The organism is Kribbella polygonati, from assembly GCF_050320105.1.
GTDB lineage: Bacteria > Actinomycetota > Actinomycetes > Propionibacteriales > Kribbellaceae > Kribbella.
The window spans coordinates 5,752,310-5,867,652 of record NZ_CP190129.1; the positions used below are offsets into that span (position 1 = coordinate 5,752,310).

The window sequence follows — 115,343 nt, forward strand, 5'->3', positions numbered from 1 at the left end:
CGAACGCGTCCAGCGCCTTGTCGAACCCCTTCGCCTGCTCGATCCCCATCTGCTCGGACGTGATCGCCGGGTCGACGGCGCCGTCCAGCACCATCCGTCCGACGTTCTTCGGGAACTCCTCGGCGTACGTGGCGCCCAGGTACGTCCCGTACGACATGCCGAGGTAGTACAGCTGCGGGTCGCCGACGACACCCCGCAGTACGTCGATGTCCCGGGCCGCGTCCTTCGTGTTCACGTGCGGCAGCAGCTTGCCGGAGCGCTGCTCGCACCCGGCCGCGAACTCCTTCGACTGCTTGTCCAGGTCGGCGATCTCGGCGGCGTTGTCCGGGCTGCCGTCGGCCGCGATCATCTCGTCCAGCTGCGCCGTGTCCAGGCACTTCACCGGCGTCGACTCGCCCACCCCGCGCGGATCCCAGCCGATGACGTCGAACTTCCGCAGTACCGACGACCCGAACAGCATCGGCGCCTGCGCCGCGAACTCCTGCCCGCTCGCCCCCGGGCCGCCCGGGTTGATGAACAGCGTCCCGATCCGGCCGCCGCGGTCCTTCGCGAGCACCTTCCGGGCGCGCAGCTCGATCGTCTGACCGGCCGGCTTCGTGTAGTCCAGCGGCACCTGGATCGTCGCGCACACCTGGTTCGTCCCGCACCGCTGCCAGTCCGGGCGCTGCTGGTAGAACTTCTCCAGCCCCGCCGGGACCGGCCCCACCGGTCCGCTCGGCGGATTGCCCCCGACCCCGGGCGCCGTACCGTTGCCGGCGTCCTGCGCACGACTCGCCACCCCACACCCACTCGCGAGCACCGCAAGAGCTGCCACCAGTACGGTCGGCCTGCCGAATCTCACTGGTGGGTGTCTCCCTCGTCGTCGTGATGCAACCGGCGCCGCCGGCGCGGCTTCCTTGCCCGCCGCTCTTCCCGGGTCTCGTCAGGCACTGCCGGTGCTTCTTCGGGTATAGCTGCTTCTTCGGGCACGGGTGCTTCTTGGGGTACGACGGGCGGCGCGTCCGGGGTCGTCGTACCGGACGCCTCGTACTGCTGCCGCGGCGAACACACGTCCGCCCGACTGCACGCACACCGCCGACCGGAAGCCGCCAACCGGACGACCACGGTGTCGCTCGGCACGTTGTGCCCGACCACCACTCCATCACCCGCGGGGGTCTCCACCGCGGATCCGAGCGCCGGGGCCTTCGCGTTGAACTCCTGGTACAGCGGGTGCTCGTACTTCAGGCAGCACATCAGCCGGCCGCACGCACCCGAGATCTTCAACGGATTCAGCGGCAGGTCCTGGTCCTTCGCCATCCGCACACTGACCGGCTCGAAGTCCTTCAGGAACGTCGCACAACACAGGTCCCGCCCACACGGCCCGATCCCGCCCTGCAACCGCGCCTCGTCCCGCGCCCCCACCTGCCGCAACTCGATCCGCGCCCGCAACGCCCGCGCCAGGTCCCGTACCAGCTCCCGGAAATCCACCCGGTGCGGCGCCGAGAAGTACACGATCACCAACTGGTCGATGTCCGGCCGCCGATCGACGAAATCGATCCCGACCACCTTCATCGGCAATCCGTGCTGCCGAATCGTCCGCTTCGCGATCACCCGGGCATCCGCCCGCCGCTGCCGATTCTGCTCGTCCCGCTCGAGATCCGCCCCCGACGCGATCCCCGCACAGGCCGGCAGCCCACCGACCTCCTCGGTCACGTACTGCGGCGCCCACACACACTCCGCAACCTCAGGCCCGTCATCGGTAGGCACCAGCACCTTGTCCCCCACCCGAGGCCGAAACTCCCCCGGATCAAGGTAATAAAGCCGCCCGTACCGCTCGAACGACACCGCCATGACCATACCCACGCCGCCAGACTACTTGCAGACGTCCGAATCAGCCCCCCAACGCAACCACCCGAACACCTCCCGCGTGCTACACAGCCGCACGAACAGCCCCCGCGTGCTCCGCAGCCGCTAGCTTCGTCGCTCCGCTCCTCAGACGCGTCCGCTCCGCGCGCCCCACCCACCCCCGGGCTAGCGCCCGGATCTGCGGCTCCGCCGCGGGCTGCGGCTACCGCCGCGGGGGTGCGGCTCACGCCGCGAACTGCGGCTCCGCCGCGGGGTTGCGGCTAGCGCCGCGGGGTTGCCGGCTACCGCCGGCGTTTTGCGAGCTGCCGCTCGCGGGTGACTACCAGGCCACCGCTCCGACACAGGCAAACTCCCGCGCGGGCGCGATGTCGAGGCGGACCTCACACCACTGCTCGCAAGGCAGCACCGATGAACTTGCCGGTCGCGACAACGTACTGGGCATATCGATTCACAAAAACTGTCTGCCCAGCGTGGGATACTCAGCGAGTAGTCGATCTTGGAGGTGACGTCATGACTGCGGACAACGCCGAACACTCGGGCCAAGGCTCCAACGGCGCCACGACTGTTGACGAGTTGTTCCGAGGATCTGACCCGGTGTGTTCTGCCGACGACCTCGCCGCGGACGGAGTCTTCGACGACGGCGAGGTGGATGAGTTCCTCGCCGATCTGGGCACGATGCGGCGGGCCGACGTCGCGTGAGTTCACGCAGGATCGTGCTCGACACCGATGTGGCGTCCTTGAGCATCAAGAGCAGCCTTCCGCCGGAACTGCTTCGCGAGTTACTCGGCGCCCAGATCGGAATCACCTTTGTCACCCTCGGAGAGCTGAGCCGCTGGGCCCATCTGCGCAACTGGGGCCCGTCCAAGGTCGCAGGACTCGAGTCCTGGCTAAGCACTCGCCCAACGTTGCCCTACAACGAGGCTGTGGCGCGACGATGGGGCGAGATCTCCGCGTACGCCACCAGACTAGGCCGTGCGCGTCCCCAGAACGACAGCTGGATCGCGGCCTGCTGCTTGGTCTACGACCTGCCGCTGGCAACACTCAACGTCAAGGACTTCATCGACTTCGCCGAGTACGAGGGCCTACGGATCGTCGGGCACGAAGGTAGCTAAGACGACTCGTGGCCCGGGCTTCAGGGCCCGACTCGGCGGCGCTTCGCTGAACCTACGTGCTGCGCCGCGGCCTGCCGGACCAGCTGTCATCACAAGTCTCTCGTAGCCGAGCGGCCAACTGGCACCCTCCGTCGCGATTCGTCTGGTCGGGGAGCAGCGGCCTAGTCGTCACTCGCGAGCGGCAGCTCGCGCTAGGCCGGCGGCAGCCGGCAACTTCGCGGCGGTAGCCGGAGCCCGCGGCGGAGGCGCAGGCTCCGGGCGGTAGCCCGGGGGTGGGTGGGGGGCGCGGAGCGGGCGTGTTTGAGGAGTAGAGCGACGAAGCTAGCGGGTGCGTAGCGCGCGGGAGGCTGCTTGTGCGGCTGCGTGGGGGGCGGGGTCGTGTTGGGCGGTGGTTGGGGTGGGGGCGCCGTAGTCGGTGTGGGAGGTGGTGCCTAGGACGATGATGAAGGTGAAGAAGGCTATGTAGGCGAGGGTGAGGACGGCGCCGATGGCCAGGCCGGCGATGGCCATGGCCTTGCCTTCTTGGTTGCGGCGTTTGATTTGGACCAGGGCGGCGATGCCGAGGCCGATGGCTACTGGGGCGGAGATGCCGATAACGAGGCCGCTCAGGCCGCAGATGAGGGCTGCGGTGGCGAGGCCGTTCGTGCCGCCGGAGGAGCCTTGGTAGCCGTATCCGTAGCCATAGCCGTAGGGCTGTTGGCCGTAGGGCTGTTGGGGGTAGCCGGGTTGTTGGCCGTACCCAGGCTGGCCGTACTGCGGTTGGCCGTACCCGGGTTGCCCATAACCAGGCTGTTGTCCGTACTGCGGGTACGGCGGTTGTGGGCGGACCACGTCTTGCGGACGGTTGGGGTCTGACCCGTACGGTGGCTGCGTCACGCTACTCCCAGGGGGTACCAGTTTCCGCGCATCGTACCGGGCGGGCGGGGGCCTGGCGGTGGATGTTGCTGTGAGCAACCGGTCAGCGGTGGCTGTTCTTGACGGTGCCGGTGAGTTTGCCGGTGCCGGGGCCGTACGCGGCGCACAGGACGCGGCGGTCGCCGGAGTTCCAGGTGCGCTTGTCGGGGGTCCACCAGGCGAGTTCGAGTTCGGACTCGTCGCGGGACTTGCCGACGTACGTGCCGAACGGGCCGGCGCAGGCCTGGTCGGCGGCGTCGTCGATCGCCTTGTCGCCGGGGTAGGCGCCGGCGGGGAGGGTGACGGAGGCGACCATTTCGCCGTCGTGCTCGACCGGGCAGTCGCGTTGGATCACCTCGTCCTCGACGCTGGTCTCGTCGAAGCAGTCGCCGACCGCGAGCTCGTCGACATACACGCTCGAGGAGCCCGGGCCGGGTGCGCCCGAGGTGTCGGTGGACGAGCCGAACGCGATCACCAGGGCGATCAGGGCGATGTAGCCGAGGGTCACGAGGGCGCCGATGATGATGCCGGCGATCGCCATGCCCTTGCCTTGCTGTGGGCGGCGGCTGATCTGGACGAGCGCCGCGATGCCGAGGCCGACCGCGACCGGCGCGGAGACGCCGATCACGATGCCGCCGAGGCCCGATACCAGTGCGGCAGTCGCGAGCGAGTTGGTCCCGCCGGAACCGCCGGTGTAGCCGTACCCGTACGCCGCCGGCGGCTGCCCGTACGCCGCCGGATACTGCCCCGGCCCGTACCCATGCCCGTACGGCGCCTGCCCATAAGCGGGCTGCCCGTACGGCGGCTGCCCCTGCGGCGCTTGCCCGTACGGCGCCTGCCCGTAAGCCGACGGCCCGTACGGCGGCTGCCCCTGCTGAGCCTGCCCGTACGGCGCCTGACCGTAAGCCGACGGCCCATACGGCGGCTGCCCCTGCTGAGCCTGCCCGTACGGCGCCTGACCGTAAGACGGCTGCCCGTGCCCCGGCTGCCCCTGCGACGGCGCACCCTGCCCGTACGGCGACTGCTGCTGGTACGGCGACTGCCCGTACGGCGACTGCTGCCCCGGTGCGGCCCACGACGTACCGGCCGCGTGCTCTGTCGGCGGCTGTGTCGGCAACGGCTCCGTCGGCGTACCCGTGGGCAGCGGTTCCGTCGGCTCGCCGGACCGGCCGTACGTCGGGAACGAGCGGGTCGGGTCGTGCGGCACGTCCTGTGGCCGTTCCGGCGGCTCGGGCTCGTACGGCGGCTGAGTCACGTTGTCTCCCAATCCCCCGCAGGCGCTACCGTTGCGCTCCGCGCATCGTACCGCTCAGGTGCGTTCCCGGCATCCCGAGCAGGCAGAGGACGTTGCCGTCAGCAACCGCGTGGTCCTCGAGCACCACGTAGTACATGTCGAGCTGGGACCGTTCGTAGGGCTTCCCGACGAAATCGACGAACGCGCCCGCGCACTGCTGGGTCGCCTCCGCGCCGGCCTGGGTCCCGGACAGTCCGACCAGCGCCGCCTGGACCTTCGCGTACGCCTCGCCGGTGTGCGGCGCCGCGCAGTCGGCGATCCGGACCAGCCGCAGCGCGTCGGACTCCAGGTCCGCGTCGAAGCAGCGGCCGACGTCGACGTGCGAGATCGACACGGTCCGGCCGATGCCGCGGCGGTGTTCGGCGACCAGGTTGAGCGTGACCGCGACGCCGATCGCGATCACCCAGCACAGCGACACCAGCAACGCGCCGTACGCGAGCCGCTTCCCGTGCCCGCCGAGCCGCTTGATCCGGCGCAGCGCGATCCCGGCCAGCACGACCGCCAGCGGTACGAGCCCGGGCAGGCTGACCGCGAGCGCGGCGACGGCGTACCCGTCCTGGCGCTTGACCGGGGTCGGGACGCCCTCCAGCCACGACTCGGCCGGCGGCAGCGGTTGCCGCACCGGCTGGATCGGGGAGGAGGGCTGGTTCATCGCGGTCCGTTCCGGGAGGGTACGCCGGGCTACCCCGGACACCCAGTCATCGGACCCGCCCGTCTCGGTGTTACACCCGCCGCCCAGTTATCGGACGTGAGTCACGCCTCAGCGGCGTACCTGGCGCGGGATCGTGAACCCGTCGCTGCGGCCCTCGAACAGCGACACAGTCATCGCCTCCAGCGCGACCAGCGGCGCCACGTTCGCCTCGATCGCCTCGCGGGCCGTCGCGATCGCGTCGATCCGGCGGATCGTCTGCTCGGGCGTCGTCCGGGTCCCGAGCTGCTCGATGTTGCGGTGCAGCTCGGCGTTGATCAGCTCGCCGCCGGACCTGGTCTGAACCACGAGCACGTCCCGGTAGAGCGCCATCAGGTCGACCAGCGAACGGTCCAGGACGTCGCGCTCCCACCGTTTCGCGCGGGCCTTCTGCTGGTCCTCGAGCTCCTTCAGCGCGGCGTTCGCCTCGCGCGGCTTGGCGCCCTTGGTGCCGACGCCGAGCGCCTGCTCGAGCGCGGTGCGCTCCTTCTCGTCGACCTTCTCCGCGCTGGCCTTGGCCTCCACCTTGGCCGCGTCGACCAACTGCTGCGCCGCCTTCAGGCAGGCCCCGAGATCACGCAGCGCGAACGGAACCTCCAGCACCCGCGCCCGCCGGTCCCGGACTTCGGCGTCCCGGGCCAGCGCCCGCGCCCGCCCGATGTGCCCCTGCGCGGCCCGCGCCGCGAACCACGCCAGGTCCGCGTCCACGCCCAGCTTCGCGCTCAGCATCTCCGCGACCGCCGCCACCGGCGGCGTCCGCAGCACCAGCAGCCGGCACCGCGAACGGATCGTCGGTACGACGTCCTCGACGGTCGGCGCGCACAGCACCCAGACGGTCCGCGGCGCGGGCTCCTCGATGCTCTTCAGCAACGCGTCCGCGGCCTGCTCGGTGAGCCGGTCCGCGTCCTCGATCACCATCACCTGCCAGCGGCCCTGGGTCGGGCTCATCGCGGCCCGCCGGACCAGTTCGCGGACCTCGCTGACCCGGATCGACAGCAGCTCGGTGCGGATCAGCGACACGTCCGGGTGTGCCCCGCTGAGCGCCGTACGGCACTCGTTGCACTCGCCGCAGCCGTTGTCCGCACACTGCAGCGCGGCCGCGAACGCGCGCCCCGCGTTCGATCGGCCGGACCCGGGCGGTCCGGTGATCAGCCACGCGTGCGTCATCCCGGCGACCGCAGCGCCGCGTTCGCCACGCAGTACGGCGGCCGCTCCGTCGACGGCCTTCCGCAGTACGGCGACCGCGGGCTCCTGCCCGACCAGGTCGTCCCAGCCGGTCATGGGGCCTCCCGGTCTGGACTGAGGAGCGGCGGGAGCGAAGCGACCAGAGCGACGAGGGAAGGCCGGGAGCAAAAGCCCCATGACCCGCCGCGACGGAGTCGCGGCATCGGTACTGTCATAGGCCCACCTTCGGAAGCATTGGTTGCAGTCGCGCGCGGATCTGCCGGGCGATGTCCTCGCGGTCCAGGGACGCGTCGACGACCAGGTAGTGCTGCGGCTCGGCGGCGGCCAGCTCGAGGAACGCGTGCCGGACCCGCTCGTGGAACTCGGCGCCCTGCGCCTCGATCCGGTCCCGCTCCTTGAACCGGCCGAGCCCGCTGGTCGGCGGCAGGTCGAGCAGGATCGTCAGGTTCGGCCGGAGGTCGTCGGTGGCCCAGCGGTTCACCCGCTCGACGTCGGACAGGTCCAGGTCCCGCCCGGAGCCCTGGTACGCGAGCGCGGAATCGACGTACCGGTCGGTGATCACCACCGCGCCGGCCTTCAGCGCCGGCTTGATCACCGCGTCGACGTGCTCGGCCTTGTCGGCCGCGTAGATCAGCGCCTCGGCACGGTGCGAGATGTCGCCGGTGGCCGGGTCGAGGACGATCTGGCGGAGCGTCTTGCCGAGCTCGGTCGCGCCGGGCTCGCGGGTCAGCAGCACCTGCTGGCCCTGCTCCTCCAGCCACTTCACCAGCAACGCGGACTGGGTCGACTTGCCTGCGCCCTCACCGCCTTCGAGCGCGACGAACAACCCGGTGGTCGGGTAGTCGCCGCGGGTCTTGCCGAAGCTCCGCCGTACGTCGCGCCAGAACGGCACGCCCGGCCGGTCGTCCATCTGCCGCCAGGCGAGCAGCCCGATCACGCCCGCCACCACGGCGGCGATCACCATCGTCATCGAGGCGCCGTTGTACGTCGCCGAGTGGCCCGCGATCGTCCAGGTGTGTCGGCCGATCGCACCCGCCGCGAACGGCGCGATCGCCAGCGTCACCGCGAGCACCGTCCGCACCGCCGACTGCACGAACGCGAACGTCCGGCCGCGGACCGCGTCCGGCACCTCGAGACCGAGCAGCGTGTAGCCCGACACCCACGAGCCGCCCGCGCAGAACCCGAGCAGGATCGCGATCATCGTGGCGATCTCGATCTGCTGGATCAACGCCAGCCCGGCCAGGCAGATCCCGGACCCGACCAGTCCGGCCGCGAACAGCCGGCGCCGCGACAGCCCGGAGAAGATCCGTGGCCCGAACCCCATCCCGAGCGCCAGCCCGCCGAACACCGCACCGAACAGCACGCCGTATCCCGGGTCGCCCGCGCCGAGGTCCTCGACGTACGTCCGGCCGAGGCCGACCACGACCGCGCCCGCCGCGAACGCCCCGGAGATGCCGACCACGAGCCCACGGACCACCGGCGTACCGGTGACGTACGACCAGCCCTCGACCATCGTCCGCCACAGCGTCGGGTGGTCCTCGTGCTCGTGCACCGCACGGCCGATCTCGGAGACCGACACGATCGCGAGCGCGGAGATCGCGAACGTCGCGGCGTTCACGTAGACGGCGAGCTGGATCGAGAAGTCGCCGGCCCAGCGGGTCACCAGCGTGATCGCGGTGAAGAGCGCGGCGGCCGGGAGGGCCGAGCCGTACGTCGTGATCAGGCTCAGCTGGTTCGCCGCCTCGAGCCGGTGCCGGGGCACCAGGTTCGGCACGCTGGCGTCCTTCGCCGGGCCCCAGATCAGGCTGACGATCTCGATCAGCACGGTCGCGACCAGCAGCCAGGTGAGCGTGTTGACGATCGGGATCGTGACGAAGAACGCGGCCCGGACCAGGTCGCCGACGATCATCGTCGCCCGCCGATCCAGCCGGTCCGCGACCCAGCCCGCGACCGGTCCCATCACCAGCGCCGGCAGCACCCGGAGGAACAGCACGCCGCCGATCGCGAAGTTCGCCAGCTGGTAGTTGTCGCCGGCGAACGACTTCGCCATCGCGGTCAGCGCCAGCAGGCCGATCCAGTCGCCCAGGCTGGACAGCCCGAACCCGATCCACAGCCGCCGGAACGCCCGGATCCGCAGCACCGCGCGCACATCGTGCGCCGGTGCAGGATCTGTCAGCGGGTCATAGGCCTCCGGCACACCGCAAGCCTAGTGGGCACTCCGGACAGCCCGACACGCATCCCGATCGCAACTCTCCGGCATCGGGTCCACACTGAAAGTAGTCGAGCGTTCGGGGGCCTGATGAGCCACGTCAAAGCGCACCACAGCAGACACCGGATGCCCCGACGCGGCTCGGGCGCGCCCGTCGGCGTCGCGGCGATCGCGACCCTCGTCGGCACGGTCGGCATCGCCGGGACCGCGCTGTTCAGCCCCTCCGGCTCGGCGCCCAAGCCGCACGCTCCGGATCCGAGCCCGACCGTTCAGATCCCCAAGTCCGCCTGTTCCAAGGCGCCCGTCAACGCGTGCAACGCAGCCTTCAGATCGGGCGCCGGCAGATAACCGAACCCGAGCCGGAACACCCGCGATTCGTCCCCGAACCAGTCCCCGTCAGCCAGCCGTACGCCGGCCTGCGCCGCCGCCTCCTTGAACCGCCCCACATCCACCTTCACCCGAACCACACACAGGGCCCCCGCCGAAGGCCGAACCCACTCCACAAACCGACTGTTCGCGTTTACCCAGTCCTGGGTAATCAGAAGGTTCTGCTCCAAGCAGCTGCTTCGCTCGGCCAAGTTCTCGAGGTCGAACACGCGAACCGCCAGCGCCTCACAGACCGGCGACACCGACACGACCGTACTGAACTTCGCCGTCACCAACCGCTCCACCAACGCCGGATCCGTGCTGATCACCCACCCGATCCGCAAGCCTGCCGCCCCGTGGCACTTGGACAACGAGGCCACCGACACCACCCGCGGCCCGAGCCCGACGGCCGTCGCCGCGGCCTCGTCACTCCCGTACGTCGCGACCCGGTACGTCTCGTCCACCAGCAGATACGCGTCCGGGCAGATCTCGTCCATCGCCTCGACGATCTCCCGCAGCACCGGCAGCGGTACGGCGACCCCCGACGGGTTCTGCGGTGTCGCCAGGCTGACCAGCTTCGTCTCCGGCGTGAGCTGCGCCCGTACGGCGTCCGCCCGTACCCGATACCCGTCGTCGAAGCTCACCGGGACCACCCGCACCGACGCCCCGACCGTCTCGAACGCGCTGCGCGTCATCGGGAACTCCGGCGCCGTCGTCACCACCTCGCCCCGCTCCGCCAGCAGGTACGCGAGCAGGAAGATCCCGTGCATCCCACCAACCGTCACGACGACGTCATCGGCCCGTACGCCGTGCCGCTCCGCGATCGCGGTCCGCAGCCGCGCGTCCCCGGCCGCCGTCCCGTAGCCGAGCTCGAGATCGCCCAGCTCCGGTATCAGCAGCTCGGCGAGCCGGAGGTCCGGCCCGTAGCTCTCGCCGAGCTCGTGGCGGGCCTGGTCGGCGGTCAGGGACATGATCTGGTGGCGCGGAAACTTCGGCATACCGCCATCGTTCAGCGCCACCGCTCGCGGCTGGAGAGCCAATCCGGCAGAATTGGTTCGCAGATGAGACCAATCGAGGTGGCTGACCGGTTGGGCCGCTGGTCGTCCGGCCGCGGCCCGCTCTACCTGCTGCTCGCTTCCCGGCTGCGGCAACTGATCGACGACGGCGAACTCCCGCCCGGCGTACTGCTGCCACCGGACCGTGTCCTCGCGGCCGCGCTCGCGGTCGGCCGTACGACGGTGGTCGCGGCGTACGACCTGCTCCGGGCCGAAGGGCGGATCACCCGACGCCAGGGCAGCGGGACGCGGGTGGCCGGCGTACCTCGGGAAGAGCAGGTGGAGGACGCGCCGGTCGACCCGATCTTCCTGGGCTCGCTGGAGGCGCGGGACGACGACGTACTGCTGGCCATCTGTGCCGCGCCCGGGGACCCGCCGCCGCAGTTGGCGGAGGCGTTCGCCAAGATCGCGCCTGAGCTTGCCGATGTGGACAACGACATCGGGTATTACCCGTACGGCCACCCGTCACTGCGGCAGGCGTTGGCGGACCGGTACACGGCTCGTGGGGTCCTGACGCGTCCGGAGCAGCTCATGGTCACTAACGGCGGTCAGCAGGCTCTGTCCTTGCTGGCGCACGCGCTGGTGTCGCCGGGTGACCAGGTGATCGTGGAGGCACCGACGTACCCGGGAGCGCTGGAGGTCTTCCGGGAGGAGGGCGCCGTACTGCGTGGGCTGCCGGTTGGGCTGGACGGGCTGGAGGCCGCGGTCCGGGAGCGGCGGCCGGCGGTGGCTTATGTGATCCCGACGTACCACAACCCCACCGGGTCGGTGCTGTCCGCGCTGGCCCGGCAGCGGCTGGCCAGTGCGGGCGTTCCTGTGATCGAGGACGAGGTTCCGGCCGATCTTGCGTTCCCGGGAGAGCCCGTGGTCACGCCGATGGCGGCGTACGGCGATGCGGTGATCTCGATCGGCTCACTCAGCAAGAGCATCTGGGGTGGTCTGCGGATCGGTTGGGTACGGGCCGCGCCCCCGTTGATCAACAGGCTGGCCCGGCTGCGCGCCGTACACGACCTGGGCGGCAACGTGCCCACCCAGTTGGCCGCCGTACACCTACTGCCGCTGCTGGACGCTCCTGACCTGCACAACACCCTCAAGGCTCGCCACGACCACCTGCACTCGCAACTGACCGCCGCACTGCCCGACTGGCACATCCCACCAGTCAAGGGCGGCCAGTGTCTCTGGGTACGCCTCCCGTACGGCGACGCCAACTCCTTCGCCCAAACCGCCCTGAGACACGGCCTGGCCGTCCTCCCCGGCACCGGCCTCGACATCACCGGCGCCAGCAACACCTACCTCCGCCTACACTTCCGAGCCCACCCCAAAGACCTCACCGAAGCAGTCCACCGCCTCACCACCGCCTGGCACACCTACAACCCACCACCCATCCCCACCCACCCCCGCCCAGCCATCGCCATCTGAGCTGACACACCCCGCCGCGCCGGCCGTGTAGGAGGGGTAGGCGGGCGCGGCGGGGTGGGATCAGTGGGTGAAGCGGAGGGTGAGGGTGGCGGGGGCGGTCTTCAGTTTGTCGCGGTCCGGGAGGGCGGGGCCGCAGGCCGCGGTGCCGACGCCGGTCTGGGCGATGTCGAGGGTGACGTAGGTGGTATCACCGGGGACCAGTTCCGCCGCGTGGTGGGCGGTTTCCAGGTCGTGGGTCGTCCAGTCGCGGACCGTGAGGCCGAAGAGTTCGCCGAGCGCCTCGATGCGCAGGCCGTCGATCGTGGCCCAGCGGGTGTCGATGCGCTGGCCGTTCTCCTGCGGGCGGACGTACGGCGTCTGCAGTTCGGCGACCGTGGCGGCGTACTTCCCGACCGCGGCGGCCGCGCGGGTGTCGACGTACGCCTCGTTCGGGCCGGTGCCGAACCACTCGACCCGCTCGGCCTTCGGTACGTCGAACGTGATGCCGAGCCGCGGCAGCACCTCCGGGATCAGGCCTTCCGGTTCGATGCTCAACTCGAGCACGGTCGCGCCGTCGACGGCGGACCAGCGCCAGGTACTGCGCAGACCCCACTGGAGCTGCGGCGGCGCCGTCCGGGTGACAACCTCCCAGGCCCCGTCCCGCTCCGCCTGCGACACGACCCGGTGCTGCACCCGGTGCAGCCCTTCCTCGCGCCACTTGGCCGCGACACCCGGGTTGGTGTCGTTGTCGATCGGCGCCCGCCACACGTCCAGCCGCACGTTCCGCAGCCCGCCGACGGTGATCCCGCCAACCCCGGCAACACCAGCAGCCGGCGTACCGGTCGCGATCGGAGCCACAGGAGCCGGCTCGTCGAGACGAATCTGACCCCAGGCGATCCGGTGACCGGCGTCCGCCCACGGGGTCGCCTCGGCAAGCACGGCGGTGACCGTCAGCCAAGCCTCCGTACGCTCCCGCTGCTGCAGGATCCCCGGCGGAAGCTCGATCGAGGCCGTCTCGCCCGGAGCGATCGTCGGCATCGGCAGATTACCGTCGGCGACGATCTCACCCTCCGCCTCGACCCGGGCCAACAGTTGCAGGTGGCTCGTGTCCAGCACCTCGTACAGGTTGGTGATCGCCACCCGGTTGCCGTCAGCAACGATTCGGAGCGGCTCGATCACCTTCGTGTACTCGTGCATGCCCGGCGACGGCGTCCGGTCCGGGAACAGCAGCCCGTCGCAGACGAAGTTGCCGTCGTGGATCGTCTCGCCGAAGTCGCCGCCGTACGCGTACACCTCGCGCCCGTCGATCGTGGTCCGGATGCCGTGGTCGATGAACTCCCAGATGAACCCGCCCTGACAGCGCGGGTACTTCTCGAACACCTCCCGGTAGTCCAGCAGCCCGCCCGGCCCGTTCCCCATCGCGTGCCCGTACTCGCACAGGATGAACGGCAGGTTCCGGTACAGCTCCGGGTCCGCACCGATCTCCGCACACCCCTCCGGCGAGGTGTACATCCGCGAGTAGATGTCGACGAACTCGGCCTCGGTGTCGCGCTCGTAGTGAATCGGCCGCGACGGGTCGAGCTCCTTCGCGGCGTCGTACATGTCCTTCAGGTTCGAACCCATCCCGCACTCGTTGCCGAGCGACCAGATCACGATCGACGGGTGGTTCTTGTCCCGGTGCACGGTCCGCCGCATCCGGTCCACGAGGTCGTCGCGGAACCGCGGGTCCATCACCGGGTTCGGCAGCTTCGGCGGCTGCGGCTCGTACCCGAACCCGTGCGACTCCAGGTCGCACTCGTCGATCACGTACAGCCCGTACTCGTCGCACAGCGACAGGAAGTGCGGGTGCGGCGGGTAGTGGCTGGTGCGGACCGCGTTGATCCCGGCGCGCTTCATGATCAGTACGTCGTCGAGCATGTCCTGCTCGGTCAGCGTCCGCCCGCGGTCCGGGTGGAACTCGTGCCGGTTGACGCCCTTGAACAGCACCCGGTTGCCGTTGACGGTGAAGATCCCGTCGACGATCGCGACCGTCCGGAACCCGATCCGCAGCCGGACGTCGCCGCCGGCGGTCCGCAGTACGGCGTCGTACAGCCGCGGCGACTCGGCGCTCCACGGCTGCGCACTCTCGACCCGCACCTGCTCGCCCGTCGGCACCGAGAGCCCGAGTTCGGGGACCGACACGGTGCCCGGTACGTCGGACTCGACGAGCAGTGTGCCGACGCCGTCGACGTGGTCCCAGGCCGCCTTCACGAACACGTCGGTCGGCGCGTCCGGGCGCAGCGCGAGCAGGTTCACCTCGCGGAAGATGCCGGACAGCCACCACATGTCCTGGTCCTCGACGTAGCTGCCGGTCGACCACTGGTGCACCCGGACCGCGATCCGCGCGTCCTTGCCCGGGGCAACCAGGTCGGTCACGTCGAACTCCGAGACCAGCCGGGACCCGGACGACCAGCCGACGTACGAACCGTTCACGTACACCGCGAACCGCGAGTCCACGCCCTCGAACCGGAGCACGACCCGGGCGCCGGCGAAGTCGGCCGGCACCGTGACCGTGCGGACGTAGTCGCCGGTCGGGTTGTCGGTCGGCACGTACGGCGGCTCCAGCGGGAACGGGTACACCACGTTCGTGTACGCCGGCTTGCCGTAGCCGCTCAGCTGCCAGTGGCCCGGGACCGCGATGGTGTCCCAGCCGGAGGTGTCCGGGTCCTTCAGGTCGTCCGGCGCGTCCGCGACGCTCGGGGACAGCCGGAAGCTCCAGTCCCCGCTGAGCGGCAGCCGCCCGGAGTCGTCATCCAGCCACGAACGCGGGGGCAGCACGTTCGCCCCGGAAGCAAAGTCCTCGACGTAATGAGTCACGAAAGTCGACCCTAAGGCCTAACTGTTCACAACTCCACACCTATCAACAGATATGGACAGCCTCGACGCTCAGTCCTCGATAGCGAGTCCGCGGTCACGCAGCGCCTGCAGCGTCGCGGAGTCGGGGGTGAGCGAGATGAAGTCGATGTGCTCGAGATTGGGCAGCAACGCGAGATCCTCCCAGGAGCCGATGTCGAAGGTACTGTCCTCGCCGTCCCATTGCGGCGCGATCTGCCCGTAGATCTCGTTCCCGGCGTCGACGACGAGGTTGCGGACCTGGCCGGCCGTCGCCGCGTCGATCTCCAGCCGCTCGAACCAGGCCAGCGCCTCCGGGACCGGTGTCGCGCCCTCGGTGGCCAGGTCGATCTGGCGGTCCCGGTACCAGCGCACGAACTCGGCCAGGGAGAACTTCGGCTCGATGACCTCCTGCTGGTACATCAGTTCGTCGAGGACCGCGAGCTTGAGGTTGAGGTCGGTGAAGACCAGCGGCGCGCCCGCGGCCGGCCGGACGGCGTACCTGTGATCCTCCGCCGGCCTGTCGTCCTGCACCGGCTTGCTCATCTCGACGGCTTCCAGGGCGTCGCCCACGTACGTCACATAGTGGCGGACGCCGTGCAGGTTCACGGGGCCTTCCGTTTCCGGAAGCTTGTGCTCCACGGCCGCTCCGTCGATCCGGAACGTCCCGGAGAACGGAGCCGTCGGTAAGTAGCGCGGACCGTCCTCCTCGAGGAGGAACTGGAGAGCGAGCGTCTTGACGTGCTCGTCGTCCAGCAGGTGGCCGTAGATCCCGCGATCATGCCAGGTCACGACCGAACCCGCCTTGCCGTCCCACCGGGCCGGTGCGCCCCAGTGCCCGGACAGTACGTCGATCCGAAGCGGCAACTGTCCGACATCGACGCCGTCCACGGAGAAGCCGGCAGGGGAGAGGTCAATCACAGCGGCGGTCACACGGGCAGCCTAGCCCGGGGGTGCGGTCAGGCAGTTCTTGCAGACACCGACCAGGGCGACCTGTTCCGGGGCGAGGTGGAAGCCGAGGTCGCGGGCGAGTTTCTTGCGGGCGGACTCGAGGGTGTCGCCGGGAGCGTCGTACACGGTCCCGCACTCGGAGCAGCGTAGATGCAGGTGCCGCGGCGCCAGGTCCCCGGCCAGGTGGTACGTCGTACCCGCCCGCCCGAGGTGCACGTGCGTCACCAGCCCGAACTCGCCGAGCGCGTCGAGCGCCCGGTACACGGTCGCCCGGTGGATGCCGGGCCGCAGTTGCTCGGCGCGTTCGCCGATCTGCTCCGCGCTGAGGTGCTCCTCGGTGCCCGCCAGCACCTCCACCACCGCAAGCCGGGCAGGAGTGACCCGCTCCCCCCGCTCCCGCAGCCGCTGCGCGCTGACCTCGACAGCACTCGTCATCCGCGCTCCTCGCAAATCCACCGGTTCCAACGCCACCCAATGTACGTTCCTACCACGTCCAACCCCGAGGGAACTCCGATGAGTGATCAGCCGAACGCGATAGTCCGCCGCGGCCCGGCCCAACTGCGCGGTGTCGCACGGAACGTGCAGTACCGCTCCGAGGCCCGCTCGGAGAACGGCGCGATCCAGGTGCTGACCCTCCGGCTCGAGCAGCCCGGACTGTCGCCCGTACAGGTCGAACTGCGCGCACTCGCCCTGGAGGGCCAGGTTGTCGAGGGGGAAGAGGTGACCGTCTCCGGGAGGTGGCGGCGTGGGCGACTCGTCGCGCGGGAGATTCTCAGCCAGAGCACCGGCGTCGCGGTCCGCGGCCGGAAAGCACCGCTGTGGCTGGTGCTTCCGGTCGTGATCGCGTTCCTGGCGATGTTCGGGCTCGTGCTCTACTTCGTCATCGTGGGCATCACCGGCTCCGGCCGCTGACGCTCAGGACTTCTTCGCCGGAGCCTTCTTCGTTGTCGCCTTCTTCGCCGCAGTCTTCTTCGTTGCGGTCTTCTTGGTCGCGGTCTTCTTCGCGGCCGTCTTCTTCGTGGCGGTCTTCTTGGCGGCGGTCTTCTTCGCCGTCCGCTTCACCGGGCCGCGGGCGCGCTTCTCCGCGAGCAGCTCGGCCGCGCGGAGCAGCGAGATGGTTTCGACCGAGTCGTCCTTGCGAAGGGTCGCGTTGGTCTCGCCGTCGGTGACGTACGGGCCGAAGCGGCCCTCCTTGACCACCACGGGCTTCTTGGACTCCGGGTCCTCGCCCAGCTCCTTCAGCGGCGGTGCGGCGGCCCGGCGGCCACGCTGCTTCGGCTCCGAGTAGATCTTCAGAGCCTCCTCGAGCGTGATCTCGAACATCTGCTCCTCGGTCGACAGTGACCGCGAGTCCGTGCCCTTCTTCAGGTACGGCCCGTACCGCCCGTTCTGCGCGGTGATCTCCTCGCCGTTCGACGGGTCGACCCCGACCACCCGCGGCAGCGACAGCAGCTTCATCGCGTCGTCGAGACCGATCGAGTCCAGCGTCATCGACTTCAGCAGCGACCCGGTGCGCGGCTTCGCGCTCTTCGGCGCGTCCTCCGGCAGCACCTCGGTCACGTACGGCCCGAACCGGCCTGCCTTCGCGACGACCTTGAGTCCGGTGTCCGGCGCGTTGCCCAGCTCGTGCTCGACGCCCGACGGCTGCTCCAGCAGCTCGCGCGCCTTGTCGACGGTCAGCTCGTCCGGCGGCAGGTCCTCCGGTACGTTCGCGCGCCGCTCGTCCTTGTCCTCGACGTACGGCCCGTACCGGCCGACCCGGACGACGATCCCGCTGTCGTCCCCGCCGACCGGGAACGTCGACATCTCCCGGGCGTCGATGTCGCCCAGGTCGGTGACCATCGACTTGAGGCCCTCGAGCTGGTCGTCGCCGAAGTAGAACCGGGCCAGCACGCCCTCGCGCTGCAGGTCACCGGCCGCGACCTCGTCGAGCACGTCCTCCATCGTCGCGGTGAACGCGTAGTCCACCAGCCGGGTGAAGTGCTCCTCGAGCAGCCGCACCACCGCGAACGCGAGCCACGCCGGAACCAGCGCCTGGCCCTTCTTGTAGACGTAGTTGCGGGCCTGGATCGTGCCGATGATCGACGCGTACGTCGACGGCCGCCCGATCTCGCGCTCTTCCAGCTCGCGGATCAGCGTGGCTTCGGTGTACCGCGCCGGCGCCTTCGTCTCGTGCCCCGACGCGACCACCTCGGTGGCCGGCAGTACGTCGCCCTCGGCCACGTCCGGGAGCCGCGTCTCCTGGTCGTCCGTCCCGGCGGACGGGTCGTCCGCGCCCTCGACGTACGCCTTGAGGAACCCGTGGAAGGTGATCACCCGGCCGGACGAGGTGAACTCGCACTGCTCGCCCGTCCCGGCGGTGGCGTCGATCTTGATCGAGACGCTGTTCCCGACCGCGTCCCGCATCTGCGAGGCGATCGTCCGCATCCAGATCAGCTCGTACAGCCGGAACTCGGCACCGCTCAGCCCGGTCTGTGCCGGCGTCTGGAACGTCTCGCCGGCCGGCCGGATCGCCTCGTGTGCCTCCTGCGCGTTCTTCACCTTGGAGGTGTAGACGCGCGGCTTGTCCGGCAGGTACGACGCGCCGTACAGCTCCCGGACCTGCGCCCGGGCGGCGGTGATCGCGGTGTCCGACAGCGTGACGCTGTCGGTACGCATATAGGTGATGTTGCCGTTCTCGTACAGCCGCTGGGCGACCTGCATGGTCTGCGACGCGGACATGCCGAGCTTGCGGCCGGCCTCCTGCTGCAGCGTGGTGGTCCGGAACGGCGCGTACGGCTTGCGGGTATACGGCTTGGACTCGATCGACCGGACCGTGAACCGCGACTCCCGCAGCGCGGCGGCCAGCCCGGTCGCGGTCTGCTCGTTCAGGTGGACGGTGTTCGCGCCCTTGAGCTCACCGATCGAGCTGAAGTCGCGGCCCTGCGCCACCCGCTTGCTGTCCACCGAGACCAGGCGGGTACCGAACTGCCGCGGGTTCCGGTCCTCGCCGGCGTCCAGCGTGGCGTCCAGGTCCCAGTACGACGCGCTCCGGAACGCGATCCGCTCGCGCTCGCGGTCGACCACCATCCGGATCGCGACCGACTGCACCCGGCCCGCCGACAGCCGCGGCATGACCTTCTTCCAGAGCACCGGGGAGACCTCGTACCCGTACAGCCGGTCCAGGATCCGGCGCGCCTCCTGGGCGTCAACGAGGTCCTCGTCGATGTCCCGGGCGTTGCCGACCGCGTCCTGGATCGCCTTCGGGGTGATCTCGTGGAAGACCATCCGCTTGACCGGGACCTTCGGCTTCAGCTCCTCGAGCAGGTGCCAGGCGATCGCCTCGCCCTCGCGGTCCTCGTCTGTGGCCAGGAAGAGCTCGTCGGCGCCCTTGAGCAGGTCCTTGAGCTTGCGGATCTGCGCCTTCTTGTCGGCCGGTACGACGTACAGCGGGTCGAAGTGCTCGTCGACGTTCACGCCCAGCCGTGCCCACGGCAGGCCCTTGTACTTCGCCGGGATCTCGTCCGCCCCGCTCGGCAGGTCGCGGATGTGGCCGAAGCTGGACTCCACCACGTACCCGGACCCCAAGAAGCCGGCGATCATCCGCGCCTTCTTCGGCGACTCGACGATCACCAAACGGGTCCCTGCGGCTGTCTTAGTCCCTGCTGCCCCTGCCACTGCGCTCCCTACTCTTCTCGTCCTGCTGACAACGCCCCTCGTCCGACGCCTGTTCCCCCGAGCACAGACCGACCCTGCCCGTGGACAGGGTACGGCCGACGGCAATGCAATTTCTCAACGCACGGTAACCGCAAACGGCCCCGTACGCCTCCGAGGGTGCCAGAAAGTGGCGAACGCCCCACGATCACGGCGCGTCGCGATCCCACCACAGTGTGCCCCCGGCGACGAATCGAGCGTACGCCGTCTCAGCGGACGAACCGTACCTCGGGGAACTTCGGGGAGTCGCCGCGGAGCAGCAGCGCGGGCCGCCGGCGGAGCGTCAGGTCGAAGTACGCGGCCAGGTACTCGCGCTGGGCGAGCACGCTGCGGGCCGGCTTCGTGCTGCCGACCAGCGCCGTGATCACCGACGAGACGATCGGGTCCTCGCCGTAGATCGCGTGGAACAGCTGGGAGAAGACGAACTGGTAGTCGGTGAACGCCTTCTGCTTCGACCGGACCAGTGTCAGGTTCAGCCGGCCGCCGCGCTGTGCCGCCCAGAACGCTGCCCACGACTTGTCGTAGTAGTCCTTGCCCGGCTCGGTGCGCTGCGTCTCGGCGGAGCCGAACAGCAGGAACGGTCGGTCCAGCCCGTGCTCGGCGACGTCGCCGAGCGGGCCCTTCAGCCGGTCGTCCTGGAGCGTGCCGTCGAGGTCGGCGCCGGCCAGGATCCGCTCGTCGGCGAGCATCGCGTTCCCGGTCGCGTAGCCGCCGAGCGCGTGCCCGAACATGCCGATCCTGCCGACGTCGAGGCCGTCCGCGAACCCGTCCGGGAGGGGTTTGCCGTCCGCGTCGACATCGTCCCCGTCGGCGATCCGCTGGAGTTGGTCGAGGACGAACCGGACGTCGGCGGTGCGGGTGCCGACGGCTGCCCGGATGCCGGACGGCTGCGGCGGGTCCTGCGACGTACCGGGGAGGAATCGTCCGCCCGGGAACTCCACCGGCGTTTCGTGGGAGTGGTCGATCGTGACCACGACGTACCCGCGGCTGGCCAGGTCCTCCACCTGGGCGGTGTTCACGAAGCGGCTGGTCTGGTAAGCGGGCGAGAACAGTACGACGGGGTGGCGGAGCGGCTGCATCGGTACGTCGAGCCGCGCGTGCGTGACGGTGTTGCCGAAGTCGAAGGACCCGCTCGGCAGCGCGAGCCCGTCCTCGCCGGTCCAGATCGCGTCCACCTCGACCGCGGTCCGCGCCGGCATGTACTTCGCGAACGGCGCGGTCGCGGACATCCCCGACGGATACCAGAAACTCACCATCAGTTCCCGCTGCCCACTGGGCATCGCCGGATCGATCCGCCCTTTGTCGACCAGATGCACAGCCGTCGTCCCCAACGCCTTCCGCCCAGTAGGCGCCGGCAACCTGAACCGCACCGGACGAAAGTCCGGGTCGCCCGCCGCCCGCAACTGCTCCATGACCCCGGCCCCGTCGGGCTCACCAGCCCAACCGCCTCCGCCAACACCAGCCGACCCGCCCTGCCCACCCGCCGCGCCCAGCGCTCCGGGTCCGCCCGGCCCACCCGGCCCACCCGGCGCTCCGGGTCCGCCCGGCCCAGCGGGTCCGGTGGGGCCGCCCTGGCGGCCGGCTCTGGGGTCGAAGGGTGAGGCGTGCGCGGCGCCCGCTCCTACTACCGCCCCGCCGGCCGCCAGGCCGGCCAGCAGCAGTGCGCGCCTGGTGAGGTTGGGGCTGCTGGGGCCGGTGGGACGTGGGTTCGCCATGCGACTCATCGTCATCGTCCCGTTTCACCCCGTGATGGCGACACCGTCTCAACTTGATGAAGCTGACCTGATGACAATCCGCGATCGATGAGCTTCACTGTGCACATCTTGTTCATTGATGCGTGAAGTGAGGCACTCGTGAGCATCTTTGTCCGCATGAAACGTTCAGTAGTCGCCCTGGCGTTACTCGCCGGTGCACTCGTGTACACCGCCGGTCCCGCCCGGGCCGCCGGCACCACTCTCGGTGACGTCACGGCGTTCTCGGCCGATCAGGCGACGTACACCCTCTCCGCAGGCCCCGCGAAGGTCCGCGTCCTGTTCCTCAAGGACGACGTGTTCCGCCTGTGGATGGCCCCCGACGGCAACTTCACCGACCCGGCGAGCACCGGCGAGGGCTCGACCATCGTCACCAAGACCGACTACGGAACCCCGCGGACCACCTGGCGCGACCGCGGCACGTACTACTCGCTCAGCACCGGCAAGATCGAAGTACGCGCCCAGAAACAACCCCTCAAGTTCTCCGTCTACCGCGCCGACGGCCAGCTCGTCTGGTCCGAGGCCGCGCCGCTCTCGTGGACCGACACGTCCACCACCCAGACCCTCAACCGCGGCGCCAGCGAGCAGTTCTTCGGCGGCGGCATGCAGAACGGCCGGTTCTCGCACCGCGACCAGACGATCAAGATCTCCAAGGACTTCAACTGGGAGGACGGCGGCAACCCCAACGCGTCGCCGTACTACATGAGCACCGCCGGGTACGGCGTACTCCGCAACACGTTCAGCCCCGGCAGCTACAGCTTCACCGATCCGGTGGTGAGCACCCACGACGAGAAACGCTTCGACGCGTACTACTTCGTCGGCGACCTGAAGACGTCCCTCGACCGCTACACCGAGCTCACCGGCCGGCCGTTCATGCCGCCGATCTACGGGCTCGAGTACGGCGACTCGGACTGCTACAACCGCGGGCACTACGCCACCGACCCGGACCCGAGCAACGACTGGAAGGTCAACCCGGACAAGGTCACCACGCTGGACGCGGTCAAGGTCGCGCAACGCTTCAAGGACCAGGACATGCCCGGCGGCTGGATGCTCGTCAACGACGACTACGGCTGCGGGTACTCCGCGAACACCGACTCCGAGCAGGTCGACGGCACCTGGTGGGGCAAGCGCGACATCCCCGCGCTGAAGCAGACCGGCGACGAACTGCGCGCCCGCAACATCCAGATGGGCCTGTGGACGCAGTCCAACCTGGACCGCCAGCCCGCCGAGGTCGGCGACGCCGGCGTGCGCGTCCGCAAGCTCGACGTCGCGTGGGTCGGCCCGGGGTACCGGTACGCGCTGAGCGCGTGCGACACCGCGCACGACGGCATCGAGCAGTACAGCAACGCCCGCGGGTTCGCGTGGATGGTCGAGGGCTGGGCCGGCGCGCAGCGCTGCGCCGTGCAGTGGACCGGCGACCACAGCGGCTCGCTGGACGCGATCAAGTGGCAGATCCCCGCGATCACCGGCTCCGGCAACTCCGGGATCGCCTACAGCGCGGGCGACGTCGACGGCATCTTCGGCGGCAGCGCGACGTCGTACGTGCGTGACCTGCAGTGGAAGGTGTTCAACCCGGCGCTGATGAGCATGTCCGGCTGGTCGACGCCGGCGTACAAGCAGCCCTGGGCGTACGGCGAGCCGTACACCGCGATCAACCGGAAGTACCTGAAGCTCCGCGAGCGGCTGCTGCCGTACTTCTACACGTATGCCGCCGAGGCGCACCGGACCGGCGCGCCGCTGGACCGCTCGCTGGTGCTGGAGTACCCGAACGACCCTCGCACCTGGGACGACACGACCAAGTACGAGTTCCTGGCCGGCAAGAAGTTCCTGGTCGCGCCGATGTACGACGCCGACGAGGTGAAGAACGGGATCTACCTGCCCGCGGGCCGGTGGATCGACTACTGGACCGGGCGGGTGTACCAGGGCCCGACGACCGTGAACGGGTACCACGCCGCGCTCGACACGCTGCCGCTGTTCGTGAAGGCCGGCGCGGTGGTGCCGATGTGGAAGCCCGGCATCAACAACGCGGTCGAGCAGCAACCGGGCGACCCGATCAGCGTCGACATCTACCCGTCCGGCAAGTCGTCGTTCGCGATGTACGAGGACGACCGGGTGACGCGCTCGACGAAGTCCGCCACCCAGACGTTCTCGGTCAACGCACCTTCACAGGGGCGCGGCGACATCAGCGTCGACATCGGCCCCAGCATCGGCGCCTACGACGGCAAACCAGCCGCGCGGGCGTACGACCTGACCCTCCACACCGGCAGCGCACCCCACCAGGTATCCATTGACGGCAAGGCCATCAGCTGGAGCTACTCGAACGGAGTGATTCGGATCCCCACCGGGTCGATCTCCACCGCACGCAGCGCCGTGGTTCAGATCGACGGCACCTCGGCCGTCGGCGGACCGGACGTCACGAACACCTTCGGCACTCCTGAGCTGACCACTCCATCGCTCTGGAACGCACCGGGCCAGCCGACCGAAGTCACCGCCTCCTTCCGCAACGGCACCGGTACGACGGTCCGCAACGTGCAGCTCGACGTACAGGTCCCGTCCGGCTGGTCCGTCGCCGGGCCGAACACGTTCTCCAGCGTCGCACCCGGTCAGAGCGTGACGACCAAACTCCAGGTCACGCCCGGCGCGGACGTCAAACCCGCAAGCTTCACGCTGACGCTGCAGGCGTCATACGTTGCCCAGAGCAAGAGTTATTCCAACACCGCCAGCGGCACGGCGCAGTTGCCGTACGCATCGTTGTCGCAGGCCGCGAACGTGGTCGGAGTGAGCGACGTGTCGACGTACAAGCAGGGCAACTTCGACGGGTCCGGCAACAGCTTCAACGGCGAGGCGCTGGCGGCCGCCGGATACAAGCCCGGGGCAACGGTTTCGGTCCAGGGCGCGAACTTCACCTGGCCGACCGGCGCACCCGGTACGCCGAACCTCGTCAAGAACCAGTCCGCACCGATCCTCGTCTCCGGCACCGGATCACACCTGGCACTCCTCGGCGCCGGAGCCAGCCTGAACGCCCGCGGAACGGTGACGATCATCTACACGGACGGGACGACGTCCCAGGGCACGTTCCAGCTGCCGAACTGGTGCTGCCAGGACCCGACCACGGGCGGCGCGAAGCTGGCGGTGTCGGTGAAGGGCCGCTATACGGCGGCCGGCCTGAGCAACACGACGACGGACTACCGGGTCTTCTACACCGCCGTACCGCTGGATCCCGGCAAGACCGTCAAGGCGATCAAGCTCCCCGGCGGCGGACTGGGCTTCTTCGCCGCCACCATCGCCGACAAGCCGTTGCCACCGGCACCGACCGGCGAGAACTGGGTCAGCGACCTGGAGTTCCTCGACGCCACGAACGGCTGGGGACCGGTGGAACGCGACCACAGCAACGGCGAGGACGCCGCGGGAGACGGCGGCCCGATCACCCTCAACGGCGTCCAGTACGCCAAGGGCCTCGGCGCCCACGCCCCGTCCTCGGTCTCCGTCCGGCTCGGCGGCAACTGCACCACCTTCACCAGCAAACTCGGCGTCGACGACGAGGTCGACGACCGCGGAAAGGTCACCTTCAAAGTCCTCACCGACGGCACCGCCAAGTACACCTCCGACCAACTGACCGGCACCTCCCCCACCGCCTCGACCACGGTCGACGTAACCGGCGCCCAAACCCTCACCCTCCAGGTAACCGACGCCGGCGACGGCAACACCAGCGACCACGCCGACTGGGCCGACGCCAAACTCAGCTGTAAATAGTCAAGAAGGAAAGGAAGTACTAAAAGACAAGGGCAAATCAAGAGAAAAGAACAAACAAAAGACAAAGATATAGTGGGAGTTGGGTGCCTGGCGGGCTTGGATGCGCCGGTCACCTACGCACTCGCACCAAGAACTGACATGGACGGGCGTGGACGCCGCAACCGACGTCCAGGCCCGTCCGGCGAAGAGTTGGATCAGGCAACTTCACCTGATGGTTTCCCACGGCACGGGCCCGCTTGGTGCTCAGGACCCGAGACGTTCGGCCCCTGAATACCTTCTTCACCTGCGCCGGCCCGCCGTCCGGACAGCACTCGCTGGGGGTGCTTTCGACGCCATCTACGTGGTGACTGATCGGGAGACCGGGCTGACGCTGGACGTCGGTGCGGAGCGTCCGGTTCACGGAGCGTCGAGATTCCAGATGATGGCGCTCTCTGCAGTCGAGGCCGGTACGAACGCGTTCGAGCTCCCCGTCCGTACTGAGCTCTGTGTTCCTCTCACCGGGTGGGAAGATGTTGGGCATGGAGGAGCTGACGGGGAGTTCGGTAGACGGGTTGCGTACGGCGTTTGCCGGCGCGGGGTACACGGTGGATGGGGTGGCCGGGCGGCTGGGTGTGCAGGCGAACGCGGCGCTGGCGCGGAACGAGACGGGGCCGGCGGTACGGCGTACCGCGGCGGGGGATGCGCTGGACACGATGATCCGGCTGTTCCTGCTGCAGCGGGCTGTGCCGAAAGAGCTTGTGGACAAGGCGTTTCCGGGTGTCGATCTGGTTGCTTCGGGCATCGTCGAGCGGAGTGCGGACGAGGTGCGGGCCGTCCTCGACATCCGGCCGTTCGCGGAGGATGCGCTCGAGTGGTGGGTGGTGGCGGATCTGACGCCGGGGCTGGACGGGCGGCGGGAGGCGATGCGGTCCGACTATGTGCTGGGGATCGCGCCGGCCAGTCTGAGCCTGATGCAGTTGACCGTGCCGGTGAAGGTGGAGCGCGCGCTGGACATCGGGACCGGGTGCGGGATCCAGTCGTTACACCTCGCCCGACGGGCCGCGAGCGTCACCGCGACGGACGTCAACCCGCGGGCGCTCCAGCTGGCGCGGGCGACCGCGCAACTCAACCACTTCGACCTCGAGCTCCGCGACGGCAGTCTGTACGAGCCGGTGCGGGGTGAGCGGTTCGACCTGATCGTCAGCAATCCGCCGTACGTGATCTCCCCGCCCGGTGGCGACCTGACCTACCGCGAGACCGGCTTCACCGGTGACGCCGTGGTGGAACAACTGGTCCGCCAGGCGCCAGACCATCTGACGGACGGCGGCTGGTGCCAGCTGCTGGCCAACTGGACGTGCGTCCGCGGGCAGGATTGGCAGGACCGCCTCGCCGGATGGACGACGGACCGCGCGGCCTGGGCGGTGCAGCGCGAGCAGCTCGACACCTCGGAGTACGTCGAGCTCTGGCTCCGCGACGCCGGCCTGCACGGCACCCCGCAGTACCCGACGCGGTACGACGAATGGATGCGCTATCTCGACAAGTACGACGTCGAGGCGATCGGGATGGGCTGGATCACCCTGCACAACGTTCCGGGCGAGCTCGACGCGGAGTCCTGGCCGTACGAGATCGAGCGCCCGATCGGCCCGCACGTTCTGCACCGGTTCGAACGCAAGGAAGGGCTGCCGGCGGATCTGACCGCGCTGCACCTGCGCGTCGCCGACGACGTCGTCCAGGAGACCAGCGGCCGGCCCGGCGCCGAGGACCCCGCGACGATCGTGCTCAGGCGGCAACGCGGCATGCGCCGCGCGGAGCAGGTGGATACGGTGATGGCCGGTTTCGTCGGCGCCTGCGACGGCGACCTGAGCACCGGGCAGATCCTCGCGGCCCTCGCCGACCTCACCGACCGCCCGGTGGTCGACGTACTGTCCGACTACCTGCCCCAGGTCAGAAACCTTGTCGTAGAAGGGTTCCTCGACTACTGACGCCGCCGCCGGCGCTTCTCGGCGTACATCCGCCGGTCGGCCTCGGTCAGCAGATCCGCAACCGAGGTCCCGTCCGTACTGCTGGCCTGCCCGACACTCAACCGGAGCAACGCGAACCACGGCGCCTCGGCAGCGGCCGCCTCCCGATCCGCCGCGTTCTTGATCCGCTCGACGAGCTCCGGCGCGCCGCGCTCGTCCGGGTTGTCCAGTACGACGACGAACTCGTCGCCGCCCGCCCGCGCCACCACGTCCTCCGCGCGGCACTGCTCCACCAGCAGAGACCCGACCCGGCGCAGCACCTCGTCGCCGCTGGCATGCCCGAAGCTGTCGTTGATCACCTTGAGGTTGTCCACGTCGATCGCCACCACCGCGACCGATCGGCCGGAGTCCTGAGCGGCCGACATCCGCTCGTCGAGCGCGCGCCGGTTCCCCACACCGGTCAGCGGGTCCTCGCGGGCGGCCCGCCATTCGGCGTCGTGCCGGATCGACAGCTCGTGGTTGGCGAGTGCGCTGCGTACGGCGTACAGCCCGCGCAGCCGCTCCGCCCACCAGCCGCGGCTGATCGCCCGGGCGTACTGCAGCCCGGTGGTCGCGCCCGCGTCGCCGGAGGCGGCGATCACCTGGACGACGGTGTGCCGGACCAGCGCCTCCACCGGCGGGTCCGACATCATCGGCAGGTCGCTCTCCGCCCGGTCCGCGGCGTCCAGCGCGTCCCCGGTCCGGCCGAGCGTCAGGTACGCCTTCGCCAGGTAGGTGCCCGCGATCGCGGCCAGCTCCAGGTCGCCCAGCTTCGCCAGCTGGTCCCGGCAGTCCTTGAGGATCACCGCCGCCTCGGCCGCGTCCGCGTCGTCGTTGCTCGCCGCCAGCCACATCCGCCCGGCCATCGGCCAGTACCCGAGCAGGTCGGCCGCCAGGATCGCGTCGACCGCCTCGCCGGCCCAGCGGTGCGCGGCCCGCCGGCGCTCCTGGATCTCCTCGTCGTACGTCGTGTCGCCGAGCCGCTCGAGCTCGTGCGCCCAGCGCAGGTTCGACTCGGCCAGGTTCAGCCGGGTGATGGCGGGCGACTCGGGCAGGCCGAGCGGGTCGTGGTTGCCCTCGGCGGCCAGCTCGAAGTGCGGGATGCACAGCTCGTACAGCCGGAGCAGGTCGTAGGCGTACCCGAGGCCGGTGTGTCCCCAGCTCGCCAGCCCGAGGTCCCGGGTCCGGGACAGCGCGTTCTCAGCGGCGACCAGATCCGCGACCGAGTCGCCGCCCTCGCCGGTCCGGATCAGCGTGACGATCCGGAGCGCTACCGCGTTCGCCTCCCAGCCGGGCTCGTCGATCGCCCGGGCGACCCGGATGCAGCCGTCGACCGCGTCCAGGGCCTCGACCGAGTCGGTGGCGTGGTGGGCCGCGACGGCCCGCACGTACTCGGCGGCGGCGCGCTCGTGGCTCGGCGCCGGGTCGAGCTCGGCGAGCAGGTCGTTGATCTCGGCCATCGCGTCGACCGCGTTGCCCGACTGGGCCCTGGTCATCGCCGCCGCGATCCGCGCCGTCACCCCCGACGTCTCCCGCACCACACCCCCCGATCTCACGCGTTCCGCTGTTTGTCCTCGTACAGCCGTCGGTCCGCCCGCGGCACCAGCTGCTCCACACCGAGCCCTTCGGCGGTCGCGGCGTACCCGATGCTCAGCCCGAGCCGGCGCAACCACGGCTTCTCCGTCGTCGCCGCGATCGCCTCGACCGCGACCCGGATCCGCTCGGCCAGCTGCGCGCCGCCCTTGGCGTCGGGCTGGTCGAGCACCACGAAGAACTCGTCGCCACCCGATCGAACCACGGCATCGGTCGCGCGCGCTTGTTCAACCAGCAGATTTGCAACAACCTGCAGCAATTCGTCGCCGCGCGCGTGCCCGAACGTGTCGTTGACGATCTTCAGGTCGTCGACGTCGAGCGCCAGCAGGGTCACTGCCCGCCCCGAGTCCCGGGCCGCGGTCAGCCGCTCGTCCATGGCCCGCCGGTTGCCCACCCCGGTCAGCGGATCCTGCCGCGCCGCGTGCCACTCGGCATCGTGCCGGGCCGGCAGATCGTGCGCGGCCAGGGCATGCCGTACGGCGTTCAGCGCGCGCTGCCGCTCCTTCCACCAGCCGCGCGCCACGGACCGGGCGTAGGCCAGTCCTGCCAGCGATCCCGGCGTACCGTCGAGGGCGTCGATCTCCGAACGGGTCTGCAGGACCAGGATGTGGGTCGCTGGGTCGGCCAACGGAATCAGGTCCGCGGCGGCCCGGTCGGCGGCCGCTTTCGCCTGCTCGGCCTGGCCGTTCGCGCGCAACGCCCGGGCCAGGTACGCGCCGGCGATCGCGAGCCGCTCGGTCTCGCCGAGCTTGCTGATCTCGTCGCGGATCTCGGTCAGTTCACCGACCGCCTGCTCCGGGTCCTGTTCGGTGGCGGCCGCGGCCAGCCACAGCCGGGCGCTGAGTTTCCAGAACTCCTGGCTCTCGTCGTCGACGATCACCCGCTCGGCCTCCCGCGCCCAGTACGCCGCGGACGCCAGCCGCTCCTCGATTTCCTTTGCGTACAAGGGATCGCCGAGCCGCTCGAGCTCGTGCGCCCAGCGCAGGTACGTCTCGGCGAGGTTCAGCCGGTCGATCGCCAGCGACTCGGCCAGCTCGAACACGTCGTCGTCCAGCTGCGTCGCGAGCTCGTAGTGCGGGATGCACAGCTCGAACAGCCGCAGTACGTCGTACGCGTAGCCCAGGCCGGTGTGTGCCCAGGCGATCAGGCCCGCGTCCCTCGTCCGGTTCAACGCCGCCTCGGCGCCGACCAGGTCGTTGACCGTGTCGCCGCCGCGACCGCTGCGGGCCAGGTTGATGATCCGGATCGGGAGCGCGTTCGCCTCCCAGCCCGGCTCGTCGATCGCGCGCGCCACCTCGATCAGCGCGTCCACCGCCCGCAGCGCCTCGTCGGCGTCGCTGGCGTGGTGCGCGGTCACGCCCCGGACGTACTCCGCAGCCGCCAGCGTGTAACTCGGTACGCCGCCCAGCTCGGCCCGGATCGCCTCAATCTCGGCCGCCGCGGTCGCCTGCCCACCCGACTGGGCCGCGGTCATCGCGGCGGCGATCCGGGCGGTCAGCGGAGCGTCCGCCGCCATCTCGCCATTCCCCATACCCGCCGACGGCCCTTCCCTGATCCGACACCCGCCTCTCGGGCCGGACCGCCCATTGTGACCACGCTCTCGACGTCCTGTCACGGCCCGAACCCGCCAACGGCCACTTAGTGCCACAACCACCGTACTGCGAGTTGCGGCACTCCCGGGTCTCGGTGGCCCGGCGGGTCACCCGAGCGGAGCCCCGATCGGGATCTGGAACGCGGACGGCAGAGTTGCGGTCGGCGCGATCTCCGGGACGGCTACCGCGCAGCTCAACGACGTGGCCGAACAGCTCAGCAGGTCTACCGGATCGCTCCCCGCCGAGCGGTAGCCGACCGCGTAGAAGGTGGTGCCGGTAGACCACTGTGTCGGCACGATCAAGATGTACCCGGCGAACCTCAGCGGTAGTTGCTGGCCGGAGCCGAGGTCGAACATCCGGACTTCGTCGGCCTTGTCGGTGAGCAGGTAGCGCCCCGACGGGGACAGGTTCGCGTCCCAGCCCAAGAAGGTTCGCGGCGACGCCGCGTTCACGTCCTGGTCGACGGCGAGATCGTTACCTGCCTGGGCAGCCGGATGTTCCCAGACGAGCTGCCCGCCGCGCGCGGCCCGCAGGAAGCTTGTCCGGGCACCGGACTTGATCAGCTCGTTGTGCCCGGTGGCGACATCGAGCCGACGAAGACCGTCCGAGGCCGCGAGGTACGCCGTACCCCCGTCGATCGCGGCCACGTGCGGCGGTTCCGAGTTGGTCGCGCCCTTGCCGGGCTTGTCGGCCGTGCGGACCAGCTCCCGTCCGGCCGCCAAGTCGTACAGCACGAACTCCGCCGTCGCGGCATGCTGATCGACCCAGCCCGCGATCGCGCCGCCCGCGGCGAGCAGCTGGGTCTTGTCGCCGCGGCCGATCACCTGCGCGGGGCCGGTCCCGTCGAGCGCGTACACGGTTCCGTCCGGCCCGGCGACCACGAAGCCGGCGGTGGTCTGCACGAACGACGCGATCGTCACGGGTGACTGGTACGTCGTGCTGCCGTAGTGGATGACCTTCCCGGTGGCCCACGTCGCGCGGATCACCGCGAACGGTCCGGCCGGCTGCACCACCGTGTCCGTCCGGTTGATCGCCCGGACCACCGTCACGCCACCGGCGACCGCCACGACCGCGGTCACGGCTGCCACCAGGGTCGTGATCCGGCGCCGCCGGACCCGCCGGCGGCCGTTGCCGACGATCGCGCCGAGGTCCAGGTTCGGCTCGCCCGCGGCCTCGGCCTCCTCGGTGAAGGCGTCCTTGAGCAGGGCGTTCATCACAGCACCACCTCTTCGATGATCAGCGTCTGTTCCGGCCCGAGGGTGGCGCGCAGCCGGGCGAGTGCCCGGTTGCCCTGGCTCTTCACGGTCCCTTCGCTGCACCCGAGGGTCCGCGCGGTCTCGGCCAGGCTGAGGTCCTCGAAGTACCGCAGCACGAGCACGGCGCGCTGCCGCGGCGGCAACTTGCGGACCTCGGCGCGCAGCCACATCCGGGTCGTGCTGTCGTCGGTGTGCGGCAGCGGCGGTACGTCGTCCCGCGGCTTCTCGCTCCAGCCCTTCCGGCGGAACCAGCTGAACGCGGTGTTGGTGATCACCCGGCGCGTGTAGGCCTCGGCGTTCGCGGAGTCCCGCAGCCGGTGCCAGCGCATGAAGGTCTTGGTCAACGCCTCCTGCAGCAGATCCTCGGCGTGCCCGCGGTCGCCGACGAGCAGATAGGCGTAGCGGAACAACGCCCCCTGCCGCGCCACGGCGAACGCCTCGAACTCCGGTTCCATGCCGAATCCCTTCGCAGCCCCGTTCCGACGCCCACCGAGACGCGGTGGGACCGCCAAAACGTTGTCAAGAGATTCGTACGCCGTCCCGGCAGAGCGCGACCGACCCCTCGCGGACCGCTGCCAGCGCCGCCGCCAGCCGCTCCGCGAGCATCGGTTTGCCGAGCCCGCGCGCCTGCTCGAGCGTGTACATCCCCGCCGACAGGATCTCCCCGTCGCGGAACACGAAGCCCGCGACATCGGCGTCGTCCAGTACGCCGCCGTCGAAGACGAAGATCATGCCGTCCGGACGCCCGTCGTACCCGCGCACGTGATCGACGACCAGCAGCCGCCCCACCGGCCGGTCGGTGCCGAGCTCCTCGCCCAGCTCCCGGACCGCCCCGTCCCACGGCGCCTCGTCCGCCTCGACGACCCCGCCGGGCATCTCCCAGTTCGGCTTGTACGACGGCTCGACCAGCAGCACCCGCCCGTCCGCCGACCGGAACAGCACCCCGGCCGCGACCCGTTTGCGCGGCAGCCCCGCGGCGTATCCCCCGTCCGGCACCGGCTAGCCGGCCGCTTGTTCGGTACCGGCCGCGGCGTGCAGGCGGACCGGCAGCGAGTCGACGCCGTACACGATCGAGAAGTCCCGGAAGCGGAGCTGGTCTTCCGGTACGGCGAGGGCGAGGTCCGGGAAGCGGTGCGCGAGCGCGGTGAACGCGGCGCGGAGCTCCATCCGGGCCAGCTCGGCGCCGACGCAGCGGTGCATGCCGTGCCCGAACGCGAGGTGCGCGGACGAGACCGTGCGCTTGGGGTAGAAGTCCTCGGCGTCGGCGCCGAACACGCCCTTGTCCCGGTCCGCGCCGGACAGCGACACCGCGACCAGGTCGCCCTTCTTCACCGGCTGCCCGAACAGCTCGTGGTCGTGCCGCGCGAACCGCGGGAACGCCACCTGGACGACGGTCAGGTACCGGAGCAGCTCGTCGACGATCACGTCGACCGCGCCCGGCTCGTTCCGGATCCGCTCGAAGTTCTCCGGGTCGCGGAGCAGCACCAGCGTGCCGAGCGCGAGCATGCTCGCGGACGTCTCGTACCCGCCGAGGAACACGCCGTCGGCCAGCCCGCCGAGCTCGACGTCGTCGATGTCGTCGCCCTTGTCGCGGATGATCGACCCGATCAGCCCGTCGCCCGGGTTCGCGCGCTGCTTGCGGACGATCTCGAACAGGAACTCGCGCGACTCCGACGCCGACCCGAACAGCCCGATCCCACCGCCAGACATGTCGAACCGGGCCGGGCCGAGGGCGCGGAACCGGTCCCGGTCCTGCTCCTCGACGCCGAGCAGGTCGGCGATCAGCAGGAACGGCACGTTGAACGCGAAGTCCGAGACGATGTCGGCGACCGGGCCCTTGGCGTCCATCAGGTCGAGCTGGTCGTTGACGATCTTCTCGATCGCCGGCTCCAGCCGGGCCAGCCGCCGCTTGGTGAACTCGGGCGTCAGCAGCTTGCGCAGCCGGGTGTGGTCCGGCGGGTCGGTGAACCCGAGGCCGCCGATCCCTTCGGACGGCTTGTTCGGGTCGGACCCGACCAGCGGGCGGATGTCGTGGCTGTAGTCCTCCTCGTTGGACAGCACGTACTTGGCCTCGGCGTGTCCGCTCACGACCCAGACGTTCAGCCCGAACAGATGGGCCAGCTTGTGCACCGGCTCGGTCTCCCGGACGGCGGCCAGCTCGGGCACCGGGTCCAGGCCGTGCCGGCGCAGCGGCATCGAGACCGAGTCGGGGAACATCCGCATCTTCGACAGGTCCAGACCGCCCTTCCGGGTGGCCCTGTTGAGGATCCGGTTGCCGACCCAACGCTTCAGGTATGTCGCAACCATGACTTCTACGCGCCCTCTCTCGACTGCGCCCCCGAACGGCTGTTGTGACTCAAAGTTAACGTCGTCGGGGACCAGATCTGATGGTGTTGGCACTACTGCGGTAGTGGCGTTGGCACCACCACGGGAGGGGGCCGCGGAGTACCAGCAGAGAACCTTGTCACGGACCGAGGTTCCACTGCCACCTGACACCACCTCTACGCCGCCCTGGACCTCGACATGCCGTGTCTCGGGGAGGATTCAGGGAAAAACCAGACGAAAGTCGGATGCCTCAGAGCCAGTACGGCGTGAAGATCCGCAGGACGTCCGCGAGCCTGGCCTTCAGTTGCTCGCGCCGCGGGATCGGTGTGAGTTTCTTCGCACTGCCGATCCGGAGTCCGTGGTCCGCGAAGACGTACAGCACCCGCAAGGTCCGGACCAAGTTCGTCACTTCGGGCGTGATCCCCTCGGCCGGCGGGTTCGACAGCACCCGCAGCGCCGGGTCCAGCCAGTCGGTCACGTCGTCCCCGGTGAGGTCCGCCCGGGTCAGCGTGGCGGCAAGCGCGTACCCGAGCCGGTCGTCCTCCATGTCCCGGAACACGTACGGCGTCGGCGTCAGCAGCCGCCCGATCCCGAGCCGGAGCATCTGCACCGGTTCCACGGCCGCGTGCTGCCCGAGCGCCCCGAGCAGGTCGGCCCCGTGCGCGACCGCGTGCAGCCAGCCGAGCTTCTCGTCGTACCCGCGCAGGTCGCGCTCCCCGACGTACCAGCGCTCGAACGGCGGCACCCAGCCGGGCTCGAAGACGCCGGCCGTCACGATCGAGTCGAGGATCAGCGGTACGAACGTCCGCGCCTGGATCTCCGGGTCCGCGAACCGCGGCACCAGCCCGTCCCCGAGCTCCCGCAGCTCCGGCCCGGACAGCACCCCACGGTCGATCCAGGTCGCCAGCGTCGAGTACGCCTGCCGATCCCGTACGCCGGGATCCGGCGACCGCAGCATCCCCACCAGCTCGGCCACCAGCTCCCGCACCGGCCGCCCCTCCGGTACGGCGTACCCGTTCTCCCGGACCTGCACCCAATCGGTCATGCGCGGCACGGTATTCCGTCCCGGGGGCACGGGAAACGGCCCGTGGTACGTCCGGTCTCCCGGATGCACCACGGGCCGTTCGCGGCCAGGACCCCTCAGCCCGGCCGGGCCCCGCGCCCCGGTCAGGGCCCCTCAACCTCCGACCGGGGTGGTCTTGTCATGCGTCGCGCTTGCTCGCCGTGAAGAGAGCGATCGCCATCAGGACGACGGCCCAGCCGGCGAAGTACAACAGCGACATCCACGGCCCCAGCGCATAGTTGCTGGCGTCGCCGACACTGCCGGCCAGTCCGCCGTCGTTGCCCTGGGCGATGAACGCGCTCGCGTTCTGGAACGGCGACCACTTGGTCATGTCGTCGCCGACCTTCGGGATCAGGCTGAACAGCTGCTCGACCGCCAGCGGCCACAGGATCAGCAGCGCGATCGCACCGGCGGTGTGCCGGAGCAGGATCGCCACCGCGACCGCGATCACCGCGGACAGGAAGAACTCGATGCCGCGCCCGGCGAGCATCCGCCACTCGGCGCCGGTGTTGATCGACAGGTCGGCGCCGCTGGCCAGCAGCTTGCCGATCCCCCAGCCGCCGAAGGCCGCGATCTCGCCGACGAGGCCGGCCAGGGTGGCGACCACGACGGTCTTGCCGAGCAGCAGCCGGGCGCGCTGCGGAACCGCCTGGAAGCTGGTCCGGATGGTGCCGAACCGGTACTCCGTGGTGACCGCGAGGGCTGCCATCACCATCATCACCATCTGGCTGATCGACGTGCCGCCCTGGGTGATGAAGATCGTCGCACGCTGCTCGTCGGCACCCTTGAGGAAGCCGGTGGCGAGCGCCGCGAGCCCCAGGGACAGCGCGGCCGCGACCACCATGCACCACCACGGCGAGCGGGTGGAGAAGAGCTTGATCCGCTCAACGTTGATGACCGACATGTCAGTTGTCCTCCTTCGGACCCGCGGCCACCTCGGCGCCGGACGGCGCCTCGAGGTGCGTGACGGCGGCGATGTCCTCCGACGCGTGATACTCCACGGAGTCCCCGGTCATCCGCATGAAGGCCTGCTCCAGCGAACCGCGCTGCAGCGTCAGCTCGTGCAGCACGATGCCGTGCACGGCGGCCGTCTCGCCGATCTGGTCGGTCTTCAGGTCGCCCTCGACGAACAGCACCTTGCCCTCGTCCTCGACGTCCTCGATCCGGGTCTTCAGCTGCTGCTCGTTCAGGATGCCGGCCAGCTGGTCGAGCTGCGGCGTCCGGACCTTGACCGTCGTACCGCTGGCGCGGTCGACGAACTCCTGGGTGCTGCTCTGCGCGATCAGCTTGCCGCGGCCGATGACGACCAGTTCCTCGGCGGTCAGCGCCATCTCGGACAGCAGGTGGCTGGAGACCAGCACGGTCCGGCCCTCGTCGGCGAGCCGGTGCATGAAGGTCCGGATCCAGACGATGCCCTCCGGGTCGAGGCCGTTCACCGGCTCGTCGAAGAGCAGCACCTCCGGGTCGCCGAGCAGTGCGCCGGCGATGCCGAGCCGCTGCGACATACCCAGCGAGAAGGTGCCGGCGCGCTTGTTCGCGACCGAGTGCAGGCCGACCATGTCGAGGGCCTTGTCGACCGCCGCCTTCGGCAGCTTGTTGGAGGCCGCCATCCAGGCCAGGTGCGCACGGGCCGAGCGGTTCGGGTGCACCCACTTCGCGTCCAGCAGCGCGCCGACCTTGGTCAGCGGCCGCTTCAGGTCGCGGTAGCGCTGCCCGTCGATCGTGACCACACCGGACGTCGGGGTGTCGAGTCCGAGGATCATCCGCATGGTGGTGGACTTGCCGGCACCGTTCGGACCGAGGAAGCCGGTCACCTTACCGGGTTTGATCTCGAAAGACAGGTTGTCAACGGCAACTGTCTCGCCGTATCGCTTGGTGAGGCCTTTTGCCTCGATCATCGCCGTAACTCCTCGTTCGGTGGCGTGAGAACCGTTCCCGGGCGGTCGGGTCTTGTGGTGATGAGATCAGTATCGAGGTCCAGACGGTGCAAGGCATCGGACCCCGGGCGGATCCGGTGTGTCCACCCGTGGGTTGATTCTGCCGTCCGCACGACCGCTGCTGCCATCGGTTGAAACCCTGACCACGACCCCGACGATCCCCCATCCCGGGGGTGAGCACATCAGCCGAAAGTCGACAGCGGGGCGTACTTCAGTCCATCGGTACGCCGTACAGCACCAGGTTGTCGCTGTAGCGCTGCGCCTTGTGGTCGTACGGACCGGTACAGGTCACGAGCGCAAGCCGCGGCTTCACGGCGCCGTGGAAGAGGTCCGACGGCAAAGCGCTTTGCTTGTACGTCCGGCGCGCGACGATCCGGTACCAGTGCACGTCGCCGTCCCCGGCCGTCACCGCGACCTTGGCGCCGACCGGTACCCCGGACAGCGGGGCGAACACCCCGAGCCCTTGCGTGGTGTCCACGTGGCCCGCGAGCAGTACCGTGCCGCCCTCCGCGCCGGGCGCCGCGCCTGCGGCCCACCAGCCGACGTCGGCGCTCGTCGGCACCTGGAGCTGCCCGTCCGCACCGGTCGCGACCGGTCGTACCGTCGCCTCCAGGTATCCAGGAAGCTTGAGCTTCACCGGCGGTACGGCGGCCTCCCGGTCGGACAGCGCCGCGCTCGCGTCCGGGACCTTTCCGGTGTTCCCGGGCTGACCGCCGAACATCAGCACCAGCCCGGCCCCGAGCGCCGCGATCCCGAGCAGCCGGCGGCGTACCGAGATCGACTTGCCGACCAGCAGCAGGACCGCGCCGAGCCCGAGCAGGATCAGCGCGAGCCGTGAGCGCGCCAGCACCGCGTCGGCGTGCTGCCCGCCGCTGCCGGTCGAGACCACCGGAGTGCCGGTGCCTGTCTTGCACTTGCCGGCGATCAGCCGCTGGTCCATCTCGATCACGGGCTTGGCCGCGTTGGCCACGGACTCCACGGCCGGCGACGCGTTCTTCGGCAGATCGCCGTTCACCAGCGTCAGGTACTTCTGGTGCTGCTGCCGCTGCAGCACGAGCCACGCGGCGTCGTACCCCGGTTTCCCGCCCTTCGCGGCGAGCGCGTCGAGCTGCTGGCGCTGGGCCAGCGACGGCACGGTCAGCAGCACGATCCCAAGCCGGGTGGCGACGTCCAGCTCCTGCGCCGCGAGCTTGCGGTGATCGCTCTCCAGCTGCGCACCGGCCCGCCGTACACACGCGGTCTTCGCCGCCGTGGTCGCCGCGTGCGCGGCCTCGATGATGGTGAGGTTGAGCTGATGGGCGGCGTTCAGGTAGGTCGGATCCGGCTGCGCCGTCACCGCACTCGCCGACTGCCCCGCGACCAGCAGCCCGCCAAGCACGAGAAGCAGCAACGCCGACAGTCGTCGCACCACTACCTCCCCGCAGTCCGTCGTACGACGACAGTAATCGGGGCGGGTGGGCCGGGTCCAGAGATACGGAACGGCCCGCCGGTGTGGACCGGCGGGCCGTTGCGTGGGTTGCCTACGTCAGGCGGCTGCCTTCGCCTCCGCGGGCGTGTCGGAGATGACCGACTCGCGACGCTTGGAGACGTACACGGCCGCGGCCAGGATGATCACCGCGACGACCGCGATGACGATCCGCAGCGCGGTGTTCGGGTTGTCGCCGATCTTCGACATCCCGACGATCGCCGGGGCGATCAGCACCGAGACCAGGTTCATCACCTTGATCAGCGGGTTGATGGCCGGGCCGGCGGTGTCCTTGAACGGGTCACCGACGGTGTCACCGATGATGGTGGCCTCGTGCGCGGGCGAACCCTTGCCGCCGTGGTTGCCGTCCTCGACCAGCTTCTTGGCGTTGTCCCAGGCACCACCGGAGTTGGCCAGGAAGACCGCCATCAGCGTGCCGGCGCCGATCGCACCGGCCAGGTAGCCGGCCAGCGCCGGGGCGCCGAGACCGAAGCCGACCGCGATCGGCGCGGTGATCGCCAGCAGACCCGGGGTGGCCAGCTCACGCAGCGAGTCCCGGGTGCAGATGTCGACGACCTTGCCGTACTCCGGCTTGCCCGTGCCCTCCATGATCCCGGGGATGTCGCGGAACTGCCGGCGTACCTCGTAGACCACCGCGCCGGCGGCGCGGCCGACGGCGTTGATGGCCAGACCGGAGAACATGAACACGACCGCGGCACCGAGGATCAGGCCGACCAGCGTGCCCGGGTTGAACACCAGCGCGTCCGCCTCGAACTTCGCGTAGTTCTGCGACAGCGCCGACCGGATCGCGTCGGTGAAGGACCCGAACAGCGCGGTCGCGGCCAGCACCGCGGTCGCGATCGCGATGCCCTTGGTGATCGCCTTCGTGGTGTTGCCGACGGCGTCCAGCTCGGTGAGGATCTGGGCCGCCTCGCCGTCCACGTCGCCGGACATCTCGGCGATGCCCTGCGCGTTGTCGGAGACCGGGCCGAAGGTGTCCATCGCGACGATCACGCCGACCGTGGTCAGCAGACCGCACCCGGCGAGCGCGATCGCGAACAGCGCCACGATGCCGGAACCACCGACCAGGAACGCGCCGTACACGGCCGCCGCGATCACCACGGCGGTGTAGACGGCGGACTCGAAGCCGACCGAGATACCGGACAGGATCACGGTCGCGGCGCCGGTCAGCGAGGTCTTGCCGACGTCCTTGACCGGCTTGTCCTCGGTGCCGGTGAAGTAACCGGTCAGCGCCAGGATGATGGCCGCCAGCACGATGCCGATGATCACCGAGACGGTCGCGATCAGCCGCGGGTCGCCGCTGTTGTCCGCGATCGCCGTACCGGCCGCGCCGGTCAGGTCCTTGAAGCTGCTCGGCAGGTAGACGAACGCCGCCACCGCACACAGCACGGCGGAGATGATCGCGGAGATGTAGAACGCGCGGTTGATCGTGCGCAGACCGTTCTCGCCGGTCCGCGGGCGGGTCAGGAAGACGCCGACGACCGCGGTGATCGCGCCGATGGCCGGCACGATCAGCGGGAAGATCAGGCCCTGCTCGCCGAACGCGGCCTTGCCCAGGATCAGCGAGGCCACCAGCATCACGGCGTACGACTCGAACAGGTCGGCCGCCATACCGGCGCAGTCACCGACGTTGTCGCCCACGTTGTCGGCGATCGTCGCCGCGTTCCGCGGGTCGTCCTCGGGGATGTTCTGCTCGACCTTGCCGACCAGGTCGGCGCCGACGTCGGCAGCCTTGGTGAAGATACCGCCGCCGACCCGCATGAACATCGCGAGCATCGCGGCGCCGAAGCCGAAGCCCTCGAGCACCGTCGGGGCGTCACCCTTGAAGATCAGTACGACGAGCGCGGCGCCGAACAGGCCGAAGCCCACGGTCGCCATTCCCACAGTGCCGCCGGTCCGGAACGCGACCCGCATGGCCGGGTCCCGGCCTTCGTCCCGGGCGGCCGCGGCGACCCGGACGTTGGCGCGCGTCGCGAGCCACATACCCAGGTAGCCGATCAGGGCGGAGAAGCCCGCACCGACGAGGAAGAAGACGGATCGGAAGATCTTCAGCGTGGTCTGGTTGCCGCCGTCGCTGTGCGCGGGCAGCAGGAAGAGCAGCAGAAAAGCGACCACGGCGAAGATCGACAGCGTCCTGAACTGCCGGTTCAGGTAGGCGGCTGCGCCTTCCTGGACCGCGGCGGCGATCGTCTTCATGTTCTCGGTGCCATCGTTCGCGGCAAGCACCTGGCCCCGGAAGACCATCGCAATGGCGACCGCGAGGATCGCGATCACTCCGACGACGATCACCAGTGTGGTGTTGCTCGACGAAAGATCCACCGCTTGTGCAGCAAGCAGCGCGGACATCCGTCCTCCTTGTAGGCAACCCATGCAGGTCTGACGGCCCCCGTCTGCCGCAACCGAAGGGTTGGGGAAATACGACACAGCGCCAGGGGACTGGCGCGGTGGGTTACTCTAACGGGTTCCGAACCAGACCTGACGACAGGGTGGTCTACGCCATAGAAGACCGAAACGGCAACCCCTGTGCCGGAACCCGGGCGGGACGGTCACTCAAGGTAGTAACGGAGTCACGTTTTCGCTTGATCAGATAGCGGATGCGACGTCCGGGTGGATGTCGAACACCTTCGTCAGGCCGGTGATCCGGAAGATCTTGAGCAGCCGTTCCTGGGTGCAGACCAGGGACAGGGACCCGTCGTGGGTGCGCACCCGTTTCAGCCCGCCGACGAGAACTCCGAGCCCGGTGGAGTCCAGGAACTCCACGCGTTCCAGGTCGATCACGAGGTCGAAGACCCCGTCGTCGACGAGCGCGGCGATCTTCTCGCGGAGCTTCGGTGCGGTGTAGACGTCGATCTCCCCCGCGACCTCGATGACGGTCCGCCCGCCCTCGGCGCGCGCGGTCAGCGACAGATCCACTTCGGCCTCCGATTCCGTGAACTGCTGCATTCAACCATGTACGGACCGTGAGTAAGACCCGTTGCCGAAAACTCTTTCATCTCGGCCCTGGGAAGTCGATTCCCGTCCGGAAAAAGCCGCGTGCATCGGAACGTGCATTCTCAGCTCACGCTCAGCCAACGGCTGTCCGTAGCGGCGACTAGTCTCCCTGTATGCGTGCAGGTGGTGAGGCGGCGGCCGTCCTGAAACGGCTGGCCGCCGGGCGCGACGACCGGTTGACTCACGTCGAGTCCGTCCCGCCGAGGCTCGGGCAGACGTGCGACTGGCCGCGCTGGGTTCCGCCCGAGGTCCTCGGCCAGCTGCGCGACGCCGGCATCACGGCACCGTGGACCCACCAGGTCGCGACGGCCGAAGCGGCGTACGCCGGGAAGCATGTGGTGGTGGCGACCGGCACGGCCTCGGGCAAGTCGCTCGGGTACCTGTTGCCTGCCTTTGCCACCTTGAGCATCGCGCAGGCCGCTTCACCACATCGTCGTACGGCGTCCGTGCTCTACCTGTCGCCGACGAAGGCGCTGGCGCACGACCAGCTCCGCGCCGTCTCGTCGTACACCGTGCCTGGTCTGCGTGCCACCACATTGGACGGCGACTCCGAGCGGACCGAGCGGGACTGGGCACGCGACCACGCGACGTACGTGCTCAGTAATCCGGACATGCTGCACCGTTCAGTCCTGCCGAACCACCAACGCTGGGCCCGCTTTCTGGGCTGTCTGCAGTACGTCGTGGTTGACGAGTGCCACCACTACCGGGGCGTGTTCGGCGCACACGTGGCCGGCGTACTGCGGCGGCTGCGACGGGTTTGTGCGCAGTACGGCGCGCATCCGATCTTCGTCTGCGCATCCGCGACCGTTGCCGAGCCCGCGCTGTCAGGTGAACGCTTGACCGGGCTCCCGATGGAGGAGGTCGTAGCTGACGGCTCTCCGCGCGGCGGGGTCGCTTTCGGCTTGTGGGAACCGCCTCTGACCTCTCTACACGGTGAGAACGGCGCCCCAGTACGACGGTCCGCGACGGCCGAGGTGGCGGACCTGTTGACCGACCTGGTCGTCACGGGTGTCCGTACTGTCGCCTTTGTCCGCTCGCGCCGCGGGGCCGAGGCGGTTGCGATGACAGCCCGGGAGAACCTGGCCGAGGTCGACCCGGCGCTTACCGAGCAGGTGTCGGCGTACCGGGCCGGCTACTTGCCGGAAGAACGCCGACGGCTCGAAGGGATGCTTCAGAGCGGCGAGCTTACGGGTGTCGCCGCGACCAACGCTCTCGAGTTGGGCATCGACATCGCCGGACTGGACGCAGTACTGCTCTCCGGCTGGCCTGGTACGCGCGCTTCGCTCTGGCAACAGGCCGGACGCGCAGGCCGGGCCGGTGGCGACGCGGTGGCATTGCTGATCGCCAGGGACGACCCGCTGGACACATACCTCGTACGGCACCCGGCCGCCATCTTCGGCCGTCCTGTCGAGGCGACCGTGTTCAACCCGGAGAACCCGTACGTCCTGGGTCCGCAACTGTGCGCGGCGGCGCAGGAGATCCCGCTGACGACCGACGACTACGAGATCTTCGGCAGTACGACGGCGTCCGTCATCGCCCAACTGGTCAAGCAGGGGGCACTGCGCGAGCGGCCGCACGGGTGGTTCTGGACGCGGCGGGAGCGGGCCGTCGACGCGATCGACATCCGCTCGGCCGGCGGGAAGACCGTGCAGATCGTCGAGGACCGGACCGGCCGGCTGCTCGGCACGGTCGACGGCGGCTCGGCGCACTCGTCGGTCCACGAGGGCGCCGTCTACGTCCACGCCGGCGAGTCGTACCTGGTGCGCTCGCTGGACCTGGAGGGGCACGCCGCGATCGTCGAGCCCGCGTCGCCGGACTACACGACGTTCGCCCGGGACGTGACCGAGATCGGCATCCTCGCCACCGAGGAGACCTGCCACTGGGGTACGGCGGAGTTGTCGCGCGGCTGGGTCCAGGTGACCAGCCAGGTGATCTCGTTCCAGCGCAAGCTGATCGCGACCGGCGACGTACTCGACGAGCAGCCGCTGGACCTGCCGGAGCGGACGCTGCGGACCAAGGCGGTCTGGTGGACGATGCCCGACGGCGTCGTCGAGTCGCTCGGGCTGGCCGACGTACCGGGCGCCGCGCACGCGGCCGAGCACGCGTCGATCGGGCTGCTCCCGCTGTTCGCCACCTGCGACCGCTGGGACATCGGCGGCGTCTCCACCGCCAAGCACGCCGACACCGGCCGGCTGACGGTCTTCGTGTACGACGGCCACCCGGGCGGCGCCGGCTTCGCCGAACACGGGTACGCCGCGGCGCGCGAGTGGTTGACCGCGACACGCGAGGCGATTGCACACTGTGAATGCACGGACGGATGCCCGTCGTGCGTACAGTCGCCCAAGTGTGGGAACCAGAACAACCCACTCGACAAGAGCGGCGCGGTCGCGCTGCTCTCGGCATTACTGAGCAGTGAAGCCTGAAAGGTAGGCATCATGGCCGTTCTCGGAATCGTCCTGATCGCGCTGGCGGTCCTGTTCGGGCTCGGTGTCTCGGTGTCGTCGGGTGCCGCCACGAAGCTCGACGTCTTCGGCGTCCACTTCGGCATGTCGGCGACGACCGTGTACTTCCTCGGCGCGATCACCGGCGCGGCGCTGGTGGCCGGCCTCTGGCTGCTGAAGAAGGGCCTCGGCCGGGACCTGCGGCGCCGCAAGGAGATGCGCGACCTGCGCGCCAAGGTCACCCACGGTGACGACGCACCGGAGCCGCCCACGGAGCGCGACGACGCCCCGGCGGAACTCGAGGATCCCAATTCGTTGCCAAAGGCATGAACAGTAACCGGAAAACGCTTGTGTTGCGGTAGCATTTCGCCCTGCGCTCGACGATCTTTCGGCGATCCGGCAAATCGATTCCGATGCCTTGCGCAACGATCTTGCCTTGGCAGTTAGTTGCCATTGGCATCAAGTTTCCGGAAATCGGCATAACCTCCACGGCCGGTCCTGTGCATTACTTGTTGTGGCGTCAACGTCGCGCTGAGTCACTGCCGGCATACCGGCTCGCGCCACGGGGTCCCGACGACCTGACGCCGTGAGATAGCACGACCTCTGGAGGTTGTCTTGATCATCCGAAAGCTGTTCAGCCGCACCGGAGTGGTGGTGCTCGCCGTCAGCGTCGCGATCGCCACCGCGATACCGGCCCAGGCCGCGAACCCGGCACCCAGCGGTTCGAAGGCTCCGGGCGTGACGGTGGGCGTGGCCCAACAGATCGCCACCAGGTCCGACACCCGCTACTGCCTGACGTTCGTCGCGGCCGACAAGGTCCCGATGGCGGTCATGATGGCGTGTGCCCCGGGCAAGGAGGGCAAGACCCAGGAGTGGATCTACACCGAGTCCGGCCAGCTGCAGGTCGCGATGAGCAAGAGCGTCGGTGGCGCCCTTGCGACGACCGGCGCCTGCCTGGACAGCGGAGCGGACCTGGCCAAGGTGCCGGCCGCAGCGCCACTGCTGGTTCTGCCCTGCCGCAACGGTGACGGGCAGAAGTGGAACTACGACGAGAGCTCCGGGACGTTCGTGAACGCCGCCAGCGGCCTCGCCCTGACGTCGCTGCTTGGCAAGGGGAAGGCCAAGCAGGCACAACCGACCGGCAGCATGAGCGTCGCCAGTACTCCGATCGAGGCCTGGGCGGGGCTCCCGGTTCCGAGCCTGGACATCCTGGGCGCGGTACTGGCGCTGGTGAACGCACTGCTCGCATCGCTCGGCCTGGCACTGCCGCTGCCGATCGCGGGCGCCGCTGCCAGCCTCCTGTCGCTGCTCCGGCCACAGGTGCCGATCCCGGCCCAGATGACCACGCTACCGAAGCAGATGATGCAACTGGCCCAGAGCTGACCAGACCAACGAGAGGACGGCCGGCCCCGACATCGTCGGGGCCGGCCGCTTGTTGTCTTCTCCTCTGTCGGGGGCGGTGCTCGGGGATGAGGACCGGAATACCCGCTGCTTGCGCGTCAGCGGGAGCCCGGCGTCGTCACCGCCCTGGCCGTCACCACCAGCACCAGCAACCCAGCAGTTCGTCGACCAGGCACGCAACTCCGTGGAGAAGTCTCACGTCATTTCACCTCCGATCCCTGAAGCTCCGATCGGCAAGAATGTAGCTCGCTCGCTCACCCTGTGTATCTAGTCAACTACCTGTTGCCACAGAACCTTGAGCGACCTTTAACTCTTCCGCAATCCTCCCCGTGGGATCCCGGCTTGACAGACCACGGTTGGTTGCGCTTGGCAAACGTTCGCCGCCGGGTTGGGAAAAAGTCTTCACATAGTCGCCCGATGATGCCAATGTTTGACCGGCACGCTCGCTGGACCACTTTGCAAGGAGCCCTGATGCGATCACTCTCGCGGTTCACGACCGCCGGCGTCCTCGGCGCCGCGGCCCTCGCCCTGCTCACCGGATGTCTCGGATCGTCCGGCTCCGGCAGCAACAGCGGCGGCCAGGACGCCAACCGGAACTCCGACGCCAAGAAGGTCGAGCTCACCTTCGGCTCGAACTCGGTCAAGGGCGGCAAGAGCAGCGCCGGCGCCACCTTCATCTCCGACGTGCTGATCCCGAAGTTCGTCGCCGAGCAGAAGGGCAAGGGCGTCGACGTCACGGTCAAGTTCCAGGGCGACGGCTCCGACGACGAGGTCTACAAGCAGAAGCTGTCCCTCGACCTGTCGAACAAGTCCGGCCCGGACCTGTTCCAGATCGACGGCATCTGGGTCGGCGAGTTCGCCCAGGCGAACTACATCAAGCCGCTCACCGACACCGTCGGCGACGCCGCGAAGGTGGACAACTGGGACGGCTGGCAGCAGATCCCGGAGTCGGTCCAGGCCCTCGGCAGCTACAACGGCAAGCGGTACGGCGTCCCCGGCGGCACGGACGGCCGTGTCCTGTACTTCAACAAGAAGCTGTTCGCCCAGGCCGGGCTGCCCGCCGACTGGCAACCGAAGTCCTGGGACGACATCATCTCCGCCGGTCAGGCGCTGAAGAAGATCTCCGGCGTCACGCCGATCCAGATCAACGCCGGCACCGCGATGGGCGAGGCGACCACCATGCAGGGCGTGCTGCCGCTGCTGGTCGGCACCGGCGCCACGGTGAACTCCGACGGCAAGTGGCTCGGCAACACCTCGCAGCTGCGCCAGGTGCTGGACTTCTACCACCAGGTCTACTCGACCGGGCTCGGCGACCCGGTGCTGCAGAAGGAGGCCAAGGGCCGCGACAAGTCCTTCGCCGAGTTCGCCGCGAACAAGATCGGCATCCTGCTGGAGAGCGACTACTTCTGGCGCAGCGTGGTGGAGCCGAAGGAGGGTGTCGCGAAGATGGCCGACCGGGACACCGCGGTCGGCTGGGCGATGATCCCGGCGATGAAGCCGGGCGCCGGCGTGAAGGGCCAGGACTTCGTCTCGATGTCCGGCGGCGGCGCGACCGTGATCAATCCGAACACGAAGTTCCCGCAGCAGGCGTGGGAGTTCCTGCAGTTCATGAACTCCGCCGACATGGTGAAGGCCTCGCTGGACGGCGCCGCCAAGATCACGCAGCGGTCCGACGTGAACAGCGAAGTACTGAAGAGCGACCCGATGCTGAGCTTCATCGCCGGCAAGGTGCTGCCGGTGACGCAGTACCGTCCGGGCCGCGCGGAGTACCCGAAGGTGTCGGCCGCGCTGCAGCAGGCGACCGCCGACGTGATCAGCGGCAAGAGCACCGCCGACGCGGCCGCGGCGTACCAGAAGGCCGTCGAGGCCGCGGCCGGCGGCAAGGACAAGGTCACCAGTAACTGATGACTTCTGTGACCGCACCCGCGCGGGGCCGGGGCCCCGCGCGGGACGTCGCGGGGCTCGGGGTCGGCCGCGCGCTGGGCTTCATCGCCCCGGCACTGCTGCTGATCGGCGCGTTCCTGATCTTCCCCGCGCTCTGGACCATCTACATCGGCGTCACGAACTACCGGCTGACCGGCGTCGAGGCCGTGTCGCCGTCGATGGTCGGGCTGTCGAACTACACCCGCGCCCTGGACGACGCGCTGTTCCACAACGCGTTGTGGCTGACGATGCTGTTCGTCCTCGGGTCCGCGATCATCGGGCAGAACATCCTCGGCTTCACGCTCGCCTGGGTACTGCGGCGCGCCCGCCCGGCGGTCCGGCGTACGGTCGAGGCCCTGACGCTGCTCGCGTGGATCCTGCCGTCGACGGTGGTCGCGTACCTGTGGGTCGCGTTCTACGACCGCGACGGCGGGACTCTCAATGGGATCCTGGGCACGCAAGGAACTGCCTGGCTGATCGACTACCCGATGGCCTGTCTCGTGGTCTTCAACACGTGGCGCGGTACGGCGTTCTCGATGATGCTCTACTCGTCGGCGTTGCAGGCGGTCCCGCCGTCGCAGCTCGAGTCGGCGCGGATGGTCGGCGCATCGGGCTGGCAGACGCTGCGCGACATCGTGTTCCCGCACATCCGCGGGCACGTACTCACGAACACGCTGCTGATCTCGCTGTGGACCGCGAACGACTTCTCGCCGTTCCTGCTCACCAAGGGCGGGCCGAACCACGAGTCCGAGACGGTGCCGGTCTACATCTACAACGTCGCGCTGCAGGGCGGTGAGCTCGGGTACTCGTCGGCGATCTCGTTCCTGCTGCTGATCGCCAACCTGCTGGTGTCGTTGGTCTACCTGCGGCTGCTGCGGAGGCGCTCATGACCGGGGCCTATGTCGTGCGCCGGATCGGTTTCTACGTGCTGATCTGCGCGATCACGCTGTTCTTCGCCGTACCGATGCTGTGGATCGCATCGGCGCCGTTCGACGCGTCGCCGGGGCTCGGGGTGCGCTGGCCGGACTGGACGCTGGAGAACTTCCGGAAGACGTTCGCGCATCCGTACGCGATGCACTCGATGGTCAACTCCCTGCTGATCTGCATCACCACGGCGGTGGCCGTGACCGCGTTCGCCGCGTTGGCGTCGTACGCGCTGTCCCGGGTGCGGATCCCGGGACGGGACGCGCTGCTGTACGGGTTGCTGCTGCTGTCGTCGGTGGTGACCGGTACCGCCGCGATGGTGCCCATCTTCGTGATGATGTTCCAGCTCGGGCTGATCGACTCGCGGTTCGGCGTCGCGCTGGTGATGACCGGTGGCCTGTTGCCGGCGGCGATCTTCATCCTGAAGGACTTCGTCGACGCGGTGCCGAAGTCGTACGAGGAGTCGGCCCGGGTGTTCGGCGCGTCCACCTTGCAGATCCTGCGGGACGTCGTACTGCCGGTCGCGCGTCCCGGCCTGGCCACCATCATGGTCTGGGCGTTCGTCAACTCCTGGGGCAACTTCCTGGTGCCCTTCCTGCTCATCCGGTCGATCGACAAGCAGCCCGGTGCGGTGCTGATGCAGACCCTCACCGACGAAGGCGGCAGCGTGAACCTGCAGGTGCTGCCGGTGTTCTCGCTGCTGTTCTCGATCCCGGTCGTCGTGCTGTACCTGCTGGTGAACTCGCGTTACGGGTTCCGTTTCCACGGAGGGATCAAGAGCTGATGGCGGGCATCGACATCGAAGGCCTCGCAACCGTCTACCCGAACGGCGTCCGCGCCGTCGACGGGCTGGACCTGCAGGTTGCCGACGGCGAGTTCTTCGCCCTGCTCGGCCCGTCCGGGTGCGGCAAGACCACCCTGCTCCGGACGATCGCCGGGCTGGAGACGGCAACTTCGGGCAGTATCCGGATCGACGCTACCGACGTCACCCGGACGGAACCGGGCAAGCGCGGCGTCGCGATGGTCTTCCAGGACTACGCGCTCTTCCCGCATATGAGCGTCTCCGAGAACATCACGTACCCGCTGAAGGTACGTCGAGTTGCCGCCGCCACCCGCGCGTCCGTGGCTACTCGTACTGCCGGGGAGCTGTCCTTGGACGGGCTGCTGGAACGCAAGCCCGGCCAGCTGTCGGGTGGTCAGCAGCAGCGGGTCGCGCTGGCCCGCGCGATCGCCTCCGAAGGCAAGGTGCTCCTCCTCGACGAGCCGCTGTCGAACCTCGACGCCCGGCTCCGGCTGGAAGCTCGCACGTTCTTGAAGAAGCTGCAGCGGGACCTGGGCATCACCACGGTCTTCGTCACGCACGACCAGGCCGAGGCGCTCGCGCTCGCCGACCGGATCGCGGTGATGGAGTCCGGCAAACTCCGCCAACTCGGCTCCCCGCGGGAGGTCTTCGCCCGCCCCGCGAACACCTTCGTGGCGAACTTCATCGGCTCCACGCCGATGAACCTCCTCGCTGGCAAGGTCACCTCTGGCGCCGACGCGGTCGTGTCGGTCGCCGGCGGCTCGTTGCCCTCTTCCACTCCAGCCGAAGCAGAGGTAACGGTCGGCATCCGCCCGGAATACCTGACGCTGACCACTGGCGACGTCACCGGCCCCGCCCTCCGCGGCACGGTAGTGGTGGCCGAGAACCTCGGCACCCAGTCCCTGGTCACCGTCGACTGCGCCGGCACGCTGGTCGGCGTCACAGTCCCCGAAGAATCCGAACCCGCCCCAGGCACCCCCGTGAACCTCACGGCCCCCGCCTCGCGCGTCCTTCTGTACGACCGCGAGACCGGCGAACTCCTCACCCACGAACCCGCCTCCGTCGCCTGACCGCACGCCTGGAGACCTAGCTGATGGCAGTCACGTCGTACCGCCGGCGTTGGACCCTCGACGACCGCGCCGAATCCGTCTGGCACTCGCTGCCCGTCGACATCCCGCCGGACTGCCCCGGCCTCCTCGTCACCCTCACCGTCCCGCCGGTCGACGGCGCAGTCATCGACCTCGGCTGCGAGGGCGCCGACGGCTGGCGCGGCTGGTCCGGTGGCGCGCGCCAGACGTTCGCGATCACCCCCGACGCCGCGACCCCCGGCTACCTCCCCGGCGAGCTCGAACCCGGCACCTGGTCGATCGTCCTCGGCCTCCACCGAGTACCCGTCGAAGGCGTCGAGCTCCTCGTCGAAGCAGTCACCGGTCCCGTCACCGTGATCCCCGGCCTGATGGAGTACGCCGACGCCACGGCCGCTGTCGCCGTACCCCCGCGCCCACCCCGCCGTACCCTGCCTGCCTCGTCCGGCTTGAAGTGGATCGCCGGCGACTTCCACGCGCACTCCCTGCACTCCGACGGCTCCACCCCGATCGCCAACCTCGCGGCCCTCGGCGTCTCGGCCGGTCTCGACGTACTCGCCGTCACCGACCACAACACCGTCGCCCACCACACCGAACTCCCCGCCCTCAGCGACCGCTTCGGCATCGGGCTCATCCCCGGCCAGGAAGTCACCACCGACACCGGCCACGCCAACGCGTTCGGCGACATCGGCTTCATCGACTTCCGTCGCCCCGCCGCCACCTGGGTCTCGGAGGTCGCCGCCCGCGGCGGCCTCCTCTCCATCAACCACCCACTCGGCGGCGACTGCTCCTGGCGCCACCCACTCCCCGAACACCCACCCCTCGCCGAAATCTGGCACTCCTCCTGGCTCGACCACACCTGGGGCGGCCCCGTCGCCTGGTGGCAGGCCTGGGGCCTCGAAACCGCCCCCATCGGCGGCAGCGACTGGCACAACCCGACATCCCTCACCCCACCCGGCACCCCCACCACCTGGATCGCCGTAGACGCCTCCGCCGAAACCCCCGCCGACCTCGTACCCGCCACCCTCGAAGCCCTCCGCGCTGGCCGAACCGCCCTCTCCTGGTCCTACAACGCCCCCGTCCTGGTCCGAGCCAACGACGAACTAATCGCCCTCAACGCCCCCAACACCCTCGTAATCACCCCCGACGGCACCCGCCACCCCATCCCCACCCCCGAAACCCACCTACCAGCCACCCCCGGCCCCCACCTCCTAATAACCCACACCGGCCACCTCCTCTCCACCTGCACCTAACCCCGCCCCCACCCCAACACCACTCGCCCACCCCTGCCCGTACGACCGGCGCCGCGCCACGACACCCCGCCCCACGCACCACCACCCCTCACCGCCCGCATCACCACACCGCCCGAGCCACCACACCGCCCGCATCACCACACCGCCCGAGCCACCACACCGACCGCACACGGCCACCGCCCGTACGAACCGCGCCGTGCCGCGCCACCGCGCCCCGCACCACCGCATCCCGCACGACCCAGACCACCGCACCACCGCACGATCTGCACCGCTGCACCGCCCGCACCCGCGCACGCGCACGCGCACGCCAGCAACTCGAGCAGCCCGCCCCGGGTCGGGTCCGCGCACCTGCTCGGCCCGGCGCCGACCCCAACCACGCCGCCCACATCACCACACGACCCGCACCACCACGCCGACCGCACCCGCACGATCCGTCCCACCGCACCTCCCGCACGCCAGCAGCCCGAGCGCCCCACGCTGGTCCGGGTACGCGCACCTGCTCAGCCGACGCCGACCCGACCACGCCGCACACCACCACCCGACCCGCATCACCGCACCGCCCGCACCACCACACGGCCCACACCGCCCACACCGCCCACACCGCCCACACCACCCCACGACCCGCACCACCGCCGCAGCACCACACCGCTGCACCACCCGCACCCCGCACCGCTGCACCGCCCGCACCCGGCAACCGAAGCAGCCCGCGCTCGGTCGGGTCCGCGCACCTGCTCGGCCGGGGCGACCCGACCGCACCACCGCACGACCCGCACCACCGCACGACCCCGCACGACCCGCACGACCGCCACCGCACGACCGCGTCGCCGGCGCCGCCACAGAAGCCGCACGCAGCTCGCCCCAACGCACCGACCCGCCGCCGACGTGACCACCAGCCGCGGCGCCCACACGTACTCACGTGCAAACTGGACCGATGGACAGCGAGCCGACTCAAGTAATCGTCGTCGACGCCGCGAACGTGATCGGCTCCCGCCCTGACGGCTGGTGGCGAGACCGCGCCGGCGCAGCCCGCCGCCTCCTGACCCGCCTCTCCGCGTTCCAGGCCCAGTCCCCCGACACCACCGTGATCGTCGTACTGGAAGGCGCCGCCCGCCAAGCCACCTCAGGCGACACCGCCCCGACAAACCTCGAGGTAGTCCTGGCCCCCGGCTCCGGCGACGACACCATCGTCGCCGTCACCCAAGAAGCCGCCACCCGCCAGCCCCACCCCACCATCACGGTAGTAACCGCCGACCGAGCCCTCCGCGACCGCCTAACCCCCACGGGCGCCACCCCCACCGGCCCCAACTGGCTCCTATCCCAACTAGACGCCCTTCCCCAACGGCCCTCGGCCTAAATCCACCCCACTCAACGCCGCAGCAGCCCGACCGCACACCTCAACCGCATCGCGCACTCTCCCAACAGAGAGCACCGCCTCCGAGGCGCCGTACGTCCGGACCGCTCGCACACACCCAGCGGTCGAGCCGACGCACCGCCAGCTAGTCGAGCAGCCAACCGTTCTGTTCAGCCACCTGTACGGCGTCGGACCGTGTACGCGCACCCGTCTTACCAATGGCAGACCACAGCCGCGTACGCACCACGCGCTCCGACACGTCCAGCTTCCGCGCCATCAACGACACCGACCCGCCATCACGTGCGGCGCGCAGCGTGTCGGTCTCCTCCTCATTCAGCGGAGTCTCCGAATACCGCAAGTTCTCCGCCGCGAGATTCGCATCGACCACCCGCAGCCCAAGGTGCACCCGCCGTACGGCATCCGCCAGCTGCGGCGCCGGGCTCCCCTTCAACGCGAACCCCTTCGCCCCCGCATCGAGTCCCCGACGCATGTGCACCGGACGCCCGTACGTCGTCAACATGACGACCCGGCACTCTGGCATCGACGTACGCAGCTTGGTGGTAACCGTGATGCTGTCGTTCCCCGGCCCGCCGGCATCGACCAGCGCGACGTTCGCCCGATGCCGTTTCGCGGCACCTACGACGTCGTCGGAACGGTTGAGCTCGGCAACGATCTCCAGATCGCGCTCACGCTCCAGACCGCTACGAAGCAAGCCTCGGCTGAGGATCTGGTCATCGACCAGCAGCAGCCGAATCCGGTCGGGCAAGCGAGCCTCCGAGGTAACCGTCCGGGCGCCGGGGAAGTACGTCCGGAAATGAGCAGTACTCGGTTCCCGATGATGGAACGCTGCCGCATACGCCGTCCACATCAACGCGGCATCTCTACCAGATTGCGACCAGATCGCGACCACACCAGAACCCACCGCAACAATTGCCTGACACCACAGGCTCACACCGGCCCCGCCCGAGCACGTGCCGTAAGCGTAGGCCGCACCACCCGAAGATCCACTTCCACCGAAACCTCAACAGTCACCGCATCCGCCACAACCTCACACCCAGCAATCCGAACCCCATTAGCCACCGCCACCCGCCGCGCCACCACACAAGCCCCCACACCCGGACCACCAAGCGCAGCCTGCGCATCCGGCGTACCCACCACCCGCGGCCCCAACGCACCAGGGCCGGCAGGCGATGCGTTCAGAGCCTGCGCTGCACTGAGAGCAGTCAAATCCGCCGCAGCAGTCAACTTATGGCGCGCCGTAGAAATCGCCGACCAGAGAACAGCCACCGAAAACACCGCGAACAACAGCACGGCAACAAACAACACCTGCAGCGTCGCACTCCCACACTCAGACCGCCCCACACGACCACGCCTCACACCACCTCGACCCGCCTCGACCTCAGCCGTCCTAGCACGACTCGTCACATCGTGAGGCGTTCCAGCACGACCGGTTCCAGCACGACCGGTTCCAGCGTGAGCGGTTCCAGCGTGCGAGATCCCAGTACGACCCGACCTATCGCGAGGCGTGTCAGCACGAGCGGATCCAGCACGGATGGCGCCCGAGGGCAGGCCCCCGAAGCAGCGATCGCCGGACTGTGGCATGCCCGAGCGCGGGCTGCGGGAACGCGGACTACCGAAGCGCGGCATACCCGAGCGCGGGCTGCGGAAACGCGGACTACCGAAGCGCGGCACGCCCGAGCTCGGCGTGCCCAAGTCCGGCTGCTTGGGATGCGGCGTCCCGGCACGCGCTCTGCGGGAGCCGGTCATGGCGTGCCGGGCTCGGATTCGAGGGTGGCTTTGGCGGTGAGCTGCGTGGGTGTGATGAAGGCCAGGAGTGGTGGGTTGTGGGTGGGCTCAGCTGTCACGGTGACATGGATGTCTGAGTCATCGCGGGTGATGGTGATCGTACCGGTGGGCACCGTGCGATGACCGATCGCTTCCGCCTCTTCAGGTGAGTCGCCTCGCGCCACAGCACGTGCCACGTCGCGGGCGGCGTCGATGCAGCGAATGTTCATCATGACCAGGCCGATGATCCAGATCCCCAATACCAGCAGGGCTATCAGCACAGGGAGCACCATGGCCATCTCAGCCGTGACCGCTCCTCGGTCACCTCTTCGACCCCGAGCCCTCCTGCGCCGCCGTCTAGGGACGATCCGGCCGCCGAACGCGCTCTGCTCGTTGACGACAGGCCCACCGTCGGCCCCCGTGCCGCTCGCGACGGCGACAGCGTCGGGGCTCGAGGAGGTGGTCTGGAGGACAGGGAGTGGGGTGGCGGAGGTCTGGTGGTGCATTGGGGCTCCCGGGTGGCGGCCGGCCGGGAGGGGGAGGGCCGACCGGCCGCCGGATTGAGGGGTAGAGCCGGATGTGATCAGGTACGGCTCGATTGCGGGTTGGCGGTCGGGTTAGAGGTGGACGCCTTCTACGCCGGCGAGTTTGAGGCCGAAGTTCACGATTCCTTTGAGGACGGTCTGCATTGCGGGGGATCTCAGGAGGGCGACCATTGCGCCGCCGAAGCCGCAGACGCCGACGATGAGTACGGCGTACTCGGCGGTTATTGCACCTTTGTCTGAGCGGGGTCTGCGATGCCGGATCGTCTTGGCGGGAAGGGGAATGGGCGCGTTGGCGGTGGGCGTGATTGGGATGGGTGCGTCGGGGAGGAGCGGACTGCAGTTGGTTGCCGTTGCCGCGGAGGTGTTTGAACTGGGGCCGGCGAACTCGGGGATGAAGGTCGGGGGCAGCGGGTCGCGCTGGCCGGCGCTGGCGGGTTGCTGCTTCGCGCCAGATGGGTGGGAGGGTGCGGGGGCGAGTGTTGGGTGGGTTCTGATGGCGGGTAGTGCGGCGGGTGTTGCTTGGGGGCTGGTGGCGGGTGCTTGGGTGGGCATTTTGCCTCCTGCTGGCGGAGTGTTGGCGACTCGACAAAGAACATGCCGTTGTTGGGTCGCCTTTTTTGTAAGGGCTTTTGAGTTGTGGATAAGTCAGGGGTGGAGCAGGAAAGGGATCAGGGCGTCGGCGATGGTGGGGACGATTGAGAGGAGGACGAAGGCGGGCAGGAAGCAGAGGCCTAGGGGGAGGGTCGCTCGGGATTCGGCGGAGCGGGCTTGTTGGTCGGCGGCGTGGTGGTTGGCGCGGCGGGTTTCGTCGGCTAGGTGCTCGAGGGTTTTGGAGAGGGGCGCCCCGGAGCGGAGGGAGCGGGAGATTGCTCGGGCCATGGGCGCACAGGAAGGTTCGGAGTTGAGGTGGGACCAGGCGGTGGTTGGGTCGGCGCCTAGGGCTAGGTGGTGGGCGACCTTGGTGAAGGTGTCAGCGAGTGGCCCGGGGAGGGCTTCTGCAACTAGGGCGAGGGCGTGTTGGGGTGGGCGGCCGGCTCGTAGGGAGGCGGTCAGCAGGTCTATGGCTAGGGGGAGATCGTTGGAGATCTGTTGGTTGCGTTGCCTGGTGGCTGCAGGTTCTAGACGGGACAGGGCTTTGGGGATCGCGTAGTAGGCGATGACCGCAGGGATGAGGCCCCATGGGAAGCCGAGGAGCGTAAGCGCGCCTAGGGCGGCGGCGGTTGCGGCTAGGCGGTGGGTGCGTGGAGGGCGGGGGTTGGTGCGTTGTCGGGGCGGAGTCAGGCGGCGGAGGTCGGGGTGGGGCGGGATGAACAGGTAGGTGCTTAGGGCAACTGTTGCTGCGGCGGCGAGGGCTTGGGGCATGTGAGGTCTCGTTGAGTACGGCGGCTGACGCCGGGTGTGGGCCGGTGAGAGCGGATGTGGGGGGTTTGGGGCGTGGGGCGTGTTGGCTATGGGGGTGGGGTGGAGAGGCGGGTGGTCCAGTGGAGGCCTGTGGTGGTTAGGAGGAGGCCTGTGGTTAGGCAGATGTAGCCGGGTGGGGTGGTGGTTAGGAAGGTGAGGGGGTGGGCGCCTAGGGCGTAGCCGAGGGCTATGCCGGCGGTGGGGAGGGTGGCGAGGATTCTGGCGGTGGAGCGGGCTGTGGCGAGGCTGGCTTCGGTTTGGCGGTGGATGGCTTCGTCGGCTCGGAGGGAGTTGGCGAGGCGTTCGGTGAGGGCGGCGAAGGTGGCGCCGGATTGTTCGGTGACTCGCCAGGCGGCTGCGAGGGCTCGGAGGCTGGTGGCGCCAGGGGTGGTGGCTGCTTTGGTGAGGGCGGTGGGGACGTCGGCGCCGAGTTTGGCGGCGGCGTGGACCGGTTGGAGGTCGGGGCTGATGGAGGCGGCGCCTTCCAGGGCGGCGATTGGTGGGCGGCCGGCTGTCAGGTCGGCGGAGAGGACGTCCAAAGCTTCGATGATGGTGGCGCGGCGGGTAGCGATTGTCTTTTGGCGTTGGTGATGGGCTCGTTGGTTGGCGGCCAGGAGGAGGACTGCGGTGATGGCGAGGGTGGAGACGAGGGCTTGGGTGCTGATGAGGGCTGCGGCCGCTGGTGGGAGGAGGAGCCAGGGGCGGGCCAGTCGGGTGCGGAGGTGGCGGCTGGCTGGTTGAGTGCGCGTGGCTTGGGTGCCTGCGGGTTGGGTTTGGGTGAGGTCGGTGCCCGGACGTTGTGTGCGGGTGAGCTGGATGCCCGGGAGTTGAGTCCGGGCGGAATCGGTGGTCGGCGGCTGGGTGTGCGTGAGGTCGGCGTTCAGCTGTTGGGTGCGAGTGAGGTCGATGTTCGGCTGTTGGGTGTGGGTGAGGTCGGTGTTCGGAGGTTCGGTGTGGGTGGGATTGGTGCCTGGAGGTTGGCGGTGGGCGAGCCAGCGGCGGGGGCGGGTTGGGTGACGGCGGGGTTGTCGGGGGGTTAGGCGGTGGAGGGGTGAGCGGGGTGGGAGGGCGAGGGTGGCGGTCAGGAGGGCTAGAAGGGCGGCGGCGAGGGGTGGACTCATGGGGAGGGCCAGGAGGGCGACTAGGACGGGTGGGGTCATGAGGTGGGTTGGAGGGTGGTGAAGAGGTGAGCGGCGGGGTGGAGGGTGTGGGTGTTGTCGGGGTGGAAGGTGATGGCTGGTTCGGTGGTGAGGGGTGCGTTCGGGGGCTTGGTGAGGGTGTGGATCTCGGCAATTCGGCGGCGGCCGGTTGGGGAACGGGTCAGGTGGATCACTGCGTGGAGGGCTGACGCCGCTTGGCTGTGGATGGCGGGTTGGGTGAGGCCGGCCAGGGCGCCCAGGGCTTCGAGGCGGGCGGGGACGTCGGCGGCGGAGTTCGCGTGGATGGTGCCGCAGCCGCCTTCGTGGCCGGTGTTGAGGGCGGTGAGGAGATCTACTACCTCGGGGCCGCGGACCTCGCCGACTACCAGGCGGTCGGGCCGCATGCGGAGGGCTTGGCGGACCAGGTCGCGGAGGGAGATCTCGCCGGCGCCTTCGATGTTGGGTGGGCGGGCTTCGAGACGGACCACGTGGGGGTGGTCGGGGCGGAGTTCGTTGGCGTCCTCTACCAGGACCAGGCGTTCGGCGGGGTTTGTGAGTGAGAGCAGGGAGTTGAGGAGGGTTGTCTTTCCGGTGCCGGTGCCGCCGCTGATCAGGAAGGCGACGCGGGAGTCGAGGAGGTCGTGGAGGATGGCGGCACCGGCTGGGGGTAGGGCGCCGGCGGCTATCAAGTCGTCGAGGGTGAAGACCTTGCGGGACGGGATGCGTAGCGAGAGGCAGGTTCCTGGGGCGGCGATGGGGGCCAGGACCGCGTGGAAGCGGGTGCCGTCGGACAGGCGGACGTCGACGTACGGGGTGGAGTCGTCGAGGCGGCGGCCGGCTGCGGCGGCCAGGCGGGTGGCCAGGCGGCGGAGGGCTTGCTCGTCGCCGGTGCGGATCGCGACGAACTCGAGGCCTTGGCCGCGGTCGATGTAGACCTCGTCCGGGCCGTTGACCAGGATGTCGGTGACGCCGGGTTCGGCGAGCAGGCTGTCGAGTGGGCCGGCGCCGAGTGCTTCGCGGCGGAGGGCGGTGACGACTGCGAGGACCATTGCGTCGCCGTAGATCGTTCCGTCGGCGCGGAGGGCGGCTGCTACGTGCACGGGGGTTGGTGGGGCGCCGGTAATGGCGAGGGTGCCTCGGACGCGGTCGAGCAGGTCGTCGGGGACGGCGGTGATCGTCATGTGAGCTCCAGAGAGGTGACGGCGGGCGGGGCGTCATGGGCGGCGGCAGTGGTCATGTGGGACAGGGAATGCGGGCGGGGCTTGGCGGGCCGGGGAGGCGGGACCGGTCGTTCGGGGGGCGGTGTTGATCAGCTCGGGCTGGTGCGGGGAGAGGGGCGGCGGGCAGCAGCGCCTGCGCAGCGGGGTGGGGACGCGGGAGTTGACGAGGTCGGGAGGCGGGGTGGTTGCGGTGATGCGTCGCCAGGTGGCGTGGGCGGGGACGCGGGGCGGTCGTCGGGCGGTGGTGTTGGTCAGGTGGGGCTGCGGGGGCGGGCTGGCCGGTGGGGGTGGGGCTGGCGTGTGGATGGAGGTCGGGTGGGCAGGTGGGGCAGCGTCGGAGGTGGGAGCGGGCGGGCGTTGAGGGGCGGGTGAGGCGGTAGGGCGCTGGTGGGGTGGGTCGGCGTGGTGGGCGAGGGGTTGTGTGGGTGGTTAGGTGGGGAGGGGGAAGAGGTTTAGGAGGGTGGTGGCGGCTTGGGTTAGAGGGCTTCGGCGGTGGGGGGTGAAGTGACCTTCGTCCATGGCGGTGGGGATTTTGGGGTCTGTGCCGAGTTTGGTTGCTAGGGGCAAGGAGAGGTGGGTGGCGACGTCGAGGGGGGAGAGGCCGGGGCGGGAGGATCGGGCTACTACGCGGAGGTCGCCGGCGACGGAGCGGAGGGGGCCGGAGAGGCGTTTGGCGGCGGCTACTGAGCGGACGTCGCAGGGGACGACGAGGAGGGTTGCGGTTGCTCGGATGAAGCCTTCTTCGACGGCTGGGTCGGCGCGGCGGGGTAGGTCGAGGACGACCAGGTCGGCGCTGCGTTGGGCGGCGCTGATGACCGAGCTCATCGTGTCCGGGGGCAGGACCGTGACGTCGGACTGGTCCCAGGAGAGGACTGCCAGGCCGTCGACCGACGGGAGGGCTGAGCGCAGAGCGGCGGCGCTGACGCGGCCGGAGGCGTTCAGGAGTTTGGGCCAGCGGTCGCCGGGGTCGCGCTCGATGCCGAGGGCGAGCTCGATGCCGCCGCCGAGCGGGTCGCCGTCGATGAGCATCGTCCGTAGGCCGCGGCGGTTGCCGAGCACCGCGACCGCGGCGGCCAGGGTGGTCGCGCCTGCTCCCCCGCAGCCGCCGACGAAGGCCAGCGTGACAGCGGTGCGGGGGACGCCGTCGAGCGCGTCGGCCAACTTGCCGGCGAGCAGCGGCTCGTCGGCGGGTAGGCGGCAGATCAGGTCGGCGCCGATGGCGAAGGCGGCCTGGTTGAGGCTGTCTGGGTGGTGGAGGTCGGCGGCGTCGTTGGGGAAGGCAGGCTGGTGGAGGTTGTCGGCGTGGTGGACGTCGGCGGCGTGGTTGGGGTTGGGCGCGTGGTGGAGCTTGTCGGCGTGGTGGTCGTCGGAGGTGTGGTGGAGGTTCCGGGCGTGGTTGAGGTCGCCGGCGTTGTGGGGGTTGCCGGCTCGGTAGAGGTCGCTGGCGTCGTGGGGGTTCGCAGCGTTGTGGGGGTCGGCGGCGTGGTGCGGGTCGGCGCCGATGGCGAAGGCGACGGGATGGGGATTGGCGGCGTCGTGGGGGTTGGCCGCGGGGTGGGGGTTGGTGGGTGGTGGGGTGGGGGTGGCTATGACGACGCCGTGGCGGTGGGGTGGTTGGGCGCGGGCCAGGGGTTGGGCGAGGTCGGCGCCGATGACGATGAGGGACGGTTTGTGCCAGTGGAGGCGGACGGTGCGGAGGTCGTGGGCGATGTGCGGCGTGACGGAGGCGGCCGCGGCGAGTCGGAGGAGGTCGTCGAGCAGGGCTTCGTCGGTCGTTGCCATCAGCACCGATGGTGGTGGTGGGTTGGTGTCCATGCCTAGAACATGCCGTTCTTCGAGGGGTTGCGGACACGGCATCGGATCCCTGTGGACAAAGGGCTGTCGGGTTTCCGTCAGCAGCGGGAACCCGCCACGACGAGCCCGAGACCAACACGCCCCGAACGGTTACGGTTCCTTTCGAAGCGTCTTTAACTAAATTTCACCGGACCGCTTCCGTCCCATCGCTCCGGAGGAACCTGATGAGTCGATTGCGCACGCTCGCAGCCACCGCCGCCGTCGCGGCAACCGCCCTGATCACCGCCGCCGGCGTCTCTCTCGCGACCCCGGACGCCACCGCGGCCAACGCCGCCACCGCAGCGCCCCAGGCGACCAGCGGGGGCGTCAAGACGGCGTACTTCACCCAGTGGGGGATCTACGCCAACGGTTTCTACCCGAAGAACCTGGTCACCACCGGTGCCGCCGGCAAGCTCGACATCCTGAACTACGCCTTCGCGAACATCGACCCGGCCAGCCACACCTGCTTCATGGCCAACAAGGCCGCGTCCCAGGACGAGAACAACCCGAACGCCGGTGACGGTGCCGGTGACGCGTTCGCGGACTACGGCAAGTCGTACGGCGCGGACATCAGCGTCGACGGGGTCGGCGACGTGTGGAACCAGCCGATCCAGGGGAACTTCAACCAGCTCAAGAAGCTCAAGGCGAAGTACCCGAACCTGAAGATCCTGATCTCGATCGGCGGCTGGACGTACTCGAAGTATTTCTCCGACGCCGCCGCGACCGACGCGTCCCGCAAGGCGTTCGTGAGCTCCTGCCTGAACATGTTCCTGAAGGGCGACCTGCCGGTGATCGACGGCTTCGGCGGCGCGGGCTCCGCGGCCGGGATCTTCGACGGCGTCGACCTCGACTGGGAGTACCCGGGCTCGCCCAACGGCCATGTCGGCAACCACTACAGCGCCGCCGACAAGCAGAACTTCACGTCGCTGCTGGCCGAGTTCCGCGCGCAGCTCGACGCGTACGGCGGCCAGACCGGCAAGAAGTACTACCTGACCGCGGCCACCCCGGCCGGCCAGGACAAGATCGCGAACATCGAGACCAACAAGGTCGGGCAGTACCTCGATTACAACAACGTGATGACGTACGACATGCACGGCGGCTGGGAGGCCACCGGGCCGACGAACTTCCAGGACCCGCTGTACACGGCGCCGAACGACCCGAGCAGCCCGATCCCGCCGGGACAGGGCAAGTACTCGGTCGACTCCGCGGTGAAGGCGTGGACGACAGGTGACTCGGCGTACGGCATCCCGGGCGGGTTCCCGGCGAACAAGCTGAGCATCGGATATCCCTTCTACTACAGGGGATGGAAGGGCGTGCCGGCTACCGACAACGGGAAGTACCAGACGGCGACCGGGCCGGCTGACGGGCATGCGTTGAGTGGAAACGTGCCTGGGGTCTCGTTCTACAAGGAGCTGACCGGCTTCGTGGACAACCCCTCGGCAACGCACTTCGACGACGCCACTCAGTCGAGCTGGTTCTACAGCAACGGCACGTTCTGGTCCGGGGACAACGCCCAGTCGATCAAGGCGAAGGCCGACTACCAGCACTGCAACGGGCTGGCCGGCGCGATGATGTACTCGCTCGAGGCACTGGACGCGGGCGTCACGCTCTTCAACAACGTGGTCGACTCCGTCAACGCGAGCACAGCCGGCTGCAGCGGGCCGCCCACCACCCCGCCCACCACGCCGCCGACGACTCCCCCGACGACACCGCCGACCACGCCGCCCACAACCCCGCCCACGACTCCCCCGACCACGCCCCCGACCACCCCTCCGGGGCAGGCGTCGCCGTGGGCGCCGAACACGGCGTACGCGACCGGTGCGCTCGTGACGTACGACGGCGTCACCTACAAGTGCATCCAGGCACACACCTCCCTGGTCGGCTGGGAGCCGCCGAACGTCCCCGCACTCTGGGGACGGGTCTGATCACGTACCGCCCACTGATCGGAGAATCATGAAACGCATCTCTCTGGCGATAGCAGCCATCGCCGCGGTGGTTGTCGCGCTGCTGACCGCGCAAGCGGCCAGTGCGGCAGGAGTCACTGCCAGCTTCACGAAAGTGTCCGACTGGGGCACCGGCTTCGAGGGGAAGGTAACCATCACCAACGGGACCACCAGCTCGCTCAGCACCTGGTCGGTCTCGCTGGACTTCCCGTCCGGCTACAACGTCACCAGCACGTGGGACGCGAACCACACCAGCAGCGGCCAGACGCACACGTTCACCCCGCCGAGCTGGGCCGGTCCGCTCGCTCCTGGCGCGACCGCGTCCTTCGGCTTCAACGGCAGCCCGGGCAACTTCCCCGGCATCGCCTCGTGCCGGTTGAACAGCGGCTCGTGCTCCGGCGGCGGAGGCGGCACCGTCCCCGGCGCACCCACAGGTCTGTCCGGTACGGCGTCAGGTACGTCCGTCAACCTGAGCTGGTCCGCAGCATCCGGCGCGACGAGCTACAACGTCTACCGCAACGGTACGAAGGTCGGTTCACCGACAGGTACGTCGTACACGGACTCGGGCTTGTCCGCGAACACGTCGTACAGCTACCAGGTCAGCGCGTCCAACGGTGCGGGGGAAGGCGCCAAGAGCAGCAGCGTCTCGGTGACGACCGGCACCGGTGGCGGCAACACCGGGTCTCCGCAGGCCGCGCCGTACCTGTACATGGGCTGGGGCGACCCGCCGAGCCCGGCGACCGTGATGAACGCGACCGGCATCAAGGCATTCACGATGGCGTTCGTGCTCTCGTCCGGCGGCTGCAACCCGGCCTGGGACGGCAGCCGTCCGTTGCAGGGCGGCGCCGACGCCAACGCGATCGCGGCGATCCGGGCAGCCGGCGGTGACGTCGTACCGTCGTTCGGCGGTTGGAGCGGCAACAAGCTCGGCCCGAACTGCAGTACGCCGGAAGCACTCGCCGGGGCGTACCAGCAGGTGATCAACGCGTACAGCCTGAAGGCGATCGACATCGACATCGAGAACTCCGACGAGTTCGAGAACGAGGCCGTGCAGGACCGGATCCTGACCGCGCTGAAGATCGTCAAGCAGAACAACCCGGGGATCAGGACGATCGTCACGTTCGGTACGTCGACGACCGGCCCGACGTACTACGGCAACCGGCTGATCGACCAGTCGAAGGCGCTCGGCGCGGACATCGACGTGTTCACGCTGATGCCGTTCGACTTCGGCAGCTCGAACATCTACAACGACACGGTGGCCGCGGAGCAGGGCCTGAACAACAAGCTGAAGTCCACCTTCGGCTGGACCACCGCGCAGGCCTACGCGCACCAGGGCCTCTCCGGCATGAACGGCCTGTCCGACCAGCAGGAGATGACCACCACCGCGACCTGGCAGAACATCACCAACTGGGCGAAGAGCAACGGGCTCGGCCGGCTGGCGTTCTGGTCGGTCAACCGCGACCGCGGCTGTGCCGGCGGCGGTGTGGTGTCGAACTGCAGCGGCATTGCCCAGGGCGACTGGGACTTCACCCGCATCACCGCGGGCTTCTAGCCGGAACGGCTTGGTCGTCTCAGCTGGACTTGATGGCTGAGACGATCAGGCCGTTGCGGGCGTTCTGCCCGAGCGGCCTGGACGGGTGCAGGCCGTCGCGGAGCAGCCGGGACAGCCGGTTCGGGCTGGACGCCAGGTGCTCGGCCCAGTGCACGATCCGCAGGTTGTCGTGCCGGCGTGCGCCTTCCGCGAGCTGCAGGTTGATCCAGGCGCTGTTGCGCTGGTCCGCGACCTTGATGTCGGGTCCGAGCGCCGTCCGCGCCGCCTGGATGTTCACCCAGTACACGGTCCGCTCGTCGCCGACGATCTGCATGGTCCGCTCGATCTGGGCGGCGACCACGGGCGGGACGAAGATGTCGTTCGAGCCGACCGACATCACGATCCGGTGCGGCAGGCCGTACTGCGCCGCCCAGGCCTCGAGCGCGTCGACCGCGGGGGTGACCGGACGGCCGGCCCAGCTGTGGACGGCCATGTTGATGCCGAGCTGCGCCAGCTGCCGGGCCAGCGCGGGACCGTCCTGGACGCCGATGCTGTCGCCGAACATGAAGACGCCGTCGGTCTCCCGCGTGCGGCGGATCTGGGCCTCGTTCGAGATCGCCTTGGCGAAGCCCTCCCAGGCGCTGAGTACGCCGGAGCCGTACGCACCCGGAGAGATGGCCGCACTCGCCTCGACCGTGCTGCCGGCCGCAACCGTCGACGCGGCCGCCGCGGTTCCTGCGGCGAACAGCAGCCGGCGACTCGGCCGGAACCCACCCAGACGCTTCCTCACGCAGGCAAGGGTGCGGCGGAAAGCCCTCTCTCTGCAAGTCGACACCGGGAAAATCGGACGAACGCTACGAAAGTCACTGCTCCGGCAGTCAACTGGTCGTCACCGGGCGGGATCGCACGAACGCGCGGAATCGCTCCGCCGCGGGCGTCAACGGCGTACTCGACCGCCAGGCCATCCCGATCTCCCGCTGCGCCCGTACGCCGGCAAGCGGAACCGGGACCGCGCCGCTGTCGTTCCCGCGGACCGCGCCGGCCGGGAGGATCGCTACGCCGAGCCCCGCTCCGACCAGGCTGTCGATCGTCGCCAGGTCGGTTGCCTCGAACGCCAGCTGCGGGCTGAACCCCGCCTCACGGCACAACCGGTCCGTCACGCGCCGGAACCCGAACCCAGGCTGCAGCCCCACGAACGCCTCGTCGCGAGCCGCCTCCAGCTCGACGCGACGCCGCGAGGCGAGCGCGTGACCGGGCGGTACGTGCAGCAGCAGGCGTTGCCGCTCCAGCAGCTGCCAGCCGAACCGCGAGGGGTCCGGCCGCGGCGCGATGATCGCGATCTCGGCCTCCCCGCTCTCCAGGTCCTGGACGATGTCGTGCGCCGGTTCCTGCCGCAGCTCGAACTCCACGTGCGGCGCCACCGCGCGGAACGCCTTGAGCAGGTCCGGCATCAGGCTGGTCGCCACCGAGTGCAGGAACGCGAGCCGGACCGTCCCCGACTCCGGGTCGAGCAGCGCGTCGATCCGGCGCTGCGCGGTGTCGACCGCCGCGGTCCCCGCCCGCGCCGCCTCCAGCACCAGCCGCCCGTACGGGTTCAGCCGTACGCCGCGCCGCTCCCGCTCGAACAACGGCACCCCGAACGCCCGCTCGACGCGCTGCAGCGACCGGGTCAGGTTCGGCTGGCTGGTCCCGAGCGCCGCGGCCGCCTCGGTGAGGTGCTCGGTCTCGGCCAGCACCACGAACCACCGCAGATCCTCGACATGCATACGGAAATGGTATCGATTTCTGCTGAGATCGACATTTTACGTATCGCCCGAACAGTGCGACCGTCGAAGACATGCACCAGTCCGTCGCACGCCGGCCGGGGTACCTGCCCGGCGACCCGGAGTACCGCAAGCTGTCCGTCGCACTGTTCGCGGCCGGGCTCGCGACGTTCGCCCTGCTCTACAGCACCCAGCCGTTGCTGCCGGAGCTGGTCACCGCGTTCCACGTCTCCCCCAGCCAGAGCGCGTTCAGCGTGTCGTTCGCCACGTTCGGCCTCGGGTTGGCCCTGCTGGTCGCCGGCCCGGCTTCAGAGGTCCTCGGCCGCACCAACCTGATGCGCTGGTCGGTCGCGGCGACCTCGCTCTTTGCGCTACTCAGCGCCTTCGCGCCCAGCTGGCACCTGTTGCTCGCCCTACGAGCCCTGCAGGGGATCTCGATGGCCGGGCTCCCAGCGGTCGCCATGGCCTACCTGCGCGAAGAGGTCCACCAGGACAGCCACGCCCGCGCCAGCGGTCTCTACATCGCCGGTACGGCGGTCGGCGGTATGGCGGGTCGCCTCATCGCAGGCGGGCTCTCCGACCTCGGCGGCTGGCGCTTCGCGACCGGTGGGATCGCCCTGGTCGGCGTACTGTGTGCGGCCGCCGTCTGGCTGCTCCTGCCCGCGTCGCGAAACTTCCGCCCCACCCAGGCGCGACTGTTCTCGAGCAGGGTCCTGCGGGATCCGGCGCTGCTCGCGCTGTACGGGATCGCCGCGACAGCGGTCGGCGCGTTCGTGGCTGTCTACAACGGCGCGGTGTTCCGGCTGTCCGGTTCGCCGTACCTGTTGAGCGCCGGCGCAGCGGGGCTGGTGTTCTGCGTCTATCTGCTCGGCTCGGCCGGCTCAGCGACCGCAGGGACGTTGGCCGACCGCTATGGCCGGCGCAAGGTGGTTCCGATCGGCTGTCTGATCACCCTGGCTGGTGTGGCGATCACCCTGGCCGCACCGCTCCCGCTGATCGTGCTGGGGCTCGCCGTGATGACAGCCGGGTTCTTCGCGGTGCACGGGGTCGCCAGTGGATGGGTGCCGGCGCGAGCACACGCCAGCGGTGTCGGGACCGGCCAAGCCTCGAGCATGTACCTGTTCTCGTTCTACCTAGGTTCCTCGGTGTTCGGAGGCCTCGCCGGTACGGCGTGGAGCCGGGCGCAGTGGACCGGGGTCGCGGCCGAGGCCGGTGGACTGTTCGTGGTGACACTGGTCCTCGCGCTGCTGCTGAAGAACGTTCCCAGCCGGGTGCAAAACCAGTAAACAGGCTTCCCGTAGGTGCGAAACTGATCCGGTGACGAAGGCGACGGATGCTGCAGACCAACTGGGCCTGAGCTACGAGGTGACCAGGCACGGCCGCGTGAACTCGTTGGAGGAGGCCGCTGCCGCGCGCGGGATCGAACCCGCCCGGCTGATCAAGACGATCGTGGTACGGCTCTCGGACGACGACTACCGGTTCGTCCTGGTACCGGGTGACCGCGAGATCGCCTGGCCGAAGCTGCGCGCGCTGCTCGGGGTGAACCGGATCTCGATGCCCGACAAGGACACGGCGTACGACGTCACCGGGTACGTGCGCGGGACCATCACGCCGCTGGGCAGCACGCACGACTGGCCGGTGATCGCGGACGAGCGGATCACCGGCACGATCTCCATCGGCGGCGGGGACCACGGCGTGGGCATCACGGTGGACGCCCAGGCGCTCACGAAGGTACTGAAAGCCACCGTGGCCGACATCACCGACTAAACGAGCAGTCCCTGTTGCCCCGCACGCAGACCGGCCTGGAAGCGCGTCGTGGCATCCAGCGCCCGCAAGATCCGCTGCATGCGGCGTTCCACCGTCCGCTGCGCGACTCCGAGGCGGCGGGCGATGGCCTGGTCCGTAAGGCCTGCAGCGGCGAGCGACAGGAGATGCCGGTCGTCCGACGTCAGCGGGCCCTCGGAGACCGCGGGGGTCAGCGGGCTGGCCTGCTGCCACAAGAGGTCGAAGAGCCGGAGCAACGCGTCCAGGAGGCTGGACGGACCGAGCTCCACGACCACGTCCGCACCGGTCGGCAGCAGGGCCAACCGGCGGTCGACCACGACCAGCTTGAGCGGTACGTCGCGAAGCATCCGGCAGCAGCCGGACGACCGGGCGGCGGCCAGGTCTCCCGGCTGCGACAGCGAGTCCATGTCGTAGATCGTCCGATACGTCACCCCGTGACGCGTGGACACCAACAGCTGGTCCAGCACGAGTACTTCGTCCTGTGCGCACTGGTGCGCCTGGTAGAACCGCTGCGCGATCGCCTCGGTCCCCCGGATCACCGTGAACGCGTCCGGCTGCCGGAACTCGGCGGTCAGCAGCGCAGCCCCCAGCCGAGCCTCGACGATCGCGGCCTGCTTCCGCAGCGCGAGCAACTCGACAGCAGCCTCCGGTACGGCGGGAACGTACCTGGCCGGGCGGCCCGGCGTACGGGACGCCAGGCCGAGCGACAACAGCGACCGCAGGTGCCGGCTGACCCGGTTGGCGGGCCAGTCGACGGAAGTGGCCAGGTCGGTAGCAGTGGACTCCGGGCGGGCCAGAAGCACCCGGTAGAGCTGCTCGTCCTCCGAGCAGACACCGAGCGCTTCCAGCACCGGAGCAGGTCGATAGTTGTGCATGATCAGGGCAGACCGTGCACGTGGCCGCCGACCTGGGAGGCGAACTGGTTGCCGTTCGAGGCGTCCCAGTTGGTCGACCAGGTCATCGCCCCACGCAGCGACGGCCACGGGGAGCTCGGCTTGTAGGCGCCGCAGCCGGTGCCCTTGGTGAGGCAGTCCAGTGCGTTGTTGACGACCGACGGGACGACATACCCGCTGCCGGCTGCCCGGGACGACGCCGGCAGGCCCAGGCCGACCTGGTCCGGACGCAGGCCGCCCTGCAGCATGATGCACGCCTGTGCGGTGATGAAGTCCACCGAGCCCTGCGAGTACACCTGCCCGTTGCAGCCGTTCATCGAGCCGGAGTTGTAGTACTGCACGTTGACGATGGTGAGGATGTCCTTGATCGCCAGCGCCAGCTTGAAGTACTCGGCCGACGTACTCTGCATGTCGATCGTCTGCGGCGCCATGGTGATCACCAGGCCGCTGCCGAACTGGCTCTGCAGACTCTGCAACGCCTGGCCCATGTACTGCGCGTTGACGCCGTTCTCCAGGTCGATGTCGATCCCGTCGAACCCGTAGGTCCGCAGCACCGACAGCGCGCTGGACGCGAAGTTGGCGGCCGCGGTCGAGTCGCCGACCGAGATGCTGCCGTTCTGGCCGCCGACCGACAGGATGACTTTCTTACCGGCCGCCTGCTTCGCCTTGATGTCGGCCTTGAACTGGTCGACCGTGTACCCGCCCAGCCCGGCACTGTCCAGGTTGAACGTGATGCCGCCGGGCTTCGACGCGTCGGCGTCCGCGAAGGCCACCGCGATCAGGTCGTACGCCGCGGGCACGTCCGAGATCTTCTGCACGGTCGCACCGTTGTTGAAGTTCTGCCAGTAACCGGTGAGCACATGCGCGGGCAAGCTCCCGGTATTCGACCCGCCTTCGGACGTGGTGCCCGACACAGTCGCGCCGTACGGCGAGCAGTTGCCGCTGGGGTCACACGCCCGCACCTTGAAGGAGTACGTCGTAGCCGCGGCCAGACCGGTAGCCGTCCAGCTCGTCACATTGCCGACGCTGGTAGCCGCTCCGGTCCCTCGTACGACGTCGTAGTGGTCGATCCCGTTCGCGTCGGACGCCGCCGACCACGTCAGCTGGAGCGAACTGGCGGTCGGGCTGCCAACAGCCAGGCCACCCGGTGTCGTCGGCGGCGTGGTGTCCTGCGCCCCACCGGGGCCGTCCAGTACGACGTCGTCGACCTGGTACGCCGGGAGCGCGTACCAGCTGTGGACGTAGATCGTGACTGTGGAAGCCGTGGACGTGAACGGAACCGTCAGCTGAGACCAACCTGAGCTGGTCGTCCACGTCGAGGCTCCACCGTCCACGCCGAGGTACACGTTCGATCCCTTGACCCAGGCCGAGAGCGTGTACGCCGTATTGGGCTGGACCGCAATCGACTGCGAGCACTGGGCGATGTCGCTCGAGCTGGGCGTCGCCGACAGGGCGTACGAGCCGGAGTGTGGCGCGGAGGTGGTGACGCCGCCGGCCGGACAGTTCCAGCCGGAGTGCGTGCCGGACTCGAAGCCGGAATTCGTGACGAGATTGCCGGCTTCAGCGGCGCGATGGGGGGATGCGGTGGCGGACCCGGGGACCAGGAAGGCCATGACTACGGCGAGCAGGCTGATGACGACCGCTGCCTGGGGGCGGTGTGCAGGCGGTTTCATGCCTTACAACCTGTGACCAGTCAATTACATTGTCAAGACCCTGCATAAAGTGAGAACGCTCCCACGCGCAGAAAAGCGAGAATCTTTACAAGCTCTTGGCCTGGAGGGAGAAAGGCGACGGCCCCCGGCGGGGGGGTGACCGGGGGCCGTCTTCGGCCACGGGCTCGGGGGGAGGAGCCGGGGGCCGTTCAGGAGGCGACAGTCTGCCACTGTCAGGGGGTATGTACCCCCCAACTCCAGGTTCCACACATCTCGGTTCGATTTCAACCGCGGGTGCGTCGCCCAGGGCCTGAACTCGTCCGATCGGACCGTCCCGGCCAGTGTCACTGTCACACTGCCGTCCAGTCTAACGGGATACCGGCCCACGCAAAAGCCCGGGTCTCTCGGGCGTTTCGCGCGACTGCCTATCCTCGACTCCATGACGGCGCGATCGGCAGCATTCTTCGATCTGGACAAGACCATTCTGGCGCGCTCCAGCACCCTGGCCTTCTCCCGGCCGTTCTACGCGGGCGGGCTGATCAACCGCCGGACCGTGCTGCGCAGCGCGTACGCCCAGTTCGTCTATCTGCTCGGCGGCGCTGACCACGACCAGATGGAGCGGATGCGCGAGTACATCTCGGCGATGTGCACCGGCTGGGACGTCTCGACCGTGAAGGCGATCGTCGCCGACACCCTGGACCACATCGTCCGGCCGATGATCCACGCCGAGGCGGTCGACCTGATCGCGCAGCACCACCGGGCCGGCCGGGACGTGGTGATCGTGTCCTCGTCCGGCGCCGAGGTGGTGGAGCCGATCGGCGCGATGCTCGGCGCCGACAAGGTGATCGCCACCCGGATGGTGGTTGCCGACGGCAAGTACACCGGCGAGATCGCCGAGTACGCGTACGGTCCGCACAAGGTGACCGCGATGGCGGCGCTGGCCGCGACCGAGGGGTACGACCTCGCGACCTCCTACGGGTACTCCGATTCGATCACCGACGAACCGTTGCTGGCCGCCGTCGGGCACCCCTTCGCGGTCAACCCGGACAAGGCGTTGCGCCGGGTCGCGACCGAGCGCGGCTGGCCGATCCTGGAATTCGCCGAGCCCTCGGAGCACACTGGGTTCCACGGCGTACGGCGACCCGCGGTAGCGGCCGGCGTGATCGCCGCGGTGGCCGCGGGAGCACTTCTGATGGCTTCCCGGCGGCGTGCCCTGACGACCGAAAGCTGAAGATAGCTTCATTGTTCTCAACTCCATGAAGACGCCGCATCCCCTTCACAGAAAGGGGTTTCAGGAGTACAAAGGAATCAACAAAGGGCCCTCGGGTCCGGTAGAGATTGCACGACAACCCAGGCACCCACGCGGCGACCAGCCCATCCCAAAGGGGCAGCGCGACCCAGGCATCGTCCTGAGGCGGCAAACCGGTGCACGCATGGTAACCAGGGTGACGTGTCAGCGACGGCGCTCTCACCAGAGAGCGCCGTCGGCACGTCAGGACGCTGCGAGCGGCGAGAGCTCGGCACCTTTTGTCACGACTTCACAGGACCGCAGCAACCAGTCACGAACTCCGGTCAGACCTCGCGCTGTGTAGTCGGAAAGACCCGGCGCATAGGTTGCCCGCAACACATAGTGACCACCCTCGGGGACCGTCACCGCGACCGGGTCGATGCCTCGGGCAACCAACAGGCAGCGCTCGGCGGCCCGGGCGACGAGTCCGTTGGCGACCGGGAACGGGCGCAGTACGGCGAGTTCGGCGTGCACGATCGCGGCGACCACCAGACCCGGCGCCCTGGTCGGGCGGGTGAGGTTCTGCGCGAGAGCGCTCAACCGCTCCCACATCTCGTCGGCAGCCGGTGCCGGGGGCAGACCCGGGATGTCGTCGGGGACCGGTTCCGTACTGGTCCGCAGATGACCCAACTGGTCCTCTCCGGTCAGATCGGCCGCCGCCAACTGGTGCAGTCTGGTCCAGACCTGCACCGGCGCCTTGTCGACCTGCCGCGCCAGCGCCATCAGTTCGCCGGTCATCCGGACCGCCCCGGAGGCGAGCCCGTCCGCGGCACCGCGCCGTACCTCGTCCACCGCCGACGTACTGCCGGCCAGCGCCGCGGAGGCGTGCGCGCCGCGCAGCAGCGCCTCGGCGGTCATGTCCGAACCGACCCGCCGCAGCCCCCGGTCCCGGAGCAGTACGTCGACCGCGTCCCGGGCCGCCTGGGCCGCCGACCCGACCCCTTCCAGCCCCGCCAACGGCTCGAACACATCAACACTCATGCCCTGACCTTAAGATGACGAGGCATGGCCCCCAAGTTCAGCATCGTGGTCCCCTGTCACGCCTCGCGGGCGTGGTTGCGGCCCTGCCTGGACTCGGTGCTCGGGCAGTCGTTCACCGACTTCGAGGTGATCGGGGTGGACGACGCCGACCCGGACGGGTCCGGCCGGATCCTGGACGAGTACGCCGCTGCCGACCCGCGGGTGCGGGTGCTGCACCTGGACGAGAACCTCGGGCTCGGGCCGGCCCGGAACGCCGGGCTGAAGGAGTGCCGCGGCGAGTACGTGCTGTTCCTGGACGCCGACGACACCTACTCGGCCGGGTCGCTGGCGGCGATCGCCGGCCGGATCGACGACACCGACCGGCCGGACATCGTGATGTTCGACTACGAGCGGATCTTCTGGGACGGCCGGGTGCTCGGCAGCCAGCGGCACGAGGCGTTCGCACGCGAAGGCGCGGGCGTGTTCACGGCGGCCGAGCGGCCGATCTTCCTGACCTTCCTCGAGGTCGTCTGGAACAAGGCGTACCGGCGGGCGTTCCTCACCCGGCACGGCTTCGCGTTCACGTCCGGCTTCTACGAGGACGCCCCGTGGACGTACTCGACGATGCTGACCGCCGAGCGGATCGCGACCCTCGACCGGATCGTCGTGCACTACCGCCAGCACCGCACCGGCGGCAACATCCACGCCACCAGCGGCCGCCGGCAGTGGGACATCTTCGACCAGTACGACCGGGTGCACGCCTTCATCCAGTCCGACCCGGAGCTGACCGGCTGGCGCCGGTTCGCGTTCGACCGGTCGCTCGACCACATCCTCGCCGTACTGGCCAAGCCCGAGCGGATCGACGCCGACGACCGGGCCGAGTTCTTCCACGCCGCGCACGCGTTCGCCAAGCGCTGGAAGCCCGAGGGGTACAGCACCGACCGGACGGCCCGCGGGTTCAAGCGCTGGCTGGTCGTCCACGACGACTACGCGACCTACTCGACGCTCAAGCTGAGCGCCCGGATGCTGCAGGTGCCGAGCCCGCGGAAGACGGTCGGCAAGCTGCTGCGCCGCGGCAAGCTCGACCCGAACCTGGTCGCCTACGGCTCGTACTCGTTCCAGCAGTACGCCGGGAACCCGCGGGCGATCTACGAGCAGGCCGCGGTGCTCGCGCCGCACCTGCGCGGCGTCTGGGTCGTCGACGGCGAGCACCTGAGCGCGATCCCGGAGGGGGTCGAGTACGTCGTCGCGGGCTCCCCGGCGTACGAGAAGCTGCTCGGCAAGGCGACGTACTTCGTCAGCAACACCAACTGGCCGAAGGACCTGGACAAGCGCGAGGGGCAGATCCACCTGCAGACCCAGCACGGTACGCCGCTGACGACGGTGCGGCTGCCGGCCGAGGGGCAGGAGGAGCTGATGCGCGAGGTCGACCGCTGGGACTTCAACCTGTCCTCGAACCGGTACTCGTCGGAGATCTGGGAGCGCACGTACCCGGCGTACTTCGAGGAGCTCGAGTACGGCTACCCGCGCAACGACCGGCTGCTCACCGCGACCCTCGACGAGGTCCGGGCGATCCGGGCCCGCCTCGGGTACGACGACTCGCACCTGGTGGTCCTGTACGCGCCGTCGGGCGACGGCCTCGACCCCGGCCAGCTGGCCCTCGCCGCCGGCCCGAACGCACGGGTGCTGTTGCCGAAAGCACCGGTCGAGGAACTGATGCTCGCTGCCGACGTGCTGGTGTCGGACTACTCGTCGATCACCTTCGACTACGCGAACCTGGACCGGCCGATCGTCCTGCACGTGGACGACGAGCACCGGCAGAGCACGTACTTCGACGTCACGGAGTTCTCGCCCGGCGTGGTCGCGCGGTCCGCGGCCGAGCTGTTCGACGTGCTCCGGAACGGGACGTTCGCCGCGCCCGAGGCGGCCAAGCACCGGCAGCTGTACCGGGAGAAGTTCTGCGAGTTCGACGACGGGCACGCGGCCGAACGGGTGGTCCGGCGGGTGCTGCTGGGCGAGACCGACGTACCGGCGATCGTGCCGCTGGCCGACCGGACCCCGGCGCCGTCGGCGTACTTCGTGCATAATGGCTGACATGTCGATCAGCCTGAAGCCCTCCCACGCCCTTCGCGTGCGCTTCAGCCTGCGACGACGACGCGCTGTCTGAACACCTCAGCCTGTTCCAGTCGCGTCTCCCTTGAAGGACTCTGTCATGTCCGCACTGCATTCTGTCCTGTCGCAAAGAATCCAAGCTGCCGCAGCCGCCTTCGGTACCTACGATCCCGAGCTGCGGTCGAGCACCAAGCCGGAGTTCGGCCACTACCAGACCAATCTCGCACTGCGGATCGGCAACGAACTCAAGCAACCACCGCGGGAGATTGCCGCACGCCTCGTCTCCGAACTGCAACTCGACGACCTCTGCGAGCCACCGGAGATCGCCGGACCGGGTTTCATCAACCTGACGCTGCTGCCGCAGACGCTGGCCGCCGCCGTCAACAACCCGGAGACGTTCGAAAGCAAGAACCAGAAGGTCGTCGTCGACTACTCGCAGCCGAACGTCGCCAAGCAGATGCACGTCGGCCACCTGCGGTCCACGGTGATCGGGGACGCGCTCTGCAACGTCCTGACGTTCGCCGGGTACGACGTGATCCGGCAGAACCACGTCGGCGACTGGGGCACGCAGTACGGGATGATGATCGAGCAGCTGCTCGAGGAGGGCATCGCGGCGGAATCCCTTGATCTGGAGGGACTGCAGCAGCTGTACGAGCGGAGCCGGAAACACTTCGATGCCGACGGCAACTTCGCGGACAAGGCCCGGTTGCGGGTGGTCGCGCTGCAGTCGGGCGACCCGGAGACGCGGGCGATGTGGCGGCACATGGTCGAGGTCTCGCTGAACGAGTTCGACAAGGTCTATGAGCTGCTGGGGACCGGCTTGCAGCGGACGGACGTGGTTGGCGAGAGTGCATACAACGACGACCTGCCGCAGGTAGTCGAAGAGTTGGACAAGCAGGGTCTGCTGACCGAGTCGGACGGCGCATTGTGCGCCTTCCTTCCTGGGTTCCAGGGCCGCGACGGCAGTCCGCTTCCGGTGATCGTTCGGAAATCCGACGGCGGCTTCGGCTACAGCGCAACGGACCTGGCCGCCGTACGGCATCGGGTCAACACACTGCACGCCGACCGGATCGTGTACGTCGTCGACCATCGGCAGGCGCTGCACTTCGACATGATCTTCACGCTCGCGAGAACAGCCGGCTGGTTGGACGTACCGGCGGAACATGTCTCCTTCGGCACCGTACTCGGACCGAACGGAAAGCCCTTCAAAACAAGGGAGGGCGGCACGGTCAAGCTGGTCGACCTGCTGAACAGTGCAGTGCAACGAGCGTCAGACCGGGAGTCAACCGCACGGGCGGTCGGCATCGGGGCGGTCAAGTACGCCGATCTCTCCAGCGACCGGGGCAACGACTACGTGTTCGACCTGGACCGGATGGTCGCGATGACCGGCAACACCGGTCCGTACTTGCAGTACGCGCACGCCCGGCTCACGAGGCTCCTGTCCAAGGCCCCACAAGCGACTGAGGTCACCCAGCTGACAGAGCCGGCGGAGCAACGGCTGGCTCTCCTGCTCACCGGCTTCGCCGCCACCGTCGAGCAGGTCGCCGAGACGCTCCAGCCGCACAGACTCTGCACCTATCTGTATGCCGTGGCGTCCGCGCTCTCGGTCTTCTACGAGCAGTGCTCGGTACTGAGCAGTGCGGGCGAGACCAGGGCAAGCCGGATCGCCCTCTGCGCGGCAACCCGCAAGGTGTTGCAGGATGGACTCGGCCTGCTGGGGATCGAGGCCCCCGACGCGATGTAGGAGGAACCGCATGCTGCCGTGGTCCGCGGAGTACCGAGGACGCCTGGACCAGACGACGTACACCAGCGAACTGCTGCGCGGGAACCCGCTCGGCGATCCGCACGAGCGGCCGGTGCTGGTCTACCTGCCGCCCGGCTACGACGACGAGGACGCGCGGTACCCGTCGATCTACGTAACGATGGGCTACACCGGCCACGTCGGCATGTGGTTCAACCGGTCGCCGTTCCGGCAGCCGTACCCGGAGCTGCTGGACGCGATGTTCGCCGCGGACGGCGCGCCGAAGGCGGTCGTGGTGTTCGTCGACTCCTGGACGAGGTACGGCGGCAGCCAGTGCCTCGACTCGCCCGGGACCGGGCAGTACCAGTCGTACCTGTGCGACGAGATCGTGCCGTGGGTCGACGCGACGTACCGGACGATCCCGGACCGCGACCACCGGGCGATCACCGGCAAGTCGAGCGGCGGGTACACCGCGATGGTGACGCCGCTGATGCGGCCCGACGTGTTCGGTGCGCTCGCGACGCACGCGGGCGATGCGCTGTTCGACGTCTGCTACCGGCCGGAGTTCCCGGAGCGGGCGCGGACGTTGCGGGACAAGTACGACGGGAGCTTCGAGAAGTACTTCGAGGTGCTCGAGACCCGGGCCGGGCGGACCACGATGGAGGACCTGCACCTGCTGGAGATGTACGGGTACGCGTCGGCGTACTCCGCCGAGCCGGACGGCACCGTGCTGCTGCCGTTCGACGACGTCGGCGCGATCGTGCCGGAGGTCTGGTCGCGGTGGATGTCGTTCGACCCGGTCGAGATGGCGAAGCAGGAGCGGTACGCCGGCGCACTCCGCTCGCTGCGGGCCGTGTGGATCGACGCGGGCAAGCAGGACGAGTACTACCTGGACCTCGGCGCGACGGCGTTCCACCGGGCCGCTCAGCAGGGCGGCGTACCGGACGGGCGGATGCACTTCGAGCTGTTCGAGGGCACGCACGGCGGGATCGAGTACCGGTACCCGATGGCGGTCCGCTGGCTGGCGGAGCAGCTCGCCTAATTGATGTGCCCCCGGCCTGCTGACGCCGTACCTTCGACGCATGAACCTGCCTGAGGGGCTCGAGGCCCGGCCGCTGACGCTCGACGACGCCGCGGCGGTGGCGGTCCTGCTGGCCGCCAAGGTCGTGGCCGACGACGACGGGGAGAACCTCGACGCCGACGACGTCGCGGAGGAGCTCGGCCGGCCGGGGCTCGAGCTGGCGCGGGACACGATCTCGTTCTGGGACGGCGACCAGGTGGTCGGCTACGGTCTGGCGCTCGCCTCGCACTCGGCGACCGACCTCGACCGGGTGCGGACCGACGGCGTCGTACACCCCGACTGGCGCGGGCGCGGCCTCGGGACCGAGCTGACGCGGTGGATCATCGACCGGGCGCGGGAGCTGCACGAGGCGACGTTCCCGGAGGTTCCCGGGTACGTCGGGGCCGGCGCGGTCGCCACCAACGCCGGCGCGACCGAGCTGCTGACCGGCCTCGGCTTCGAGCCGGTGCGGTACTACTTCGACATGCGGCGCCCGCTCGACCAGCCGGTCCCCGAGGTACAGCTCGCGGGCGGGTTCGAGCTGATCCCGTTCGACGCCGCGCGTGAGGACGACCTGCGGGAGACGCACTTCGAGGTGTTCTCGGAGCACTGGGGCTGGTCACGTCCGACCCCGGAGGCCTGGCGGTCGCGCACGATCGGGTCGCGGGCGTTCCGCGCCGCGCAGTCGTACCTGGTGATCGCGGACGGCAGGATCGCGGCGTACGTGAACTGCTACGAGTACCCGGCCGACACCGCGGCGACCGGGATCCGGGAGCTGTACATCGGCCAGGTCGGCACCCGGCGCCCGTACCGCGGCCGTGGCCTGGCCCGCGCGGCGCTGGCGAAGGTGCTGGCCGAGGCCGCCCGGTCCGGGTACGGACGGGGCGCCCTCGGCGTCGACGCCGAGAACCCGACAGGCGCCCTCGGCCTGTACGAGAAGCTCGGCTTCAGCACCCACCAGAAGTACGTCAACTACCAACTGGCGCTGGCCTGATGTTCGAGTTCAGGTGGAACACGTTGTCCGGGTCGTACCTCCACTTGATGTCCGCGAGCCGGTCGTACTTCGCGCCGTACGACGCCCGGACCCGGTCCTCGACGTCCAGATCGCTGATCGCGTTCACGTAGCTCCCGATGCCCCGGCCGACCGGCACCATCGCGTCCCAGAACGACCGGACCCAGGCCCGGTCGTGCGCCAGCATCTCGGGCGTCGGGCACACCGCGACGATGAAGACTCCGTAGCCGGGCGCCCGGCTGCCGCTGAACGCGGTGGCGTCCTCGGGCACCTTCGAGTAGGCGCCGTCGAGCCGGTAGCACAGCATCACCGAGCCCGGTGACTGTTTCAGCGGCACCTGCTCGGTGATCACCGCGATGGCCTCGTCGGTGAAGTCGTCCAGGTAGCAGCCCTTGTCGTAGGCGTGGAAACCCCACCCGTTCGCCTCGTCCAGCATCTGTTGCAGGGCGACGTACGGCATCGGGCTCTCGAAGTCGAACAACGGAGGCACCGCTGACCGAATCTCCTCGAGCACCCCGGCGTGCTCGTCGGCGGAGCCGAAGCCGATCACGATCAACGCGTACCCGGGCCGGAAGTGCAGCGCCTCCGGTACGAACGGTGCCGGCGGCGCGCTGATCGCGCCGACCACGACGTTCACGTCGTCCGGCAGCTTCGGGATCACGGTCCGGGCCATCCGGAGCACGTCGGCGCCCCGGTCGAGGTCCCAGAACGCCAGCCCGAACTGGATCATCGGCCCGGCCTGGTGCAGCCGGAACTCGAACTCGGTGATCACCCCGAAGTTCCCGCCCCCGCCGCGGACCGCCCAGAACAGGTCCGCGTTCTCGTCGTCGGACGCCCGGCGGATCTCCCCGTCCGCGGTCACGATCTCGACCCCCGCCAGGTTGTCGATGCTGAGTCCGTACTTCCGGGTCAGCCATCCCATGCCGCCGCCCAGGGTGAGCCCGCCGACGCCGGTGTGGCTGACCATGCCGGCCGGTGTCGCGAGACCGTACTCCTGGGTCGCCGCGTCGAGCTGCGCGAGCAGCGCACCGCCACCGGCGCGGGCCAGCTTCGCGACCGGGTCGACCGTCACCGCGTTCATCAGGCTGAGATCGATCACCAACCCGTCGTCGACGCCGCTCGCGCCGCCCGGATTGTGTGCGCCGCCGCGGACCGCGACCTCCAGTCCACGGTTCTGCGCGAACAGCACCGCGTGGCTGACATCGGCCGCACTGCGGCACCGGGCGATCACGGCCGGGTGCTTGTCGACCGCGGCGTTCCACAACCGCCGTGCCTCGTCGTACCCCTCCTCGTCCGGCAGCAGCACAGGCCCTTCCAGAGTCGAGCGCAGCGCGTCGACCCCCATTTCCGCAAGCTGAGACATTTCCCCTCCCCCTTTGTTCCTGCTGTCAGGATCAGCAGCCGGGCGGTTGTCCACAAGGGATCGTGATCCCGGTTGAGCGGGAAACACTCCCGGTGCCAGACTCTGCGGCGTGAGTGACGAGGAAGTGCTGCGACTGCTACCGATCGCGGCGGCGAGCGTCGCCCGGCGTGACGACCGGGCCGATGCGCAGCTGGCGCGGCTCGGGGCGTACGACGAGCGCGACCGGGCCCTGGTGGACCGTTGCCTGCACGCCTTTCTCGCCAGCCTCGTCCGCGCGGCCTGGGAGCGCGGCTGGGCGCCGGCCGACGTCGTCCAGTACGGGCGTCGCGAGCTGGACACCGGGATCGAGCCGCTGCTGCTCGCCGCGATCTCCGCGGAGCATCAGGCGTACGGCGCCGACACGATCGACCCGCGCTGGCTCGACCAGCTGACCGACCTCGGCGTCGCCCGGCCGTTCGCGCCGCTGGACCTCACGTCCTGGGCGGCCGACGCCCGCCTCGGCCGGTACCTCGTGATCCATCATGCGTTGTCCCTCGCCGGATTCCTGCAGACGCTGCCGATCATGGCCCGGCTGTTCCCGCTGCCCGGGTCCCCGGCCCGTGCCGGCCGCGGCACCGCCGTACCGGCGAACGGGAAGATGCTCGCCCGGATCCGGGCGCTGCTCGCGAAGGCCGAGGCGACCGAGTTCCCGGACGAGGCGGAAGCCCTGTCGGGCAAGGCGCAGGAGTTGATGGCGAAGTTCTCGCTGGACAGTGCGCTGGTGGAGGCGGAGCAGGAGCTGCCGGACGACTCGGCGGCGCGCCGGTTGTGGGTGGACACGCCGTACGTGTCGGCGAAGGCGCAGCTGGTCGGCGCGGTCGCGGCCGCGAACCGGTGCCGTACGGTCGTGATCGACTCGCTGGCCGTGGTCACGGTCGTCGGCGCCGAGCTGGATCTGCAGCACACCGAGATCCTCAGCACCTCCCTGCTGGTGCAGGCGAATCGCGCGATGCTTGCCGCGGGCAAGCAAGCCGGGCGGACGCGGTCGTTCCGGCAGTCCTTCCTGATGGCGTACGCGATGCGGATCGGCGAGCGGTTGCAGGCGACCGCGTCCGCCGCGGAGGCCGCCGTACCGGAGACCGACGCGCAACGGTTGCTACCGGCGCTGAGTCAGCGCGAGGAGCGGGTGGAGGCGTTGTTCACCAGGCTGTTCCCGAACACGACGACCCGGCGGACCCGGATCACCAACGGCGCCGGCTGGGAGGCCGGGCTGACCGCCGCGGACCAGGCCAAGCTCGACGCCCGCCGGCAGGTGCGCCGATGAGGGCGCACGAGACGTCGATCGACGGCGTACTGCGGATCGAGCTGGAGCTGAAGCCGAACCCGGACGGCTGGTTCAAGGAGAACTTCCACCGCGAGAAGCTCGCCGCGCTCGGGATGGACGTCGTCCAGCACAACGTCGCGTACTTCGAGGACGCCGGGATCGTCCGCGGGATCCACGCCGAGCCGTGGGACAAGTACCTGTCGCCGACGTCCGGCAGGGTGTTCGCCGCGATCGCCGAGCTGCGTCCCGGTCCGGCGTTCGGCCGGGTGGAGACGTTCGAGCTGGGTACGGCGGACGCGCTCTACGTGCCGCGCGGAGTGGGGAACTCGTTCTGCACGCTGGCGCCGCACACGACGTACAACTTCCTGGTGAACGAGCACTGGTCGCCGGAGCGGGTCGCGGTCGACCTGTTCGACCCGGAGCTCGCGATCGACTGGCCGGACCTGCCGCTCAGCTACACCGAGCGGGACGCGGCTAACCCTTCACTGGCTGAGCTGCGGGCCTGAGCCCGCAGAGCACGATGTCGAGCAGGCGATGCGCCTGCTCCGGCGGCGTCTCCGGTGAGTGCGTGATGCCGCCGACCAGCCGCATCACATCAGCCAGCTCGAGCTCGGGGCGGACCTCACCGGCCGCTTTCGCCTTGTCCAGCAGCAGATTCCCGGCGTCCTGCACGCTGATCTTGCAGGCCTGGAAGAACGGCGACTCGCGGCCGATGGCGAGCGACAGCTCGTGCGACAGGCTCTTCTTGGACAACCCGTACCCGACGAAACTGCGCAGCCAGGCCTCCAGCGCCTCGAACGGCCCGAGCTCCTTGTCGAAGTCGTACGCGCGGTCGACCACCGACTGGATCTCGTCGACGTAGACCGCCTCCAGCAGCGCGGTCCGGTTCGGGAAGCGGCGGTAGAGGGTGCCGATGCCGACGCCGGCCCGGCGGGCGATCTCCTCCAGCGAGGTGTCGGTGCCGTGCTCGGCGAACGTCTCCCGGGCGGCCGTCACCAGGCGGTCGTAGTTCCGGGCCGCGTCCGCGCGGGTCGGCCGCGTACAGGGCAGTGGGTCCGGCGCCATCCAGCCTCCTCCCGAGGTCAGCTCACAATATCGCTTGCAAAGCGGAGGATGCCTCCGTATTGTATCCGGAGGAAGTCTCCGCTTTCTCTCACAACTGTAGCCCCTCCGGGGTAAGGAGCAATATGTCGGCAACAACCGCGGCGCCGGCGGGCGCCGATCCCGGCACGCCCACGCGGCGTCCCGGGGTAGTACTCGCAGTCATCCTGGTCACCCAGCTGATGGTGATCCTCGACGGCACCGTGGTGAACATCGCGATGCCCCACATCCAGCAGGCGCTGCACTTCACGCCGTCCAGCCTGTCCTGGGTACAGAACGCCTACGCGCTCGCGTTCGGCGGCCTGCTGCTGCTCGGCGCCCGGGCCGGCGACCTACTCGGCCGGCGCCGGGTTTTCGTCACCGGCGTCAGCATCTTCACGCTCGCCTCGCTGCTCGGCGGTCTCGCGCCGAGTGCCGAGCTGCTGCTCGCCGCCCGCGTCCTGCAGGGCATCGGCGGCGCGATCGCGGCCCCGGCGGCGCTGACCCTGCTGATGCTCACGTACCGCGAAGGTCCCGAACGGATGAAGGCGCTGGGCTACTACAGCCTCGTCTCGTCCGGCGGCGGCAGCCTCGGGCTGGTGCTCGGCGGCATGCTCACGGACTGGGCGTCGTGGCGCTGGGGCCTGTTCGTCAACGTCCCGATCGGGATCGCGCTGGTCTTCGCGGCACGCCGGGTCCTGACCGAGACCGAGCGGGAGACCGGCCGGTTCGACCTGGCCGGCGCGCTCACCTCGACGCTCGGCATCACCTCGCTGGTGTTCGGGTTCATCCGGGTCGCCGAGAAGGGCTGGTCGTCGCCGGAGGTACTGGTGGCGTTCGCGGCGGGCGTCGTCCTGCTGGTCACGTTCGTCCTGGTCGAGCAGCGGGTGAGCCACCCGATCGTCCCGCTCCGGCTGTTCCGGTCGCCGGTACGGTCGGCGTCGTACCTGACCATGCTGCTCGTGGTCGGGACGATGTTCGGGATGTTCTTCTTCCTCACGCAGTACCTGCAGGGTGTGCTGGCGCTCAACCCGCTGGCGGCCGGGCTGGCCTTCCTGCCGATGACCGGTCTGCTGTTCACCGCGTCGCGCGTCGTACCGAAGCTCGTCCAGCGGATCGACGGCGGCAAGCTGCTGCTGGCCGGGTCGACGCTGGTCACGCTCGGCACGGTCTGGCTGACCCAGCTGGACGCGAACAGCCGGTACCTGCACGACGTGGTCGGCCCGCTGCTGCTGTTCGGCGCGGGCGCGGGCATGATCTTCATCCCGCTGGTCGGCCGTGCGATCTCGGGCGTCGCCCCGGAGGACTCGGGCGCGGCGTCGGGCATGCTGAACGTCGTCCAGCAGGTCGGCGGCGCGCTCGGCCTCGGCATCCTGGTGACGATCTTCGGTACGGCGAGCCGCAACTCGACGTCCCGGATCCCGCGCGAGGTGCTGGTGGACGGCGTACATGCCGCCTTCATCGGCTCGCTGGTCTACGCGGCGCTCTGCCTGACGATGATCGTCCTCACCGTCCGCCCGTGGAACTGGTTCCGGCCGCAGCCGCAACCGGTGACGGCAGAGCCGGCGGCGCAACCGGTGGCGGCGGCGGAGCCGGTTGAGGTGGCGACGGACTGACTGGCAGTCGGGGCCGGGCCCGCGCGGCGGAGGCCGTGAACAGGTTATTGCGGGTGCCGAGCCCCCAGTACCTGTGCACGGACCCGGCGTTTGGCGCCGGCGTTTGGCTAGATGGAGGCGGCGCCGTCTACTACCAGGACCTGGCCGTTGAGGTTGGTGGTTTCCAGTAGGAGCAGGCGGACCAGGGGGAGGACGTCCTCCGGCTCTGTCAGGCGGCCGGTGGGGGTTCGGCGGGTGATCTGGTCGAGCTGGGTCTGGCCCAGCACGGCCGACATCTCCGACGCGAAGAAGCCGGGGGCGACGGCGTTCGCGAGGATCCGGCCGCCGAGTTCGCGGGCGAGTGAGCGGGTGGCCGCGTCCATGCCGCCCTTGGTGGCGGAGTACGCGACCAGGCCTGGGTAGCCGCGCTGAGCGCAGATCGAGGTGATGTTGACGATCCGGCCCTTCAGCCCCTTCGCGAGCATCCGGCGGAGGACGAAGCGGGTCAGCACGAGCGGTGACGTGAGATTGGTCTGGATGATCTCGGCCAGGTGCTCCGCGGACGTGTGGACGTGCAGGGAGTCCTGGCCGATCGCGGCATTGTTGACCAGGGCATCGATCGGGCCCAGCGTGCCCTCGACGGCCTTGACGAAGGCCTGCGTGGCGGCGCTGTCGTTGACGTCGACCGAGCCGTGGTGCAGGTGCTCCGGGTACTTCTCGCCGAGCGCCGCCAACTCAGGCGTGACGGTCCGGGCGAAAGCGGCGACCTTCAGGCCGGCGGTCAGCAGGTCGGTGACGATCGCCAGGCCGAGGCCGCGGGACCCGCCGGAGACCAGCACGACCGACGCGGGCGGCACCACAGTGTCAGACATCACTCTTCAGGGTTTCCTTCTGCGGGATCTCGTCGAGGAACCTGATCCGCCGCGGTACGCCGTAGTCCGGCAGCCGGCTCGAGCACCACTGGACCAGGTCGGCGTCGGTGATCGGGCCGAGCGAACCGTTCGTGACCACCTCGGCGGCCACCATCCGGCCGACCAGCGGCGCCTTCCGCGCGAACACCCGCGCCCAGGAGACACCCGGATGGCCCATCAGCACGTTCCGGACCACGCCGGCCGACACCTTGGAGCCGCCGACGTTGATCTCGTCGGTGTCCAGCCGGCCGGTGATCAGTACCCGGTCGCCGTCGTACTCGACCCGGTCGCCGGTGTGCACCGCGCCGACCAGCCCGGCGCCGTGGTGCGGCGAGCGGATCACCAGCTCGTCGCCCTCGACGTTCAGCACCGGCCGCTCCGGGTCCGGGTCGCGGTCCAGCCAGGCCTTCGGGAAGCCGGCCTTGCCGTCGTGCACCACGATCGACGCGCCGACCTCGGAGGACGCGTAGATCCAGGAGATCCGCGCCTTCGGGAACAGTTCCCGGAGCTGGTCGAGGATCGCCTGGTCGACGGGCTCGCCGCCGAGCGTGATCTGCTCCAGCGGTACGGCGGCCAGCGCGTCGGCGTCGCGGTAGATCGCCTGCCGCCAGAAGGTCGGCGTACCGGAGGCGGCCGTGACGCCGTGCTCCGCCGCGATCGCCGGCCAGTCCTCCAGCTCGTGTGGCTCGATGACGACCAGGCCCTGGTCGGCCTGGGTGAGGGAGAGCGTGACCACCTGCCACCAGGCGTAGGTGCCGGGCGAGTACGGCAGCAGCCACGTCCGCGGCGGCTGGTCGGCGGTGACCGTGGTGAGGGTCTCGAGCGTGTGGCCGATCCGCTTCGGGCGGCCGGTGGAGCCGGAGGTGAGCAGCCAGGCGCGGCCGGACTCCTCGACGCGCTTCAGTTTCGCCGGGGTGACTTCCCCATCGGGCAGAACCACCGCGAACCCGGACTCGCCGAGCTCCTCCCGCATCAGGTCGTCGACGCGGGACTCGGTGGCGACCAGCAGCTCGGTGCCGTGCACCGCGTGGTGCCGCAGCGCCGCGAGCGCGTCGCCGCCGTTGCCGACCAGGACGGCCGCCGGGGACGGCAGCTGTGGGAGCTTGTGCAGCGTCCGCCAGGTCAGCCGCTTGCCGGCGACGACGACCGTGTTGTCGTCACCGATCAGCGCGGTGGTGCGGCGCTTGGTGTTCACGCGGACTGGAGTTGCTCGATGAAGTCCAGTACGTCGCCGACCGTCGCGATCCGGCGCAGCCCGGGGGCATCGAAGTTCAGCTCGTCGCCGAGCTCGTCCTCCACCCGGAGGGCCAGCTCGGAGAAGTCCAGCGACCGGAACCCGATCTCCCGGAGATCCGCCGTGTCGTCGGCCGGCAACGTGCGGCCCTGCGCCGACAGCACCGCGCCCATCAACTCCCTGACCCGACCCCGATCCACCGAACTCATAGTCCAGAAGCCTAGCGTCGGACCTCCCGCACTCACCAATGGTTGGCGTGCCGACCTCGTCTCGCTCAGCTCCCGTCCGCCCGCGGCCGCCGGCGGATGTTGGTGAGTGGGGGCGGTCCGCCCGCCCCATAGACTTCCCCGATGAGCAGAGCGGCCGGGCGGGGCAAGCTGACCGCGGCGATGGTGACCCTGCCGGTGCTGCCGATCGCGTGGTTCGTGGCGCTGCAGGAGCACCCGGTGTGGATGCCGGCGGCGTACCTCGGCTATCTGCTGGTCGTGATCGTGATCCCGGGCACCATGTTCTGGCGGCGGCTGACCGGCGGTGTGGGGTGGCGGGCCGCGGACGTCGTCCTCGGTACGGCGTTCGGGATGGCCGCCGAGGCGCTGCTGTACCCGCTCGGGATGCTGTTCAAGATGCCGTTCGCGGCGCTGCTGATGCCGGCGCTGGCGTTCGGGATGTGGCGGGCGCTGCCGCGGGCGAAGCTCCCGGAGCGGCCGACGCCGTGGTGGTCGACCGCCGGCGTGATGGTCGCGGTCGGGGTCGCGGCCGCCTGGTTCGTCCGGGTCGGCTCGCACCTCGTCCCGCTGACCGGCTCCGACGCGCTCCGGACGAGCTCGGACGCGCCACACAACCTCGCGATCGCGGCCGAGCTGACCCACCACTTCCCGCCCCGGATCCCGTACGCCGACGGCGGCTGGCTGACCGGCCACTGGGCGGCGTACGCGCAGGTGGCGTCCGCGCACTGGATCACCACCGCGCCGCTCGACGTACTGACGCACCGGATGGTGCCCTTCGCGTGGATGCTGCTGACCGTGCTCGGCGCGGCGGCGGTCGGGATGCTGCTGACCGGTCGCGCGGTCGCCGCACCGATCGCTGCCGGTCTCGTGGTGGCAGGCGGTGACCTGGTCGCCTGGCCGTGGGCCGTGTCGGACCGGGTGTTCGCGGACGGGCCGTTCTCGTTGGGCGGGCTGACCAACCCGCCGCAGGCGTTCTCGACGGTGTTGCTGCTGCCGTTGATCGCGGTGACGACCTTGCTGTTGCGCCGGCGACCGGGGACGACGCGGGCGCAACTGTTCCGCCTGTACGTCGCGGCCGGGGTGCTGGTCGCGGCGCTGGCGTTGACCAAGGCGACGACGCTGCCCGTGTACGCGACCGGTCTGGCCGTCGCGTGGATCTACCTGACGGTGCGCCGCGGCCGGTTGAACCTGCGCGCGCTCGTCCTGGGCGTCGGTGTCGCGGCGGCGTACGCGTTGACCTTCTTCTTCGTACTGCGGGGCGCGGCCTCGACCGTACGGTTCGACCCGGGCGCGACGTTCCACAGCCTGGCGGAGCGGATGGGTGGCGGGTCCGCGGTGGCCGTGATCGCCGCGGTGGTCGTGGTCGGGTGGGTGATGCCGCTGGTCGGCGCGTTGCTGATCAGGCGCGGCGACGTGATGGTGGTGTTCCTGCTGGCCGGCTTCGTCGCGGCCGTCCTCGGCGCGGTACTGCTCGCGGATCGTGGGGACACCCAACTGTTCTTCGTACGGACCGGGTTCGTGCTCGGCGTCCTGCTCGCGACCTGGGGCCTCGGGTCGCTGAAGCGGAGGCAGTACTGGATCGCCGGGGTCGCGGTCGCGATCGGCGTCGCGGCGATCTACTGGGGCCGGCACCAGTCGCCGCGTTCGTGCACCTCGGCGAACTGCTTCGGGCAGACGCTCGCGGTCGCGCTGGTGATCGCGGCGCTCGGGATCGGCGTGTTCGGGCTGGTACTACGCGGATCCCGCCGGACCTGGGCGGTGATCGCGGTCGCGGTGCTGGTCGGGACCACGGTGTCCCCGACGGTCGCGTCCGTACGGCGGTTCGCGACGCCGCCGCTGACGTCGTACGAGTCGATCGCGCCGGGCGGGATCGAGGCGGCCCGCTTCATCCGCCGCAACTCCGGGTCCGACGACCGGATCGCCACCAACGTCCACTGCCACCAGGCGCGGGCGTCGCACTGCCGGACCGGGTCGTACTGGATCGCCGGGTACGCCGAGCGGCGCGTGCTGGTGGAAGGCTGGTCGTACCAGGCGCGGGCCGACGACAGCTACCCCGCCGGCGTCCAGGGGCCGTACTGGGACCAGGACCTGCTGGCCCTGAACGACGAGGTGTTCAGCAACCCGACCCGGCAGACGATCGAGACGCTGCGGACGAAGTACGACGTGCAGTGGCTGCTCCTGGACGAGCGGGTCGCCGCGCCACCGAAGAACCTGGACAAGCTGACCGAGCTCCGGTTCCAGCTCGGCTCGGTCCGGGTCTACCAGATCTACCCGCCGCCACCCGCCAACCCGTACCCGTCGAAGTCACCGACCCAGAGCCCTTCGCAGGACCCGTCGACGCCGTTCCCGTCCTCGTCGACAAGCGGCTCACCCGGCAGCACCACGACGCCGTACCCGACCCCGACCATCCCGACCGGGACCCAGCCGACCGTCCCGTTCCCAAGCGTCAGCCTCCCGACCGGGACCCAACCGTTCCCGACCGGGAGCCTCCCGACCACCCTGCCGCCGTACCAGCCGAGCAGCCCGGCGACGATCAGCGGATCGACACCGCCGGGATCGCCACACTCTGGTTAGCCAGGCGATCCAGCGCGGTCACCGAGTACAGGTACGCCGTACCCGCGACCGCTGTCGGGTCGACGTACGACTGGGTCGCGCCCGTCGATCGGACCGTCGCGATCAGGTTGCGGGCGTCGTTGTCCGGGCAGTGGTCGTCGCCCTTCAGCTCGCGGCGGTAGATCGCGTACGACGTGGTGTCGGCCGACGTCCGCGACCACTTCACCTGTACGCCGTCCGCGGTCCGTGACGCGTGTACGGCGTGTACCGGGAGCGGCGCGCGCGAGTCGAGCGCGGGCATCGCCGGGATCAGCGCGGGCCGCGAGTACCAGGTCGTGTTGACCAGCGAGGTCGCGCCGAGCCGGTCGGCGCGGACGTCCTTCGCGGAGAAGAAGATGTTGCCCTTGACCTCGGGGATCGTGCTGTCGAACGCCAGGTGGTCGCTCAGCTCGGTCGGCACCGACCAGCCCGGCGACTGCGTCGACGTCCCGACCTTGTACGTCGCTTCGCCGATGTAGAGGTGGACGTGCGTACCGCGGACCTGGTCCGCCCACCACGGCACGATCTTGTTGTAGTCGGCCGGCGCGAACCCGCGCGCCCAGTACACCTGCGGCACGATGTAGTCGATCCACTCCTCGCGGACCCACTTGCGGGTGTCGGCGGCGAGGTCGTCGTACGTCTGCACGCCGGCCGTGGTGTCGGTGCCCTCCGGGTCGGTCGCCTTGTTCCGCCAGACCGCGAACGGCGAGATGCCGAACTTGATCCACGGCTTGATCGCGTGCATCTGCTGGCTCAGCTCACTGATCAGGAGGTCGATGTTGTGTCGCCGCCAGGCCTGCAGGTCGGTGTAGCCATCGGCGTACTGCGCGAACGTCGCGGCGTCGTCGAACGTCTGACCGGCGACCGGGTACGGGTAGAAGTAGTCGTCGAAGTGCACGCCGTCGATGTCGTAGTTCGTGACCGCGTCCATGATCGCGGACTCGACGAGCTTGCGGGCCGCGGGGATGCCGGGGTTGTAGTACAGCTTCCCGCCGTACGACACGACCCAGTCCGGGTGCAGCCGCGCCGGGTGCGTCGGCACGAGCGCGTTGAGGTCCGTGCCCATCGAGAGGCGGTACGGGTTGAACCAGGCGTGCAACTCCAGGTTCCGCTTGTGCGCCTCGGCGACCGCGAACTTCAGCGGGTCGTAGCCCGGGTCGCCGCCCTGCTTGCCGGTCAGGTACTGCGACCAGGGCTCCACCTTCGACGGCCAGAACGCGTCCGCGGTCGGGCGGACCTGCAGGACGACCGCGTTGTGGTGCTGCCGGACCGCGTCGTCCAGCCAGCCGATCAGCTCGGCCTGCTGCTGCGCGGCGCTCAGCCCGGTCTTCGACGGCCAGTCGATGTTCACCACCGACGAGATCCAGCTCGCCCGGAACTGCCGGAGCGGGGTGGACGTGCTCGGCGTACACGCCTGCTGGTCCGCGGCCGACGCCGTACCGGTCAATCCGCCCAGCAACAGCCCCGCTGTCGCGCCGAGAACACCCATAGCTCGCCAGACTCTCATGTCACTCTCCGACCGTCTCTCAAGGTGAAGTCGAAAGATGTTTACACATCTGGTCGTTCTAGAGAAGACGCTAGGTTAGGACCATGCTGCGGACTGCGACTGACGACGACGTCGACACGATCCGGCGGTTGCGGAACCAGCAGGCGAACCGGGACGTGAGCATCACCTCGCACGAGATCAGTGCGGACGAGCACGCGGCGTGGTGGGCGAAGACGTCGGTCGACCCGTCCCGGCGGGTGCTGATCTACACGCGCGACGGCGCGACCGCGGGCGTGGTGAACTTCTTCGACCTCGACGGTACGACGGGTGCGTGGGGGTTCTTCCTGGACGCGGACGGGCTCGCCGAGCGCGGCGAGACGCTGCCGGCGTGGATCGAGATCATGCGCGAGGCCACGGCGTACGCGTTCGACGAGCTCGGGCTCGGCGTCCTCACCGGCGAGGTGCTCGAGCACAACACGGTGGTCCGGCAGATGAACCGGCGCTTCCGGTTCACCGAGGGTACGCCGGAGACTCGGTACGCCGACGGACGCGAGCTCACCGTGATACCGATCAGCCTGCGCGGACAGGACCGTCGAAGGGGGAAAGCGTGAAGACCATAGAGATCGGCGACGTACCGGTCGGGCCGGACCAGCAGCCGTTCATCATCGCGGAGATGTCCGGGAACCACAACGGCGACCTGGAGCGCGCGAAGGACATCGTCCGGGCGGTCGCGGAGACCGGCGCGCAGGCGCTGAAGCTGCAGACGTACACCGCGGACACGATGACGCTCGACCTCGACCTGCCGGCGTTCCGGCTGCCGTCGGAGCACGAGCTGTGGAGCGACGCGCGGCTGTACGACCTGTACCGGGAGGCACACACGCCCTGGGCGTGGCACGAGCCGATCTTCGAGCTGGCGGCCGAGCTCGGGATGATCGCGTTCTCGTCCGCGTTCGACCGGACCGCGATCGACTTCCTGGAGAAGCTCGGCGTACCGGCGTACAAGGTCGCCTCGAACGAGATCGGCGACCTGCCGCTGGTCCGCGGGATGGCGGAGACCGGCAAGCCGATCATCATCTCCACCGGCTCCGCGACACTCACCGACATCGACGCCGCCGTCCGCGCCGCCCGCTCGACCGGGAACGAGCAGATCATCGTGCTCTCCTGTACGGCGAGCTACCCGGCGCCGCCGGAGCAGTCCAACCTCCGCGGCATCCCGGTCCTCCGCGACGCCCTCGACGTACAGGTAGGCCTCTCCGACCACACGATGGGCATCGGCGCCGCCGTCGCGGCCGTCGCCCTGGGCGCCACCGTGATCGAGAAACACGTCACGCTGAAGCGGGTCGACGGCGGCGTCGACTCAGCCTTCTCCCTGGAGCCCTGGGAGCTGGAGCTGCTCGTCGAAAGCACCCGGGTTGCGCAGCTCTCCCTCGGCAAACCCGTCATCGGCCCCAAACAGGCCGAACAGAACGTCCTCCGCTTCCGCCGCTCCCTCTACGTCACCCAGGACGTCCACCCCGGCGACCTCATCACCCCCGAAAACGTCCGCTCCATCCGCCCCGCCGGCGGCCTCGCCCCCGACCTCTACCCCCAAGTAGCGGGCCGCCCCTTCCGCACCGAGGTCCCCGCCGGCACCCCCCTCACCTGGGACCTCCTCTAACTACTCTTGAGGTTCTTCTGCACCAGGTCTCGAGGGAAGGACGGGGATGACCGAGTACTTGCTGTTTCCGGGGCGGCATCATGTGTTGACTCGGTTTCAGGGGGAGTTCTTGCGGGGGTTCTCCGGGCGGACCGTGGTGTGGGCGGTGACGTCGGCCAATCATCGGACGACCAAGCGGAATCCGGTGGGGTTCGATCGGCGGGAGGCGGCGATCGAGCGGTTCAGTGTGGTGGAGGGGATCCGGTCGCTGGTGGTGGGGGTGGTGGACACGCCGCCGACGGACGAGTTCGCCGAGGTGACGGTGAAGGCGATCGAGGCGGGGACGGACGATCTGGTCCGGTTGACGCCCGCCAACACCGTGGTGGCGTGTTCGACGCCTGAGGTGAGCAAGTTGTACGAGCGGCTCGGGTATCCGGTGATCGGGGTCGAGCCGGAGGGTACGGCGCGACCCTGGGACGTGCTGCTGATGATTGCCGACGGCAACGACACGTGGAAGCAGCTCGCGCACCCGGCGACCGTCGACGTGTTCGAGCGGTACGCCCTGGACGCGCACGTCGCGCGGTGCGTGAACGACCCGGTGGTCGGTGACGACGGCGGGCTGACCACGACCCGCGACTACAAGACGTACGCCGACGCGTTCGAGACCGCCGCCGACCGCAAATGGCAGCAGATCAAGGACTTCGTACGGCCCGGACGGATCCTCGACATCGGCTGCGCGACCGGCGCCACGCTGCAGCTCGTCGACCGCGACCCGCGGTTCCACGAGTCGGACCTGATCGGCGTCGAGGTCGCCCGCCACCTGTACGCGGAATGCGTACACAAGAAGGAGCAGGGCCTCTTCACCAACCCGAATGTCTACTTCTACCAGCGCAACATGCTCGGCTCGGCGGTCTTCCCGCCGCGGTCGATCGACACGACGCTGACGCTCGCGCTCACCCACGAGATCTGGTCGTACGCCGCCGGCTCGCGGCCGGCCACCGTGCAGCGGTTCGCCAACGCGCTGTTCGCGCACACCGCCCCGCACGGCGTGTGGATCAACTCCGACGTCTGCGGCCCGGACGAGCCGGACCGTTCCGTCGTACTGCGGCTGGACGACAGCGACGGCGCCAACCCGGACGACGTGACGGAGCTCGAGGCCCTCGACGACCCGGCGGCGTACGTCGGCAAGCTGTCGACGCGGGCGCGGTTCTTCCAGTTCGCGCACGACTTCCGGCGGAACGCGAAGGTCCCGTTCGGGTACGACGTCCGCGGCGACGGCATCCGGCTCCGGCTGGCCGACGCGATGGACTTCCTGACCCGCAAGGACTACGTCGACAACTGGCTGAGCGAGACCCACGAACAGTTCTGCGGCCTGAACTTCGCCGGCTGGACCGCCGTCGCCGAACAGGCCGGCTTCACCATCGACCCGTCGTCCCACGCCTGGCGCAACGACTGGGTCATCACCCACCGGATCGCCCCGGTCGCCACCATCACCACCCCGGACGGCGACCCGGTCGACTGGCCCGTCACCCACCAACTGATGATCGCCCGGCGCTAGCAGACCTCGAGGTGCAGGGTTCCGGCGAGTGGGCGGACGGTGAAGGTGTGTGGGCCGCGGGTGACGGTCAGTGGTAGGCGGCTGGAGAGGAAGGGCTCGCACTGGACCGCGTGGGCGGTGCCGTCCGGGGCCGTTGCGAACAGGATCCACTCCGCGGGTTCCAGCGCCTCCAGGTCCACGACCGCGGCCCAGCCGTCGTCGGAGACGGTACGGCGGCAGTCGACGTCCACGTGGTCGTCGGAGTCCGGCAGGTACCGTCGCCAGCTGAACGCCACGTCGCCCCAGTCCGGCCCGCGCACCACCAGCTTGTTGCCCGCGGCAACCGCAGCGGTCGCGGTCGTCCGGATCGGCGACTCGTGCAGGTTGACGTACCCGCCGGTCGAACGGGTCAGCATCACGACCCGGCCGCGCTCCGCGTGCGACACCAGCCGGTCGCCCGCGGTCCACAGCAGCACCTGCTCGCGACCGCCCGGCTCGCGCATCCGGAACGCCCGCGTCGTCCGCTGAGTGAACGGGTCGTCGGGGTTGATCTCCTCGAGGATCGGCCCGATCGGCAGCCAGGCGGTGAAGTCCCGCCCGTGCAGCTCCAGCGGCAGTTGCTCCTCACCACCCGACAGCGGCCGGCTCACGAACAGCGACGGTTCGTCGTACGCCGACGTCCCACGCAGGACCAGCGCGTCCGGGGTCTGCTCGATCGTCGTCACCCGGCACGGGTCCACCAGCCGCCGTACGGCGAACGCGCCGTCCTTGCCCGGCCCCGGCTGGATCCAGCTCGTGTCGTCGATCCACGCACCGGGCGGCCAGCCCGGGCTGCCGGCCTTCTGGCCGCGGAGCCTGTCCCGCCGCCGGATCCCGCCCGCGCGCAGCCGGACGTCGAAGTGCGCCGGCCCCGGCGGGCACTTCGCCAGCAGCGCCGGGCTCACCCGGACCTCGAAGCCGACGAGGTTCTGCTCGCCGCGCAGGTCCTCGGCGAGGAACCGCCGGACCGGCAGCCGGTGGTTCCAGCCGCCGACCATCAGGCCGATGCGGAGACTGGACGGCTTCGCCTGCAGGTGCCGCAGCTCGGCGGTGCCGCGGACCGCGAGTTCGCCGTCGATCCAGGCCACCTCCCGGACGCTGGTCGCCAGGGCGTAGTCGGTCTTCACCCGCGGCAGCGCGTCCTGGGCCGTGTCGGGGTCGAGCGCGACCGCGTGCAGGAATTCCAGGTCACCGGCGCGCAGCGCGTCGAACTGGAGCTGGGCGAGCCGCGGCGAGTTCGTCAGTACGGCGTCGTCGAGCCGGTCCAGCAGCTCGGTGGTGAGCTCGACCAGATGCTGCTCCTCGTCGGCGGGGACGGTGCCGAACGCCGAGAGGATCGCGTGCAGGTCGATCTGCCGGAAGTGCGCGTGCACGCGGTGCCGGATCGCCGGGAGGGCGTCCTCGACCTGGTCCAGCACCAGCCCGGCCGAGACGACCCGGTCGCGGATGTTCGCCAGCTGGAACTTCTGCTGGGTGATCGAGTCGCCGGACTCCCGCTCGCGCCAGAAGTACACCGGCGCCGCGATCGTGTCGACGGTGACCGCGTCCAGGTGCGCCTTCAGCGTGACCGGGTAGTCCTCGTACCGGATCGCCGGGAATCGGAAGTCGTACTCGTCCCAGAACGACCGCCGGTACACCTTGTTCCACACCATCCGGTCCAGCACCAGCTGCGGCGTCTCCGAGATGTGCGTGGCGAGCCGCTCGGCCGTGAACGCCTGCGCGTGCAGCCAGGACGGCCGTACGCCGTAACTGTTGTTGAAGCGCCGTGCGTTGCCGGCGGCGAAGTCCGACCCGGTCTGGTCGAGCGCCTTGATCAGCAGACCGAACCCGTGCCGCGTCACCAGGTCGTCGCTGTCGACGAACGTGACGTACTCCCCGCTCGCGTGCTCGACGCCGGTGTTGCGCGCCGGACCGAGGCCGGCGTTCGGCTGCTGCACGATCCGGAAGCGGGAGTCCCGGTCGCAGAACTCCTTCGCCACCACCGCGCTGTCGTCCGGTGATCCGTCGTCGACGAGGATCGCCTCGAAGTCCGCGAACGTCTGCCGCGCGATCGAGTCGAGACAGTCCCCGATGTACGCCCCCACGTTGTAGAACGGAACTACCACGCTCAGGCGTGGCGCGCTCATCGCTTCCGGATCTTGCGGGAGATCTTGCGGGCGACCACCTTCGGCTTGCGGACCTGGGCGGCGTGGAAGAACACCCGGGACATCGCGTAGGTGCGGGAACCGCGGATCCGTTCGTGCGCGGCGGTGACCTTCTGGAGCTGGCCGCGGAGTTCGCGGATGCGGTTCTCGCGGGTCTTCATCGCCTTGTTCCGGAAGCCGAGCGTCCGTTCCAGGCCGTAGACGTGGCCCTTCAGCTCGAACAGCTCGTGCTTGGCCGCCTCGGCCTCGACGAGCGCCGTCCGCACGTCGACGAGGTCATCGTGAGCTCCGAGCACCTCCGCCAGGGCGGCGGCAATCTGCTTGCCCCGAGCAACCTGTTCGCTCGTTGCGGGAGGGGTGTCCGGAGAGGTCGCCTGCGTCTGCTCCGGAGCCTCGACCCCGGACATCCCCAGCCACGCGGACACGAGATCGTCGCCCACCATCCACGGCGGCCACGGATGCCGCCGCTGCTGCCCCACCAACCGCTCATGAAACCTGACCCACGCAGCCGCCAGCAGATCCTCCTTGTCCACACAGTCCTGGGCCACCCACCCCGAGACCCCGTGCGCGAAGGATTCGCCGTCATACACCACGTCGTCCCACCGAAGCACCACCCGCGACTCGGTCGCCCACTCACCCAGCTCAGCCGCCAGCTTCCGGAACCCAGGCACGTCCTCAGCCGAGGCCAGCCGGAACAGCACGCTCTCGACAGAAACACCCGAGGAGATCGTGGTGGGTACGACGGAGGGGTCGAACGAGAGCTCGGTGGCAGGTGCGGGGTCCCCGGTGACGGTGATGTCCCAGCCGGTGAGGTTTTGGTTGGCGGTGAGGACTGTGCCGGCGGTTTCGGTGTAGATGTCGTGGGACGGTTGGGCGCCGATGACGGCCAGCCAGCCGGTGGGGACCGAACCGAGGAGGCCGGCGCGGGCCGCGGTGTCCACGCCCTCGTGGGCAGGCGACAGGAGTGGTACGTCGGTCTGCTCCAGCGCGGCGACCGCCAACCGGGTGGGGAGTTCACCGGGGCGGGCGTTCGCGGCGACGTCGGCGCGGACGTACGTGCGGGACGCGAAGTCGGCGTACACCTCCGCCTGCCACGGCAGCGCCGTACGCAGTTGCTCCACCGACACCGGCCGGGAGGCGTCATCGTGGAGCGGCCGCCACTCGTCGTCGCCGTGGCGCTCCGCGGCGGGGCGGCTGTCCAGCATGTTCAGCAGCGAGAACTCGTTCTCCAGCCCGAGCACCACGACCGCACCCGGCGCGGCAAGCGCGGCCACCGCCGCCAACCGCTCACCCCACGACAGGTCGGAGCTGTCGTACCCGAGCACCCGGTCGAGCCCGTCCGACGCGATGATCACGTCGTACGGCGAAGTCTGCAGCCCGTCCAGTGCGCCCGCGATCACCTGCAGGCACGGTCCGAAGTCCTCGCCGAGCTGCTGTGCGTCCGCGACCGAGCGGACCAGGATCGTCACGTCGGCCGAGTGCGCGAGCACCGACTCGATCAGCTGCGGCGCGTGCGGCCCGAGGATCAGCGTCCGCCGGTTCGCGGGCACGACGTCGGTGAGCAACGCGGCCAGCGCCGGCCGCGGCGACGTGCGATCGGTCCACGGCTGCATCTCCCCGCGGACGACCTGGACTTCAGACACGCTCTCTCCAATCGAACAGCGACCGCAGTTCCGCGGCGGGCATCATCCAGAGGCGACCGAGCTCGAGGTCGGTGGTCGCGCGGGCAGCTTCCAGGTCGACGGTCTTGCCGAGCATCTCCGGCCACAGCCGCTCGATCCGGGCCTGCCCGCCGAACAGCGGGTTCTCCCCGTCCATCTCCATCGGGTCGCCGTACACCGCGGGCTCGCAGCCGGCCGCGACGCCGTAGAAGATCGCCGTCGACAACCGGTTCGCGGCGACCCGCTTGTGCTTGCGCAGCTCGGCCAGCTGCTTGAACAGGAACCGCCGCTCGGTCCCCTCGTACGAGAACCCGCGACGCCCGAACGACACCACCCGGAACCCGGCGTCCTCGTAGAACCCGCGAACCTCGGGCCGGTCGTACTCGGTGTAGTACAGGCTGAACGTCACCGGGCCGGGCTCGGTCTCGCGGATCTCGTCGATCAGCCGCTGGTGGTCGCCGTGGATCTTGCCGCCCTCCCACCCGTGGAAGAGGAACCACAGTGTGCCTTCACGCTCGACCGGTTCCTCGGGCTCCGGCTCCAGCTCGGTCAGGTACAGGAACGGCGCACCGATGCTGTGGTAGTTCCGCCGTCCGAGCGAATGCCCGCGGCGCTTGGGCGCGTCGCTCCAGGTGAACCGCCACGCGCCGTCGTAGAACTCGTGCACCGGGTTCCACCCGCAGCCGATGTTCCACCCGTGCTGCAGGTAGCCCCGCAGCCGCGGCGGGTGGTCGAAGTCGAACCCGGCGTACCGGGACAGGATGTGCGTCTGACCGTAGTAGTGGTTGTGGTGATGCATCAGCGCACCTCGACGTGCAGAGTGCCGGCATGGGGTCGGACGGCGAGCGCGTGCGTGCCGTGTGTTATTGCCAACGGCAACCGGCTGCACAGGAACGGCTCGCACTGGACGGCGTACGACGTACCGTCGGCGGACGTTGCGAACAGGATCCAGTCGGCCAGCGCCGCCAGCGGATCGACGGAGACCTGTACGGCGGTCACCGGGACGAGCGCGGCCACGTCGGCGGCCACGGACCAACTGCCGTCGGCGTGCGTCGTACGGCGGCACGGGACGTCGAGGTGGTCGTCGGAGTCGGTCAGGTACCGCCGCCAGCCGAAGGTCGCGTCGCCGCCCGCGCCGCACACGACCAGCTCGCCGCCCTCGACGACGGCCGAGACCGCGGTGGTCCGGATCGGCGACTCGTGCAGGTTCACGTAGCCGCCGGTGGACCGGGTCAGTGTGACCATGCGATCGTCCACGACCCGCGTCAGCGCGGTGTCGCCCGCGGTCCAGAGCAGCACGCGCTGCTGCTCCTCAGGGCCGTGGACCCGGAACACCCGGGTCGTGCGACGGCCGAACGGGTCGTCGTGGTTCGCCGCGGCGAGGATGTCGCGGATCGGTAGCCGGGCGGTGAAGGCCCGCCCGTCGACCTCCAGCGGCACCTCCTCCTCGCCGCCGACGACCGGGCGGCTCAGGAACAGCGCCGGCTCGTCGAACGACGCCTGCCCGTGCAGCACCAGCTCGTCGCCGACGAGCTCGGCCGCGGTCAGCCGGCACGGATCGGTCAGCCGCCGCAGCGAGAACCAGCCGTACTTGCCCGGGCCCGGCTGGATCCAGTTCGTGGCGTCGATCCAGGCGCCGGGTGGCCAGCCCGGGCTCCCCGGTCCCTGCCCGCCGAGCATCCCGGTCCGCTCGCGCCGCCCGGACCGCATCCGCACCTCGAAGTGCGCCGGCGCGGCCGTGCACTCGCCGAGCAGCTCGCGGTCGAGCAGCACCTCGAACCCGACCGGCGTCCGGGTCCCGTGCAGATCCAGCGCGGCGTACCGGCGGACCGGCAGGGGGTACTTCGTGTCGCCGACGGCCAGCGCGATCTCGAGGGTCGACGTACCGTCCGTCTCCAGATGGCGGATCTCCGCGGTGCCCTTGACCGAGAGCTTCCCGTCCACCCAGGCGACCTCGCGGACGCTGGTCGCGAGCGACAGGTCCTGGTCGCGGACGCCGTACAGCCGGCGCGGTACGGCGGACTCGCCGAGGCCCGGGTAGTTGTACTCGAGCCGCCGCCCGCGGGCCGCGGCCCGGGCGCCGCCGCGCAGACCGCCGGAGTTGCGGAAGTCCGCGAGCCGGCGGAGCAGGTCGACGTCGCCGGCCCGGAGCGCGGCGTGCTGGATCCGGTCGTACCGGTGGGTCTTCGCGAGCACGTCCTCGTCGAGCCGGTCGAGCAGCACCCGGGACAGGTCCACCAGCGCCTGCTCGTCGTCGGCCGGCACCGACCCGAACGCGGACATCAGCGTCAGTACGTCGATCTGCGCCAGGTGCGCGTGCACCCGCCGGCGGACCACGGGAACGGCATCCTCGACCAGGTCGAGCACCATCCCGGCCGAGGTGACCCGGTCGCGGATGTTGCCGAGCTGGAACTTCTGCTGGGTGATCGACTCGCCGGACTCGCGCTCGCGCCAGTAGTAGACGGCCTGCGTGATCGTGTCCACGGTGATCGCGTCCAGGTGCGCCTTGAGCGCGACCGGGTAGTCCTCGTACCGGATCGGCGGGAAGGTGTAGCCGTACTCGGTCCAGAACGAGCGGCGGTACACCTTGTTCCAGAGCATCCGGTCCAGGACCAGGTCGGGGAACTCGGTGACGTGCGTGGCGTGCCGGACCCGGGCGAACGGCTGCTTGTGCAACCACGACGGCCGGACGCCGAAGCTGTTATTGAACCGGCGCGCGTTGCCGCCCGCGAAGTCCGAGCCGGTGCGGTCGAGGGTCCGGACCAGCGCGGCGAAGCCGTACCGGGAGACCAGGTCGTCGCCGTCGACGAACGCCAGGTACTCACCCGTCGCCTCCCGGATGCCGGCGTCCCGGGCCGGGCCGGGACCCGCGTTGTCCTGCTGGATCAGCCGGAACCGCTCGTCCCGGGCGCAGAACTCCTTCGCGACGACAGCACTGTCGTCCGGCGACCCGTCGTCCACCAGGATCGCCTCGAAGTCACCCCAGGCCTGCTGGGCGATCGACTCCAGACAGTCCCCGAGATACTCGCCGACCCCGTAGAAGGGCACCACCACGCTCAACCGCGGCGTCACTCCGGTGTGCCCTCCCTCGCCGTAGTTACTCGCCTACGTAGCGGCAACGAGGTGAACGGTCAGGAGGTTATGCACAGGTTCGAACCCGTACCGGGACCAGATCCGCTGGATACCGGTCTGGTGGGCCTGGGCGGTGACGACCAGGCGCCGCGTCGTACAGGCGTCCTCGACCGCGGCGAGCAGGTGCCCGTACCGGCCGCGGCCCTGCTCGGCGGGGACCACGCCGGCGAGCTGGATCTCGGTCCACGAGCGCTGCTGGTCGAGCGCCGCCAGCGCGAGCACCCGCCGGTCCGGACCCCGCAGTACGACGGCACCGGCGTCCGCGATCCGCCGGCGGGCCCACTCCTGGCGGCCGGCCAGCGCCTTCGCCCGGTCGAACACGGGGTTGGAGCAGTAATGGTTGCCGGAGTCGCCGAAGACGTCCGCGACCAGGTCGTCCACCTGGTCGTCGTCGACGTCGGCCTCGATCTGCGTACTGAACCCGGCCAGCGGCGCCGGCCGCCGGCCCTTGCCGACCGGAAGCGCCCAGCAGACGACAGTGTCGGCAAGCAACGCCTGCCGCGGCCCACTCGCCAACGCCGCGAACCAGGTGGTCTCGCGCGCCGGGTACCGCAGCACAATCACATCGGCAGTCGACTTCTCAACCGCGGCCAACACCTCCGCAAGCGGCGTACCGGCCGACGCGGACACCGACATCCGATCGATCGCCACCCCGAACCGCTTAGCCGCATCCACCGACGGCCGCACCGCCAACTCCCCGGCCTCAAGCGCCTCGTACCAACTCATAGGCCGCAAAGCCTACACGGAGTAACAGGCTGCGTTCCCAGCGCGATCAGTTTCACATTAGTGTTACGACATGCGCGCGAAAGCGAGGCGGCGGGGGCCGCGGACTGGGGGGCCTTCGCTGGCTGGGGTGGTGGCTGGGCTGGGTGTTGTCGTGTTGGCGATTGTGCTGCTTGCGCTGCATTCGACGGTCTTCGAGTTGGTGCGGTTCGTGCTGTTCACGGTGGTCGCGGTGATGCTGCCCGGGTTCGCGCTCTGGCGGCTGGTCGGCGGGTATCGGCGGAATCTGGTGGAGGATCTGTCGGCCGGCTTCGCGGTTGGTACGGCGGGGCAGGTGCTGGTGTATCTCGCCAGCGCCTCGATCGGGCTGCAGGCGTGGTCGTGGGTGTGGGCGCCCGTCGTACTGGTGGTCGTGTTCCTGGACCGTGACGCCCGGGCGCGGGTCTGGCGCCGGGTGGAGCGGCCGTTGCGGCCGCTGCAGGCGTGGCTGCTGGCGGGGTCCACCGCGGTTGTGCTGCTGATCGTGTACCGGCGCGGTCCGGGGCAGTTCCTGCCGGCGTACACCGATCCACTGCGTGCCTACCCGGACCTCGCGTTCCAGCAGGCGCTGGCCGCGAGCGCGAAGTACGACGTACCGATCTCGACGCTGTGGCTCGGCGGCGAGCCGATGAAGTACCACACGTTCTTCCACCAGGCGACGGCCGCGACGCAGTGGGGGACCCGGATCGACCTGACCGATCTGATCCATTCGCTGAGCTGGCTGCCGCTGTTCCTGGCCGGGTGCGGGCTGGTGTTCGCGCTCGCGACCCGGCTCACCCCGTCGGCGGAGTCCGGTGCGACCTGGGCCGGGCCGCTCGCGGTGTTCGTCGCCGGGCTCGGCGGGGCGGTGCAGCCGTTGGCCGCGGCCGGGCTGGGCGGGATCTCGACGGCGGTGGCGGCGTACCTGAGCCCGACGCAGAATCTCGGCGTGCTGATCGCGCTGGCGCTCTGCGTGGTGGCGGTCGACCTGTTGCGGAGCGACGGGAAGCCCAAGGCGCGGTGGGTGCTGCTGGTGCTGCTCGCGCTGGTCGCGGCCGGGGCGAAGTCGACGATCCTGCCGGTGGTCGGGGTGGGGTTCGCGTTCGCGTTCCTGCAACTGGGGCTGATGCGGCGGCCGACGCGGCCGGCGTTCCTCGGCGGGCTGGTGGCGCTGGCGGTGTTCGTCGCGGCGTTGGTGACGATCTTCGGCGGCAGCACCTGGGGGACGCAGATCAAGCCGTTCGAGACGTTCGTCCAGCTGGCGCCGTTCTCGCTGCTGGTCTCGAACCCGCACGCCCAGTTGTTGACGGGGGCAACGACTCTGCTGAGTTGGGCGCTGGCCGCGTCCGGGCTGTTCTTCCTCGGGCGGAAGTGGCGGGACGCCGGGTCGGTGTTCCTGGTCGGGGTCGCGGTCGCCGGCCTGCTCGGGACGGTGCTGACGACCCAGTCGGGCGTCAGTCAGCTGTACTTCCTGCGGACCGCGTTCCCGATGATCGCCGTACTCGCGGCCGCCGGGCTGGCGAACCTGGTCGGCCGGCTCGGCGACCGGAAGGCCGTCGTACTGGTGGGAGCCGCGGGCCTGCTCGGGCTGATCGGATTCGCGGTGGCACGGTCGGAGTCCGCGGACCTGCGCGGAATCAAGGGGCCGTGGTTGTGGACGATCGCGGTGGCCGCGGCGGTGGCGGTGCTGGTGGCGGTGGGCTGGAAGCTGGCACGGCGGCCGGGGAACTTCTTCGTGGCGCTGCTCGGCGGCGCGGTGGCGGCGTGCATGATCGGGGCCGCGTTGGTGCCGTTGCAGGCGTTCGTGTCGGACTCGGCGTCGAACCTGGTGTTCGCGCATCCGTTCCGGGGCGGGGCGACGGCAGCGGAGGCGGGTGCGGCGCGGTGGCTGCGGCGGAACAGCAAGCCGGGCGAGCTGATCGCGACCAACGCGCACTGCATCATCGAGCGCGACGGGCTCTGCGACAGCCGGCACTTCTGGCTGGCCGCCCTGTCCGAGCGGCCGGTACTCGTCGAGGGCTGGTCGTACTCCAACCAGGCGAACCGGATCGCCCTCGCCGAGGACGGCAACCCGAGCCTGATCCCGTACTGGAACCGCGAACAGCTCGCCGCCAACGACATCGTGTTCAAGGCGCCGTCCCCCACCACGATCGAACGCCTGCGCAAGGCGGGGGTCCGTTGGCTGTACGCCGACAACCGCGCGGGGACCGTCTCGCCGTCGCTACGCAACTACGTCCGCCTGCGGCACGCCACCCTGGACGCCACGATCTACGAACTGAGATGAGAAGGAGCAGCGCGCCCGCCCCGCTGAACGCCAGCGGCGAGCGGGCTCAGATGAGCTGCAGTAGGGCGTCTGCGACGCGTTCTCGGCCTCGGCCGTCGACCAGCTCCCACCCGGCGCGGGCCAGCCGGCCGCGTTCCGCGGGATCGGTCAGCAGCCGCTTCAACGTCTGATCCGCCGACGCCGGATCCTCCTGCAGCGCACTCAACAGCCCGAGCCCCGCGGCCGCGCGCGTGTCGACGGCCCGCTCGTACCCCATCACCTGGTTGTCGACCACACACACCAGACCGGCCGTCGCCCCGAGACACAGCAGCTCCCACGTCGACGTACCGGAAGCACTGATGGTCAGATCCGCCGCCCGCACCCGCGCCGCCAGCTGATCCGTCGGCCCGATGACCCGCAACCGCTGATGCGGCTGCAGCTCCACCTCGCCGATCCGCGCCGCGAGGTCCGGCCCCGGCGCGACCACCGTGGCCTCGAACGGCAGCCCGGTCGCGGCCAGCGCCTGAGCGACGTACGGCCCCGCGCCGAAGGCGTCCGTGCCGCCGAAGAACGCGAACACCTCCGGTACGCCGTGCTGCCGATCGGCGGGCGCGACGTCCGGGCGGTGCGCGAGGATCTCGTCGCGGATCATCACGTACGGCAGGCCGGCCAGCCGCCGGGTGTCCGGCGGCAGCGCCGGGCGGTCGAGCTCGGCCGCGAGGTTCTGGTCCACGAGTACGTCGGCCTCGGCACCGCGGAGGTCGCCGTCGACGATCGCCAGCGTGGGCAGCCCGCTCGCCCGGACCGCCCGGTAGACGGCGGCGTCCAGGTCGTACGAGTCGAACACCACCGCGTCCAGCCCGAGCCGCCGGAACACCTCGACGTGCTCCCCCGCCGCCCAGACCGCCGGCTGTACGTCGATCCCGCGCGCGGCGATCTGCGCCGCGGCCCACGGCACCGTCGGCGCGTCGCAGACGAACACCACCTCCGCCCCACGCCGCCGTACCTCCTCGGCGAGCGCCAGGCACCGCATCACATGCCCGATCCCCCGGGCCGGCCCCACATCACATCGCACCCCGACGCGCTCCACGCCCGAACCGTACCGGCTGCCGCGGGTCCGGTTCGGACGGGTGGTCGAGCGGTCGTTTGATTACTCCGGGTCGAGACCGGGATTGAAAGGGTCGTTCACGGGGCAGCTATTGTTTCGAGGTCCGCACCGCGTGTGCGCAGTTCGGAACTGTCCGTCAGAAGGGGTCCCGCTCGCGTGTCAATCCTTACCGGCTCCGACATCCTGGTCACCGGCGGTACCGGGTCCTTCGGCCGGACGTTCGTACGGCATGCGCTCGAGCAGCTGGATCCGCGGCGGATCATCGTGTTCAGCCGCGACGAGCTGAAGCAGTGGGAGGTCCGGCAGTCGTTCGGCGACGACCCGCGGCTGCGGTTCTTCCTCGGCGACATCCGGGACCGCGCCCGGCTGCTGCGGGCGATGCACCGGGTCGACTACGTCGTGCACGCGGCCGCGCTGAAGCAGGTCGACAGCGGTGAGTACAACCCGTGGGAGTTCGTGCAGACCAATGTGATCGGCTCGCAGAACATCATCGAGGCGGCCATCGACAGCGGCGTGAAGCGGGTCGTGGCGCTGTCGACCGACAAGGCGTCCAGCCCGATCAACCTGTACGGCGCGACCAAGCTGACCGCGGACAAGCTGTTCATCAACGGCAACCACTACGCGGCGGCGTACGACACCCGCTTCAGCGTCGTGCGGTACGGCAACGTGATGGGCAGCCGGGGCTCGATCATCCCGAAGTTCCGCGCGCTGCACGCGGCCGGGCAGTCGCTGCCGATCACCGACCTGCGCTGCACCCGCTTCCTGATCACGCTGCCGCAGGCGGTCGAGTTCGTCGTCGACACGTTCGACCAGATGACCGGCGGCGAGCTGTACGTGCCGCGGATCCCGTCGATGAAGGTCACCGACCTGGCCGCGGCGATCGCGCCCGGCGCGGCGATGCACGACGTCGGCCTGCGCCCCGGCGAGAAGCTGCACGAGGAGATGATCAGCCCCGAGGAAGGCCGCCGCGCGGTGTCCCTCGGCAACCGGTTCGTGCTGCAGCCGGACCTCGCCACCTGGGGCTACCAGCCGCCCGCCGACGGCCTCCCGCTCCCGGACGGTTTCCACTACGCGTCCGACACGAACGACCAGTGGTACTCGATCGAGGAGATCCGCAAGATCCTCGAAAGCGACGCGTGACCGTGCTGCCGTACGGGCGCCAGTCGATCTCCGAGGAGGACATCGCGGCGGTCACCGCGGTCCTGCGCGGCGACTGGCTGACCACCGGACCGGCGGTCACGGCGTTCGAGACCGCGATCTCCGAACTGTCCGGCGGCCACCGGGCCGTCAGCTGTACGTCGGGCACGGCCGCGCTGCACATCGCGTACGCCGCCCTCGGCCTCGGCCCCGGCGACGAGGTCGTCACCACCCCCATGACGTTCGTAGCCACCGCCTCCTGCGCCGCCCTCCTCGGCGCCCGGATCATCTTCGCCGACATCGACTACGAAACCGGCCTGCTGGACCCCTCGGCTGTGGACGCCGCACTCACCGAACGGTGCAGGGTCATCACCGCGGTCGACTACGCCGGCCAATCCGCCGACTACCCGGCCCTCCAGTCCCTGGCCGACCGGGTCGGCGCGAAAACCCTCGCCGACGCAGCCCATTCCGTCGGCGGTTCGGCGTACGGCCGCCCCGTCGGCGACCTCGCCGACGTCACCACGATGTCCTTCTTCCCCACGAAGAACCTGACCACCGGCGAGGGCGGCGCCGTCGTCTGCAAGGACCCCGAGATCGCCCAGCGCGCCCACGAGTTCCACTTCATCGGGCTCGTCCGCGACCCGTCCCGCTTCGAGCTCACCGACGAGGGCCCGTGGCACCAGGAGGTCCACGAGTACGGTGTGAACTACCGCCTCACCGACCTCGGCGCGGCGCTCGGCCTGTCCCAGCTCCGGCGGCTCGCGGAGTTCAAGCGCCGCCGGGCGGAGATCACCGCCCGCTACAACGCGGCCTTCGCCGGGGTGGACGGTCTGCGTACGCCGGTCCAGGGCGCGGACGTCGACCCGATGTGGCACCTGTACCCGCTCCGCGTCCTCGGCGGGCGCCGGCGGGAGCTCTTCGAACGGATGCGCGCGGCCGGGATCGGCGTACAGGTCAACTACATCCCCGTGTACTGGCACCCGGTCTTCGCGCGCCAGGGCTACCGGCGCGGCCTCTGCCCGAACGCCGAACGGTTCTACGCCGAGGAACTGTCCCTCCCCCTCTACCCGGACCTCACCGACGGCGACGTCGACCGGGTGATCGAGACCCTTCTGAACTTGGTTGGATAGCGTGACGACTGTGACCCGATCGAACCTGGTCGGCGGAGAGATGCTCAACTGGTCGGACCTGCACCCCGGCGACGCCCGTCCCGCGGCCGCCGGAGCCGCAGCCCAAGCACTCCTGGCCGCCACCCTGACGCCCGACGCCAACGTCCTGCTCGCCGGTCCGCACGCCGCCGAGGTGGTCGAGTACGTCGCCTCGCAGGTCACGTTGGTCGACCTGCTGGTCCGCTCGGCGCCCGACGCCGAAGAACTCGCCGAACTCCTCGACACCACCAAGGGGCAGGTCTTCTGCGGCTCCCTCGACCGCTTCGCGGTCGAGGAAACGGCGGGGACCAGGCGCGGGATGGGTGGTGGGGTGCCTGGTGCGAGCGCCGCAGGTGCTGTGGGCGGTGCTGGTGGCGGGTACGACGTGGTCGTGGCGTTGGACGGGCTTGAGCGGTTGGTGGGGCCCGACAGCGGCGGGTTCGGTTGGGGGGATTGTCTGGCGCGGCTCAGTGGGCTGCTCAGGCCTGAGGGGATCTTGTTGTTGGGGGCGGCCAACGGGTTCGGGTTCGAGCGGTTGGTGCAGCCGGATATCTCGGCGGCGTTGCCGCGGGACGAGGACTGGGGGCGCGAGGCCGGAGACCGGGCGCCTGCCGGGCTCAAGCGGGTGACGGTGGCGGTTGCGGGTGCGGGTCTGCAGGTTGAGCAGACGTTCGCGGTGTTCCCCTCGTTGGTGCAGGCCGATGTGGCCTTGACCGAGGTGGACGGGTTGGCGGCGGTGGTCGCGGCGCGGGCTGTTGCTTCGCGCAACGAAGGGCCGGTGCTGATGGATCCGTACCGGGTGGTGCTGGACGCGGCCGAGGCGGGGGTCGCGTTCGAGTTGGCGCCAGCTTGGTACTTCGTGGTGGGGGCGGAGACGCCGGCGGTTCTTCCGGTGGGGGTCGTGCCTGAGGGCGAAGGTGTCTTGTTGGAAGAGCATCTGCTGATGGCGCTGCGATGTGATGATCAGGCGGAGTTGCGGCGGGTGGTGCCGCAGTATGTGGCTTGGTTGGGTGCAGGGGGTGCTGGGTCGCCGGACAACGTGATTGTTGACGGGGGCTCCTATCGGTTGTTCGGGGAGCCGCAGGAGCTGGATGTCGTCGAGCACCTGCGGCGGTTCGCCACCCGGGTGCTGGAAGGCGGCGGTCGCGTGCCGTGGCCGGCCGCGGCGGATGCGCATCAGTTGACGGGACGGCTGGCGGCGATGGCCGGCATCACCGTGCCGGAGCCGGAGTTCACGCCGGACGAGGTGATCCGGCCGCGCGGCAGCGCCGAGCAACTTCAGACCGTCGCGCGCCTGGCCGAAGAGCTCGCCGACGCCAGCGCCCGCGCCATCCTCTTCGAAGGAACCGCCTCCGGCATCCGCCGTTCCCGCCCGTACCGCGTGGGCCATGCGGTGCTGAACCCGGCCCGCGTCATCCGCCGCCGCCTCAAGCGCGTGCTGAAGAAGGTACGCCGCTGATGCACCACGCCAACCACTTCTACGGGCACGCCAACATCATGGCGACGTACGCCGGCCTGTCGAAGCCACCCCGCATCTGGGGCTACCTGCAACACGGCTGGAACATCCTCGACGGGTTCGCGTACGGCACGAACTTCGCGCCCGGGATGCCGAAGTTCGTCTGGTCCGACAGCGTCCGGCGCCGCGGCCACGCGCTCGGCCTGCGCAGCTACTCGGTGATCGGCTCCGTCTGGCTGTACCTGCTGAAGACCCACCCGGACCTCGCCACCCCGGACAAACGGGCCAAGGGCACCATCTTCTACCCGTTCCACGGCTGGGAGGGCCAGCACGTGCTCGGCGACCACGGCCGGATCGTTGCCTCGATCAACGAGCACGAGACCGGCCCGGTGACCGTCTGCCTGTACTGGAACGAGTACGGCAAACCGGCGATCCGCAACGTCTACCGGGACGCCGGATTCCGGGTGATCACGCACGGCTACCGCGGCCTGCACTGGCGGCGTACCAACGCGAAGTTCCTGCTCAACCAGCTCCGCGAACTCCGCAAGCACGAGCGGGTCGCGTCGAACCGGCTCAGTTCCGCCGTTCTGTACGGCGGCTCGCTCGGCCTGCGGGCCGGGGTCTACGGTGATCCCATGGTGCTGGAGAACGAGCACCCGTCGTTCGGCGGTCAGGCGCGGATCAAGCGGCTGTGGCCGGAGATGGACCAGCCGTACGTACCGGCCGACGTCGCACGCGAGTTCACCGACACCGAACTGGGCGTCGACCACGTCGCCGGACCCGCAGAAATCCGGGAGATGTTCCGATGGAACAGCTGAAGATCGGGATCATCACGCAGGTTCGCGTGACGAGCACCCGCCTGCCGGCCAAGGTCCTGCTGACCGTGGCCGGCCGTTCGTACCTCGAACACCACCTGGACCGGCTGAGCCGCACCGGTCTGCCGGTGATCGTCGCGACCACCACGAACTTCAACGACAACCTGGTCGTCCAAATGTGCGACGAGGACGGCTTCGCGGTGTTCCGCGGCAGCGAGGACGACGTACTGAGCCGGTTCGCGGGTGCGGCCCGCGAGCACGACCTGGACGGCATCGTCCGGGTCACCTCGGACTGCCCGCTGATCGATCCGGAGATCGTTGCCGCGGGCGTCGATCGCTGGCGCGCCGAGAACGACCTCGACCTCTACATCTCGAACTGCCTGGAGCGGACCTACCCGCGCGGCATGGACTTCGAGATCTTCTCCGCGGCCCGGCTGTACGACGCGGAGCGGAAGGCCACGCTCAAGGCGGACCGCGAGCACGTCACGTCGTACCTGCACCAGAACCGGTCGGGCGAGATGCGGCTCTTGAACCTCCCGTGGTCCGGCGGCGGGTCGCAGTACCGGCTGACGCTGGACACCGCGGACGACTGGAAGTTGCTCGACGCCCTGATCGAGGACTTCGACGCGTCCCACCTCGGCTGCGCCGACCTGGTCAGGATCCTGGACGAGCACCCGGAGCTGGCCACCCTGAACGCGCACATCGAACAGAAGAAACTCGGCGAGTAGCAGGTTTCATGCCCTCGGCTACGGCAGAATTGCCGTGATGACCACCAACGATCCGGCCGGGGGCGCCGACCACGGCGTGAACGCGGCGCGTGCCAGGTCCTTCGGCGCCGTCGCGGCCGCGTACGACGCGGGCCGGCCGACGTTCCCGTTCGAGGCGCTGACCTGGATCCTCGGCCCGGGCCGCGGGCTGCAGGTGCTCGACCTGGGCGCCGGGACCGGCAAGCTGTCCGCGGTGGCCGCCGCGCTCGGGCACCACGTGATCGCGGTCGACCCGTCGCCGGAGATGCTCGAGGTCTGCCGCCGGCGCCCCGGGGTCGACACGATGGCCGGCGCGGCCGAGTCGATCCCGCTCGCGCACGCGTCGGTGGACGCGGTGATCGTCGGGCAGGCCTTCCACTGGTTCGACACCGCCCGGGCGCTGCCGGAGATCGCCCGGGTGCTGCGGCCGAACGGCGTACTCGGCCTGCTCTGGAACAACCCGGACACCGTGGTGCCGTGGGTACGCCGCATCCACCAAGTCATCCAAGGCGACGGGTTCGGGGGCAGCGACCGGTTCGAGCCGATGCCGATCCTCGAGGGGTCGAACCTGTTCTCGATGATCGAGCAGGCCCGGTTCCGGCACTGGCACGACCTGGACCGCGGCGGCCTGCGGCAGCTGGCCCAGTCGCACTCGCGGGTCGCCGTACTCAAGGAGTCCCGGCGCGAGCAGGTGCTGGAGCAGGTCAACCTGATCTACGAACACACCGCCCGGCCGCCGGAGCCGCTGCGGATGCCGTACTTCACCGACTGCTTCCGGGCGCACCCGAGCGAGTTCGCGAACTACCGCCGTACGATCAGCGGTCCCGTGGCGCCGCACCTCTGAAGCCGCTAACGTGCACCTGTTCGGTCCAGTGAAGGGGAACTCATGGACGAAGAGATGGTGCGCGAGCGGGACGCCCGCGCGTACGAAGCGGTCCACGACGCGGCCGACTTCACCGAGCTGAAACGGCGCTACAAGAACTTCGTCGTACCGTGGACGATCGCCTTCATGGCGTGGTATCTCGCGTACGTCGCCTGCAACAACTGGGCCCGTGGCTTCATGAGCTACAAGGTCGTCGGCCATGTGAACGTGGCGCTGATCTTCGGCCTCCTGCAGTTCGTGTCGACGTTCGTGATCGCCGCTCTGTACGGCCGGTTCGCGAACCGGAAGCTCGACCCGCTGGCCCACGGGCTGAACGCCAAGTACAAGAGGGAGCGTCGCCGGTGAACGCCTTGCTCGTCCCACTCGCGACGGAGCCCGGCAACCGGGCACTGACCATCTCGCTGTTCACCGCGGTCGTTGCCGTGACGCTGTACATCACCTGGTGGGCGTCCCGGCAGAACAAGACCGCGGCCGACTACTACGCCGGCGGCCGCTCGTTCAGCGGCGCGCAGAACGGCCTCGCGGTCGCGGGCGACTACATGTCCGCGGCGTCGTTCCTCGGCATCTCCGGCCAGATCGCCCTCTACGGGTACGACGGCTTCCTGTACTCGATCGGCTTCCTGGTGGCCTGGCTGGTCGCCCTGCTGCTGGTCGCCGAGCTGCTGCGGAACTCGGGCCGCTTCACGATGGCCGACCAGCTCGCGTTCCGGATGAAGCAGAAGCCGGTCCGGACCGCGGCCGCGACGTCGACGATCGTGGTGTCGATCTTCTACCTGCTCGCCCAGATGGTCGGCGCGGGCTCGCTCGTCGGGCTGCTGCTCGGCGTGAAGAGCGAGGGCCTGAAGGCCGCGGTGATCGTCCTGGTCGGCGCGCTGATGATCGTCTACGTGACGATCGGCGGCATGAAGGGCACCACCTGGGTGCAGATCGTGAAGGCCGTGCTGCTGATGGCCGGCACCGTCGTGATCACGTTCCTGGTGCTGCTCAAGTTCCACTTCAACCTCTCGACGCTGCTCGGCTCGGCGGCGGCCAAGTCCGGCCACGGCGAATCGTTCCTGCAGCCGGGCCTGCTGTACGGCAAGGACTTCACCGGCCAGATCGACTTCCTGTCGCTCGGCCTCGCGCTGGTCCTCGGTACGGCGGGCCTCCCGCACATCCTGATCCGCTTCTACACGGTGCCGGACTCCCGCTCCGCGCGGCGCTCGGTGCAGTGGGCGATCGGCCTGATCGGCGTCTTCTACCTGATGACGCTGGCGCTCGGGTTCGGCGCCGCGGCGCTGCTGAACACCGCCAAGGGCTCGGCGGTCGCGGAGTCGAAGGGCAACGTCGCCTCGCCGCTGCTGGCCGAGTCGGTCGGTGGTGGCGCCGGGTCGCTCGGCGGGTCGATCCTGCTGGCGCTGATCGCGGCGGTCGCGTTCGCGACGATCCTCGCGGTGGTCGCGGGGCTGACGCTGACGTCGGCGTCGTCGTTCGCGCACGACCTCTACGCGAACGTCATCGCGAAGGAGAAGCCGAGCGAGAAGCAGGAGCTGCGGGTCGCGCGGTTCGCCGCGGTCGGGATCGGCGCGGTGGCGATCGCACTGGCGATCCCGGCGCAGAAGCTGAACATCGCGTTCCTGGTCGCGCTGGCGTTCGCGGTCGCGGCCTCGGCGAACCTGCCGGCGCTGCTGTTCAACCTGTTCTGGAAGCGGTTCAACACCTCGGGCGCGGTGTGGAGCATCTACGGCGGCCTGATCTCCGCGGTGGTGCTGGTGATCTTCTCGCCGGTGGTGTCCGGCAACGGCGAGAAGTCGATGATCACCGGCGCGGACTTCCACTGGTTCCCGCTCTCCAACCCGGGCATCGTGTCGATCCCGCTGGGCTTCCTGTTCGGCGTGCTCGGGACGTACCTCGGCAAGGACAAGTCGAGCGAGCAGCGGTACGCCGAGCTCACGGTCCGCGCGTTCACCGGCGCGGGCGCGGAGGGTGCCACCAAGCACTGACGCAGTACCCCCTCAGGGCCGGCTCGCACTGTGCGAGCCGGCCCTTTGTCGTGAGCCGTTGACGCACGTTAGCCTGCCGTAACAATGAGCCACGCGCCGCGCAAGAAATTAGCAAGTCGGCGAAAGTTTTGAACTCTTCTCTGTCCGCCCCATCAGGAGAGGTCTCGTGCCTCGGCCAGCAGCAGCACGCAGAACTACGTCGCGTCGAACGTGACCGACGGCAACCAGAGCAGCTACTGGGAGAGCGCGAACAACGCGTTCCCGCAGTGGGTGCAGGTCGACCTCGGATCATCGGTCCCCACCGACCAGGTCGTACTCAAGCTCCCGACCACCAACTGGGGCGCCCGGGACGAGACCCTCACGATCCAGGGCAGCACCGACGGACAGAACTTCACCAACCTCTCGGCGTCCGCGGCCCGCACCTTCAGCCCGCCGGGCAACACCGTGACGGTCGACTACGGTACGGCGACCACCCGGTACGTCCGGGTCCGGATCACGGCCAACACCGGCTGGCCCGCGGGTCAGCTGTCCGAACTCGAGGTCTACGGGCCGGCCACCGGTGACACCCAGGCTCCCACCGCCCCGGGCGGCCTGGCCTTCACCGAGCCCGGCGCCGGGCAGATCAAGCTCACCTGGAACGCGTCGACCGACAACGTCGGCGTCACCGGGTACGACGTCTACGCGAACGGGCAGCTGCGCACCAGCGTGACCGGGCTGACCTACACGGACAACCAGCCGGCCAACGTCTCGGTGACGTACTACGTGCGTGCGAAGGATGCCGCGGGCAACCAATCGCCGAACAGCAACACCGTGACGCGGAACGGCAGCGGCGGACCGAGCAGCAACCTCGCGCTGCACAAGCCGATCACCGCGTCCGGATACACGTTCACCTACATACCGGCGAACGCGAACGACGACGACGTCACGACGTACTGGGAGGGGAACGCGAACCCGGCGACGTTGACGACGCAGCTCGGTGCGAACGTGGACGTCAGCTCGGTCGTCGTCCGGCTGAACCCGGATCCGGCGTGGGGCGCACGGATGCAGACGTTCTCGATCCTCGGGCGCGAGCAGAGCGCTTCCGACTTCACGACGATCGTTGCATCGGCCAACTACTCGTTCGATCCGGCGAGCGGGAACACGGTGACGATCCCGGTCAGCGCGCGGGTGGCCGACGTACGGCTGAACTTCACCGGGAACACCGGTGCGCCCGCGGGTCAGGTGGCCGAGCTGCAGGTGCTCGGCGTACCGGCGCCCAATCCGGATCTGACGCTTTCCGGCGTTTCCTGGACACCGACGGCGCCGGTCGAGACCGACCCGATCACGGTGCGGGCGACGGTGCACAACGGCGGTACGGCCGGCTCAGGCGCGACCGACGTGAACTTCTACCTCGGCGACACCAAGGTCGGTACGGCGGCCGTCGGCGCGCTGGCCGCCGGCGCGTCGACGACCGTCAGCGCGTCGATCGGGACCCGGGACGCGGGCTCGTACACCCTGAGCGCGAAGGTCGACGAGGCCAACACGGTGATCGAGCAGAACGACGGGAACAACACCGCGAACGCCCCTGGACCACTGGTGGTGACGCCGGTGGCCAGCTCGGATCTCGTCGCCGCCGCGGTGAACTGGGCGCCGGGCAATCCGTCCGCGGGAAACTCGGTGTCCTTCTCGGTTTCGTTGAAGAACCAGGGCAGTGTCGCGTCGGCGTCCGGTACGCACGGGATCACGCTGACGGTGCTGAACGGGTCGTCCGTGGTGACCACGCTGACCGGTTCGTACAACGGTTCGATCGCGGCCGGCGCGACCACGCCTGCTGTTGCCCTGGGCAACTGGACGGCGGCGAACGGGCGCTACACGGTGCGCGTCGTACTGGCGGACGACGCCAACGAGTTGCCGGTGAAACGGACCAACAACACCAGCGAGCGGCCGTTCTTCGTCGGGCGCGGCGCGAGCATGCCGTACGACCACCTCGAGGCGGAGGACGCCGCGGTCGGCGGCGGCGCGACCGTCATCGGCCCGAACCGGACGATCGGCGACCTGGCCGGCGAGGCGTCCGGGCGGCGCGCGGTGACATTGAACAGCAACGGCGCGTACGTCGAGTTCACCACCCGGGCCGCGACGAACACGCTGGTCACCCGGTTCTCGATCCCGGACTCCGCGGGCGGCGGCGGGCAGTCGTCGACGCTCAGCGTCTACGTCAACGGGGCCTTCGCCAAGACGTTGCCGCTCACCTCGAAGTACGCCTGGCTGTACGGCGCGGAGGCGTCGCCGAACAACTCGCCCGGGTCGGGGCCGGCGCGGCACATCTACGACGAAGCGAACCTGATGCTGGACCAGACGTACCCGGCCGGGACGAAGATCCGGCTGCAGAAGGATCCGGCCAACGGTACGACGTACTCGATCGACTTCGTCGACACCGAGGCGGCGGTGGTGGTCCCGAATCCCGGTGCGGGGTTCGTGACGCCGAGCGGGTTCACGCAGCAGGACGTGCAGAACGCGCTCGACCAGGTGCGGCAGGACAGCTCGCTGCAGGGCGTGTACCTGCCGCCGGGCGACTACCAGACGTCGTCGAAGTTCCAGGTGTACGGGAAGGCGGTCAAGGTGGTCGGGGCCGGGCCGTGGTTCACCCGGTTCCACGCGCCGGACACGCAGGACAACACCGACATCGGGTTCCGGTCCGAGGCGTCGGCGAACGGGTCGACGTTCAGCGGGTTCGCGTACTTCGGCAACTACACGTCGCGGATCGACGGGCCGGGGAAGGTGTTCGACTTCTCGAACACCGCGAACATGACCATCGACAACGTCTGGGTCGAGCACATGGTCTGCCTGTACTGGGGTTCGAACACCGACACGTCGACGATCAGGAACTCGCGGATCCGGGACACGTTCGCCGACGGCATCAACATGACGAACGGGTCGGCCGGGAACACCGTCAGCAACAACGAGGCGCGGTCGACCGGTGACGACAGCTTCGCGCTGTTCAACGCCACCGACAAC

The 115,343-nt window shown here is 69.6% G+C and carries 91 protein-coding genes and 1 pseudogene (2 of these 92 running past the window's edge); 42 read left to right on the plus strand and 50 right to left on the minus strand.

Features of this window, described 5'->3' with window-relative positions; all coding sequences use genetic code 11:
* Together ACQHIV_RS27195 and ACQHIV_RS27200 are read right to left on the minus strand one after the other, a co-directional pair.
* Positions 1–841, minus strand: partial view of an alpha/beta hydrolase gene (locus ACQHIV_RS27195; RefSeq protein ID WP_427886351.1) — the 5' portion only. The gene continues 698 nt to the left of window position 1, outside the view; 841 of the gene's 1,539 nt are visible here — the first part of the coding sequence; it begins with the start codon at positions 839–841; its stop codon lies beyond the left edge, outside the window.
* On the minus strand, positions 838–1,836 hold the full coding sequence (locus tag ACQHIV_RS27200) for a PSP1 domain-containing protein (RefSeq protein WP_427896568.1): 999 nt from the start codon (positions 1,834–1,836) through the stop codon (positions 838–840). Before ACQHIV_RS27200 ends, ACQHIV_RS27195 begins: the two co-directional genes overlap by 4 nt.
* A gap of 519 nt (positions 1,837–2,355) precedes the next feature.
* Between ACQHIV_RS27200 and ACQHIV_RS27205 the strand changes: the two genes are divergently transcribed.
* Both ACQHIV_RS27205 and ACQHIV_RS27210 read left to right on the plus strand, forming a co-directional pair.
* Complete coding sequence (locus ACQHIV_RS27205) at positions 2,356–2,544, plus strand: hypothetical protein (RefSeq protein WP_427886352.1); 189 nt, start codon at positions 2,356–2,358, stop codon at positions 2,542–2,544.
* Positions 2,541–2,957 (plus strand): type II toxin-antitoxin system VapC family toxin, encoded by a 417-nt coding sequence (locus tag ACQHIV_RS27210; RefSeq protein ID WP_427886354.1) that lies wholly within the window; start codon positions 2,541–2,543, stop codon positions 2,955–2,957. Before ACQHIV_RS27205 ends, ACQHIV_RS27210 begins: the two co-directional genes overlap by 4 nt.
* Positions 2,958–3,278: 321 nt before the next feature.
* On the opposite strand, the gene ACQHIV_RS27215 is transcribed toward ACQHIV_RS27210, so the two are convergent.
* The 6 genes from ACQHIV_RS27215 to ACQHIV_RS27240 all read right to left on the minus strand — a co-directional run bounded on the left by ACQHIV_RS27215 (position 3,279) and on the right by ACQHIV_RS27240 (position 10,591).
* Positions 3,279–3,833 carry a DUF4190 domain-containing protein gene (locus ACQHIV_RS27215; protein WP_427886355.1) on the minus strand — a complete coding sequence of 185 codons (555 nt, stop codon included), beginning with the start codon at positions 3,831–3,833 and terminating at the stop codon, positions 3,279–3,281.
* An 82-nt stretch (positions 3,834–3,915) separates the two neighbouring features.
* Complete coding sequence (locus tag ACQHIV_RS27220; protein WP_427886357.1) at positions 3,916–5,106, minus strand: DUF4190 domain-containing protein; 1,191 nt, start codon at positions 5,104–5,106, stop codon at positions 3,916–3,918.
* Between the two features lie 25 nt (positions 5,107–5,131).
* On the minus strand, positions 5,132–5,839 hold the full coding sequence (locus tag ACQHIV_RS27225) for a DUF4190 domain-containing protein (protein WP_427886359.1): 708 nt from the start codon (positions 5,837–5,839) through the stop codon (positions 5,132–5,134).
* A 66-nt stretch (positions 5,840–5,905) separates the two neighbouring features.
* Positions 5,906–7,114: a DNA polymerase III subunit delta' gene (locus tag ACQHIV_RS27230; RefSeq protein WP_427886361.1), complete on the minus strand. Its 1,209-nt coding sequence runs from the start codon at positions 7,112–7,114 to the stop codon at positions 5,906–5,908.
* A 115-nt stretch (positions 7,115–7,229) separates the two neighbouring features.
* Entirely contained in the window at positions 7,230–9,215 is a 1,986-nt protein-coding gene (gene tmk / locus ACQHIV_RS27235) for a dTMP kinase (protein ID WP_427886362.1), read from the minus strand.
* Positions 9,216–9,496: 281 nt separating this feature from the next.
* Positions 9,497–10,591 carry a pyridoxal phosphate-dependent aminotransferase gene (locus tag ACQHIV_RS27240; protein WP_427886364.1) on the minus strand — a complete coding sequence of 365 codons (1,095 nt, stop codon included), beginning with the start codon at positions 10,589–10,591 and terminating at the stop codon, positions 9,497–9,499.
* Between the two features lie 63 nt (positions 10,592–10,654).
* Here ACQHIV_RS27240 and ACQHIV_RS27245 point away from each other — a divergent pair, with 63 nt between their 5' ends.
* A complete protein-coding gene (locus tag ACQHIV_RS27245; protein ID WP_427886366.1) occupies positions 10,655–12,067 on the plus strand; it encodes a PLP-dependent aminotransferase family protein in 1,413 nt (470 codons plus the stop codon).
* A 60-nt stretch (positions 12,068–12,127) separates the two neighbouring features.
* Here the strand turns inward: ACQHIV_RS27245 and ACQHIV_RS27250 are convergent, their stop codons facing one another.
* The 3 genes from ACQHIV_RS27250 to ACQHIV_RS27260 form a co-directional block, all read right to left on the minus strand.
* Positions 12,128–14,902: a glycoside hydrolase family 2 TIM barrel-domain containing protein gene (locus tag ACQHIV_RS27250; RefSeq protein ID WP_427886368.1), complete on the minus strand. Its 2,775-nt coding sequence runs from the start codon at positions 14,900–14,902 to the stop codon at positions 12,128–12,130.
* Positions 14,903–14,971: 69 nt separating this feature from the next.
* A complete protein-coding gene (locus ACQHIV_RS27255) occupies positions 14,972–15,850 on the minus strand; it encodes a DUF6892 domain-containing protein (RefSeq protein ID WP_427886369.1) in 879 nt (292 codons plus the stop codon).
* Between the two features lie 9 nt (positions 15,851–15,859).
* Positions 15,860–16,303, minus strand: a complete 444-nt coding sequence (locus tag ACQHIV_RS27260; RefSeq protein WP_427886371.1) for a Fur family transcriptional regulator — start codon at positions 16,301–16,303, stop codon at positions 15,860–15,862.
* Positions 16,304–16,381: 78 nt separating this feature from the next.
* Here ACQHIV_RS27260 and ACQHIV_RS27265 point away from each other — a divergent pair, with 78 nt between their 5' ends.
* Positions 16,382–16,780 (plus strand): hypothetical protein, encoded by a 399-nt coding sequence (locus ACQHIV_RS27265; RefSeq protein ID WP_427886373.1) that lies wholly within the window; start codon positions 16,382–16,384, stop codon positions 16,778–16,780.
* Positions 16,781–16,783: 3 nt separating this feature from the next.
* Here the strand turns inward: ACQHIV_RS27265 and topA are convergent, their stop codons facing one another.
* Positions 16,784–19,480 (minus strand): type I DNA topoisomerase, encoded by a 2,697-nt coding sequence (topA, locus tag ACQHIV_RS27270; RefSeq protein WP_427886375.1) that lies wholly within the window; start codon positions 19,478–19,480, stop codon positions 16,784–16,786.
* Positions 19,481–19,770: 290 nt separating this feature from the next.
* A complete protein-coding gene (locus tag ACQHIV_RS27275) occupies positions 19,771–21,276 on the minus strand; it encodes a hypothetical protein (protein WP_427886376.1) in 1,506 nt (501 codons plus the stop codon).
* 156 nt (positions 21,277–21,432) lie between these two features.
* Between ACQHIV_RS27275 and ACQHIV_RS27280 the strand changes: the two genes are divergently transcribed.
* Positions 21,433–25,065: an NPCBM/NEW2 domain-containing protein gene (locus tag ACQHIV_RS27280; RefSeq protein ID WP_427886378.1), complete on the plus strand. Its 3,633-nt coding sequence runs from the start codon at positions 21,433–21,435 to the stop codon at positions 25,063–25,065.
* A 518-nt stretch (positions 25,066–25,583) separates the two neighbouring features.
* Positions 25,584–27,026, plus strand: coding sequence for a DUF7059 domain-containing protein (locus ACQHIV_RS27285; RefSeq protein ID WP_427886380.1), 1,443 nt, complete (start codon positions 25,584–25,586; stop codon positions 27,024–27,026).
* Here the strand turns inward: ACQHIV_RS27285 and ACQHIV_RS27290 are convergent.
* The 12 genes from ACQHIV_RS27290 to ACQHIV_RS27345 all read right to left on the minus strand — a co-directional run bounded on the left by ACQHIV_RS27290 (position 27,020) and on the right by ACQHIV_RS27345 (position 41,239).
* On the minus strand, positions 27,020–28,600 hold the full coding sequence (locus ACQHIV_RS27290; protein ID WP_427886382.1) for a diguanylate cyclase: 1,581 nt from the start codon (positions 28,598–28,600) through the stop codon (positions 27,020–27,022). The two genes, ACQHIV_RS27285 and ACQHIV_RS27290, sit on opposite strands and share 7 nt — an antisense overlap.
* Positions 28,597–30,153, minus strand: a complete 1,557-nt coding sequence (locus tag ACQHIV_RS27295) for a diguanylate cyclase domain-containing protein (protein WP_427886384.1) — start codon at positions 30,151–30,153, stop codon at positions 28,597–28,599. Before ACQHIV_RS27295 ends, ACQHIV_RS27290 begins: the two co-directional genes overlap by 4 nt.
* Before the next feature lie 183 nt (positions 30,154–30,336).
* Positions 30,337–31,443, minus strand: coding sequence for a hypothetical protein (locus tag ACQHIV_RS27300; protein ID WP_427886386.1), 1,107 nt, complete (start codon positions 31,441–31,443; stop codon positions 30,337–30,339).
* Positions 31,443–31,940 carry a SigE family RNA polymerase sigma factor gene (locus ACQHIV_RS27305; RefSeq protein ID WP_427886388.1) on the minus strand — a complete coding sequence of 166 codons (498 nt, stop codon included), beginning with the start codon at positions 31,938–31,940 and terminating at the stop codon, positions 31,443–31,445. Before ACQHIV_RS27305 ends, ACQHIV_RS27300 begins: the two co-directional genes overlap by 1 nt.
* A 64-nt stretch (positions 31,941–32,004) precedes the next feature.
* Positions 32,005–32,481 (minus strand): NUDIX domain-containing protein, encoded by a 477-nt coding sequence (locus ACQHIV_RS27310; protein WP_427886390.1) that lies wholly within the window; start codon positions 32,479–32,481, stop codon positions 32,005–32,007.
* A gap of 3 nt (positions 32,482–32,484) precedes the next feature.
* Entirely contained in the window at positions 32,485–33,792 is a 1,308-nt protein-coding gene (locus ACQHIV_RS27315) for a cytochrome P450 (protein WP_427886392.1), read from the minus strand.
* Between the two features lie 268 nt (positions 33,793–34,060).
* Positions 34,061–34,855: a DUF2785 domain-containing protein gene (locus ACQHIV_RS27320; RefSeq protein ID WP_427886394.1), complete on the minus strand. Its 795-nt coding sequence runs from the start codon at positions 34,853–34,855 to the stop codon at positions 34,061–34,063.
* Positions 34,856–35,012: 157 nt separating this feature from the next.
* Positions 35,013–35,777: a hypothetical protein gene (locus tag ACQHIV_RS27325; RefSeq protein ID WP_427886396.1), complete on the minus strand. Its 765-nt coding sequence runs from the start codon at positions 35,775–35,777 to the stop codon at positions 35,013–35,015.
* A gap of 1 nt (position 35,778) precedes the next feature.
* Positions 35,779–36,771, minus strand: a complete 993-nt coding sequence (locus tag ACQHIV_RS27330) for an ABC transporter ATP-binding protein (protein WP_427886398.1) — start codon at positions 36,769–36,771, stop codon at positions 35,779–35,781.
* Between the two features lie 250 nt (positions 36,772–37,021).
* Positions 37,022–38,218 (minus strand): DUF4142 domain-containing protein, encoded by a 1,197-nt coding sequence (locus tag ACQHIV_RS27335; protein ID WP_427886400.1) that lies wholly within the window; start codon positions 38,216–38,218, stop codon positions 37,022–37,024.
* 117 nt (positions 38,219–38,335) lie between these two features.
* Entirely contained in the window at positions 38,336–40,642 is a 2,307-nt protein-coding gene (locus tag ACQHIV_RS27340) for a sodium-translocating pyrophosphatase (RefSeq protein ID WP_427886402.1), read from the minus strand.
* A 237-nt stretch (positions 40,643–40,879) separates the two neighbouring features.
* Positions 40,880–41,239: an STAS domain-containing protein gene (locus ACQHIV_RS27345; RefSeq protein ID WP_427886404.1), complete on the minus strand. Its 360-nt coding sequence runs from the start codon at positions 41,237–41,239 to the stop codon at positions 40,880–40,882.
* A gap of 161 nt (positions 41,240–41,400) precedes the next feature.
* Here ACQHIV_RS27345 and ACQHIV_RS27350 point away from each other — a divergent pair, with 161 nt between their 5' ends.
* The 9 genes from ACQHIV_RS27350 (at position 41,401) to ACQHIV_RS27390 (ending at position 52,470) form a co-directional block, all read left to right on the plus strand.
* Positions 41,401–43,710 carry a DEAD/DEAH box helicase gene (locus ACQHIV_RS27350; RefSeq protein ID WP_427886406.1) on the plus strand — a complete coding sequence of 770 codons (2,310 nt, stop codon included), beginning with the start codon at positions 41,401–41,403 and terminating at the stop codon, positions 43,708–43,710.
* A 12-nt stretch (positions 43,711–43,722) separates the two neighbouring features.
* Positions 43,723–44,058, plus strand: a complete 336-nt coding sequence (locus ACQHIV_RS27355) for a hypothetical protein (RefSeq protein WP_427886408.1) — start codon at positions 43,723–43,725, stop codon at positions 44,056–44,058.
* Positions 44,059–44,343: 285 nt separating this feature from the next.
* Entirely contained in the window at positions 44,344–45,111 is a 768-nt protein-coding gene (locus ACQHIV_RS27360) for a hypothetical protein (RefSeq protein WP_427886409.1), read from the plus strand.
* A gap of 489 nt (positions 45,112–45,600) precedes the next feature.
* Positions 45,601–47,034, plus strand: coding sequence for an extracellular solute-binding protein (locus tag ACQHIV_RS27365; RefSeq protein ID WP_427886411.1), 1,434 nt, complete (start codon positions 45,601–45,603; stop codon positions 47,032–47,034).
* Positions 47,034–47,942, plus strand: a complete 909-nt coding sequence (locus tag ACQHIV_RS27370) for a carbohydrate ABC transporter permease (RefSeq protein WP_427886412.1) — start codon at positions 47,034–47,036, stop codon at positions 47,940–47,942. The genes ACQHIV_RS27365 and ACQHIV_RS27370 overlap by 1 nt, the downstream gene beginning before the upstream one ends.
* Positions 47,939–48,760 (plus strand): carbohydrate ABC transporter permease, encoded by an 822-nt coding sequence (locus tag ACQHIV_RS27375; protein ID WP_427886414.1) that lies wholly within the window; start codon positions 47,939–47,941, stop codon positions 48,758–48,760. The genes ACQHIV_RS27370 and ACQHIV_RS27375 overlap by 4 nt, the downstream gene beginning before the upstream one ends.
* Positions 48,760–49,848 (plus strand): ABC transporter ATP-binding protein, encoded by a 1,089-nt coding sequence (locus ACQHIV_RS27380; protein WP_427886416.1) that lies wholly within the window; start codon positions 48,760–48,762, stop codon positions 49,846–49,848. The genes ACQHIV_RS27375 and ACQHIV_RS27380 overlap by 1 nt, the downstream gene beginning before the upstream one ends.
* Before the next feature lie 23 nt (positions 49,849–49,871).
* The gene (locus ACQHIV_RS27385; protein WP_427886418.1) at positions 49,872–51,116 is read left to right on the plus strand and encodes a CehA/McbA family metallohydrolase; all 1,245 of its coding nucleotides are present in this window, start codon (positions 49,872–49,874) and stop codon (positions 51,114–51,116) included.
* A 931-nt stretch (positions 51,117–52,047) separates the two neighbouring features.
* Entirely contained in the window at positions 52,048–52,470 is a 423-nt protein-coding gene (locus ACQHIV_RS27390; RefSeq protein WP_427886420.1) for an NYN domain-containing protein, read from the plus strand.
* Between the two features lie 142 nt (positions 52,471–52,612).
* On the opposite strand, the gene ACQHIV_RS27395 is transcribed toward ACQHIV_RS27390, so the two are convergent.
* From ACQHIV_RS27395 to ssd, 8 genes are all read right to left on the minus strand, one after another.
* Positions 52,613–53,233, minus strand: coding sequence for a response regulator transcription factor (locus tag ACQHIV_RS27395; protein WP_344188696.1), 621 nt, complete (start codon positions 53,231–53,233; stop codon positions 52,613–52,615).
* Positions 53,234–53,415: 182 nt separating this feature from the next.
* Positions 53,416–54,234 carry a pilus assembly protein TadG-related protein gene (locus ACQHIV_RS27400; RefSeq protein ID WP_427886423.1) on the minus strand — a complete coding sequence of 273 codons (819 nt, stop codon included), beginning with the start codon at positions 54,232–54,234 and terminating at the stop codon, positions 53,416–53,418.
* A complete protein-coding gene (locus tag ACQHIV_RS27405) occupies positions 54,231–54,758 on the minus strand; it encodes a TadE family type IV pilus minor pilin (RefSeq protein ID WP_427886425.1) in 528 nt (175 codons plus the stop codon). Before ACQHIV_RS27405 ends, ACQHIV_RS27400 begins: the two co-directional genes overlap by 4 nt.
* 111 nt (positions 54,759–54,869) lie before the next feature.
* Complete coding sequence (locus ACQHIV_RS27410) at positions 54,870–55,349, minus strand: DUF4244 domain-containing protein (RefSeq protein ID WP_427886427.1); 480 nt, start codon at positions 55,347–55,349, stop codon at positions 54,870–54,872.
* Positions 55,350–55,442: 93 nt separating this feature from the next.
* Positions 55,443–56,159: a type II secretion system F family protein gene (locus ACQHIV_RS27415; protein WP_427886429.1), complete on the minus strand. Its 717-nt coding sequence runs from the start codon at positions 56,157–56,159 to the stop codon at positions 55,443–55,445.
* An 86-nt stretch (positions 56,160–56,245) separates the two neighbouring features.
* A complete protein-coding gene (locus ACQHIV_RS27420; RefSeq protein WP_427886431.1) occupies positions 56,246–56,737 on the minus strand; it encodes a type II secretion system F family protein in 492 nt (163 codons plus the stop codon).
* A gap of 617 nt (positions 56,738–57,354) precedes the next feature.
* Positions 57,355–58,518 (minus strand): TadA family conjugal transfer-associated ATPase, encoded by a 1,164-nt coding sequence (locus ACQHIV_RS27425; RefSeq protein ID WP_427886433.1) that lies wholly within the window; start codon positions 58,516–58,518, stop codon positions 57,355–57,357.
* Positions 58,519–58,986: 468 nt separating this feature from the next.
* The gene (gene ssd, locus ACQHIV_RS27430; RefSeq protein WP_427886435.1) at positions 58,987–60,339 is read right to left on the minus strand and encodes a septum site-determining protein Ssd; all 1,353 of its coding nucleotides are present in this window, start codon (positions 60,337–60,339) and stop codon (positions 58,987–58,989) included.
* A gap of 236 nt (positions 60,340–60,575) precedes the next feature.
* Here ssd and ACQHIV_RS27435 point away from each other — a divergent pair, with 236 nt between their 5' ends.
* Together ACQHIV_RS27435 and ACQHIV_RS27440 are read left to right on the plus strand one after the other, a co-directional pair.
* On the plus strand, positions 60,576–62,315 hold the full coding sequence (locus ACQHIV_RS27435; protein ID WP_427886437.1) for a glycosyl hydrolase family 18 protein: 1,740 nt from the start codon (positions 60,576–60,578) through the stop codon (positions 62,313–62,315).
* 28 nt (positions 62,316–62,343) lie between these two features.
* The gene (locus ACQHIV_RS27440; protein ID WP_427886438.1) at positions 62,344–63,885 is read left to right on the plus strand and encodes a cellulose binding domain-containing protein; all 1,542 of its coding nucleotides are present in this window, start codon (positions 62,344–62,346) and stop codon (positions 63,883–63,885) included.
* A gap of 19 nt (positions 63,886–63,904) precedes the next feature.
* Here the strand turns inward: ACQHIV_RS27440 and ACQHIV_RS27445 are convergent, their stop codons facing one another.
* The gene (locus ACQHIV_RS27445; protein WP_427886440.1) at positions 63,905–64,654 is read right to left on the minus strand and encodes a hypothetical protein; all 750 of its coding nucleotides are present in this window, start codon (positions 64,652–64,654) and stop codon (positions 63,905–63,907) included.
* An 88-nt stretch (positions 64,655–64,742) separates the two neighbouring features.
* Positions 64,743–65,630 carry a LysR family transcriptional regulator gene (locus tag ACQHIV_RS27450; RefSeq protein ID WP_427886441.1) on the minus strand — a complete coding sequence of 296 codons (888 nt, stop codon included), beginning with the start codon at positions 65,628–65,630 and terminating at the stop codon, positions 64,743–64,745.
* A gap of 71 nt (positions 65,631–65,701) precedes the next feature.
* Here ACQHIV_RS27450 and ACQHIV_RS27455 point away from each other — a divergent pair, with 71 nt between their 5' ends.
* Both ACQHIV_RS27455 and ACQHIV_RS27460 read left to right on the plus strand, forming a co-directional pair.
* Positions 65,702–66,913 (plus strand): MFS transporter, encoded by a 1,212-nt coding sequence (locus ACQHIV_RS27455; protein WP_427886443.1) that lies wholly within the window; start codon positions 65,702–65,704, stop codon positions 66,911–66,913.
* Positions 66,914–66,944: 31 nt separating this feature from the next.
* Entirely contained in the window at positions 66,945–67,394 is a 450-nt protein-coding gene (locus tag ACQHIV_RS27460) for an aminoacyl-tRNA deacylase (protein WP_427886444.1), read from the plus strand.
* On the opposite strand, the gene ACQHIV_RS27465 is transcribed toward ACQHIV_RS27460, so the two are convergent.
* Both ACQHIV_RS27465 and ACQHIV_RS27470 read right to left on the minus strand, forming a co-directional pair.
* The gene (locus ACQHIV_RS27465; RefSeq protein WP_427886446.1) at positions 67,391–68,287 is read right to left on the minus strand and encodes a helix-turn-helix domain-containing protein; all 897 of its coding nucleotides are present in this window, start codon (positions 68,285–68,287) and stop codon (positions 67,391–67,393) included. The two genes, ACQHIV_RS27460 and ACQHIV_RS27465, sit on opposite strands and share 4 nt — an antisense overlap.
* 2 nt (positions 68,288–68,289) lie before the next feature.
* Positions 68,290–69,978, minus strand: a complete 1,689-nt coding sequence (locus ACQHIV_RS27470) for a chitinase (RefSeq protein ID WP_427886448.1) — start codon at positions 69,976–69,978, stop codon at positions 68,290–68,292.
* A 418-nt stretch (positions 69,979–70,396) separates the two neighbouring features.
* On the opposite strand from ACQHIV_RS27470, the gene ACQHIV_RS27475 reads away from it, so the two are divergent.
* Complete coding sequence (locus ACQHIV_RS27475) at positions 70,397–71,188, plus strand: HAD family hydrolase (RefSeq protein WP_427886450.1); 792 nt, start codon at positions 70,397–70,399, stop codon at positions 71,186–71,188.
* A 261-nt stretch (positions 71,189–71,449) separates the two neighbouring features.
* On the opposite strand, the gene ACQHIV_RS27480 is transcribed toward ACQHIV_RS27475, so the two are convergent.
* Positions 71,450–72,226 (minus strand): cell filamentation protein Fic, encoded by a 777-nt coding sequence (locus tag ACQHIV_RS27480; protein ID WP_427886452.1) that lies wholly within the window; start codon positions 72,224–72,226, stop codon positions 71,450–71,452.
* Between the two features lie 24 nt (positions 72,227–72,250).
* Between ACQHIV_RS27480 and ACQHIV_RS27485 the strand changes: the two genes are divergently transcribed.
* The 4 genes from ACQHIV_RS27485 to ACQHIV_RS27500 all read left to right on the plus strand — a co-directional run bounded on the left by ACQHIV_RS27485 (position 72,251) and on the right by ACQHIV_RS27500 (position 78,112).
* A complete protein-coding gene (locus ACQHIV_RS27485) occupies positions 72,251–74,299 on the plus strand; it encodes a bifunctional glycosyltransferase/CDP-glycerol:glycerophosphate glycerophosphotransferase (protein ID WP_427886454.1) in 2,049 nt (682 codons plus the stop codon).
* A 118-nt stretch (positions 74,300–74,417) separates the two neighbouring features.
* Positions 74,418–76,061 (plus strand): arginine--tRNA ligase, encoded by a 1,644-nt coding sequence (gene argS / locus ACQHIV_RS27490; protein WP_427886456.1) that lies wholly within the window; start codon positions 74,418–74,420, stop codon positions 76,059–76,061.
* 10 nt (positions 76,062–76,071) lie between these two features.
* Positions 76,072–77,100 (plus strand): alpha/beta hydrolase, encoded by a 1,029-nt coding sequence (locus ACQHIV_RS27495; RefSeq protein ID WP_427886458.1) that lies wholly within the window; start codon positions 76,072–76,074, stop codon positions 77,098–77,100.
* Between the two features lie 40 nt (positions 77,101–77,140).
* The gene (locus tag ACQHIV_RS27500; RefSeq protein WP_427886460.1) at positions 77,141–78,112 is read left to right on the plus strand and encodes a GNAT family N-acetyltransferase; all 972 of its coding nucleotides are present in this window, start codon (positions 77,141–77,143) and stop codon (positions 78,110–78,112) included.
* On the opposite strand, the gene ACQHIV_RS27505 is transcribed toward ACQHIV_RS27500, so the two are convergent.
* Positions 78,087–79,493, minus strand: a complete 1,407-nt coding sequence (locus tag ACQHIV_RS27505) for an FAD-binding oxidoreductase (protein ID WP_427886462.1) — start codon at positions 79,491–79,493, stop codon at positions 78,087–78,089. The genes ACQHIV_RS27500 and ACQHIV_RS27505 overlap by 26 nt on opposite strands.
* A 109-nt stretch (positions 79,494–79,602) precedes the next feature.
* Here ACQHIV_RS27505 and ACQHIV_RS27510 point away from each other — a divergent pair, with 109 nt between their 5' ends.
* Both ACQHIV_RS27510 and ACQHIV_RS27515 read left to right on the plus strand, forming a co-directional pair.
* Positions 79,603–80,796: a DUF2786 domain-containing protein gene (locus ACQHIV_RS27510; RefSeq protein ID WP_427886464.1), complete on the plus strand. Its 1,194-nt coding sequence runs from the start codon at positions 79,603–79,605 to the stop codon at positions 80,794–80,796.
* Entirely contained in the window at positions 80,793–81,302 is a 510-nt protein-coding gene (locus ACQHIV_RS27515; RefSeq protein WP_427886466.1) for a dTDP-4-dehydrorhamnose 3,5-epimerase family protein, read from the plus strand. The genes ACQHIV_RS27510 and ACQHIV_RS27515 overlap by 4 nt, the downstream gene beginning before the upstream one ends.
* Here the strand turns inward: ACQHIV_RS27515 and ACQHIV_RS27520 are convergent.
* Entirely contained in the window at positions 81,271–81,861 is a 591-nt protein-coding gene (locus ACQHIV_RS27520) for a TetR/AcrR family transcriptional regulator (RefSeq protein WP_427886468.1), read from the minus strand. The genes ACQHIV_RS27515 and ACQHIV_RS27520 overlap by 32 nt on opposite strands.
* Positions 81,862–81,983: 122 nt before the next feature.
* On the opposite strand from ACQHIV_RS27520, the gene ACQHIV_RS27525 reads away from it, so the two are divergent.
* Complete coding sequence (locus tag ACQHIV_RS27525; protein WP_427886470.1) at positions 81,984–83,492, plus strand: MFS transporter; 1,509 nt, start codon at positions 81,984–81,986, stop codon at positions 83,490–83,492.
* Between the two features lie 107 nt (positions 83,493–83,599).
* Here the strand turns inward: ACQHIV_RS27525 and ACQHIV_RS27530 are convergent, their stop codons facing one another.
* The 3 genes from ACQHIV_RS27530 to ACQHIV_RS27540 are packed head-to-tail and all read right to left on the minus strand — an operon-like array spanning position 83,600 to position 85,825.
* Positions 83,600–84,343 carry an SDR family NAD(P)-dependent oxidoreductase gene (locus ACQHIV_RS27530; RefSeq protein WP_427886472.1) on the minus strand — a complete coding sequence of 248 codons (744 nt, stop codon included), beginning with the start codon at positions 84,341–84,343 and terminating at the stop codon, positions 83,600–83,602.
* Complete coding sequence (locus ACQHIV_RS27535) at positions 84,336–85,577, minus strand: AMP-binding protein (protein WP_427886474.1); 1,242 nt, start codon at positions 85,575–85,577, stop codon at positions 84,336–84,338. The genes ACQHIV_RS27530 and ACQHIV_RS27535 overlap by 8 nt, the downstream gene beginning before the upstream one ends.
* On the minus strand, positions 85,574–85,825 hold the full coding sequence (locus ACQHIV_RS27540; RefSeq protein ID WP_427886476.1) for a phosphopantetheine-binding protein: 252 nt from the start codon (positions 85,823–85,825) through the stop codon (positions 85,574–85,576). Before ACQHIV_RS27540 ends, ACQHIV_RS27535 begins: the two co-directional genes overlap by 4 nt.
* A gap of 141 nt (positions 85,826–85,966) precedes the next feature.
* On the opposite strand from ACQHIV_RS27540, the gene ACQHIV_RS27545 reads away from it, so the two are divergent.
* Positions 85,967–88,417: a hypothetical protein gene (locus ACQHIV_RS27545; RefSeq protein WP_427886478.1), complete on the plus strand. Its 2,451-nt coding sequence runs from the start codon at positions 85,967–85,969 to the stop codon at positions 88,415–88,417.
* On the opposite strand, the gene ACQHIV_RS27550 is transcribed toward ACQHIV_RS27545, so the two are convergent.
* The gene (locus ACQHIV_RS27550) at positions 88,377–89,942 is read right to left on the minus strand and encodes a glycoside hydrolase family 10 protein (RefSeq protein ID WP_427886480.1); all 1,566 of its coding nucleotides are present in this window, start codon (positions 89,940–89,942) and stop codon (positions 88,377–88,379) included. The two genes, ACQHIV_RS27545 and ACQHIV_RS27550, sit on opposite strands and share 41 nt — an antisense overlap.
* A gap of 83 nt (positions 89,943–90,025) precedes the next feature.
* On the opposite strand from ACQHIV_RS27550, the gene ACQHIV_RS27555 reads away from it, so the two are divergent.
* The 3 genes from ACQHIV_RS27555 to ACQHIV_RS27565 are packed head-to-tail and all read left to right on the plus strand — an operon-like array spanning position 90,026 to position 93,115.
* Entirely contained in the window at positions 90,026–90,532 is a 507-nt protein-coding gene (locus tag ACQHIV_RS27555) for a GNAT family N-acetyltransferase (RefSeq protein ID WP_427886482.1), read from the plus strand.
* Positions 90,529–91,578 carry a pseudaminic acid synthase gene (gene pseI / locus ACQHIV_RS27560; RefSeq protein WP_427886483.1) on the plus strand — a complete coding sequence of 350 codons (1,050 nt, stop codon included), beginning with the start codon at positions 90,529–90,531 and terminating at the stop codon, positions 91,576–91,578. The genes ACQHIV_RS27555 and pseI overlap by 4 nt, the downstream gene beginning before the upstream one ends.
* Before the next feature lie 46 nt (positions 91,579–91,624).
* Positions 91,625–93,115 carry a class I SAM-dependent methyltransferase gene (locus ACQHIV_RS27565; RefSeq protein WP_427886485.1) on the plus strand — a complete coding sequence of 497 codons (1,491 nt, stop codon included), beginning with the start codon at positions 91,625–91,627 and terminating at the stop codon, positions 93,113–93,115.
* Here ACQHIV_RS27565 and ACQHIV_RS27570 read toward each other — a convergent pair.
* From ACQHIV_RS27570 to ACQHIV_RS27590, 5 genes are read right to left on the minus strand one after another with little or no spacing between them, the layout of a single operon-like run.
* Positions 93,112–95,259, minus strand: coding sequence for a glycosyltransferase family 2 protein (locus ACQHIV_RS27570; protein WP_427886487.1), 2,148 nt, complete (start codon positions 95,257–95,259; stop codon positions 93,112–93,114). The two genes, ACQHIV_RS27565 and ACQHIV_RS27570, sit on opposite strands and share 4 nt — an antisense overlap.
* Positions 95,256–96,920 (minus strand): hypothetical protein, encoded by a 1,665-nt coding sequence (locus tag ACQHIV_RS27575; protein WP_427886489.1) that lies wholly within the window; start codon positions 96,918–96,920, stop codon positions 95,256–95,258. The genes ACQHIV_RS27570 and ACQHIV_RS27575 overlap by 4 nt, the downstream gene beginning before the upstream one ends.
* A complete protein-coding gene (locus ACQHIV_RS27580; protein ID WP_427886490.1) occupies positions 96,913–97,737 on the minus strand; it encodes a hypothetical protein in 825 nt (274 codons plus the stop codon). The genes ACQHIV_RS27575 and ACQHIV_RS27580 overlap by 8 nt, the downstream gene beginning before the upstream one ends.
* Positions 97,737–100,010 (minus strand): glycosyltransferase family 2 protein, encoded by a 2,274-nt coding sequence (locus ACQHIV_RS27585; RefSeq protein ID WP_427886492.1) that lies wholly within the window; start codon positions 100,008–100,010, stop codon positions 97,737–97,739. The genes ACQHIV_RS27580 and ACQHIV_RS27585 overlap by 1 nt, the downstream gene beginning before the upstream one ends.
* Positions 100,011–100,043: 33 nt before the next feature.
* Complete coding sequence (locus ACQHIV_RS27590) at positions 100,044–100,796, minus strand: N-acetyltransferase (protein WP_427886494.1); 753 nt, start codon at positions 100,794–100,796, stop codon at positions 100,044–100,046.
* A 151-nt stretch (positions 100,797–100,947) separates the two neighbouring features.
* Between ACQHIV_RS27590 and ACQHIV_RS27595 the strand changes: the two genes are divergently transcribed.
* Positions 100,948–103,095, plus strand: coding sequence for a hypothetical protein (locus ACQHIV_RS27595; RefSeq protein WP_427886495.1), 2,148 nt, complete (start codon positions 100,948–100,950; stop codon positions 103,093–103,095).
* Positions 103,096–103,141: 46 nt separating this feature from the next.
* Here the strand turns inward: ACQHIV_RS27595 and ACQHIV_RS27600 are convergent, their stop codons facing one another.
* Positions 103,142–104,164, minus strand: a complete 1,023-nt coding sequence (locus ACQHIV_RS27600) for a PseG/SpsG family protein (protein WP_427886497.1) — start codon at positions 104,162–104,164, stop codon at positions 103,142–103,144.
* Between the two features lie 174 nt (positions 104,165–104,338).
* On the opposite strand from ACQHIV_RS27600, the gene pseB reads away from it, so the two are divergent.
* The 10 genes and pseudogenes from pseB to ACQHIV_RS27650 all read left to right on the plus strand — a co-directional run.
* Positions 104,339–105,322 (plus strand): UDP-N-acetylglucosamine 4,6-dehydratase (inverting), encoded by a 984-nt coding sequence (gene pseB, locus ACQHIV_RS27605; protein ID WP_427886499.1) that lies wholly within the window; start codon positions 104,339–104,341, stop codon positions 105,320–105,322.
* Positions 105,319–106,449: a DegT/DnrJ/EryC1/StrS family aminotransferase gene (locus ACQHIV_RS27610; RefSeq protein ID WP_427886501.1), complete on the plus strand. Its 1,131-nt coding sequence runs from the start codon at positions 105,319–105,321 to the stop codon at positions 106,447–106,449. Before pseB ends, ACQHIV_RS27610 begins: the two co-directional genes overlap by 4 nt.
* Positions 106,450–106,459: 10 nt before the next feature.
* Positions 106,460–107,926: a hypothetical protein gene (locus tag ACQHIV_RS27615; protein WP_427886503.1), complete on the plus strand. Its 1,467-nt coding sequence runs from the start codon at positions 106,460–106,462 to the stop codon at positions 107,924–107,926.
* Positions 107,926–108,741 (plus strand): hypothetical protein, encoded by an 816-nt coding sequence (locus ACQHIV_RS27620; RefSeq protein ID WP_427886504.1) that lies wholly within the window; start codon positions 107,926–107,928, stop codon positions 108,739–108,741. Before ACQHIV_RS27615 ends, ACQHIV_RS27620 begins: the two co-directional genes overlap by 1 nt.
* Positions 108,729–109,466, plus strand: a complete 738-nt coding sequence (locus ACQHIV_RS27625) for a cytidylyltransferase domain-containing protein (protein WP_427886506.1) — start codon at positions 108,729–108,731, stop codon at positions 109,464–109,466. Before ACQHIV_RS27620 ends, ACQHIV_RS27625 begins: the two co-directional genes overlap by 13 nt.
* A 37-nt stretch (positions 109,467–109,503) precedes the next feature.
* Positions 109,504–110,328 (plus strand): class I SAM-dependent methyltransferase, encoded by an 825-nt coding sequence (locus ACQHIV_RS27630; RefSeq protein WP_427886508.1) that lies wholly within the window; start codon positions 109,504–109,506, stop codon positions 110,326–110,328.
* Between the two features lie 42 nt (positions 110,329–110,370).
* A complete protein-coding gene (locus ACQHIV_RS27635; RefSeq protein ID WP_427886510.1) occupies positions 110,371–110,712 on the plus strand; it encodes a DUF485 domain-containing protein in 342 nt (113 codons plus the stop codon).
* Positions 110,709–112,349, plus strand: a complete 1,641-nt coding sequence (locus tag ACQHIV_RS27640) for a solute symporter family protein (RefSeq protein WP_427886512.1) — start codon at positions 110,709–110,711, stop codon at positions 112,347–112,349. The genes ACQHIV_RS27635 and ACQHIV_RS27640 overlap by 4 nt, the downstream gene beginning before the upstream one ends.
* Positions 112,350–112,529: 180 nt before the next feature.
* Positions 112,530–113,570 (plus strand): annotated as a pseudogene (locus ACQHIV_RS27645) (discoidin domain-containing protein); the annotation flags it as partial.
* Positions 113,571–113,585: 15 nt separating this feature from the next.
* Positions 113,586–115,343 carry the 5' portion of a CARDB domain-containing protein gene (locus tag ACQHIV_RS27650; protein ID WP_427896570.1) on the plus strand. 630 nt of this gene lie beyond the right edge of the window, so 1,758 of the gene's 2,388 nt are visible here — the first part of the coding sequence; its start codon is at positions 113,586–113,588; the stop codon falls past the right edge of the window.

Excerpts from the sequence above, each read along its gene's own strand:
- ACQHIV_RS27580 (WP_427886490.1), bottom strand. The coding sequence starts at position 97,737 with ATGCATCACCACAACCACTACTACGGTCAGACGCACATCCTGTCCCGG.
- ACQHIV_RS27410 (WP_427886427.1), bottom strand. The coding sequence starts at position 55,349 with ATGCCCACCCAAGCACCCGCCACCAGCCCCCAAGCAACACCCGCCGCA.
- ACQHIV_RS27545 (WP_427886478.1), top strand. The coding sequence starts at position 85,967 with ATGAGCAGAGCGGCCGGGCGGGGCAAGCTGACCGCGGCGATGGTGACC.
- ACQHIV_RS27325 (WP_427886396.1), bottom strand. The coding sequence starts at position 35,777 with ATGTCGGTCATCAACGTTGAGCGGATCAAGCTCTTCTCCACCCGCTCG.
- ACQHIV_RS27345 (WP_427886404.1), bottom strand. The coding sequence starts at position 41,239 with ATGCAGCAGTTCACGGAATCGGAGGCCGAAGTGGATCTGTCGCTGACC.
- ACQHIV_RS27350 (WP_427886406.1), top strand. The coding sequence starts at position 41,401 with ATGCGTGCAGGTGGTGAGGCGGCGGCCGTCCTGAAACGGCTGGCCGCC.
- ACQHIV_RS27355 (WP_427886408.1), top strand. The coding sequence starts at position 43,723 with ATGGCCGTTCTCGGAATCGTCCTGATCGCGCTGGCGGTCCTGTTCGGG.
- ACQHIV_RS27385 (WP_427886418.1), top strand. The coding sequence starts at position 49,872 with ATGGCAGTCACGTCGTACCGCCGGCGTTGGACCCTCGACGACCGCGCC.
- ACQHIV_RS27230 (WP_427886361.1), bottom strand. The coding sequence starts at position 7,114 with ATGACCGGCTGGGACGACCTGGTCGGGCAGGAGCCCGCGGTCGCCGTA.
- ACQHIV_RS27530 (WP_427886472.1), bottom strand. The coding sequence starts at position 84,343 with ATGTCTGACACTGTGGTGCCGCCCGCGTCGGTCGTGCTGGTCTCCGGC.
- ACQHIV_RS27295 (WP_427886384.1), bottom strand. The coding sequence starts at position 30,153 with ATGGCGGCGGACGCTCCGCTGACCGCCCGGATCGCCGCCGCGATGACC.
- ACQHIV_RS27425 (WP_427886433.1), bottom strand. The coding sequence starts at position 58,518 with ATGACGATCACCGCCGTCCCCGACGACCTGCTCGACCGCGTCCGAGGC.
- ACQHIV_RS27415 (WP_427886429.1), bottom strand. The coding sequence starts at position 56,159 with ATGCCCCAAGCCCTCGCCGCCGCAGCAACAGTTGCCCTAAGCACCTAC.
- ACQHIV_RS27365 (WP_427886411.1), top strand. The coding sequence starts at position 45,601 with ATGCGATCACTCTCGCGGTTCACGACCGCCGGCGTCCTCGGCGCCGCG.
- ACQHIV_RS27475 (WP_427886450.1), top strand. The coding sequence starts at position 70,397 with ATGACGGCGCGATCGGCAGCATTCTTCGATCTGGACAAGACCATTCTG.
- ACQHIV_RS27375 (WP_427886414.1), top strand. The coding sequence starts at position 47,939 with ATGACCGGGGCCTATGTCGTGCGCCGGATCGGTTTCTACGTGCTGATC.
- ACQHIV_RS27480 (WP_427886452.1), bottom strand. The coding sequence starts at position 72,226 with ATGAGTGTTGATGTGTTCGAGCCGTTGGCGGGGCTGGAAGGGGTCGGG.
- ACQHIV_RS27315 (WP_427886392.1), bottom strand. The coding sequence starts at position 33,792 with ATGGTTGCGACATACCTGAAGCGTTGGGTCGGCAACCGGATCCTCAAC.
- ACQHIV_RS27280 (WP_427886378.1), top strand. The coding sequence starts at position 21,433 with ATGAAACGTTCAGTAGTCGCCCTGGCGTTACTCGCCGGTGCACTCGTG.
- ACQHIV_RS27435 (WP_427886437.1), top strand. The coding sequence starts at position 60,576 with ATGAGTCGATTGCGCACGCTCGCAGCCACCGCCGCCGTCGCGGCAACC.
- ACQHIV_RS27485 (WP_427886454.1), top strand. The coding sequence starts at position 72,251 with ATGGCCCCCAAGTTCAGCATCGTGGTCCCCTGTCACGCCTCGCGGGCG.
- ACQHIV_RS27320 (WP_427886394.1), bottom strand. The coding sequence starts at position 34,855 with ATGACCGATTGGGTGCAGGTCCGGGAGAACGGGTACGCCGTACCGGAG.
- ACQHIV_RS27390 (WP_427886420.1), top strand. The coding sequence starts at position 52,048 with ATGGACAGCGAGCCGACTCAAGTAATCGTCGTCGACGCCGCGAACGTG.
- ACQHIV_RS27380 (WP_427886416.1), top strand. The coding sequence starts at position 48,760 with ATGGCGGGCATCGACATCGAAGGCCTCGCAACCGTCTACCCGAACGGC.
- ACQHIV_RS27240 (WP_427886364.1), bottom strand. The coding sequence starts at position 10,591 with ATGCCGAAGTTTCCGCGCCACCAGATCATGTCCCTGACCGCCGACCAG.
- argS (WP_427886456.1), top strand. The coding sequence starts at position 74,418 with ATGTCCGCACTGCATTCTGTCCTGTCGCAAAGAATCCAAGCTGCCGCA.
- ACQHIV_RS27285 (WP_427886380.1), top strand. The coding sequence starts at position 25,584 with ATGGAGGAGCTGACGGGGAGTTCGGTAGACGGGTTGCGTACGGCGTTT.
- ACQHIV_RS27200 (WP_427896568.1), bottom strand. The coding sequence starts at position 1,836 with ATGGTCATGGCGGTGTCGTTCGAGCGGTACGGGCGGCTTTATTACCTT.
- ACQHIV_RS27620 (WP_427886504.1), top strand. The coding sequence starts at position 107,926 with ATGCACCACGCCAACCACTTCTACGGGCACGCCAACATCATGGCGACG.
- ACQHIV_RS27525 (WP_427886470.1), top strand. The coding sequence starts at position 81,984 with ATGTCGGCAACAACCGCGGCGCCGGCGGGCGCCGATCCCGGCACGCCC.
- ACQHIV_RS27440 (WP_427886438.1), top strand. The coding sequence starts at position 62,344 with ATGAAACGCATCTCTCTGGCGATAGCAGCCATCGCCGCGGTGGTTGTC.
- ACQHIV_RS27340 (WP_427886402.1), bottom strand. The coding sequence starts at position 40,642 with ATGTCCGCGCTGCTTGCTGCACAAGCGGTGGATCTTTCGTCGAGCAAC.
- ACQHIV_RS27570 (WP_427886487.1), bottom strand. The coding sequence starts at position 95,259 with ATGAGCGCGCCACGCCTGAGCGTGGTAGTTCCGTTCTACAACGTGGGG.
- ACQHIV_RS27305 (WP_427886388.1), bottom strand. The coding sequence starts at position 31,940 with ATGGAACCGGAGTTCGAGGCGTTCGCCGTGGCGCGGCAGGGGGCGTTG.
- ACQHIV_RS27520 (WP_427886468.1), bottom strand. The coding sequence starts at position 81,861 with ATGGCGCCGGACCCACTGCCCTGTACGCGGCCGACCCGCGCGGACGCG.
- ACQHIV_RS27550 (WP_427886480.1), bottom strand. The coding sequence starts at position 89,942 with ATGAGAGTCTGGCGAGCTATGGGTGTTCTCGGCGCGACAGCGGGGCTG.
- ACQHIV_RS27405 (WP_427886425.1), bottom strand. The coding sequence starts at position 54,758 with ATGCACCACCAGACCTCCGCCACCCCACTCCCTGTCCTCCAGACCACC.
- ACQHIV_RS27590 (WP_427886494.1), bottom strand. The coding sequence starts at position 100,796 with ATGAGTTGGTACGAGGCGCTTGAGGCCGGGGAGTTGGCGGTGCGGCCG.
- ACQHIV_RS27500 (WP_427886460.1), top strand. The coding sequence starts at position 77,141 with ATGAACCTGCCTGAGGGGCTCGAGGCCCGGCCGCTGACGCTCGACGAC.
- ACQHIV_RS27330 (WP_427886398.1), bottom strand. The coding sequence starts at position 36,771 with ATGATCGAGGCAAAAGGCCTCACCAAGCGATACGGCGAGACAGTTGCC.
- ACQHIV_RS27465 (WP_427886446.1), bottom strand. The coding sequence starts at position 68,287 with ATGCACAACTATCGACCTGCTCCGGTGCTGGAAGCGCTCGGTGTCTGC.
- ssd (WP_427886435.1), bottom strand. The coding sequence starts at position 60,339 with ATGGCAACGACCGACGAAGCCCTGCTCGACGACCTCCTCCGACTCGCC.
- ACQHIV_RS27300 (WP_427886386.1), bottom strand. The coding sequence starts at position 31,443 with ATGAACGCCCTGCTCAAGGACGCCTTCACCGAGGAGGCCGAGGCCGCG.
- ACQHIV_RS27565 (WP_427886485.1), top strand. The coding sequence starts at position 91,625 with ATGACCGAGTACTTGCTGTTTCCGGGGCGGCATCATGTGTTGACTCGG.
- ACQHIV_RS27470 (WP_427886448.1), bottom strand. The coding sequence starts at position 69,978 with ATGAAACCGCCTGCACACCGCCCCCAGGCAGCGGTCGTCATCAGCCTG.
- ACQHIV_RS27455 (WP_427886443.1), top strand. The coding sequence starts at position 65,702 with ATGCACCAGTCCGTCGCACGCCGGCCGGGGTACCTGCCCGGCGACCCG.
- ACQHIV_RS27630 (WP_427886508.1), top strand. The coding sequence starts at position 109,504 with ATGACCACCAACGATCCGGCCGGGGGCGCCGACCACGGCGTGAACGCG.
- ACQHIV_RS27245 (WP_427886366.1), top strand. The coding sequence starts at position 10,655 with ATGAGACCAATCGAGGTGGCTGACCGGTTGGGCCGCTGGTCGTCCGGC.
- ACQHIV_RS27555 (WP_427886482.1), top strand. The coding sequence starts at position 90,026 with ATGCTGCGGACTGCGACTGACGACGACGTCGACACGATCCGGCGGTTG.
- ACQHIV_RS27635 (WP_427886510.1), top strand. The coding sequence starts at position 110,371 with ATGGACGAAGAGATGGTGCGCGAGCGGGACGCCCGCGCGTACGAAGCG.
- ACQHIV_RS27205 (WP_427886352.1), top strand. The coding sequence starts at position 2,356 with ATGACTGCGGACAACGCCGAACACTCGGGCCAAGGCTCCAACGGCGCC.
- ACQHIV_RS27370 (WP_427886412.1), top strand. The coding sequence starts at position 47,034 with ATGACTTCTGTGACCGCACCCGCGCGGGGCCGGGGCCCCGCGCGGGAC.
- ACQHIV_RS27495 (WP_427886458.1), top strand. The coding sequence starts at position 76,072 with ATGCTGCCGTGGTCCGCGGAGTACCGAGGACGCCTGGACCAGACGACG.
- ACQHIV_RS27400 (WP_427886423.1), bottom strand. The coding sequence starts at position 54,234 with ATGACCGGCTCCCGCAGAGCGCGTGCCGGGACGCCGCATCCCAAGCAG.
- ACQHIV_RS27450 (WP_427886441.1), bottom strand. The coding sequence starts at position 65,630 with ATGCATGTCGAGGATCTGCGGTGGTTCGTGGTGCTGGCCGAGACCGAG.
- ACQHIV_RS27515 (WP_427886466.1), top strand. The coding sequence starts at position 80,793 with ATGAGGGCGCACGAGACGTCGATCGACGGCGTACTGCGGATCGAGCTG.
- ACQHIV_RS27275 (WP_427886376.1), bottom strand. The coding sequence starts at position 21,276 with ATGGCGAACCCACGTCCCACCGGCCCCAGCAGCCCCAACCTCACCAGG.
- ACQHIV_RS27260 (WP_427886371.1), bottom strand. The coding sequence starts at position 16,303 with ATGACGAGTGCTGTCGAGGTCAGCGCGCAGCGGCTGCGGGAGCGGGGG.
- ACQHIV_RS27505 (WP_427886462.1), bottom strand. The coding sequence starts at position 79,493 with ATGTCTCAGCTTGCGGAAATGGGGGTCGACGCGCTGCGCTCGACTCTG.
- ACQHIV_RS27625 (WP_427886506.1), top strand. The coding sequence starts at position 108,729 with ATGGAACAGCTGAAGATCGGGATCATCACGCAGGTTCGCGTGACGAGC.
- ACQHIV_RS27540 (WP_427886476.1), bottom strand. The coding sequence starts at position 85,825 with ATGAGTTCGGTGGATCGGGGTCGGGTCAGGGAGTTGATGGGCGCGGTG.
- ACQHIV_RS27265 (WP_427886373.1), top strand. The coding sequence starts at position 16,382 with ATGAGTGATCAGCCGAACGCGATAGTCCGCCGCGGCCCGGCCCAACTG.